This is a genomic window from Janthinobacterium sp. GW823-FHT01H08 (assembly GCF_058797855.1).
Genome location: NZ_CM179504.1, coordinates 4717437 through 4832779 on the forward strand (window position 1 = coordinate 4717437; position 115343 = coordinate 4832779).

Consider the following 115343-nt stretch of genomic DNA (forward strand, 5'->3'; position numbering starts at 1 on the left):
GCTTTTGCGCGCGATTCATGTCGATCTGCGCAAACTTTTTTGCATGTCCCGCTCAAGCGCCCTATTCGCTCAGCAGCAGCGCCGTCAGGACGATGCGAAAGCCCGCGATCAGCGGTTCGACCTTCACGTCCGGATGGTGAATGAAGCGCACGGGCAAGCCCTGATACAGCGCCACCAGGGCATCGAGGCGCCCCTGCAACATCTCCTCGTCGGCCGGCAAGCCGCGCTTGATGCGCGCATCCCGGATGATGGAGAGAAATAACTGGCGCGAACGCCGGTCCGAGCATTGCAGCATTTCCGCGATCGCCGGATTGCGCGACGCTTCGGCAAAGATTTCCAGCGGCATCATCCACGTGGTCGGGTCCAGCGCTTCGAGCACATGCTCGCCCGCATTGTCGATCACGGCCTGCAGCGGGTCTTCGCGCTGCGCCAGGTCCTGCATCAAATTGGAGACGCGCTCCGTATTCTGCATGACGAAGGCGGCGATGATCGCATCCTTGCTGTCAAAATAATTATAGATGTGGCCCGCGCTCATGCCGGCCGCCTTCGATATCTCGGCCATGCTGGCGCCGTGGAAACCGCGGCGGCTGAAGCAGCTTTCGGCCGCATCGAGCACCTGCTTGCGCCGCGTGTTGGCGCGCTCGGGATCCGGATGCTTCTTTTCAACTTGGTTCATGACTTTTCCAGTAGCGCGCCGGCCCTGCCCTTGCGGGCAAGGCCGGCGTCGGCGTCCCCGTGATTATTGGGCGCCGCCAGCCGCCGCGACGGCTGCCTGCTCAGGCTGCCAACCGCCGCCCAGCACCTTGTACAAGGTGACCAGGTTGGTCGATTTGGCCAGGCGCGCCGTGATCAGGCTTTGCTGCGCCGTGTACAGCGCGCGCTGGGCCACCAGGGCGTTCAGGTAGGACTCGGCGCCCTGCTTGTAGCGCGCATCGTGGATGGTGTAGCTCTTCGTCGACGCCTCGACCAGCGAGACCTGCGACTGCAGGCGCTCGTCGATGGTGCCGCGCTGGGCCAGCGCATCGGACACTTCGCGGAAGGCGACCTGGATCGCCTTTTCGTATTGCGCCACGGAGATTTCACGCTGCACCTTGGCGATATCGAGGTTGGCGCGGTTCACGCCGCCATCGAAGATCGGCAAGCTGATCTGCGGCAGGAAACTCCACGTGCCGCTGCCCGCCTTGAACAGGCCCGACAGGTTGTCGCTGACCGAACCGGCCGTGGCCGTCAGCGAAATGCGCGGGAAGAAAGCCGCGCGCGCCGCGCCGATGTTGGCATTGGCGGCGCGCAAGGTGCGCTCCGCCGCCAGCACGTCGGGACGGCGTTGCAGCACGTCCGACGGCACGCCGGACGGAATGTCCGTCAGCGCCGTCACGGTGCCGAACTCGGCTGGCGGCAGCAAGTCAGCCGGCACGGGGCCGCCCACCAGCAAGACCAGCGCGTTCTGGTCCAGCGCCACCTGGCTCGTGTAGACAGCCACGTCGGAACGGGCCGACTCGACGCTGGTCTGGGCATCGTACTTGTCCAGGCCCGAGGTGGCGCCCGCGCTGAAGCGGCGCACGGCCAGGTCATACGACGACTGCTGGCTCTTCAGGGTGTCCTGCGCCACGCGCAGACGCTGCTGGTCGGCCACCAGGTTCAGATAGGTGCTGGCCACTTCGGCCACCAGACTGATCTGTTGTGCACGGCGTGCTTCTTCCGTGCCCAGGTACTGTTCCAGCGCGCTGTCGGACAGGCTGCGCACGCGGCCGAAGAAGTCCAGCTCGTAGGCCGATACGCCCAGGTTCGCCGTGTACTGGCGGTTGATGGACGCTTCGCCCGTCGGGCTGGCATTTTTCGAAATGCGCGTGGCCGACTGGCCGCCCGAGGCCGACAGGGTCGGGATCAGGGCGGCGCGTTCGATGCCGTAGGTGGCGCGCGCCTTCTCGATGTTCAGGATCGAGACGCGCAGGTCGCGGTTGTTGGCCAGCGCCAGTTCCAGTACCTGGCGCAGGCGCGCATCGGCAAAGAACTCGCGCCAGGCGATGTCCGCCACCGGCTTGGCGTCGGCGGCGGCCGTGTCGGCCTTGTAGGAAGGGCCCGTCGGCCACGCCGTCGGCGCCGGCGCTGCCGGACGCTCGTACGTGGGAGCCAGGCTGCAACCGGCCAGCAAGGCCAGCGCCGCCATGGAGAGTAGTGATTTTTTCATATTAATGTGCATCCTTGGAAAGCGTGACGGCTGGCGAACCAGGCGTCGCCGGCGTGGCGGGCGCGTCCGGCTTCGAGAAGAAGCCGCGCACCAGCACGAAGAACACCGGCACGAAGAAGATACCGAGGAACGTGGCCGTCAACATACCGCCCAGCACGCCGATACCGATGGCGTTCTGGCTGCCGGAACCGGCGCCGCTGGAAATGGCCAGCGGCAACACGCCCAGGCCGAAGGCAATCGAGGTCATCAGAATCGGACGCAGACGCAGACGCACCGCATGCAAGGTCGCGTCCAGCAGCGACATGCCCGATTCCTGCATTTCCTTGGCAAATTCCACGATCAGAATCGCGTTCTTCGCCGACAGACCCACCACCGTGAGCAAGCCCACCTGGAAGTACACGTCGTTCGACAGGCCGAACAGCCACGTGCCGAGCACGGCGCCGATCACGCCCAGCGGCACGACCAGCAGCACGGAGAATGGAATCGACCAGCTTTCATACAGCGCAGCCAGACACAGGAAGACGATCAGCAGCGACAGCGCGTACAGCTGCGGCGTCTGCGAACCGGATTCGCGCTCTTCCAGCGATACGCCGGTCCAGCTGAAGCCGATGCCAGGCGGCAACTTCGCCACCATCTCTTCCATCGCGTTCATGGCGGCGCCCGTGCTCTGGCCCGGCGCCGGCGTACCGAGGATCTCGACCGACGGCAAGCCGTTGTAGCGTTCCAGGCGTGGCGACGCGTAAATCCACTTGCCGGTGGCAAAGGCGGAGAACGGCACCATCTGGCCAGCCGTGTTGCGCACGAACCACTTGTTCAAGTCTTCCGGCAGCATGCGCGATTCGGCATTGCCTTGCATGAACACTTTCTTCACGCGGCCACGGTCGAGGAAGTCGTTCACATACGAGCTACCCCAGCCCACGCTCAGCACGCGGTTGATTTCCGATATCTGCAAGCCCAGCGCGGTGGCTTTCTGCTGGTCGATGTCGATCTTGTATTGCGGCGTATCTTCCTGGCCGTTCGGGCGCACGCCCACCATGGCCGGGTTTTGCGACGCCATGCCCAGCAACTGGTTACGCGCCGCCATCAGGGCGTCATGGCCGACACCGCCGATATCCTGCAGCTGCATGTCGAAACCGGTGGCGTTACCCAGTTCCAGCACGGCAGGCGGAGCGAAGGTAAATACCATCGCATCCTTGATCTGCAACAACTTGCCCATGGCGCGACCGGCCACGGCCGGCGCTTTTTGCGCCACGTCCTTGCGCAGCGACCAGTCTTTCAGGCGCACGAAGGCGATACCCGTATTCTGGCCGTTACCGCCGAAGCTGAAACCGGCGACGGCAAACACGGAAGCGACGTTGTCTTTCTCGCTGTTCATGAAGTGGTCTTCGACCTGTTCGATCACTTTCAGGGTGCGCTCTTGCGTGGCGCCCGTCGGCAATTGAATCTGCGTAAACAGGATGCCCTGGTCTTCTTCCGGCAGGAAGGAGGTCGGCAGGCGCATGAAGATGAACACCAGGCCAGCCAGCAGCAGCACGTACAGCAGCATCGAGCGGAAACGGTGCGTGATCATGGCGCCGACCCAGCCCTGGTATTTATTGCTGCTGCGGTCGAAGCTGCGGTTGAACCAGCCGAAGAAACCCTTGTTCGTCGCGTGATGGCCCTTCTCGACCGGTTTCAACAGGGTGGCGCACAAGGCTGGCGTAAACACCAGCGCGACGACGACGGACAGCACCATCGACGACACGATCGTGATCGAGAACTGGCGGTAAATCACGCCCGTCGAACCGCCGAAGAAGGCCATCGGCACGAACACGGCCGACAGCACCATGGCGATACCGACCAGCGCGCCCGTGATCTGCGTCATGGACTTGCGCGTCGCTTCCAGCGGCGACAAGCCCTCTTCGCTCATCACGCGCTCGACGTTTTCCACCACCACGATCGCATCGTCGACCAGCAGGCCGATGGCCAGCACCATGGCGAACATGGTGAGCGTATTGATCGAATAGCCGAACGCATTCAGGATGCCGAAGGTACCGAGCAGCACGACCGGCACGGCCATGGTCGGGATCAGGGTGGCGCGGAAGTTTTGCAGGAACAAATACATCACCAGGAACACCAGGATGACCGCTTCGACCAGGGTTTTCACCACTTCTTCGATGGACAGTTTCACGAACGGAGTGGTGTCGAACGCCACCTGGTAGCTCATGCCTTCAGGGAATTGCTTGCTCAGGTTGCCCAGCATGGCTTTCGCCGCATTGGCCGTATCGAGCGCGTTGGCGCCCGTCGCCAGCTTGATCGCCACGCCGGTGGCCGCATGGCCGTTGTAGCGGGCCACGGTGTTGTAGTTCTCGCGGCCCAGTTCCATGCTGGCCACGTCCTTCAGGTACACCATGGCACCGTTGGTCGTGGTTTTCAGCAAGATGGCGCCGAACTGCTCCACCGTTTGCAAACGGCTTTGCGCCGACACGGTCGCGTTCAGCTGCTGGCCCTTGACGGACGGCGTGCCGCCCAATTCACCGGCCGACACTTCCGCATTCTGCGCCTGCACGGCCGTGATCACGTCCGCCGGGGTCAGGTTAAAACTTTGCAGCTTGGCCGGGTCGAGCCAGATACGCATGGCGTACTGCGAACCGAACAGGGTTACATCGCCCACGCCGGCAACACGGCTCAGCGGATCGACGACGTTGGCGGCCACATAGTCGCTCAAGTCGGTCTGGTCCATCTTGCCGTTTTCGGAAATGAAGCCGAACACCATCAGGAAGTTCTTCGTGGCTTTCGACACGACAAGACCCTGTTGCGTGACAGCCGTCGGCAGCAGTGGCGTGGCCAGCTGCAGCTTGTTCTGTACCTGCACCTGGGCGATGTCGGGATTGGTGCCGCTGGTAAACGTCAAGGTGATGCTGATGCCGCCAGTCGCATCGCTCGACGAAGACATGTAGCGCAAGCCGTCGATACCCTTCATCTTTTGTTCGATGACCTGGGTGACCGCATCTTCCACGGTCTTGGCGGAGGCGCCAGGGTAGGAGCCGCTGATCGAAATCGACGGCGGAGCGATGCTCGGGTACTGCGCGATCGGCAGGCTGAGGATCGAAATCACGCCGGCAAGCATGATGACGATCGCGACCACCCAGGCAAAAATCGGGCGGTCAATGAAAAAACGGGCCATTAATATTCTCCTGAATTAGTGGGCGCTGGCAGCCGATGCGGCGGCAGAAGCGGCAGCGGCGGGCGCTGGCGCAGGAGCAGCTTCGGCCTTGGCCGGCACGGCAACGGCCGGCGCGCCTGGCTTGACTTTTTGCAAGCCTTCCACGATCACGCGGTCGCCTGCGGCCAGGCCGGACGTCACCAGCCAGTTGGTGCCGACGGTGCCGCTGGTGGTCAGCACGCGCTGCTCGACCTTGTTTTCCTTGTTCAGGATCAGGGCCGTGGCCTGGCCCTTCTGGTTGCGCGTCACGCCCACTTGCGGCACGGTAATGGCTTTCTCATCCACGCCCGTTTCCAGCTGCGCACGCACGTACATACCTGGCAGCAATTCGCCTTTCGGGTTCGGGAACAGCGCGCGCAAGATCACGTTGCCGGTGGTCGGATCGACCGTCACGCCGGCAAACTGCAGCTTGCCCGATGCGCCGTACTTGCTGCCGTCCGGCAGGATCAAGTCGACCTTGGCCTGGCCTTCGCCCACTTTCTTCAGCGAGCCGTCGGCCATCTGGCGCTTCAGGCGCAGCAGGTCGGTGCTCGACTGGGTTACGTCGACATAGATCGGGTCGAGTTGCTGCACGGTGGTCAGCGCTTCGGCCTGGCCTGCCGTCACCAGCGCGCCGGCCGTCACGCTCGAACGGCTGGTGCGGCCGCTGATCGGCGCCGTCACGGTGCTGTAGCGCAGGTTGATGTTCGCCGATTCCAGCGCCGCAGTGGCGGACTCGACGTCTGCCTTCGCTTGCTCGAACGCGGCGACGGCATCATCGTACTCTTGACGGCTGACGCCTTCGATGGCCACCAGCTCCTTGTAGCGCGATGCTTTCGGACCGGCCGTCAGCAGGTTGGCCTTGGCTTTCGACAGGGCGGCCTTGGCCGAATTGGCGGCGGCTTGGTAAGTAGCGGAATCGATCTGATACAGGGCGGTGCCCGCTTTCACATCGCTCCCCTCGACGAACAGGCGCTTCTGGATCAAACCGCCCACTTGCGGGCGCACATCGGCGACCTGGTAGGCATTCGTGCGGCCGGGCAATTCGGCGCTCATCGGCAACGCGGCCGGATTAACAGTAAACACGACCACCTGCGGCGCTTGCTGCGCGTGAGGTGCTTCCTGTTTTTTACTGCAGCCGGCCATGATTACAGTGGCGCACAGAACGGCAATAGCGCCGCTCGTACGCGGCGACGTCAGGGAAAAGGTTGGTTGCATCTTGGACTTTCTGAAAAAGAAGCTGGCTAGTGTCGTTAGAAATGACTAAATTTATTAACGCAGATCAAAGAATGAACGATCATTCTAAAATCGTCAAGCAGCGTTACAATTGAAACAAAGTAACCTTTAAGCGTTTTTTGTTGCTAATGATGCAATTAAATGGCGACAACAACAGCAGGTGCGCACCAGCAGGATCCATCGGAAATTCAGGCCGGCGGCGGCAAAACGGCAAAGCGGGAGAGTTGGATTGAATCAATACTTTAGCAGGGTCAAGATTTCTTTGCTGAACCTGCCAACAAGTGTGCAACACTACCGGCCCCCGCTGGCATGGCGGCGTGATTATTTACCAATGGTATCGAAAAGACATGCCACGGCGGACGCGCTAATATATTGACCACAGCGTGGCGAAGCGAGGACGCGATGACGACAGCACAGGCGCAAGGAACGGCGCAAGACGATGGCGCAGGCGGCTTGGGCGCGCCGCCACTGCTGTCGACGGGCATCCCCGGTCTCGACACCATACTGACGGGCGGCCTGCTGTCCGAGCGCCTGTACCTGCTCGAAGGCGTGCCAGGCACAGGCAAGACCACGCTGGCGCTGCAGTTTCTGGCCGAAGGGGCGCGCAAGGGCACGCCCGTGCTGTATATCGCCCTGGCCGAATCGGAAATCGAGCTGCGCGCCGCGGCCCTGTCGCACGGCTGGGACCTGGCCGGCATCGCCATCGAAGAAGTGGCGCCCAGCGACGATATACTCGACCCCGAGCGCCAGTACACGATCTTCCACCCGTCGGAAATCGAACTGGCCTCGACCAACCAGCGCATCCTGGCCGCCATCGAAAAGCACCGTCCGGCCCGCCTCGTGCTCGATTCGCTGTCCGAACTGCAGCTGCTGGCGGAAAACCCCTTGCGCTACCGGCGTCAGGTCGTGGCGTTGAAACAATACCTGGCCAGCCGGCACTGCACCACCGTGCTGATCGACGACCGCTCCGCGCTGGACGACGGCTTGCAAGTGCGTAGCGTGGCCCATTGCGTGATCTCGCTGGAGCTGCAAAACCAGGACTATGGCAATGACCGGCGCCGCGTGCGGGTGGTGAAATACCGGGGCGTGGCGTTTCGCAGCGGCACGCACGACTACAAGATCGCCCGTGACGGCCTGGTCGTCTATCCCCGTCTGGTGGCGGCCGACACGCGCCGCGATGGCGGCCATCGGCGCCTGTCGAGCGGCGTGCCCGAACTCGACGCCATGATAGGCGGCGGCCTGGAAGAAGGCATGAGCACGCTCCTTTCCGGCCCCGCCGGCAGCGGCAAGTCCACCCTGGCGGCGCAATTCGTGCACGCGGCCACCGCGCGCGGCGAACCGTGCGCCATGTTCCTGTTCGAGGAAGCGCGCAGCAAGCTCGTGACCCGGGCCGACAGCGTGGGCATGCGCCTGCAGGAGGCGCTCGACACGGGTTTGCTGAGCGCACAGCAGATCGATCCGGCCGAGATGACACCGGGCGAATTCGCCCAGGCCGTGGTCGACGCGGCGCAGCGAGGCGCCAGGGTGATCGTCATCGATAGCCTGAACGGCTACATGCATGCGGTGCCCGATGAACGCTTCCAGAGCACCTACCTGCATGAACTGCTCAATTACCTGAGCCAGCACGGCGTGGCCACCCTGCTCGTCGGCGTGCAGCAAAACATGCTGGGCACCTCGATGACGACGGCGGCCGACGCCAGCTACCTGGCCGACAGCGTCATCATGCTACGCTACTACGAAACGGAAGGCGAGGTGCGGCAAGCCATTTCCGTCTTCAAGAAACGCGACAGCGCGCACGAGCGCAGCATCCGCCGCTTCGAGATCAGCCCGCAGGGCATCCGCATCGGCCCGGCCCTGGCCGGCTTTCACGGCATCCTGTCGGGCTTGCCCACCATCGGCGGCACGCCTTTCCCTTAGGAATAGCCATGGAGCAGCGCATCCTGATCTACGCGCCTGCCGGCCAGGATGCCGCCCTGGCCGGCACGGTATTGGCGGGCAGCGCCATCGCCAGCCACGCCTGCCGCTCGCCGGGCGAGCTGGCCGAGCAGCTGGCGCTGGGCGCCGGCGGCGTACTGACGGTGGACGAGGCGCTGCATGCCGGCGTCTACACCGTGCTCGACGCCTATGCCCGGCAGCAGCCGGACTGGTCCGACTTGCCCATCATCCTGCTGACGCACGCGGGACTCGATTCCCTGCCCGTGCGGCAAGCTATTTCCACCCTGGGCAACCTGACCCTGCTGGAACGCCCCGTGCACATCCTGACCCTGATCACCTCGGCGCACGCCATGCTGCGCGCGCGCCAGCGCCAGTACCAGTTGCGCGAGACGCAGCGGCGCAAGGACGAATTCATTGCCAGCCTCGGGCATGAACTGCGCAATCCGCTGGCGCCCATCAAGTCCTCGGTGGCCCTGCTCAAGCATCTGTTTCCGGCATCGGCGCAGGTCGGCAAGGTGAGCGACGTGATCGAGCGCCAGGTGACGCACCTGACGCGGCTGGTGGATGACTTGCTCGACGTGGCGCGCATCACCAGCGGCAAGGTCCTGCTGCAGCGCAAGGAATTTGAATTACAGCAAGTACTCGAGCATGTCATCGAACTATGCCAGCCTGCGGCCAGCAGCCGGCACATCCGCATCACCGTCGATCTACCGCCGCATGCCGTGACATTGCACGCCGACTATGCCCGGGTGGTGCAGATCTTTGCCAATATCGTCTCGAATGCCGTGAAGTTCACGCCGGACGGCGGGCTCATCCACATTACGGCGCGCCTGGCGCAGGGCCAGTTGCAGGTGATGATCGAAGACAATGGCATCGGCATCGACCCGGACGCCATCGCGCGCATCTTTTCCATGTTCGAACAGGGACGCACGGTGGCGGGCCAGATGACCAGCGGCCTGGGCATCGGCCTGAGCCTGGCGCGCCAATTTGCCGAAATGCATGGCGGCAGCATCGAGGCCTACAGCGACGGCCCCGGGCGTGGCAGCCGCTTCATCGTCACCCTGCCGGCCAGCGCCGGTGCTGCCCCGTCCGCCACGCCGCCCTCCGCCGGAAGCGACACGCCCGCCGGCGCGGGCCAGCCCGTGCCAGTGCTGGTGGTGGACGACAACCGCGACGCGGCCGATTCCCTGCAAAGCCTGTTCCAGCTCGAGGGCTATGCGGCCCAGGTCGCGTATGGCGGCGCGCAGGCGCTGGCGGCCGTCGACAGGGTATGGCCGCAACTGGTGGTGATGGATCTGGGCATGCCGGACATGGATGGCTACGAAGCGGCGCGCCAGATACGCCAGCGTGCGCACGGGCGCGACGTGCTGATGATCGCCTTGACGGGCTGGGGCCAGGGCGAAGCGCGCGCACGCACGGAGCAAGCCGGTTTCGACCATCACCTGACGAAACCCGTGGATTTCGATGCCATCACCGCCCTGCTGCGCGCGCACTTGGCGCGGCAGGAAGGGACGGCTACGCAAACGCCATAGCGCTTACTTCCACTTGCCGCGCAATTCCTGCACCTTTTGCTGCAGCAGTTCCGGCGTGGCGGCCTCGGGCGCCACGGGCATGCCCACGGCCAGCGACAGACGCGAGCGCAAGCCCGCCTTGAAGGCGCGCTCGAACAAATGGCCGTTGCGATGGCTCAACAGATGGCCCCACAAGCCGCGCAGCGCCAGCGGAATCACGGGTACCTTGCTGCGCTCGACGATCTTGGCGATGCCGCCCTTGAATTCGCTGATCTGGCCCGTGCGGGTCAACTTGCCTTCGGGGAAGATGCAGACCAGTTCGCCTTGATGCAGCGCTTGCGCGATATCGATGAAGGCTTTTTCCATCAGGAAAGGATCTTCCTTGGCCGGCGCGATGGGAATCGCCTTGGCCGTGCGGAAAATCCAGCCCATCAGCGGCATCTTGAAGATACGGTGGTCCATGACGAAGCGGATGGGACGGGGGCTGGCCGCCATGATGACGATGGCGTCCACATAGCTGACGTGGTTGCAAACCAGCACGGCCGCGCCTTCCGCGGGGATGCGCTCGCCATCGACGACTTTGACCCGGTGCACGGTCTGGATGAGTATCCACGCCAGGAAGCGCATGAGGAATTCCGGCACCAGCGAGAAGATGTAGGCAGCCACCAGCGCATTCAGAATCGCCGTGACGAGGAACAGCTGGGGTATGGTGAAGCCTCGTCCCAGCAGCACGATGGCCACGCCGGCGGCCGCCACCATGAACAGGGCGTTCAGGATATTCATGCCGGCGATCGTGCGCGAAATGTGTTTCGGGTCGCAGCGCGTCTGGATCAGGGCGAACAGGGGCACGATGAAGAAGCCGCCGAACACGCCGATCATGACGATGTCGATCAAAATGCGCGGCACGCCCGCCTGGCCCACAAACGCCAGCGCGTCGACGATGTGCGTATTCGCATACGCATTGCTGGCGAAATACAGGTCGATGCCGAACAGCGACAGGCCGATGGAGCCGAACGGCACCAGGCCGATCTCGATCTTGTGGCCCGACAGCCGCTCGCACAGCAGGGAGCCCGTGCCGATACCGACGGAAAACACGGTCAGCAGCAGCACGAACACGCTGTGGTCGCCATGCAGGAAATCCTTCGAATACACGGGGAACTGGGCCAGGATCAGGGCGCCGTAAAACCAGAACCAGGAGTTGCCCAGCATGGCCAGGAAGACGGGGCGGTTCTTGCGCGAAAAATTCAGGTTGCGCAACGATTCGGCGACGAAGTTCAAACTCACCTTCAGCTCCGGCTCGGGCGCGGGCGTGCGCGGCACGCGGTAGCTGGCGATCAGGCCGAAGACGGCCACGGCGATGGTCGCGCCGGCCACCAGTTCCACGCCCAGCGGCTTGTGCACGATCAGCACGGCGCCGAGGATTTCACCCAATAAGATGCCGACAAACGTCCCCATCTCGATCAGGCCATTGCCGCCGACCAATTCCTCGGGTTTGAGCTGCTGCGGCAAATACGCATACTTGACGGGGCCGAACAGGGTCGAATGCACGCCCATGCCCACGACGGCCGCCACCAGCAGCCACAGCGTGTGCGTCATCCAGCCGGCGGCGGCCACGGCCATGATGGCCAGCTCCATCCATTTCACGAAACGGGCCAGGCCCGCCTTTTCGAATTTATCTGCCAGCTGGCCCGCCGTGGCCGAAAACACGACGTAGGGCAGGATGAACAGGCCGGGAATCAGATTCGTGATGGTGGACGGGTCGAGCGTGGTCCAGCTCAGCGCATCGTAGGCGAGGATCACCATCAGGGCCGTCTTGAACAGATTGTCGTTGAAGGCGCCAAAGAACTGGGTCCAGAAGAAGGGCCCGAAACGGCGCTGCGACAATAAGGAAAACTGGCTGCTTTGACTCATGGCATGGGGAACCGGCAATTAAGGAATTGCTAAAATACAGCACTATCTTGCGCGCGACAATCTGAATGTCGTCATATTGCTTGGCGTCAATACGAGAAACAGCCAGCCACGCCATGCTGGCATGTCTTCCTGATGCCGCCCCTGGCACTTGCCATGACGCAACAGAAATCGCCAGTCTCTTGATAATAAGGTAATGTGCGCATACTTCGGGCGCCTTCGCCCTGCCCTTCCAGGAAAGCTACTCCATGTTTGGATTGATCACGCTGTTCATCCTAGGCTTGCTGATTACCGCCTTCGTGCTGGCATTGCAATACCGCAGAAAGGTGGCCGATCTGGAGCTGCTGACGGCGCGCCTGCGCAAGGAAGTCAACGGCATCCAGCAGCGCCTGCAAGCGCTGGAAGGCCAGGCCGACGCGCCAGTTGCCCCGCGCGCCGTAGAGAGTGTTGTGCCTGTGCCGGTGCCTGTTTCCGTGCCGACGCCGGTGCCGCAAGCGGCCATGACCGAGCCGGTCGAACTGGCAAAGGCGGCGCCGGCAGTGCCGGCGCCAGCCCCGCCCAAGCCGGCGCCGCCCGCCGCGCCGGCTCCCGCCAAACCTGTCCCCGCCGCCCCGAATACCCCGTCCTGGATCGCGCGCCCGGATGGCCTGTTTGCCAAGGCGAAGAACTGGCTGTTTACCGGCAACCTGGTCGCCAAGCTGGGCTTGCTGATCCTCTTCCTCGGCGTCAGCTTCCTGCTCAAGTATGTGTCGGCGCAGGTCACGCTGCCCATCGAACTGCGCCTGGCCGGCATCGCGCTGGCCGACATCGCCCTCCTGGCCTGGGCCTGGCGCATCCGCGTCAAGCGTCCCGGCATCAGCTTGCCGCTGCAGGGAACGGCGCTGGCGATATTGATGCTGGTGACGTTCGGCGCCTTCCGCCTGTATGAACTGATCCCGGCCGGCCTGGCGTTTGCCGTGCTGTTCGTGCTGACGGCGTTCACGTGTTTGCTGGCCGTGCTGCAAAACGCCGTCTGGCTGGCCGTCTTCGGCATCGTCGGCGGCTTTGCCGTGCCCTTGCTCGTGTCGACGGGCAGCGGCAGCCATATCGGCCTGTTCAGCTATTACGCGCTGCTCAATGCGGGCGTCTTCGCCATCGCCCTGAAACGCGCCTGGCGCGTGCTGAATGTGCTGAGCTTTGGCTTCACCTTCGTCGTCGCCACCACCTGGGGCCTGCTGCGCTACACTCCCGAGCACTATCTGTCGACGCAACTGTTTTTGATCCTGTTCGTGCTGTTCTATATCGGCATCGCGATCGCCTACTGCGCGCGCCAGGCGCCGCGCCTCAAGCACTACGTGGATGGCACGCTCGTGTTCGGCACGCCGCTGGCCGCCATGGGCCTGCAATACGGCCTGGTCCGGCACTTTGAATTTGGCCTGGCGTTTTCCGCCCTGGCCGCCGGTTTGACGTACACGGGGCTGGCCGTGGCCCTGTGGCGCAGGAACGGCTTCAAACTGCTGGCCGAAGCCTTCCTCGCGCTGGGCATCGTCTTCGGCACGCTGGCCATCCCGTTCGCCCTCGATGGCCGCTGGACGTCGGCCGCCTGGGCGCTGGAAGGCGCGGGCATCGTCTGGGTCGGCTTGCGCCAGCGCCAAACGCTGGCCTGGGCCTTCGGCCTGCTGGTGCAGGGGGCCGCGTGGATTGCCTTCCTCATCGCCATGCAGCAACTCAATACGGCATTGGCCCTGCAGGCCAACATCTGGCTCGGCTGCGCGCTGCTGGCCGCCGCCGCGCTGGTGATGGCCTACAATTTCCGCCGCCATGGCAGCCCCTTGCATCCTGAGTTCATGGCCAGCATGTCCGTGCTGTTCCTGACAGCCGCCACGGCCTGGCTGCTGGGCGGCATCTGGAGCGAAATCCTGCTGCGCACGGACGCCGCCACGCAACTGAACCTGCTGACGATCAGCGCGCTGGCAGTGGCGGCCCTGCTGGCGGCACTGGCGCGGCGCGAACAATGGCATGCGCCGCGCGCGCTGCTGCTGGCCGTGCAGGTACTGGCCGGCATGGTCATGCTCAGCCACGCCAGCTGGGCCTGGGACCAGCATCCGGCCAGCCTGTTCGGCGGTTCCTTCCTCAGCGCCCTGCTGCTGGGCGCCGCCGCCTTTGCCAGCGCCCGTTTCCTTGCGCTGCGCGCGCGCGGCGGCGACGAACTGCTGGCCCTGGTAGCGCGCCCCCTGCTGGTCTGGAGCGGCTTGCTGTGGTTTGCCGCCATCCTCGTGCCGCTCGTCAGCTGGCTGCTGCGCCTGATCGACGGCGACCTGACCATGCAGCCGCACGCGGGCGAACACTGGCTGGCGCTGTACCTGATCGCCGTATCCGTCACGACGCCCGTGTTCGCCATCCTGGCCCGGCGTCTCGATTGGCCGCAACTGCGCTGGTTGACCGTGGCCGCCTGGCTCGGCCTGGGCCTGTGGAGCGCCAAGCTGCTGCTGGCGCTGTACCTGCGCGACTATCTGCCGACGGGCTTGAGCTGGCTGGCGCTGGCCTGCGCGCTGGCGGCCGGCGAATACCTGCTGCAGGCCTGGCCGCAAGCGGGCTGGCCACTCGACGTGCGGGCGCTGCGCCTGCTGCACACGCTGCGCACGGCCGCGCCATGGCTGATGCTGTGGCCCGTGGGCGCCATGCACGTCAGCACTTGGCTGGCACAGCATGAAGACAGCGTCAGCCCTGCCTGGGCCCGCTACTTGCCGGCCTGGGCCATGATGCTGGTACTGGCCTGGCTGATCCGCCGCTGCCGCGCGGGCGCCTGGCCGGTGGCGCCGATTGCCGCGTGGTACCAGCGCACCTTGATACCGCTGGGCGCGCTGTGGTCGCTGCTGCTGATCGCCGCATGGAACGTCTTTGACGACGGCGCCATGGCACCGCTGCCCTACTTGCCGCTGCTCAATCCGCTGGACCTGAGCACGGGCTTTGCCGTGCTGCTGGCCATTGCCAGCTACCGTTTATTCCCGGCCGGACAGATCCCGCTGCCGCCCCTGTGGCAGGCGCGCTTGCCCGTCGTGGCCGCGTGCTTGCTGTATGGCTGGTTCAACCTGATGCTGCTGCGCACGGTCTCGCACTACCTCGGCGTGCCCTACACCTTTGACGCCATGCTGGCCTCGCAGTTCGTGCAAGCGATGCTGTCGCTCGTGTGGAGTGTCACGGCCCTGCTGCTGATGCGCCATGCGGCCCGCCAGCAGCGGCGCCAGCAATGGAGTATGGGCGCCGTGCTGCTGGGACTGGTTGTCTTGAAACTGTTCCTGATCGACCTGTCGAACGTGGGCGGCATCGAACGCATCATCTCTTTCGTGGGTGTCGGCTTGCTGATGGTCTTGATCGGCTACCTCGCGCCTTTCCCCAAGGCTGCCGCGACAGCGCCGGCCGAACCGCATCCGGGAGCCGCATGAAACCCATATTGATCTGTTGCAGCCTGCTGCTGGCGGGCGCCGCGCTGGCCGCGCCCGGCCAGGACCGGCCGCAGGACTATCGCTGGAGCATGCCCATTCAGTCGCCTGCCGGCGCGGGCATCGTGCAGCTATCGTTGCCCAGGGAAGTCTACCTGCACGCCAGCTCGGCCAGCCTGGCCGACCTGCGCCTGTTCGACGCCGACGGCAAGCGCCTGGCCTATGCCATCGGCGCGCCGCCCGCGCAATCGGCCACGCAGCGCACGAACATTCCAGCCCGTATCTTCCCCGTGACGGGCACGCCGGCAACTGGCGATGGCTTGCAAGGCATCGATATCCGCACGGCCGACGATGGCCGGCTGCTGTCGGTCAGCACGCGCGCCGGCACGGCAGCGGCGACGACGGCGCTGCAGGCGCTGATCCTCGACCTGGGCAAGCAAGGGCAAAACAAGCGCATCTCCGCCCTGCGCTTCACGCCGCCGGCCCGCACGGACAATTACAGCGCGCAAGTGCTGCTGGAAGTAAGCGACGACCTGAAGCAATGGGACGCCATCGGCACCACCACCCTGAATTGGCTCAGCAACAGCGACACGCAAACCCTGGCCAACGACAGCATCGCCTTTGCGCCGCGCGCGTTTCGCTATGCACGCCTGAGCTGGCAAGCGGGCGAACCGCTGGCCTTTGCCGCGATCACGGCGCAAGCCGTCAGCGAAACGGACATCGCCGCGCCGCGCGCCAGCGTCGTGCTGCAAGGCTTGCCTGGCAAGCAGGCGAATGAATGGCGCTACGCCACGCCCCTCGCCATTCCCGCCGACAGCATCGCCCTGCAATTGACGCAGACCAATACGGTGCTGCCCGTGACCCTGGGCGTGTATCGCCAGAACAGCTATGTTCCCCGGCACCGGCTGCACCTGCGCCAGCAGGCGCGTCCCGCGCAAGGCGCGTATTTCGATCCCCTGCTGAGCACGACGTTTTACCGCATCGGCCTCGATGGCAAGGAACGGATTTCGGGCGACTTGGCCATGCCCGTGACGCAGACCAGCGAATGGGTGCTGCAGACATCCACGGAACACCCGCTCGCCACCGGCAATGCGCCCGCCTTGCGCCTGGGCTGGACACCAGCCACTGTCGTCTTCCTGGCCAGCGACAAGCCGCCCTACCAGCTGGCATTCGGCAACAGCAACGCCGCCGCCGTCGCGCAGCCGCTGTCGCAGGTGGCGCCCGGCTTCAAGGCAGACGAATTGCTGGCGCTCAAGACGGCCAGCGCCGGCCCGCTCCAGACCAATGCCGGCGCTGAAGCCCCTCCACGCGTCATCAAGGACGGGGCGCCGTGGCGCTTGGCCGCACTATGGGCTGCGCTTCTGCTGGGCGTGGCCGTACTGGGCTTTTTTGCGTGGCGCCTGCTGACGCAAATGAAAGAGGAGCAAGGCAGTACGGACAAGCAGGAACATTAGCCGCTTGGCCGCGACATTGCTGCCTCACTGCCGCAGCAGCGCCTTGAACGTCTGCGGCATCCAGGGACGTGCCGCCAGCATGAAGCTGATGGCCAGGCGCTCGTCACCAGGCAGACGCGCGTCTTCCTGGTGCTGCTGCGAAAATTCCACCGCCACTTGCTTCAAGCGCTCCAGCAAGGCTGCCGTGGATTTCTTCGACAGCATCACGTTCACCAGGCGCAGCAATTCCGTTTCGCCATCGAATTGCGAATTCAGGTAGTCGCCATAGGCTTCCTTTTTGAAATACGTGTGGATGGGACCGTTCGGTATCCACGCAAACGTGCGCGCCACCAGCAGTTTGACCCGGTTATTCGGCAGCAGTTCCAGAAAACCGATCTTGTCGAGACGCAGCAGGTATTTCACGGCTTGCGCTTCGCTGATGTCGTAGATGGCGACGATCTGTTCCAGCGGCAGCAGGTTCAGGGCGGACACGGCCACCACGAACAGCCGGGTGTCTTCGATGATTTCCTTTTCCTGCGCATACGTCAGGCCCGTGATCAGGGTGGGCGCGGCCTGGGCTGACTGCACGGCCAGCGCCAGCTGCTGGAAATCGCTGCCGATGGCCACCAGGATCTGGTCCAGCCGTTGCAGGGTAAATTGTTTCTGCGAAAACATCCGCTTGACGCTGGCTTCGGACACGCCGATGCGCTGGGCCAGCTCGGCATACGTGACGGAACGCGCTTTCAACAAGCGTTTCAAGGCCTCGATCAGGGCGTGGGTTTGCGGCATGCACTTCCTTTATAAAAATAGCATTGATTCAGGCGGCAAAAAAGTAGCGCAATACGCTACCTGCGGTATGCCTTCCCGCTACGAGTAGCGTTTTCATTGACCAATTGCCCACAGTCTACAATGATGGCGTTGCCACTTGGCACATTTGAAGGAGAAACACATGAAACGCCTGCTGCCCCTCTGCCTGTCCCTGTCGCTGTTGACGCTTTCCGTGGCCGCTCCCGGCCTGGTGCACGCCGCCGCCTCGGAGAACCTGTCGAAAGGCTCGCAAAACCTCAGCGACGGTTCCGCCGTCGTCGTCGCCGGCTCCATGTCGATGCTGGTCGCCTCCGGCCAGGTCGTCGTTGCCAGCGTGGAAACAGTGGGCGAAGGCATCGTCATCGTGCTGAAAGGCGCTTCCGAAGCAGGCGGCGCGTCCATCCAGATGAGCACGCAAGCGGCCAAGGGCCTGTCGCTGGCGGCCGGCACCGTGGTCAATGTGGTGGCGCTGTCCACCGGCCACATGCTGGTTCTTTCCGGCAAGGCCATCGCCTTCATCCCGAACGAATTGGGCAAGGCGCTGCTGCACCATTCCAAAGCGTAATACCGACAACAGGACCTCCATGAAACACATACTCGCCATGACCCTGCTGTGCGCCGCCACCATGGCGCCGCTGGCCCAGGCCAACTCCGATACCACCAACGCGTCCGACAACGCCAGCATGGCCTCGGCCATCGTGCTGGTCGGCTCCATGTCGGTGCTGGCCGCCGCCGGTGAAATCGTCATCGACAAGGTGGAAGACGTGGCCGACGGCAGCGTGCTCGTGCTCAAAAGCGCGGCCACGGGCGCATCGTCCGCCGCCACGGCTTCCGTCAAGCTGAGCCAGAAAGCCATGCAAGGCCTGTCGCTGGCGGCCGGCACGGCCGTCAAGGTAGTGGCCGTCTCGACGGGCCACATGCTGATGCTGTCGGGCAAGGCCATCGTCTATGTGCCGAACGCGGCCGGCAACGCCATCCTCCACCATTCGAAAGCGTGAACCCCATGAAACGCCTGACCGTCATTGTTCTCAGCCTGGCCCTGGCCGGCACCGCCCATGCGGGGCGCTCGTGCGAGGAAAAGCAAACGGATGCGACCACCCTCGTCAAATCGATGGACCTGGCGCAAAAGACCCTGCAGGCGCTCGACGCCTCGGGCGCGCAGGTGGCGCTGGTGGCGCGCGCCGGCCAGGACCTGTCGAAGTACAATTTGCGCTATTCGCACATGGCGCTGGCCTGGCGCGACCACCCGAAAGGCCGCTGGCTGGTGGTGCATGAACTCAATGAATGCGGCACGGCGCAGTCGTCACTGTACAACGAGGGACTCGGCAATTTCTTCATGGATGACGTGTTCATGTACGAAACGCTGATCCTGATTCCCGGCCAGGATACGCAGCAGCAACTGGTGCGCCTGCTGACCAGCAACACGCCCAAGCGCCTGCATGAGCCGCACTACAATATGCTGGCCTACCCGTTTTCCACCAAGTACCAGAACTCGAACCAGTGGGTGCTGGAAACCCTGGCCGCCGCCAGCAACGAGCCTGGCAAGATCGAAACGCGCACCGAAGCGCAAGGCTGGCTGCGCAGCGCCAGCTACGCACCGCAAACGCTGAGCATCCCCGCCGCCACGCGCCTGGGCGCGCGCATGTTCCGCGCGAATATCGCCTTCGACGATCACCCGTTCGAGCGCCGCATGACGCGCCAGATCGACGTCGTCACCGTCGACTCCATCGTGCGCTTCATGCGCCAGCGCGAACCGCAAGTGCAGGAAATCGTCGTACGGAACTAAGGGCGCCGCAGCAGGCGGAACAGCGGCCCCGTCAGCAATACCAGCACCACCATGCGCGCGACGTGGAACGCCGTGACGATGGGCACGCCCAACTGCAGGGCGTTGGCCGTCAGCGACATTTCCGCGATGCCGCCGGGCGAAGTGGCCAGGATGGCCGTGCCCGGATGGATGCCCAGCCAGTGCGCCAAGCCCAGTCCGAAAGCGGCCGCCAGCAGCAGCATCAGGACACTGCACAGGGCAACGCCGGCCAGGTAGCGGGGAGCGGCATGCAGGAAGGCGGGACTCAAGCGCGTGCCCAGAGCGATGCCGATGAACAGCTGGCCCGCGCGTATCATCCATTCTGGCAGGCGCGACAGATGGATACCGCACGCCGTCAGCAGCAGCGCGGCCAGCAGCGGGCCGATGACCCAGGCATTGGGCAACTGGCCCCGTTTGAAGGCAAGGGCCGCCAGCACCGTGATGCCGACCAGCAGCGTCAGCCCGCCATAGTCGACCAGTGCGGCGCCCGGCACGAAGCTTTCATGCCCCGCGGCCAGACCATGGCTGCCCCAGTAGCGCACGCCGAAGGGAATAGTCGCCACCACCAGCATCATACGCAAGCTGTGCGCGGCGGCGACCTTGCCCACATCGGCGCCATGGCGCTCGCTCTGCACCGCCATCTCCGACGCGCCACCGACGGCCATGGCAAAAAAGGCGGTGGCCTGGTCGACGCCGGAAAGGCGCCGCAGCAGCATGGCGCCGGACGCCCCCAGCGCCAGCGCGAACAGCACGGCGCCGGCGATCCACGGCATATAGAGAATGAGGACGGCCAGCACGGGCGCCGTGAAATACAGGCCCAGGGCCGTGCCGATGGCCCACTGGCCCGCCTCGCGCACGCGCACGGGGCAGGCCAGTTCGCGCCCTGCCAGGCGCAGTGCGGCCGTGGCAAACAGGGGGCCGATCATCCACGGCAGCGGCGTGTGCAGCCACAGGCAGATGGCGGCGCCCGCCAGCCCGGCGGCCAGCGCGGCAGCAAAGGCGCGCCAGCGCGGCCACCACGGCACCGTTAAAACACCCAGAGCTTATCGGCCGGCATGTGCAGCCAGTACTTGCCCGCGTCGAGCTTGTGGCGCGAATACGCGCGCAGGCTGATGTTCTCGGCGCCGCCGCGCTCGAACAGGCATTCCCAGCGGTCGCCCAGGTACATGCAGGTCAGCAGCGGCAGCTCGATGGCGTTGTCCACCTGCGTGGCGCTGATCTTCACTTCCTCGACGCGTATCATGGTCGTCACTTCCGTGCCCACGTTGGCGCCGCGCGCCACGCCCTGCATGGAGGCGCCGTCGACCAGCAGGCGCACCTGCTTGCCCTCGCGCTGCACCACCTTGCCGGGCAGACGGTTATTACTGCCCATGAATTCGGCCGTAAACAGGGTGTCCGGCGTTTCATACATGCTTTGCGGCGTGCCCTGCTGCTCGATCTTGCCGTTATTGAGCAGCAGGATGCGGTCGGAAATGGCCATCGCCTCGCCCTGGTCATGCGTCACCATCAGCGCGGACAGGCCCAGGCGCACGATCAGTTCACGCAGGAAGGCGCGCGCTTCTTCGCGCAGCTTGGCGTCCAGGTTCGACAGCGGTTCGTCGAGCAGAATCACGGGCGGGTTGTACACCAGCGCACGGGCGATCGCCACGCGCTGCTGCTGGCCGCCGGACAGCTGATGCGGATAGCGTTCGCCCAAGTGCCCCAGGCCCAGCTGCGTCAGCACTTCCTTGATGCGCGCGGCGATCTCCGTGCTGCCCATCTTGCGCAATTTGAGGCCATAGGCGACGTTGTCGAACACGGTCTTGTGCGGCCACAGCGCGTACGACTGGAACACCAGGCCCAGGTTGCGGTGCTCGGCCGGCATCTCGAAATGCTGCGCGCCGTCGAAGACATTGCGCTCGCCGATCTGGATCGTGCCCGCCTTCGGGCTTTCCAGTCCCGCCACAGCGCGCAGCAAGGTGGTCTTGCCGCTGCCCGAAGGCCCCAGCAGGGCGACCACTTCGCCTTTTTGCAGGTGCATCGAGACACCCTTCAGTATCTGGTTGGCGGCAGCGCCCGTGCCATAGTCCAGGTGCAGTTCATTGACGGTCAATTCATTCATGATGTGGTCTCATTTTCTAATTAGTTATGCAACTTCACGCCGAAGCGCAGCGCGATGCCCAGGCCGATGGCCACCAGGGTGATATTGATGAACGACAGCGCCGCCACCAGGTCGGTCGAGCCGCCTGCCCACAGCGATACCAGCATGGCGCCGATCACTTCCGTGCCCGGCGAGAGCAGGTACACGCCCGTCGAATATTCGCGCTCGAAGATCAGGAACACCATCAGCCAGGCGCCCAGCAAGCCGTATTTGATCAGCGGCAGGGTCACGTCGCGCGTCACCTGGCCGCGGCTGGCGCCAACGGCGCGCGCCGCCTCTTCCAGCTCCGGCCCCACCTGCAGCAGCGCCGTGGAAATGAGGCGCATGCCGTAGGCCATCCACACCACCGAATACGCGAGCCACAGGGCGAAGATGGTCGAGCGCACTTCGCGCAGCACGGGGATCACATGGCCGCTCAGCCACAGGGCCACGCCGTTATCCATGCCTTTCAAGATGCCGTCGAGCCAGGCCGGCACGAACAGGAACACCCACAGGAACGACAGGCCGGCCAAGAGGCCCGGCACGGCGCGCGGCACCAGCACGCTGTAATCGAGCAGGCGCGTGATGCCGTCCTGCTTGCGGTGCATGGCCAGCGCGATGAAGCTGTAGCAGCCGACGGCCAGCGCGCCGCCGACGACGCCGATCAGGATGGTGTTGACGATGCCGCGCACCAGCGACGGCTGGTCGAAAATGTCGCGGAAATGCTGCAAGGTCAAGACGTCGGCCAGGTGCACGCCCTCGCCCCAATACTGCACGAAGGAGCGCAGCACGATACCCGTCAACGGCAGGATGATGGTGAAGATCAGCCAGCCCGCCAGCAAAGCGAACGCCAGCCACTTCCAGCGGCCCAGCGGCATGGCCTTGCTGCGCGCGCCCTTGCCCTTGATCGACACATATTTGTTGGCGGATTTGAGCAGCCAGCGCTGTATCATCACCAGCGGCATGGTCACCATCACCAGGCAGACGGCGACGGCGGCCATCAGGTGATACGACGGCGTACCGAGCTTGTTCGTCAGCTTGTACAGATAGGTCGGCAGCACCAGGTGGCCTTCCGGATCGCCGAGCACCAGCACCAGGCCGAACACTTCGAAGCCGAGGAAAAATACCAGCACGCCCGCATACGCCAGGGCCGGCATGATCATCGGCAGCGACACATTGAGCATCACCTGGATCGGCGAGGCGCCGGCCACGCGGGCCGCTTCCTCGACGTCCGAACCCAGGCTTTTCAGGGCCGACGAAGCGTACAGATAGACGTGCGGCACGTGCGTCAGGCCGGCGATGATGACGATGCTGGTGAAGGAATAAATATTCCACGGCACGAAGCCGAGCAGCTCCTTGGCCCAGATCGAATAGAAGCCCACGGGCCCCATCGAGACGACGTAGCCAAAGCCCATCACCATCGGCGACACAAAGATCGGCACCAGCAGCATCGGGGCCACCCAGCCGCGGCCAGGCAGGTCCGTGCGCACCATCAAAAAGGCCAGCATGCCGCCCAGCGGCACGGCGATCACGGTCAGACCGAAGGCCAGCATCAGGCCATTCTTGAAGGCCATGGCGAAATCGGGATCATCGAAGATGAAACGGTAGGAATCAAAGCCAAATTCGCGCACGGGCATGAAAAACGGCGCGTTCAAAAAGCTCTGGTAAAAAATCAGGAACAGCGGCAGGAAGATGGCGACCAGCGTGATCGCCACGACCACGCCGCGCGGCCAGTTCAGGCGCGACAAGGGAGAGCGCGACCGTGCAGGCAGCGGCAAGATAGCAGTTTGCATGATGAATCCAATGAATGAAGGGTGCGGCGTGCGCCCGCAAGCCAGGCTCGCGGGCGGCCAAGACGGCATTGGCTATTTTTACTTCTTGCCGGCGGTCTCTTTCCACTGCTTCAGGAACGCCATGCGCTTGGCAGGTCCCAGAAATTGCAGGATGATCGGATGCACGGGAATCGGCTTGACGTTGGCCGCGCCGATTTCCTTGATCAGTTCCGCCGATGTCGTTTCGCCCGTGACGTCGGCGCGGATGGCGAACAGCTTGGCGCCGTTGGCGATGATGGTCTGGCCGCGGTGCGACAGGATGTAATCGAGCCACAGCTTGCTGGCGTTGACGTTCTTCGCATTCTTGTTGATGAACTGCACGCGCGACAGGATCAAGGTGTAATCCTTGGGCAGCACCACGCCGATCGACGGATCGGTCTTGGCGCGCACCAGGGCGTAGGAGCCGAGCACGTTGTAGCCGATCAGGTTTTCACCGGACGAGATGCGCTCCATCATGGTGCCCGTCGACGACTGCACGCGCACCTTGGCCGTGCCGAACGCGTTTTGCAGCGCCAGGAACTGCGGATATTCCTTCGCATCCTGCGCCATGAACATGAAGCCGACACCCGACTTTTCGATATCGTAGGTGGTGACCTTGTCCTTGAATTTCGGCGTGGCGATCAGCTTGACGAAGTCGTCGTGATTCTTCGGCACTTCCTTCGGATCGAGCAAACGCTTGTTGTAGACGATGGCGGCCGGCTCGAACGTGGTGCCGTAGGCCTGATCGTCCCACATGGCCCAGCCGGGGATCTTCGCCGCTTCGACCGACTTGTATTTCAGGGCGTAGCCGTCGGAGGCCAGGCGCATCTGCAAGTCCATCGCCGACGACCACATCACGTCGGCCGTATTGCCGCCGGCGGCCACTTCGGAAATGAAGCGGTTGTACACTTCCGTCGAATTCATGTCGTTGTATTCGACCGAGATGCCCGGATACAGCGCGCTGAAATCCTTGATCAGGGGCGCGGCGGCCTTGCTGTCGGTGGCGCTGTAGATCACCACCTTGCCTTCCTTCTTGGCCGCGTCGATGATCTTCTGGTAGTCGGCCGGATAACCTGCCGGCACCTGGGCGAAGGCGGCGCCGGTGGTACCCGCGAAAGCGGCTGCCAGGGCGATGGCGAGTATGGTCTTGGTTTGCATGGTTTGTCTCCGTCTGTGATTGTTGTATGGTTTGCTATTGGCTTCAGCGCATCAGGCCCAGTTCGGCGGCCTGCCTGGAATAGCGTTCGACCGCCTGGTTCACGTACTGCGTCAATTTGTCTCCCGTCAGCGCGAACGGATACATGCCCGCCTGCGTGCGCCACTGGGCAAACTGCGGCGTGGCCATGGCGCGTTCAAAACTGGCCACCCAGCGCTGGTAATCCGCTTCCGGCACCTGTGGCCCCATCCACACGCCGCGGATGATGGGCCACACCACATCGATGCCCTGCTCGCGCGCCGTCGGTACGCCGGCCAGCACGCCGGGCAGGCGCTTTTCCGACAGCACCGCCAGCACGCGCGCATGGCTGTCGCCCGCATTCAGGGTCGCTTCCGAGGTGTCGCCCGACATCACCTGCACGTAATCGGCCTGCATCGCCGTGAATATCTCGCCGCCGCCTTCCAGTGCCACGAAGCGCAGCACTTTCGGGTCGATGCCGGCCTTGCGCGCCACCAGCGCCATCTTCAGCCAGTCCTGGCTGCCGATGGTGCCGGACACGCCGATCAGCACCTTGTCGGGGTGGCGCTTGAGCGCGGCGATCAGGTCGGCCAGGGTCTTGTAGGGCGAGTCGCTACGCACGGCGATCATGCCGTAGTCGGCGCCCAGCGCCGCCACCCAGCGCACGTCGCCCGTCTTGGCGTTGCCAAACTTGCCTTGCGCCAGGTTCAGCAGCGAGCCGCCCGAAAACACCACCAGGGTGTTGGCTTCGGCACGCCGGCGCTGCGAGCCCATCGAACGCCACGCCACCGCGCCGATGCCGCCGGGCAGATAGCTGATGCGCACCGAGGACGCGAACGGCGCTGCCGCCGCCGGATCGGGCTGCAGCAGCCCTTTCTGCGCCAGCTTGCAGGTCAGGTCCATGGCGCCGCCCGGTTTGGACGGCACCACGCAATCGACTTCAGGCGCGGCGGCTGTTGCCGGCGCGGGCAGCAGCGCCGACAACAGCAGCAGCGACAGGAACGCGGTGCGCGGCATCGTCATGCCTTAGAAGCGGTGCTGGATGCCGGCGATCAGGCCGCGCTGCGTGTCGCCGAAACCGGCATCGTCACGCGACAGGCTGACCAGCTGGTTGTGCTTGGCCTTGGCATAGGCGCCGGCCACGTACAGGTCCGTGCGCTTGGACAGGGCATAACGCACGCGCGCCACGTACATGATCGGATCGGCATTGAGGCTCGCCGCCACGTTTTTCACGTCCTGGTAGTAGACCACGCCCGTCAGGGTGATGACCGGCGTGGTCTTGTAGCTGACGCCGCCCCAGTACAGAGTGCCGCGCACGTCGGCCTTGCCGGCTGCTGCCGGATCGAGCTTGTAGTCGCGCGCCGCCGCCTGCACTTTCCACGGGCCGTCGTCGTACATGGCGCCCAGGTGGTACACGGTGGTCTTGTCGCGCGCGCCGCCGGCGATGGCATTGCCGTTCACCTGTTCATACGTGGCCAGCAGGCTGACGGGACCCGTCTTGTAGGTAACGGCCGTCGACAGCTTGGCGCTGTCTGAGCTGCCCGTCGACTGTTCGCCGAAGCCGTACGATGCGCCGTAGCTGAAGTCGCCCGTCTTGCCCGAGTACTTGACCATGTTGTCGAAGGCCGTCGTCATGCCATACTTGCTCGGACCCGTCGCGTTGGCCGAGGTGGCCCACGAATAGAACGGCGCATAGGCCATCGGATCGAATGGCAGCACGAAGTCGTACACGGTGGTGAACGAGCGTCCCAGCACGACGCGGCCAAATGCGCCTTCCAGGCCCACGTTGGCCTGGCGCTTGAACAGCGCGCCGTCGGCCGCGCCCGTGTCGACCAGGATGCCGCCTTCCAGATTGAAGACGGCTTTCAGGCCGCCGCCCAGATCTTCGCTGCCCAGGATGCCCCAGCGCGAGGTGTTCATGCCACCCGAACTGACTTGCGTCATCGAGCTTTTGTTCGGACCGGCGTTGCTGGTGTTGCTGATGCCGGCGTCCAGGCGGCCGTAGAGGGTGACGTTCGACTGGGCGTGGGCGCTGCCAGCGGCGGCGAGTACCGCCATGGCGGCCAGCGAGAATGCAGTTTTCTTCATGTAGAGTGTCTCCCTTAGATATAGTTATTAGTGATATGCCTGATCAATTTCATGAATCAGGATCACACTATATGATCGTGATCCTTTCAATTCGCTTTCAGACTGACAGGTGTCGCCGGCCAGCCACAGGCAATACCAACAAATTCATTGCGGCCCCTGTCGGCGGCGTGCCGAGAGGCTTACACTGCACCAATTCAAACGAATGGCGGAGACCATGCGCATATTATTAGTGGAAGACCATCTGGAGCTGTCGCACTGGCTGGCAAAGGCCCTGCGCGACGCGCACCTGACGGTGGAGACCGCCCACAACGGCGCCGATGCCGACGCCCTGCTGCATACGCAGGAATATTCCCTGGTGCTGCTCGACCTTTCCCTGCCGAAGATGGATGGCCTGGACGTGCTGCGCCGCCTGCGCGCACGCGGCGGCACGCGCGGCAAGACTCCCGTCATGATACTCACGGCGCGCGGCGGCCTCGATGACAAGGTGCAGGGCCTGAACCTGGGCGCGGACGACTACATGGCCAAGCCGTTCGAACTGGCCGAACTGGAAGCGCGCGTGAAAGCCCTGCTGCGCCGCAGCCAGGGCAACGAAGCGCTCGTGCACACCTGCGGCGCCCTCAGTTTCGACACCGTCACGCGCATGTTCAGCTATGCCGGCGCCCCTTTTCCCCTGACGCCGCGCGAACACGCCGTGCTCGAAGCGCTGATCACGCGCTCGGGACGCGCCGTCTCGAAGGAAAAGCTGTTCGACGAAGTCTTCGCGCTGGCCGACGACGCCAACCTGGACGCCATCGAACTGTATATCCACCGCGTGCGCAAGAAACTGGAAAACGGCGTGGAAAGCGGTTCGCCCGACGGCGCCGTCATCACCACCCTGCGCGGCATCGGCTACCTGCTGCAGCCGCGCAGCGCGATGGCGCCCGCCGCCTCAAAATGACCGTGCGCGCCCCCAGCCGGCCCCTGTTCGAGCGCCTGCGCCGGCGCTGGGCGCAGGGCCGGCCGCTGGGCAGCCTGCGCAGCCAGCTGCTGCGCTGGCTGCTCATCCCGCTGGTCATGCTGGTGCTGCTCGATGCCGTTTTTGTCTACCGCAACGCGCTCGACGCGGCCGACATGGCCTACGACCGTTCCTTGCTGGCGTCGACGCGGGCGCTGGCCGAGCGCGTCTCCATCGTCAACGGCAAGGTCGTGGCCGAAGTGCCCTATGTGGCGCTCGACAGCTTCGAGACCGATACCCTGGGCCGCATCTACTACAAGGTCACGGGCATCAACGGCGAACTGGTGTCGGGCTACGGCGACTTGCCGCCCGTGCCGAAAAACGTGCCCCGTTCGCAGAATTATCCGGCACTGGTGCGCTTCTACCACGCCGACTACCACGGCAAGCCGATCCGCATCGCCGCCCTGCTGCAGCCCGTGTACGACGACTCGATGCGCGGCATCGCCCTGATCCAGGTGGCCGAAACGCTAGATGCGCGGCGCGGCCTGTCGAACCAGATCCTGTTCGACACCCTGATCTGGCAGGCGGCGATGGTGCTGGTGATGGGCGCCCTCGTGTGGTTTGCCGTGCGCCTGGTGCTGCGCCCGCTGATGCGCTTGAAAATGGAAGTCGAGACGCGCACCCTGTCCGACCTGTCCGACGTCGATCCCGCGCTGGTGCACAAGGAAATGCGTCCGCTGGTGAGCGCCATGAACGGTTCCATGTCGCGCCTGCAGCAGCTGATCGCCAGCCAGCGCCGCTTCATCGCCGACGCCTCGCACCAGCTGCGCACGCCGTTGACGGTGCTGAAAACCCAGGCCGAACTGGCCATGCGCGAGTGCGACCGCCAGGCGGGTGCGCCGCCGGACATCGCCGCCCTGCGCGACATCGTGCGCTCGATCGCCGTCACCACCGATTCGACCGTGCTGCTGGCCAACCGCCTCCTGACCCTGGCGCGCATCGAGCATGGCGGCGAAAACCTGGCGATGGACACCGTCGCGCTGCGCGATGTGGCGCAGCAGGTGGGACTGGAAATGGCCATGGCCGCCGTCGCCAAAAATATCGACCTGTCGCTGGAAGCGCCCGACGAAGCGCCCGTGCATGGCCAGGCGCTGCTGCTGCACGAACTGGTCGCCAACCTGGTCGACAACGCCCTGCGCTACACGCCACAGGGCGGCAGCGTGATCCTGCGCGTGCGCGCGGGCGGTCATGGAAACGAAACGGTGCTGGAAGTGGAAGACAGCGGCGCCGGCATCCCGCCGGCCGAGCGCGAACGCGTGTTCACGCCGTTTTACCGCGTCGGCGCGGCGCTCGAGAGCAACCCCGGCGGCGCGGGACTGGGCCTGGCCATCGTGCGCGACATCGCCGCCCTGCATGGCGCCAGGCTGGAACTGGCGACGGCGACCAATGGGCACGGCTTGAAAGTCAGCGTGCATTTCAGCGGCGCCGCATGAGGCGCCAGACAGATATGTCTTCGATATTGAATGTTGCATCAAAACAACAAGTACATTATTTGTAATATTTTTTAAATAATTGCCTTACATAAACATATTCATCCCTATACAATTCGGTTCCCATTAAGCGGCGAGACAGTCTCTCCGCATTAATTATCTAGGATTAATATGAAAAAGCAATTGTTTGCAGTAGTTGTTGGCGCCGCCCTGGCATTCCCATTGTTCGCCCAAGCTGAAGGCGCTTACGTCGGCGTTAACGTCGGCCGTTCCGAATTGAAAGCATCGGACGAATTTGATTCGATCAAAAAAAGCGACACCGGCTACAAAGCTTACGCTGGCTATGACTTTACGCAAAACTTCGGCGCGGAAGCTGGCTATGTCGACTTCGGCAAACTGACAGAGAAATTTGACGGCGGAAAAATGGAAGTGAAAAGCCATGCATTCTACGTCGCCGCCACCGGCACCCTGCCACTGAACGAACAGTTCTCGCTGTTCGCCAAGGCTGGCGTATCGCAGAACCGCACCAAAGCCACCGTCAGCGAACTCAATTTCAGCGAGAGCGTGTCGAAAAACAAAACTTCCGCCCTGTTTGGTATCGGTGCTGCTTACAACATCAATAAAAACCTGTCGGCTGTTGCGGAATACGAAAACTTCGGCAAAGTAGCAAACGAAGATGGCTCCAAAGTGAAAGCTGACCTGCTGTCGATCGGCCTGCGTTACAAGTTCTAATTCACGCTTGCGCGAATGAATCTCCTGCCGATGTAATGGCGGATAAGAAACCGGCTGCACTGAACTGACCCCACATAGTTGGACGGTTTAGTTTGCTAGGTTGCTCAGGGCTGAGTTCTGTATTGCACGGGACTCAGCCCTTTTAGCTTGAGCTTGATGCGGTCGTGATTATAGTAGTGGATGTACTTTTTGATGCCGCGTTGTAGTTCATCGACGCTGCCGAACTTGTTCAGATAGAAGAACTCTGTCTTGAGCACAGCGAAGAAGCTTTCCATGGCCGCGTTGTCAAGACAGTTCCCTTTACGCGACATGCTCTGCACCACTTTTTTTTCTTGCAAGGCACGCTGATAAGCCGGCATTCGGTATTGCCAGCCTTGATCCGAATGCACGATGGGCCTCTCATCGTGCTTGAGCTTTTTCAAAGCCTTCCTGAGCATGCTGCCAACCAATGCGAACTCTGGATGCCTTGAGGTCTCAAATGCAATGATTTCGCCGTTGTACAAATCCATGACCGGCGAGAGTTACAGTTTCTCGCCGCGCACCTTGAACTCCGTCACATCGGTCACCCATTTTTGATTGGCGCCATTGGCCTCGAAGCATCGCTTCAGGATATGCGGCGCTGCTTGTCCGACCTCTCCTTTGTACGACCGATACTTTTTGGGCCGCACCAGCGACTTGAGGCCGAGTTTGCGCATCAGGCTTTGAACGGTCTTGTGGTTGACCTTCTCGCCCAATTGTCTGATGGCCAAAGTGATGCGCCGGTAGCCATACCGCCCCTTGTGGCGAGCATAGATGGCAGCGATCTGCTTCTTCAGTCCTGCATATTTGTCACATGCCTGGGCCGCTTTCTGCTGATAATAGAAGGTACTGCGTGGCATGCCAGCGAGCTCAAGCAATGCGCGCAACGGGAAATACTGCCTTAGCTCAGTAACTACTTGCGTTTTTTGCGCATTGTCGTACTCTGCCGCTTCTGCGCTTGAGCTAAGGCTTCTAACTTTTTTAGGTAAGCTACCTCCATGCGCAATTGGTTGACCTCAGCGACCAATTCGTCGTGGGTGCGTTCCGCGGGATCCGGAAGGGATTCGGACGGCTCTGTAGGTGGTGGTAAGGGCATTTGCTTGGGCTTTCCACGTGTGCGTGGCATCAGGGCTTCTAGACCACCGCTATGATAGCAGCGCTCCCAATGACGGATGATGCCGCGATTGCGGATATTGAATACGGCGGCGACCTGCCAGCAAGACAAATCAGCGGACCACATATGCTGCAACACAGAGAGCTTGAACGCTGCACTGTAATGGCTGCACTTTTTTACCAGACCGTCAATGCCATGCGCTGCATGCAATTTAATCCACAATCTCACAGTTGAATGATGAAGATTGTGCTTGTCGGCAATCTGTTTATACCCCGCAGAACCGGACAAATATTGCTCGATAATGCTGAGCTTAAATTGCTCACTGTACTTCGACATGAAAAACCCCAAAAGTTGGTGTCCAACTTTTGGGGTTCAGTTCAGCACAGCCGGTTTTTTTATGGGCGAATGGCGTGCAGGCGGCATGGATGCTAAGATCGCGCCCTGAGATTTTAAGAAGGCACCTTGCCATGATGACCAAAGACGACGTAACCGAACTGTTTGCCAATATCGCCGAGAACGCGCCGTGGGATTTGTCCCAGCCGCTGCTGTGGGGCTATTACTTCACCAACCCGACGTCCGAGCCGCTGGAACAGGCCGCCACCTTGCTGGCGCTGCAGGGCTACCGCCCCGTGGAACTGTACCAGCCGGAACTCGACGATCCGGCGGCACCGCCCGTGTGGGTGCTGCACGTGGAAAAGGCCGAAGTGCACGGCGTCGACAGCCTGCATGCGCGCAATGGCGAACTGATGGCATTTGCGCAGGACAACCAGCTGGCCAGCTATGACGGCATGGACGTGGGCCCCGTCGGTGCGGCGGCGTAATCCGACGACATTACGCATAAAAAAACGGCGCCCGCGGGCGCCGTTTTGCATGGATCGCTGAAAACGTTTAGCTGAGGTTTTCCAGGCGGATCTTGGTGACCGTGCCCACCACGCTGTTCAACGCTTCCATCTTCTCGATGGCGGCCGTGACGTTCTTTTCCTGCGTCTGGTGCGTCAGCATGATGATGTCCGTATGCGTCTCGCCCTCGGCCGGCTCTTTTTGCAGCATGGCGTCGATCGAGATGCCGCGTTCGGCCAGGATGCGCGTCAGGTCGGCCAGCACTCCCGGCTGGTCGGCCACATGCATGCGCAGGTAGTAGCTGGTGGTGATTTCCGACATCGGCAGGATTTCGATGTTGGTCATCGCGTTCGGCTGGAACGCCAGGTGCGGCACGCGGTGTTCCGGGTCGGCCGTGGCCAGGCGCGTGATGTCGACCAGGTCGGCGATCACCGACGAGGCGGTCGGCTCGGCACCGGCGCCGCGGCCCGAATACAGGCTGGCGCCGACGGCGTCGCCATGCACCAGCACCGCGTTCATCGCGCCTTCCACGTTGGCGATCAGGCGCTTGGCCGGAATCAGGGTCGGATGCACGCGCAGCTCGATGCCTTCCACGCCATTGACGGTGGCGCGCTTGGTGATGCCCAGCAGCTTGATGCGGTAGCCCAGCTGCTCGGCGTAGCGGATGTCGACGGCATTGAGGTTGCTGATGCCTTCCACGTAGGCCTTGTCGAACTGCACCGGAATGCCGAAAGCGATGGCCGACATGATGGTGGCCTTGTGCGCGGCGTCGACGCCTTCGATGTCGAAGGTGGGGTCGGCTTCCGCGTAACCGAGTTCCTGCGCCTGTTTCAGCACGGTGGCGAAATCGAGGCCCTTGTCGCGCATCTCGGACAGGATGAAATTGGTGGTGCCGTTGATGATGCCGGCGATCCATTCGATGCGGTTGGCCGTCAAGCCTTCGCGCAGCGCCTTGATGATGGGGATGCCGCCGGCGACGGCCGCCTCGAAGGCCACCATCACGCCCTTGTCCTGGGCGGCGGCGAAGATTTCGTTGCCGTGCACGGCCAGCAGCGCCTTGTTGGCCGTCACCACGTGCTTGCCGTTGGCGATGGCCTGCATCACCAGGGTTTTCGACAGGTCGTAGCCGCCGATCAGTTCGACGACGATGTCGATCTCGGGATCGTTGACGATCAGGTAAGGGTCATTGACGACCTTGCAGCCGCCGGCGACGAGCGCTTCGGCGCGCGCCACGTCGCGCACGGCGACGGCGACGACGTCAATGCCGCGGCCCGCGCGGCGCTTGATTTCTTCCTGGTTGCGTTTCAGGACGCTGAACGTGCCGTAACCGACGTTGCCCAGGCCCAGTAGGCCGATCTTGATGGATTTCATAGTTGTGCTTGACTGCTCATAAGTGGCGCCCCCTTGGGCGGCGCCAGGTTGATCGAGATTGCTGCTGCTGGCTTTCAGCCCCGGCCGTGACGCTTGCGATAGCCTTCGAGGAAGCGCGCAATGCGCCCCATGGCCTCGGTCAGGTCATCGGAGTTGGGCAGGAAGACGACGCGGAAATGGTCGGGCGCGATCCAGTTGAAGCCCGTGCCCTGCACGATCAGGACCTTGGCTTCGGCCAGTAATTCATAGGCAAACTGCTGGTCGTCGGCGATCGGGTAGATCTCCGGGTCCAGGCGCGGGAACATGTACAGCGCGGCCTTCGGCTTGACACAGGTGACGCCGGGGATATCGGTCAGCAGCTTGTGCGCCAGGTCGCGCTGTTTCAACAGGCGCCCGCCGGGCCCCACCAGGTCTTGTATGCTCTGGTAGCCGCCTAGCGCCGTCTGGATGGCAAACTGCCCCGGCGCATTGGCGCATAGCCGCATCGAGGCCAGCATGTTGAGGCCCTCGATGTAATCTTTGGCGTGGCGCTTTTCGCCCGAAACCACCATCCAGCCGGAACGGTAGCCGCAGGAGCGGTAATTCTTCGACAGGCCGTTCATGGTAATGAACAGCACGTCGTCGGCCAGCGAGGCGATCGACACGTGCTCGGCTTCGTCGTACAGCACCTTGTCGTAGATCTCGTCGGCGAAAATAATCAGTTGGTGCTGGCGCGCCAGTTCGACGATCTGCAGCAGCACGGAAACCGGATACAGCGCGCCCGTCGGATTGTTCGGGTTGATGACGACGATCGCCTTGGTCTGCGGCGTGATCTTGCGGCGCATGTCCTCGATGTCCGGATACCACTCGTTCTGCTCGTCGCACACATAATGCACGGGATTGCCGCCCGACAGGCTGACGGCGGCCGTCCACAACGGATAATCGGGCGCCGGCACCAGCACTTCGTCGCCACTGTTGAGCAAGGCGTTCATCGACATGACGATCAGTTCGGAAGCGCCATTGCCCAGGTAAATATCATCGATGGTCACGCCGGCGATATTCTTGCCCTGCGTGTAGTGCATGACGGCCTTGCGCGGCGCGAACATGCCTTTCGAATCCGTATAGCCGGCCGCGTTCTGCAGATTGAGCATCATGTCGCGCACGATCTCGTCGGGCGGATCGAAGCCGAATACGGCCAGATTGCCGATATTGAGCTTGGTGATCTTGTGGCCTTCTTCTTCCATTTGCCTGGATTTTTCCAGGACCGGGCCGCGGATGTCGTAGCAGACGTCCGCCAATTTATTCGATTTCTGAATCGGTCGCAAAATAAATCCCTGTCGTGATGCGGCGCGGAGACTTGAGCTTGCAGCGTGGCCGCCGCGCCAGAACTATGAACCCGTGAAACTGCGATGCGAAAGACTGCAAGGCGAAAACAACCATTCTCGCCGAAAACAGGCCATTTTATCAAATTAAACATGGCGAACTGCAGCATTTGACGCCGATTCTGCCACGCCGGCGCAGCCGGACGACTATCGGGCGGGCGCCATCTTCATCTTCCCTTAATCTTGCAGCATTACCATGGCGCCAGCATGCAGCGCCACTGTGGTGCCGAACATTGCAATTTGGAAAGGATGTTGCTTTTCAGTCGCTCTTTTCTGTCATTTATGGCATGCTTACGCCCTTGGCCGCGGCACCCAGTTTGGCCGCGCGCGTACCGATCAACCGACACGACCAGCCCCGATATCGCCATGAAACTCCACGCCAGCAGCACCCAACAATACCAGACTGTCACCGGCTATGACGAAAACGGCGTCGAGATCAATGCCCAGCCGTACAACTACAGCCTGATCGTCATGCCGGAAACGCCGCCACGCGCGTGGGAAGTGGACAGTTTCGAACAATTGAACGAGGCGCATTTCGCGCAAATCCTGGCCGATGCGCCCGACGTGGTCATCCTCGGCACGGGCGAGCGCCAGCGCTTCGTGCACCCGAAGCTGACGGCCGCGCTGACCATGCGCCGCATCGGCGTCGAATGCATGGATAGCCAGGCTGCCTGCCGCACCTACAACATCCTCATGGGCGAGGGCCGCAAAGTCACCCTGGCACTGATCCTGGCCCCGGCCGCAGGCAAGGCTGCATGAAAATCAATGTCAACGAACTGCACTCGTCGCGGGTGCTGATGTGGTCCCTGCTGGGCATCTTCATCGTCGTCACCCTGTATGCGCTGGGCGTGCGCACCCTGGTGCCGCCCGACGAGGGCCGCTACGCCGAGATGGCGCGCGAGATGTTCGTCACGGGCGACTGGATCACCACGCGCCTGAACGGCATCAAGTACTTTGAAAAGCCGCCGCTGCAAACGTGGATGAATGCGCTGACCTTCGCCGCCTTCGGCCTGGGCGAGTGGCAGGCGCGCCTGTGGACTGGCCTGTGCGGCATCATCGGCGTGTGCATGACGGCGTACGCGGGCAAAAAGGTCTTCGGCCCGCGCGTGGGCCTGTATGCGGGCCTGGTGCTGGCGTCGAGCCTGTTCTGGCTCGCTTCCGGCCAGATCAATTCGCTGGACATGAGCCTGTCGGGCATGATGACCCTGACCCTGGGCAGCCTGCTGATCGCCCAGCGCGACGACGCCACGGCGACGGAGCGGCGCAACTGGATGCTGGCCTGCTGGGCCGCCATGGCGCTGGCCGTGCTGGCCAAGGGCCTGATCGGCATCGTCCTGCCGGGCGCCGTGCTGGTGCTGTATTCGCTGTGTGCGCGCGACTGGCGCATCTGGACGCGTCTGCACCTGGTCAAGGGCTTGCTGGTGTTCTTTGCCATCGCCACGCCGTGGTTCGTGCTGGTCGCCCTGCGCAATCCGGAGCAGCCGCATTTCTTCTTCATCCACGAGCATTTCCAGCGCTTCCTGATGAAGGGCCACAAGCGCGAAGGCGCCTGGTACTACTTCCTCGTGCTGCTCATTCCCGGCATCTTGCCATGGATAGGCCTGCTGCCGCAAAGCCTGGCCGCCGCCTTCCAGCGCCAGGAAGGCGCCTTCCAGCCCCGTTTGATGCTGCTGGTCTGGGCCGTCTTCATTTTCTTCTTCTTCAGCTATTCGACCTCGAAGCTGCCCGGCTATATCGTGCCCATCTTCCCGGCGCTGGCATTGCTGGTGGCGCTGTACCTGGAATCGGCGTCGCGCCGCCAGCGCCTGTTCGCCGCCGGCCTGCTGTGCGTGCTGGGCGCGGCCATCCTGATCGGCGGACCGATCGCGTTCAGCAAGGCCAGCGCGCGCGATCCGGCAGCATTGATCGCATTGAAAGGCTACCAGCCATGGCTGATGGCGGCCGGCTTCTTCGCCCTGGCCGGCGGCGCCCTGGCCTTGCTGCATGCGCGCCAGCTGCGCCGCGACATGACGGTGCTGACGATCGCCGGCGCCGGCTTCCTGGCCACGCACTGCATCCTGGCCGGCTCCGAACTGTATGGCCAGAACCGCGCAGGCACCGACATGCTGCCGCAGATCCAGGCCGAACTGACGGCCGATACCAAGCTCTATTCGGTCGGCATCTACGAACAGTCGCTGACCTATTATCTGCAGCGGCCCGTGATCCTCGTCGATTACTGGGATGAATTCACGTTTGGCCTGAAACAGCAGCCGGAACTGTCGATCCCGAACATCGAGCCTTTCATCACGCAATGGACGAACGATGCCAACGCCGGCGTGCGCGACATGGCCATTATCAGCCTGGGCCGCTACAAGGAATTGCAACAACGTGGCGTACCCATGCGTGTCATTGCCGAGGACGCGCGCCGCATGGTCATTGCCAACAAATAATGTTTAACTGGGGCGCGAGGCAGCACGGATCGCGCCCCCGGCCAGCTTGCCCCGCCCCCGCATCGGCATGATTTTTTCACCGCTGAACCGGCTGCGCCGCCATACTGACGATATAAAATAGCCATGCCTGCCGGCCGCTTTTCACCGTACGGCAGCCTCGGCAACACAGATACCCTGACACCATACCGACTCAAGAACCGCGCCCCATGACCTCTACCCTGCCCTTTTTGCCTTTTTCCAAACCCACCATCGATGAGGCGACCATCGCCGCCGTCGGCGAGGTGCTGCGCTCGGGCTGGATCACCAGCGGCCCGAAAGTGCAGGCATTCGAAGCCCAGCTGTCCGAGTATTTCGGCGGGCGTCCCGTGCGCACCTTCAATTCGGGCACGTGCACCATGGAAATCGCGCTGCGCATCGCCGGCATTGGCCCCGGCGACGAAGTCATCACCACGCCCGTGTCGTGGGTCGCGACGGCCAACGTCATCATCGAAGTGGGCGCCACGCCCGTGTTCGCCGACATCGACCCCGTCACCCGGAATATCGACCTCGACAAGCTGGAAGCGGCCATCACCCCGCGTACGAAAGCCATCATCCCCGTTTACCTGTCCGGCCTGCCCGTCGACATGGACCGCCTGTACGCGATTGCTGAAAAGTACAATTTAAGGGTCGTGGAAGACGCGGCGCAGGCGTTCGGCTCCACCTGGAAAGGCAAGCGCATCGGCGCGTTTGGCGACTTCGTCTCGTTCAGCTTCCAGGCCAACAAGAACATCACCACGGGCGAAGGCGGCTGCCTCGTCCTGAACAACCTGGAAGAAGCGAAGCTGGCCGAGAAATACCGGCTGCAGGGTGTCACCCGCAGCGGCGTGGACGGCATCGACGTCGACGTGCTGGGCGGCAAATACAACATGAGCGACATCATGGCCGCCATCGGCCTGGGCCAGTTCGCCAATATCGACGCCATCACGGCCCACCGCCGCGCGCTGGCACGCCACTATTTCGCGCAGTTCGGCAGCGACTTCGAAGCACAGAGCGGCGCCCGGCTGCCCGTGCAGGACTTTGAAAACAGCAACTGGCATCTGTTCCAGATCATCCTGCCCGACAACGGCCCCGGCACGCGCGCCGCGTTCATGCAAGCCATGGCGCAGCAAAACGTGGGAACGGGCTATCATTACGCACCGATCCACCTGTTTACCATGTACCGCGAACGCGGCTTTACCGAGGGCATGTTCCCCGTCTCGGAACAGATCGGCCGCCTGACCGTGACCTTGCCGATGTTCTACGCCATGACGACACAGGACGTGGAACGCGCCGTCGCCACCGTCAAATCCATTCTCATCAAATGAGCAGCGCGCCGATGAAACCTGAACTGTCCGTAATCATTCCGATCTACAACGAGCAGGATGGCCTGGCCAGCCTGTTCGCCCGCCTGTATCCGGCCCTCGATGCCTTGCAGACGAGCTACGAGATCATCTTCATCAACGATGGCAGCCGCGACAACTCGGTGGCCATCCTGGCGGAACAGTTCCGCCAGCGCCCCGACGTCACGCGCGTGATCTTATTCAACGGCAATTATGGCCAGCACATGGCCATCCTGGCCGGTTTTGAAGCCTCGCGCGGGCAGATCATGGTCACGCTCGACGCCGACCTGCAGAACCCGCCCGAAGAAATCGGCAACCTGGTGGCGAAGATGCGCGAAGGTTACGATTACGTGGGCTCGATCCGGCGCAAGCGGCAAGATTCCGCCTGGCGCACCCTGGCCTCGAAGATGATGAACCGCCTGCGCGAACGCATCACCAACATCAAGATCACGGACCAGGGCAACATGCTGCGCGCGTACGGCCGCAATGTGATCGACCTGGTCAACCAGTGCGCCGAAGTGAACACCTTCGTGCCCGCCCTCGCCTACACGTTCGCCCGCAAGCCCACGGAAATCACCGTCGAGCACGAGGAAAGGGCCGCCGGCGAGTCGAAATATTCGCTGTACAGCCTGATCCGCCTCAATTTCGACCTCGTCACGGGCTTTTCGCTGATTCCCCTGCAAATCTTTTCCATGCTGGGCATGGCGATGTCGCTGGGCTCGGCGCTGCTGGTGGTCTTCCTGCTGGTACGCCGCTTCCTGCTGGGCGCGGAGGCCGAAGGCGTGTTCACCCTGTTCGCCATCGCCTTCTTCTTCATGGGCGTGATCCTGTTCGGCATCGGCCTGGTGGGCGAATACGTGGGACGCATCTTCCAGCAAGTGCGTGCCCGTCCCCGCTACGTGGTGCAAACCATCTTGCAGGATGGTATGGTCCAGGCGGAAGCCGAGGCGCCATCGTACGTGCGCCTGGAAAAGCGCCAGGTGAGCCGCTGATGGGCGCCCCGCGCGCCGTCGTCTTCGGCTACCACAATGTGGGCGTGCGCTGCATCAAGGTGCTGCTGGCCGGCGGCGTCGATATTGCCCTCGTCGTCACGCACGAAGACAGCCCCACGGAAAACCTGTGGTTCGAATCCGTCGCCAGCCTGTGCCAGGCCGAAGGCATCCCGTACATTACGCCTGCGGACGCGCGCGCGCCCGAGCTGCTGGCGCAGGTGCAGGCGGCCAGGCCGGACATGCTGTTCAGCTTTTACTACCGCCACATGCTGCCGGCCAGCATCCTGGAAGTCGCGCCCGCCTACAATATGCACGGCTCGCTGCTGCCGCAGTTCCGCGGCCGCGCGCCCGTCAACTGGGCCGTGCTGCATGGCGCCCCGCAAACGGGCGCCACCCTGCATGAAATGACGGTCAAGCCCGATGCCGGCGCCATCGTCGCGCAAACGGCCGTGCCCATCCTGCCCGACGACACGGCGTTCGAAGTGTTCGGCAAGGTCACGGTGGCGGCGGAGCAAACCTTGTGGAACGTGCTGCCAGCCTTGCTGGACGGCACGGCGCCGCGCCAGCTCAACGATCTGCGCCAGGGCGGCTACTTTGGCGGCCGCACGCCGGAAGACGGCCGCATCGACTGGAAGTTACCCGCGCAGCAGGTGTACAACCTGCACCGGGCCGTCGCCCCCCCCTATCCCGGCGCGTTCACCGAAGTCAACAATGTTATTTACACCATCGAAAAAGCCCGTTTAAGCAAGCATTCAGCAGGAAGTTTGCCACCAGGCTTGGCGGTAGTGGATAATTGCATCTTTGGCGTCTGCGGAGACGGCCGCATGCTGGCCATTTCCGCGCTGAGGGCTGCCGGGGAGCCGATTTCGGCTCAGCAATTGCAAGCAAGTCTGACCGCCCGCGTCAGCACACACTGATATCACTCAAGAGAATCTCATATGAAAAAAGTCCTCATCTTAGGCGTCAACGGTTTCATCGGCCACCACCTGTCCAAGCGCATCCTGGAAACCACCGACTGGCATGTCTACGGCATGGACATGAACACGGACCGCATCACGGAATTGCTGGAAGATGACAACTACAAGTCGCGCATGCACTTCTTCGAAGGCGACATCACGATCAACAAGGAATGGGTCGAGTACCACGTCAAGAAATGCGACGTGATCCTGCCGCTGGTGGCCATCGCCACGCCGTCGACCTACGTCAAGCAGCCGCTGCGCGTCTTCGAACTGGACTTCGAAGCCAACCTGCCTATCGTGCGCTCGGCCGCCAAGTACGGCAAGCACCTGGTCTTCCCGTCGACCTCGGAAGTGTATGGCATGTGCCATGACGAGGAATTCGATCCGGAAAACTCGGAACTGATCTGCGGCCCGATCAACAAGCCGCGCTGGATCTATTCGAACGCCAAGCAGCTGATGGACCGCGTGATCTGGGGCTACGGCATGGAAGGCTTGAACTTCACCCTGTTCCGTCCATTCAACTGGATCGGCGCGGGCCTGGACTCGATCCACACGCCAAAAGAAGGTTCCTCGCGCGTGGTGACGCAATTCTTCGGCCACATCGTGCGCGGCGAAAACATCTCGCTGGTCGACGGCGGCGCGCAGAAACGCGCGTTCACCTATATCGACGACGGCATCGATGCGCTGATCCGCATCATCGCCAACAAGAACGGCATCGCCAGCGGCAAGATCTACAACATTGGCAATCCGACCAATAACTACTCGATCCGCGACCTGGCCGGCATGATGCTGACCCTGGCTGCCGAATACCCGGAATACGCCGAAGGCGCGAAACACGTGAACATCGTGGAAACGACTTCGGGCGCCTACTACGGCGCCGGCTACCAGGACGTGCAGAACCGCGTGCCGAAAATCACGAATACCTGCGAAGAGCTGGGCTGGGCGCCGACCACCACCATGGCCGATTCCCTGCGCAATATTTTCGACGCCTACCGCAGCCAGGTAGCCCAAGCCAAAGCCCTGATGGATTAATGTTGAGCAAGCCGTTCCTGACCCTGAAAATCGACGTCGATACCTATCGCGGCACCCGTGAAGGCATGGGCAATCTGGTGCGCATGCTGGCCGCGCACCAGGCCAAGGCCACCTTTCTGTTCTCGCTGGGCCCCGACCACACGGGCTGGGCCCTGCGGCGCGCCTTGCGGCCCGGCTTTTTCAGCAAGGTGTCGCGCACGTCGGTGGTCGAGCACTACGGCTTGAAAACATTGATGTACGGCACCTTGCTGCCGGGACCCGATATCGGCAAGCAGTGCGCGGCGCAATTGCGCGCCGTGCGCGATGCCGGTTTCGAGTGCGGCATCCACACCTGGGATCACACCCTGTGGCAAGACAATGTGGCCAAGCGCAACGCCGCCTGGACCATTACCATGATGCGCAAGGCCGCCAACCGCTACGAACAGGTGTTCGGCAGCAAGCCGCACACGCACGGCGCGGCCGGCTGGCAAATGAATGTCAGCGCCTTTGTCGAGCACGACACGGCCGGCTACCGCTTTGCCTCCGATGGCCGCGCCATGCTCGACGCGCGCGGCGCAATGGTGCATCCGGGCAATGGCCCGCACCGCGTGCGCAATGGCAACACCATCCTGCGCTGCGTACAATTGCCCACCACCCTGCCCACCCTGGACGAACTGCTGGGCTGCGAAATCGACGGCAAGCTGATCACCACCGGCAATGTTGCCGCGCATATCCTGTCACTGACGGCGGACAACCCGCGCGATCATGTGTATACCTTGCATGCGGAACTTGAAGGACAGAAACTCGCCCCCATTTTCGAACAACTGCTGACTGGCTGGAAAGCCCAGGGCTACCAGTTTGCAGCGATGGGCGATTATTATGAAAAGATAAAAGATGCGGACTTGCCAATTTACCCCATCACCTGGGATGAGTTGCCCGGGCGTTCGGGACGCCTGATTGTGCAGGGCAAAGCGGCCTGAATGCTGTATTGTTGCACCTGGATGCGTTGCCAGATTAAAAACCAGCGCTGATGATCACCGTTCAGGAGAGAACCTGTGGCTGATAGCCAATCCCTCGTTAGCATACCCGACTTTAGTGCCGCCATGACCAGCGGCAAGACCTTTCAGTTGCTGGGCCGCCCGGCCAAGGCCACGGTACTGTTTTTCTATCCGAAGGACAACACCCCTGGCTGCACCACTGAAAACATCGCCTTCCGTGACGCGTATCCGCAATTTGTCGCCGCCGGCGTGGAAATCTACGGCATCAGCCGCGATTCCCTGCGCTCGCACGAAAGCTTCAAAGCCAAGCTGGAGCTGCCGTTCGAGCTCATTTCCGACCCGGACGAAGCCGTTTGCCTGCTGTTTAACGTCATGAAGATGAAACAGATGTACGGCAAGACCGTACGCGGCGTCGAGCGCAGTACGTTTGTGATTGACGCCCAGGGCCGATTGGTGAAAGAATGGAGAGGCGTGAAGGTCGCAACTCACGTGGAAGAAGTGCTGGAATTCGTAGCGCATCTGAATTGATCGTTCATTTTGATCCAATGCGCGTTGTCGGCTTCCAGCAAGCCTGGTTCAACCGCAGTTCAGTTCACGGTACCTATCGCCATTTTGAGTCAACGAAGCGCCTCCATCCACTCCGCCAGACGGGCCTGCAGCCCGCCGATGGCGTCCATGACCGGCCATGCTGCCGGCCTCCCGGCAGTTATTCGTCCTGTAGCATTGTTGTTCCCCCGCATCCACCCCATGAGAAGTGCCGCCAGAAGCTGGCTGCCCATGGGCGATTCATTCCAGAAATTTTTTGATTGAGATCCTGATGCCACTGCCAAAATTACCGAGCAAGCCAGCCACCATCCTGGCCACCCAAGATTACCCAACCGCAGGCGCAGCGCGCCCGGCCACCAAAACCCCGGCAGCCAAGAAAGTGGCTGCACCGATCATTGAAGCGGCGATCGCCGAAGTTGCCAAGCCGGTCCGCAATGCGGCCACGAAGATCAAGCAAGTGGCGGCCCTGATGGTCGCCAAGCCGGCGCCAGCCCCGGCGCCGGTTGCGGCCGCGCCTGCCGCCGTTGCCGCGCCTGCGGCGAAAGCCAAGCCGGCGGCCAAAGGCAAGGTCACGCCGATCAAGCCCGTCAAGCAGGCAGAGCAGCCGCATCCGGCCAAGCACAAGCCTGTGGAAGTGCAGCTCAAGTCGTCCGCCAGCCGCGCCGCCGATCAGCGCGGCATCAGCAAGCTGTTCGTGCTCGACACGAACGTGCTGATGCACGATCCATCGTCGCTGTTCCGCTTCGAGGAACACGATGTGTACCTGCCGATGATGACCCTGGAAGAGCTGGACAACCACAAAAAGGGCATGACGGAAGTGGCCCGCAATGCGCGCCAGGTGTCGCGCACGCTCGATGCCCTGATCAGCAACACGGATGACGACGCCATCGAACACGGCATCCTGCTGTCCAAGCTGGGCAACAAGGACGCCAAGGGCCGTCTGTTCTTCCAGACGCGTTTGCAAAGCGCCGACCTGCCGGCAGGCTTGCCAGTGGGCAAGGCCGACAACCAGATCCTGGCCGTCGTGCGTTCGCTCGAGTCGGAACAGGAAGGCCGCCCCGTCGTGCTGGTGTCGAAAGACATCAACATGCGCATCAAGGCGCGCGCCCTGGGCTTGCCGGCCGAAGATTACTTCAACGACCATGTGCTGGAAGACACGGACTTGCTGTACTCGGGCATCGTGCAATTGCCGGACGACTTCTGGAACAAGCACGGCAAGGACATGGAATCGTGGCAGGAAAGCAAGAACGGCTACAGCTCCACCTTCTACCGCGTGACGGGCCCGTTCATTCCATCGTTGCTGGTCAACCAGTTCATCTACCTGGAACCGAAAAACGGCGAAACGCCGTTCTACGGCCAGGTGAAGCAGATCAACGGCAAGACGGCAGTGCTGCAAACCCTGCGCGACTTCAGCCACACGAAGAACAATGTGTGGGGCGTGACGGCGCGCAACCGCGAGCAGAACTTCGCGCTGAACCTGCTGATGAATCCGGAATGCGATTTCGTCACCCTGCTGGGTCAGGCCGGTACCGGCAAGACCCTGCTGGCCCTGGCCGCCGGCCTGGCGCAAGTGCTGGAAACCAAGCTCTACAATGAAATCATCGTCACCCGCGTGACGGTGCCCGTCGGCGAAGACATCGGTTTCCTGCCAGGCACGGAAGAAGAAAAGATGTCGCCATGGATGGGCGCCTTCGACGACAACCTGGAAGTGCTGAACAAGTCCGACTCCGATGGCGGCGAATGGGGCCGCGCGGCAACGCAAGACCTGATCCGCTCGCGCATCAAGATCAAGTCGCTCAACTTCATGCGCGGCCGCACCTTCGTCAACAAGTTCCTCATCATCGATGAAGCGCAAAACTTGACGCCGAAACAGGTCAAGACCCTGGTCACGCGCGCCGGTCCCGGCACGAAGATCCTGTGCCTGGGCAACATCGCCCAGATCGACACGCCGTACCTGACGGAAGGCTCGAGCGGCCTGACCTACGTGGTCGACCGCTTCAAGGGCTGGACCCACAGCGGCCACGTCACCCTGGCCCGCGGCGAGCGTTCGCGCCTGGCCGACCACGCCAGCGAAGTGCTGTAAGTTATAGCGGGCGGCGTCAGCTGCCCCAGTCATTCGAAGCCCCGGCTGCAGCGATGCAGGCGGGGCTTTTTTCATGTGCGCGACTATTTCCTGCGGCATGTTCTAATACCGCTCCTTTCTTTCTGGACACCTTGCCGATGCCTCCCGCCCTGCAGTTGCTGCTCTGCTTCATCGTTTTCATGCTCCTCCACATTTCCGTCATGGCGGCCTGCGCCAGGCTGTTCGGCATCACGGTGCGCAGCATCAGCTACGGCGTCGGTCCCACCCTGCTGACCTGGGGCAAAGTGCGCGTCAAGCTGCTGCCGCTGGCCGGCAATCTGGTGCTGAAAGATACGCGTGAGGAAACTTTGTATGACGACGATCCCTGCCTTGACGCCTACAACTTCCAGCCGCTGTGGAAGCAGGTCCTGCTGCCATTGAGCGGCGTGGCCGTGCTGCTGGCCTTGTCACTGGGCATCATGGGAGCCTCGGGCTGGGAGCGCTTTATCGCCGCCTTCGGGCACATCGTTGCTGGCGCGCTGGCGCCGTTGTCGAGGGCGCAGGAATTGCTGGGTGAAGGGGAAACATTTGCCCGCACGCATGGTTTTGCACTGGTGTTCGCCCTGTTCTCGCTGAAACTGTGCGCCTTTAATCTGCTGCCGTTTGCCGGTCTGAATGGGGGCCAGGCGCTGCTGGCCATCGCGCGCGGCGGCAAGCCGTATGTGACGTGGGAAGAGACGGCAGCAAAATGGCTGTTGCTGCCGGGGCTGGCGATCTTGCTGGCGTGGGCAGCGGCGTTCGGCTGGTATGGCTGGCAGGCGCTGGGGGCGTAAGGAAACGCCCCCAAGGTCGCCCGGTCAGCCGACCAGCACCAGCTTGCGGTTGACGAATTCCATGATGCCCAGGTCGGACAATTCGCGGCCGTAACCCGAATGTTTCACGCCGCCAAATGGCAGTTCAGGCGCCGTGACGGCGGGCGAGTTGATGAATACCATGCCCGTGTCGATGCGGCTGGCCAGGCGTTTGCCGCGCGCGACGTCTGCCGTGATGATGGTGCCACCGAGGCCGAAGGGAGAATCGTTGGCCAGGGCGATCGCCGCGTCGTCATCCTTGACGCGGAAAATCATGGCGACGGGGGCAAAGAATTCCTGGTAGTAGACGGGATTGCCAGGCGTGACTTCGGTGAGGATGGTCGGTGCCATGAAGTAGCCGGCACGCTCAATGCGCTTGCCGCCCAGCAGCACTTTCGCGCCGCCTTCCACGGCCTGGCCGACTTGCTTGACGGCCAGCTCCAGCGCCGATTTGCTCGACAGCGGCGCCAGGGTCGTGGCGGGATCCATCGGGTCGCCTGGCTGCAGCTTGGCCAGTTCGGCCTGGAAGCGCTCGACAAAGGTATCGGCAATGCTGTCGAGCAGGATAAAGCGTTTCGAGCCGTCGCACACCTGGCCCGCATTCTGGATGCGGCCGATGACGGCCAGCTTGACGGCCAGGTCCATGTCGGCGTCGTCCAGGACGATGAAGGCGTCGCTGCCGCCCAGTTCCATCGTGGTTTTCTTCAGGGCCTTGCCGGCCGTGGCCGCCACGGAGGCGCCGGCACGCTCGCTGCCCGTCAGCGCCACGCCCTGCACGCGCGGGTCGGCAATGGCGGTGGCCACTTGCTCGCTGGACAAGAATGCGTTGCTGTAGGCGCCTGCCGGCGCGCCCGCGTCAAGGAACAGTTTTTCAAAGGCCAGTGCGCACTGGGGCACGTTGGACGCGTGTTTCACTACCAGGGTATTGCCCGCCATCAAATTCGGACCCGCGACCCTGGCCAGCTGGTAATACGGGAAATTCCACGGCTCGACGCAGAAGATCACGCCCAGCGGCGCGATTTCCACGCGGGCCTCGCCGCGCTTGACGTCTAGTTGTTTGGGAGCGAGAAATTGCTCAGCATTATCCGCGTAGTAGTCGAGGATTTTCACGCACAGCGACACTTCCTGCTGCGCTTCCTTGAACAGCTTGCCCATTTCCACGGTGATCAGCTTGGCGAAGGCATCGCCTTGTTCCTTCAGCAGCATGGCCGCTTTCTTGACGACTGCCTTGCGCTCGGCAAAGCTGCGCTGGCGCCAGTCGCTCTCGAAAGCAGTGGCTGCCTGGGCCAGTATATTGTCCATTTGCGCATCGCTATGCGATGTGAAGGTCTGCTCGATCTGTTCGCTGTAGGGATTCGTGGTCTGATAGCTCATCTGGTTTCCTTGGTCTTGGCACCCCGGGACTGCGTGGGGTAGCTGGGCAGTATGCTGGCGGACGCGCCGCGCGACAGTACGCACGCGAACATAGTGGACTATGGCCGCAGGCGTCATGGCGGCCACGGTACGCACCAGCCGATCTCCCTCTCTGTCACGTGCCGCCATGCATGCGGGCTTGCCGCTATTATTTTTTGCAGACCTGTCGTATGCTCGAGTCAGTGCCGCAAGGCAAACGGCAAAGGAAGCAATATTTTCACCTTCGACACCTGCGGCAAGCACCTGGTCCTGTGGGCGATCCGCGTCTACCAGCGCCATCTATCTCCCTGGAAAGGATTTCGCTGCGCCTACCGCGTGCTGACGGGGCGCGACAGCTGCTCCGCCTATGGCTACAAGGTCATCGCGCGTCACGGCTTGCGCGCCGGACTGGCGCTGCTGCAACGGCGTCTGCGCGCCTGCGGCGAACACCATCGCCGATACCTGGCGCTGCATCCGCAGACGCGGCGCAGTGCGCGCCGCCAGGCCCAGGCGGGATTTTGCGACTGCGACGTACCTCTGCTGGACTGCGCTTGCGACTGCGCCGACGTGGCCAGCCTGGCTGACTGCTCCCGGCCGGGCCGCGGCAAGAACCCGGCGTGGTTCCGCAACGGCTATACGGCCAGTGCCGCACTGAAACGGCAGCAGGAAGAACACCGCAAGAAGATCAGGCAGCGACAGGAATCGGATAGCTAAATTCACACAATAACTTACAAATGAAATATTCATTCATGAAATGAATAATACCCATTATCACTGTGAATTGGCTGGAAACGGATCGGCGGCCTATACTTAAACCGTCTCCCCTACACTGCTTCCCATGCACACCCTGCTCAGCCCGCATACATCGCGGGCTTTTTGTTCCCGGCCATTGCCACTGCATCTTTCCTCTTTTACCGATTACCGGGCCCGCCCTTCCCCGCCAGCCCAGCCCCCAGCAAGGAGCGCAGCATGATCGTGCGCGAGCGCCCTTCGGCGCTAAGGCTGTTCCTCGTGGTGCGCGGCTCCGTCCTGCCGCGCATCCGCACCACGCTCATCGTCAATACCCTGATCGCCACCCTCGTCACCTGGTGCCACGGTACCTTGTTCGACCACAAGGTGATCTTGACCACCATCCCGTTTACGCTGATCGGCTTGCCGCTGGCCATCTTCCTGGGCTTTCGCAACACGGCCGCCTATGACCGCTACTGGGAAGCGCGCAAGCTGTGGGGCGAACTGGTCTTGCGCAGCCGTAATTTCTCGCGCCAGTGCCAGACCATGATACGCGGCGACACGCCGGCCCACGCGAGGCTGGGCCTGGAAGATGTGCGCGTGCGCATGATTTACCGCACCATCGCCTTTTGCCACGCCCTGCGCCACCAGCTGCGCGACACGCGCGGACCGGCCGACTTGCAGCCGCTGCTGCGCCCGGCCGAATGGGAAGCGGCTTGCCAGGCATCGAATCCATCGGACTACCTGATGCTGCAGATGGGCCACGACCTGGCCGACTGTGTCCGGCAAGGCCGCATCGACAGCATCCTCACCGCACAGATCGATAACACGGTTTCGGCCATGGTAGCGGCGGGCGCGTCGTGCGAACGCATCCGCAGCACGCCGATTCCGTTTTCGTATTCGCTGTTGCTGCACCGCACAGCCTATCTGTACTGCTTCCTGCTGCCGTTCGGCCTCGTCGATTCGCTAGGCTTCATGACGCCCTTCGTCGTCGCCATCGTTGCCTACACTTTCTTTGGCCTCGATGCCCTGGGCGACGAGATCGAGGAGCCGTTCGGCGAAGACGCCAACGACCTGCCGCTGTCGGCCATGTGCCGCGCCATCGAAATCAGCTTGCGTGAATCCGTGCAGGACGAGAACGTGCCGCCGCCCATGCAAGCGGACGATTTCCTGCTGAATTAATGCGCACGCCAGCTTCCCCTTGACCTTCCCACCGGGGCAAGGATTACAGTGAACGTACCTAATCATTCAAGGAGTGCTTGCCATGTATCAGTTACAAGTTGAAAACATGAGCTGCGGCCATTGCGTCGGCTCGGTCACGAAAGCGGTGCAGGCCATCGATCCGCAAGCCCAGGTGCAGATCGACCTGGCCAGCAAGCGCGTCACGGTGGAATCACCCGCCGAACTGGGCGCCATCAGCGCCGCCATCGTGGAGGCGGGCTACCCCGTTACCAGCGCGCAGTAACAGCCACAACAGCATTACGACAGCCGGCCTTTGCGCCGGCTGTTTTTTTATCCGTCCAGCTCGGGATAGTGGCGGAAGATGCCTTCCTCATTGAATGCAATTCTGCGCTTCGACTGCAGGTAGCGGGCGATGTTCGGCCGCGCCGCCACCATATCGTGCAGCTCGGACAGGAACGGATATTCGGGTGCCAGGCGCGCCATGGCTTGCGGAAACGCATAACGCAAGCCGGCCAGCATCTGGAACAGCGACAGGTCGCCATACGTGAGCTTTGCGCCCACCAGATACTGGCCCCGGCTGCGATTATTCAGCAGGACCTGGGTAAAATAATCGAGGAATTTCGGCAGCCGTGTTTCGCGGAAATCCGCGCTGCGCAGCATGGCCGCCTGTTTCTGTTCCTCATAATATTGATTCATCGACAGCGGATGGTGCGTGTCGTGCACTTCCGTCAGCCAGTCGGCCATGGTCAGTTGCAGCTGGTTCAGCCATAAACGGCCGCTTTCCGCGCGCGGCGCCAAGCCCAGGCGCCGGCCCAGATACAAGAGGATATTCGTCGTCTGGCCGATCAGCATGTCGCCGTCGCGCAGCACGGGCGGTGCGTAGGCGGCCTGTGGCGTAGCACCGCCATCGAGGCAGGCCAGCATGGCGGGAACGCCTTGCCCCTTGCGTTCAGGCAAACGGGCGATGTCGCGGTAGTCGGCGCCCGCCTCTTCCAGGGCCAGGCGGATGAATTCGCCGCGTCCCTGTATCGTGGGCCAGTAATACAGTTCATACGCCATACGCACCTCCGTTGATTTAACTCAATGGCAGCAAGCCTTCGCTTCCGTTTCACCGGCCAGCCCCAGGCTTTGCAGGATGGGGCAATCGGGCTTGTCATCGCCATGGCACGACTGCGCCAGGTGAGCCAGCGTGTCGCGCATTTCCGTCAGTTCGGCGATGCGCTTGTCGAGCTCGGCGACGTGGGCCAGGGCGATGCCTTTCACGTCCGCGCTGGCGCGCTGGTCGTTTTGCCACAACGACAGCAGCTCGCGGATCTGTTCCAGCGAAAAACCCAGTCCCCGCCCGCGCTTGATGAAGCGCAAGGCGTGCAAGTCGTTCGGCGTGTAGATGCGGTAGCCGGCGTCGCTGCGCGCGCTGGGTTTTAACAATGAAATACTCTCGTAGTAGCGTATCATTTTTGCCGATACGCCCGTTTCACTGGCTGCCTGGCCGATATTCATCCTATGACTCCTTGGTATGCGCGCTGCCTGCATGACTGCGGGCTTTCCAGCGGCGCAGCAACAGGGCATTGCTGATCACGCTGACGGAACTGAAGGCCATCGCCGCGCCCGCCACCATGGGGTTGAGCAAGCCGAAGGCGGCCAGCGGAATGCCGATCAGGTTGTAAATGAAGGCCCAGAACAGATTCTGCCGTATCTTGCTGTAGGTGCGGCGCGAGATATCGATGGCGTCCGCCACCAGGGCCGGATCGCCGCGCATCAGCGTGATGCCGGCCGCATGCATGGCCACGTCCGTGCCCGTCGACATGGCGATGCCCACGTCGGCAGCGGCCAGCGCGGGCGCATCGTTGATGCCGTCGCCCACCATGGCCACCTTCGCGCCCTCGCCTTTCAGCGCAACAATTTTAGCGGTTTTATCGGCCGGCAGCATTTTCGCCGCCACCGTGTCGATGCCCAGCAGCTTGCCGACGGCGTCGGCGCTGCCCTGGTTATCCCCGGTCAACATCACCGTGCGGATGCCCAGGCTGTGCAAATGGGCAATAGCCGCCTGCGCATTCGGCTTGACCTGGTCGCTGAAGGCGAACAGGCCCAGCAGCTCCGATCCCGAAGCCAGCCACGAGATCGTATTACCCGTGTTTTCCAGCGACAAGGCCCGGTCCGCCAGCGGCGCCATGTCCACGTTTAACTCCTGCATCAGGCGCGTGCTGCCCAGTTTCAGGTCCAGGCCGTCGACATGCGCCGCCAGGCCACGGCCCGGCAAGGCCGCCAGGGCCGTGGCCGGCAAGGGCTCGACGTGGCGCGCGGCCGCCGCATCCAGCACGGCCGTAGCCAGGCTGTGCTCGCTGCCACGCTGGATGCTAGCCGCCAGCTGCAGCAGCCGGGCATCGTCGATGCCGTGCGCATGCAGGGCCGCCAGGGCGGGCTTGCCGATAGTCAAGGTGCCCGTCTTGTCGAACACGACGGTATTGACGGCGTGCGCCACTTCCAGCGCTTCCGCATCCTTGATCAGGATGCCGTAACGGGCAGCCACGCCCGTGCCGGCCATGATGGCCGTCGGCGTGGCCAGGCCCAGTGCGCACGGGCAGGCGATGACCAGCACGGCCACGGCATTGATGATGGCGTTCTCCAGTTCGCCGGTAGCGAACCACCAGCCCAGCATGGTCAGCAGCGCCAGCAACAGCACCACGGGCACGAAGATCGCACTGACCTTGTCGACCAGGTGCTGGATCGGCGCCTTGGCCGCCTGCGCATCTTCCACCAGGCGGATGATGCGCGACAAGGTCGTCTCGCCGCCCACGGCTTGCGTGCGCACCAGCAACAAACCATCGGCATTGATGGCGCCGCCCGTCACCTTGTCGCCCGGATGCTTATCGACCGGCAAGCTTTCGCCCGTGATCAGCGACTCGTTGACCTGGCTGGCGCCTTCCACCACCACGCCATCGACGGCCACCCGTTCACCGGGGCGGATAACCACCAGGTCGCCCACTTTCACCTGTTCCACGGGCAAATCGAGCTCGACGCCGTCGCGGCGCACGCGGGCCGCCTCCGGGCGCAAGACTTGCAGCGCGCGGATGGCCGAAGCCGTCTGGCGCTTGGCGCGGCTTTCCAGCCATTTGCCCAGCAACACCAGCGTGATGACGACGGCCGACGCTTCAAAGTACAGGTGCGGCAGCATCTCGCCCGCCGTCAGCCATTGATAGACGGACAAGCCATACGCGGCGCTCGTGCCCAGCGCCACCAGCAAATCCATATTGCCGCTGCCGGCGCGCGCCGCCTTCCAGCCCGCCTTGTAGAAACGCGCACCAAAGTAAAACTGCACGGGCGTGGCCAGCGCGAATTGCAGCCAGCCGGGCAGCATCAAATGGATGCCGGCCCACTCGAGCAGCATGGGCAGCATCAATGGGAAAGCCAGCACGGCCGCGAACGCCACTTTCATGCCGTCGCGGTTGGGCGCCGCCGCGGGCGCGCTGGCGTGGCTGGCGGCGGGCACCGTGGCGGCATAGCCGGCCTGGTCGATGGCGGCGATCAGGACGCCCGCATCGGCGTCGCCCGTCACCTTGATGCGCGCGCTTTCCGTGGCCAGGTTGACGCTGGCGGCCAGCACGCCGGGCACCTTCAGCAAGGCTTTTTCCACCCGGCCCACGCACGAGGCGCACGTCATGCCGGCGATGTTCAGGTCGATCTCGCGCTGCGCCACCGCATAGCCGGCCTTGTCCACCGCCGCCTGCAAGGTGGCCAGCGGAACGTTCTGGCTGGACGCCACCCTGGCCGTATCGGTGGCCAGGTTGATGCTGGCGCTGGTCACGCCCGGCACGGCCGCCAGCGCCTTTTCAACGCGGGCGGCGCACGAGGCGCAGGTCATGCCTTCGACCGTGAACGATTGCAAATAAGGGGAAGCTGGCTGCATGGCGCGGATCCTGTAGATAAGAGGTGATGTCTACAGGATCGTCCCTACCATGATGGGAAGGTCAAGCGAAACTTAGCGTACTTCGCAGTCGACGTTGTTCGACTTGCCGGGCGTGGTACTGCTGGCGGTCGGGGGCATGCTGGAATTGAACACGGGCGGCGGCGCAAACTTTATGCCCGGATTGGCCGGCAGCACCACCGGCGGCTGCCGGAAATTCGGCGTATAGCCGAACTGGCCGGCGCTGAAATTGAGTGTGTCGGCAGGATTGGTCAAATTGATCAGGCCATCGAGCACTTGCACATACAGGCCGGGAGCCCGAGGCATCGACGATGCAGGCGCCGACAGCACAGGCGTCAACAGTGCAGGCGTCGACGGGCCAATATACTCGGCAATAAATGTCGTGCCGCGAATGCCGATGGTGGCGGCCGGCGTCTTCATCTCGAAGCGCTCCTTGTTGCGCTTGCCCAGCAGCCCCGTGACGGAACGCAAGCCCCCCTTGAGCAGGCTGAAGACGGCATGGTCGCCATCGGGCTGCTCGGCCGTATAGCTGAATTGCTCGATCACAAAACTGGTATTCGGTTTCAAGGTGATTTCGCTATTGTCGATCAGCTTGATCAAGGCATAGGTCTCCTTTTCCGTCAGCAAGGTGTCGCCCTGCTCGACTTCCGACTTGATGGCCAGGATCTTCACCTTGCCATCGGCCTTCTTCGCCATCAGCGGACCACTCAATTGCATGACGGTACCGGCCACCTGGCCGGCCCAGGCATGCGCGCCCACGCACATCAAGGCCAGCCACAAGAAAGCCTTAATTGCAGTACATTTTTTTAACAGATTCATTTTTTGTAGGTCCTGTTGAGTCACCTGCGGAGGCGGTAACATCCTTGTCGTCCGGTACCTTGTCAGCAGGCTTGGCCGGCAGTTTGGAAACGAGCGGGACGTTGGCATAGTCGGCCTGCTTGATGACGTTCAATGTGTTATTGATGATGACGTTGATGATCACGGGCTGTTCGACGGTCGTGACGGGCAGGAAAATGGCGTCCGCCATGCTGACCGTGCCATTCGGCGCCTGCAAGCCGACGCTGGTGCGCTGGCGATTGATGCGCACGCCCTGCGTGCCCGTGATGCTGCCCGTTTTCGCCAGCACGCTCATGCTGGCGGCGGCCGGCAAAGTGAAACTTGCCGTGTCCGCAAACAGCACATTGCCTTCCGCGCTGGCGGTAAAATTGCCGCCGCTGGCTACGCGGGAGTTGCCCTTGATACTGATGTCGCGTCCCGCCGCCAGGCTGATGTCGCGCGCCGCTACCAGCTGCGCGCCATCGCCCAGCAGTACGTCCGTGCTGGCATTGAGCGCGATGTCATTGCCCGCGATCCTGCCGTTGACGGCAACGGGGCTGTGCGCCGTCACGCTGACGTTGCCGCCATTGGCATCGATATTGCCAGCCGTGACGCCGCCCGTATTGTCGATGGCGATATTGCCCGCGCCAGTGGTCAGCGTTCCCAAGGCCAAGGTGCCCGGCGCCGAGGTATTGTTCAGCGCAATGCCGCCCCCGGCACGATTGCTGGCGCTAAAACTGCTGACCTGATTGCCCGCATTACTCAGCACGATGCCGTCGCGCGCCTGCGCGGTCAGGCTGCTGGCGAGCAGCGCACCGTCCTGGCCGATGGCGCCGTTCAAGGCGCTCAGCTGCACATCGTTGGCCGCCAGGCTGGCGAAGCGCAGGTCGCCAGCCGCTTGCGTGATGGCCAGCTGGCCCGCCAGCCGGATGGCGCCGGCAGTCTGATTAAAGCTGTTGGCGACGAGCAAGTTGCCATTGCCGCTCAACACGCCGCCGCCTTGCACGTAACGGTCCGCCGACAGGCTGCCGTTCAGCAACAGGCTGCCGCCGTTGACTTCCAGGCTGGCCAGCAGGGAACTATCCGGCGCCTTGTCACCGAGGGTCAGGCTGCCGCCCGTCAGCAGTAAGCCCGCGGACGCCGTCAGGTTTTTCAGGATGGTGTTGCCGGCCGCCGCGCTGTAGGTCACGATGCCCTTGCTGTTGCTAAAGTCGACAGCCAGTACGTTCGCGCCTTCCGGCACCACGCCGCCGTCCCAGTTGGCCGCATCGCTCCACAAGCCGCTGCCGCTGCCTACCCAGGTCGACAATTGTTTTTGCGCAATCGTCGCCTGCGTCGTGCCGCCCGTCGAGGTCAGCAGGTAATTACCCGCATCGGCACCACCCAGGCTCAGGTTCGTCACGAATACCGTCTTGCCCGCGCCCGCATTCTTGTCGCTGAAGCTGGCCAGGGCCGACAGGTCCAGGCGGTCACCGGCAACCCGGTCATCGCCGAAACCCAGTGCGGCGCCCGTCGTGCCGTCATAGACCTTGTTGACGCCGTTAAATTGCACGTTGAGGGTGCGCGGCGTGATGGCGAAGGTCGTCGTGCCACCCATGGTGATGTCGTACTTGGTCGACCACAGGCCCGTCGCCGCATAGCTGCCCACGTTGCGCGCGTTGCTGCCGTAGCCGAGGCTGCCATTCACGCCCGTGTCGCCGTCGATCAATCCCACATAGGCGATCGAACCGAGGAAGGCGGCCAACTGGCCATCGTAGACCTTGCCCGTGGCATTGCCCGCGAGGTTCACTTGCAGCGGCTTGAGGAAAGCCTTCAGCATCGGCGTCGTGTAGCCTTCGTAAATGCGCCACACGCTGCTGAAATTGTAGTCGCCGAAGCTGCCCTGCTGCCGCATCTGCGCCGTGCTGCGGCCGCTGGAGCCGCCACCACCGGTCTGCACCAGCGATGTTTCATAATTGAAAAAACCATAGCTGAACGGGGAACCGGCGGACACGCGGCCGGCCACCGCGCCCACGGACGCGTAGCCGTCGCCGCTCACGGCGCCGCTACTGAAGACATGGCTGACGCTGCCCGTGCTTTCACCGACCAGCCCGCCCATGTTTTCCATGGACAGGATGGGATCGGCAGTAACGGCCCGGCCCACGGCGCCGCTGGCATATGCATCGTCGATGCTGCCGCCGTTCAAGCCCACCAGGCCGCCGATGCTGCGCGCGCCGCTGACATTGCCGGTGGCATAAGACTGGCTCAGCGCGCCCTGGTTGTTGCCGACCAGGCCGCCGATCATTTCGCGCGCGCCCGTCACCACGCCGGTGGCGTACGAAGTCGCGATGCTGGCGCCGGACGCATTCGATCCCGCCAGGCCGCCGATGGCGCCGCCGTTGTCGGCATTGACGCCGGTGACGGCGCCGCTGCTGGCCGACAGCGTGATGGCGCCGCCGTTGCTGCCCACCAGGCCGCCGACATTGCGCTGGCCGCTGACGGCGACGCTGCTGTTCACGCCGGATATAGTGCCGCTGACGACCTCGCCAGCCAGCGCGCCCACGTTCGCCCTGCCGGTGACGCTGCCGCCGCTCAGGGTCAGGTTGCGCAAGGTGCCGCCCTGCACGGTGCCAAACAGGCCTGCCGCCTGACCAGGCACCAGGCTGCGGTCGATTTTCAAATTGCTGAGCGTAAATCCGCCGCCATCGAACACGCCGGAAAAACCGCTGCCGCTGCCGGCGATCGGCACAAAGCCCTGGCCATCGTTCCAGTTCGCCGTGCCGCTGGCGTCGATATTGCCGGCCAGGCGATAGCTGTTGCCCAGACCGAGGCTGGCGATGCCTTGCAAGCCATAGATATCGGCGAGCAGATAAGGTGTGGCGGCACCGTCGCCGCCGGCCACGCGCAGGAAACTGGCGCCGCTGCCGATGGTGAAGTTTCTGGCGCTAAATCCTGGCAGGGCCGCCGCGCTTTGCACCCAGGCGCCGCCGTCGAGCACAAAGCTGCCGCCCACCGTCACGGCGCCCGTGGCCGTGATGGCGGAACCGGAATTGAGGTGCAGATCGCCGCTCCTGGCAAGCGCATCCGATATCCGCAAGCCGCCCGTGTTCGTGCCGTCGCCGATGGTCAGCGACGCGGCCGAGATGCCGGCCAGCTCAACCGCGTTCAAACTGAGGGCCGTACCCGATTTGGTGCCCAGGTCGATGCTGCGCGCACTGCTCAGGGGTTTGATGATGACATTTGCGCCGCCCGCCGTGCCGCCGACGTCGATGCCGCCGGCAACGGTGATATTGTCGGCCTGCAGGGTCACCGTCTGGCCGGCGATGCCGTTGCCAGCAAGCTGGCCGGCGCCGCCCGACAGATTGATGCCGCCCAGCGCGTCATTCGCGCGCAAGCTCAGATTGCCGTTGCCGACATGGACCGTGGCGGCGCCCTCGATGCTGGCGCCCGATAGCGAAATGTTGCCGCCGTTGCTGGTAATGGCCGCGTTCAGATTGACGTTCGATCCCGGGCCATAGTTGCCGCTGGTGCTAGCAGGGTCATTCGCCGACAGGGTCACATTGCCGCCGTTGGTGGTGATGGCGGCGTAGACATTGATGGTTTCGCCCGCCTGCGCGGTCAGGCTGACGCCGGAATTGAGCATGTTCACCGAACTGCTGAAATTGATGCGATGCAGGGCTTGCAAGGTGACGTCGCTGGTGGCGCCGGAGATCGTATCGGCGCCGATGCTGGTGCTGCCGGTCGACGGCATATCGCTGAACTGATCGACATTGGCAAGGTTGCCGCCCGGTCCCTGCACCACGTCGATATCATACGGATCGAGCAGCCAGTTGCCGCGCTTGCCGCGCGCCGCGCTGGTATTGACGCGGATGCCGTCGACGGCCAGGTAATGGCCGGACGTTTCCACGAAGCCGCCGTCGCCGCCTTGCGCGCCGCCGCGCGCGGAAATGCTGCCGTGCACCTGGGCCGATTCATTGCCCCAGGCGATGACCTTGCCGCCGTTGCCGCTGACAATCGCATCGGCATTGACGCTGGCATCCTTGCCGACGAGTACTTGCCGCGCATTGTGCACGGCCGCGTTCTTGCCCTGGTAATCACCGCCCAGCAAGACCGTGCCGCCGCCCGTCGCGCCGCTGGCGTCGACCTTTGCATTGCCCAGCAAACCCACTTGCTCGCCCAGCACTTGAATCTGGCCGCCCGTGCCGGCCGACCCCGCGGCGCTGGTGACGCTGCCCGCTTCGAGCAGCGCCTTGCCGCTGGCCTTGAGCACGATCCTGCCGTTCTCGCCGACGACGGCGCTGTTGGCGTTGAGCACGCCGCGCTGGCTGACCAGCGCGCCGGCCATGCCGATGCTGCCGCCCTGGGCGATGACCTGGCCCAGGTTCAGCGCCTGGTCGGCCGGCGCAGAGACCAGTACGCGCAATTGCGGATTGCCGGGGTCGGCCAGCTGCACGCTGCGCCCGGCCGCCAGGATCACTTCGCCATTGGGCGCCGTGATGATGCCCGTGTTTTCCACGTTCGGCGCGATCAGCAGCACTTGCCCGCCCTTGCCCGCGTTAATCATGCCCGCATTGCTGACGCCGCCGGCCACGCCGCCGGCCGTGAACTGGCGCTTGCCGGCCAGGAAATCCTCATTCGTCATGCCCAGGCTGGAGGCGACCAGCCCGTTCACGTCCACTTTCGCCCCCTGGCCGAAAACGATGCCGTTCGGGTTGATCAGGAAGACCTTGCCGTTCGATTCGAGCGCGCCCAGGATCTTGCTGGGGTCTTGTCCCGTAATGCGGTTCAGTACGGCGCTATTGCCGCTTTGCTGGATGAAGCGCGTGATTTCGCCCGCATGGATGGAAAAACTCTGCCAGTTGATGATGGTGTTGGGCGTGTTCGTGATCGAAAAGATGTTGCCCTGCTGGCTGAACGTGGCCTGTCCGTTGACCACCTGCGGCAAGGCGGGGTTGGCCTGCGCGGCGCCGAAACAGCCGGCCAGCAGCAGTGCCAGCGCCGTGCGGCGCAGGGGCGGCGCAAGCGGTAATGAAAAGGCGGGCGTCAGGATGAAAGCGGAGGCGTGCTGGACGTGGTTGTGCATGGTGTTCATCCTGATGCTAGTAGGCCAAGGCGAGGCGGAAATGCAGGCGGTTGGCGCCCCGCTGTCCCGTGTCGCCGCCATTGACGACATGGGCGTAATCGAGTTGCAGATTGGCGTAGCGGCTCAGCAGCAAACGCAGGCCGAGGCCGCCGCTGCTGATGCCTTGCGACGCGCTTTCGCCGGGCAGCGCATGGTTGCGGCGCAGCCAGGCCGTGTCATAGAACGCCAGCGCGCGGCACTGGTAAGCGAGCGCCTGGCCGCACCAGTTCGGCGTGTACAGTTCCAGGTTCAGGTTGACGCCCGAATCGTTCGATACCTCGCGCTCGGCAAAGCCGCGCACGGACGCGGCGCCGCCGGCGCCGAACTGCTCGCCCGGCACCAGCGCGTCGGGCGTGATCTGCGCGTTGGCGAGCGCGCGCCATTGCCAGTCGCCGGCCAGCACGCGTCCCGCACTGGCGCTCAGGCGCACCGTGTTGTAGGCCGCCTTCGCGTGTGCGCGCACGCGGTCGAAATCAGCTTGCGCGCCGTGCTTGCCGCCAGGGATATTGTGCGCGAAGGTGACCGCCACGCTGGTCTCGCCCGTGGGCAAGGTCCAGTTGCCGATATAGCTGACGCTGAGCGGATGCACGGTGACGTCGGCGCCCAGTTCCATGCCGAACAGCTGCACGCTGTTGCGGTAAGCCTTGTAGTCGATGCCGTACACGAGCTTGGGTTCGAAATCGCCGCTGCGGGCAAAGTTCTGGTTGTAGCGGATGCCGGCCATGCTGCCCTGGCCACTGACGGCCAGGTCGAAAATGCCGGCCGAGACGCTGCCCGAATCGACGTTCGAATAGCTGGCAAAAAAATCCATCGAGTCGCCCAGCGCATACAGCGGCAAGTGGTAGCCGGCGCCATACACGCCCACCTTGTCCGGCTTTTCCAGGCTGCTCGTGTATTGCAGGCTGGCGACATGATCGAGGCCGAACAGATTCGCATGCTGCAGCACCACACCCACGTGCGTCTTGCCCGTTTGCGCATTGCCCGTATTGTCCACGTTGAGCATGGCTTTCCAGGGCTTTTCATCGGCCACCGTAACGATGGCGTCGATGGTGCCCGCCGGTTCATCGGCTTGCAGGCGCACTTCGATCTTGCGCGCCGGGTTTTCATTGGCCAGCCTCAGGCTTTGCGACAGCGCCGGCAAGTTCGGCGTCTCGCCTTCGCGAAGAGACGGCAAGGCGCGTCGCACGTTGGCCTCGTCCACATGCGTATTGCCGCCGATGGCAAGCTTGCCCAGCGGCGTTTGCAGCACGCTCAGGCGCACCACGCCGCGCTCCAGTTCCTGCTCGGGCAATTGCACCTGCACGGCGCTGTAACCGCGCTCGCGGTAAGCCCCCTCCAGTGCCTCGACGGCGCGCGCGATGTCGGAAAAATCGCGCTGCGCTCCCGTGTAGGGCGCCAGCAGGGCCTGCACTTGCGCGGACGTGAGCAGGGTATTGCCCTGAACGTCGAAGCGGCGGATCTCGAAGCGCGGCACGCCGTCGCCCTGCGTGGCAGGCGCGGCGTCATCCATGGAAACAGCGGCGCCGGCGGCGCCGACGGCGAACAGCAGCGCGGAACCCGCAAGCAGGTGCACCAAACGATATGTCATGTGAAGGATTTCTTGTGTAACCGGACAAGCGCGCGGCCCGCAGGCGCCAGCATGTCCGGCAATGGATTGAAGACAAATTTTAGACGGCTTTTAGTTTCCAGTCAGAAATTTCTAACATTTCCCCGTGTTTTTTATCGCAATGCAACAAACAATGCGCACGCCATGGTGAAAAATGCCGCAATCGCTTGCCTTTTCCGGCGAATGGCGGGCTATTTGCTGTGCAATTCTGTCACGCCATCCCAGTCCCATGGCGGTGGCGCGTTGCGGTACTGCTCCAGGCGCGCCGCGTACAGCCGGTACAGGCCATCGCCGGGAAAGTCCGCCTGCAAATGGGCCAGCTGCGCACCTGCCTGCGCCCAGTCGCGCGCGCGCAGCCGGGCCAGCACGGCGTGCCAGCGCTCGAGCTGCGCCAGTTCGGCCGCTGCGGCGCCGGCCAGCAGGCAGCGCGGCTCGAAGATGGCCACCGCTTCCTGCTTGCCCAGCACCCTGATCCGGTCGAGCTCGCGGTACAGGAAATCCGGGGCGGCCGCGCGCGTGGCCTCGCCCACCACGATGCCCACGCCATACAGCTTGCTGGCGCCTTCCAGGCGCGCGGCCAGGTTGACGCTGTCGCCCATCACGGTATAGGCGCGGCGGATGCGCGAGCCCATGTCGCCCACATGCATGGGCCCCGTATTGATGCCGATGCCGATGCGCAGCGCCGGCCAGCCGCGCGCGCAAAATTGCTGGTTCAGCCGCGCCGCGCTGGCCTGCATCAGCAGGGCGCTGGCCACGGCCCGGCTGGCGTGATCGCCAAAGGCGACGGGCGCGCCCCAGAACGCCATCACGGCGTCGCCGATGTATTTGTCCAGGGTGCCGCCATGGCTGTCGCGGATATCTTCCGACATGGCCGTCAGGTATGCGTTGATGTATTCGCGCAGCGCGGCCGGCGCCAGCTGCTCGGAAATGGCCGTGAAACCGCGCACGTCGGCAAACAGCACCGTCAGTTCGCGGTTCTCGCCCTCCATCGTGTAGCGGCGCGGATCGTCGGCCATCTCGGCCACCAGCTCGGGCGCCACGTACTCGCCGAAACGGGCCACCAGCGCGCGTCCCTTGCGCACCTCGAAAAAGTAACCCCACGCCAGGTTGGCGATGAACAGCGCAAGGATCAGCAGCAACAGCACGGCACCGCCCAGCACCAGATCGTGCACGGCGTACAGGTACAGGTTGATGCCGATGGCGGCGGCCAGCGCGGCCACGGTGGCCAGCATCACACCAGCCGGAGGCAGCACGGCCAGGGCGCCCGCCAGCAGCAGGCCAAACAGCACGATCTGCACCAGTTCCAATGCCAGCGCATAGTCGGGCCGCGCCTTGAAGCGCCCGTCGAGCATGGACTTGATCAGGTTGGCGTGCACCTCCACCCCCGGATATTCGGCATTCACGGGCGTGGCGCGGATATCGTTCAAGCCGGGCGCCGTGGTGCCCACCAGCACGATGGCGCCCTTCAGCAGCGCGGGCGGCACCGTGCCGTCCAGCACATCGGCGGCCGACACATAGCGGAAGGCGCCGCCATCGGGGCCGCCCGCGCCGCGGTACTGCACCGTGGTCGTCAAGGCTTCGCCGACAGGAATCGCCATCGCGCCGCGCGGCGTGAACAGCATGATGTGTTCGAGGCCGCCATTGGCCAGTTCGCGCGCCGACAGGGTATCGGCCGTGCCCGTGAAACGGGGGGCGATGGCGCGCGCCTGCAGGTAGACGGCGACGGTGGCCAGAGACAGCGAAGGATAATAGCCGTCACCGATGCGCTGCAACAGGGTCGAGGAACGCACGACGCCGTCGGCATCGGTCAGCGCCGTGAAGATGCCGGCGCCCTGCGCGGCCGCCTGCAGGGGTGCGATATTGGCTTCGTAGCCGCGCGCCACGTAGGCCGTGACCGTGCGCCCGTTCAAATCGGCGACGGTAAAGGCGGGCCTGGGCAGCACGCCCTTCCTTTGCTGCTCCGAGACGCTGTAGCCGAGCACCACGGGCTGGCCGCGCATGGCCTCGGCAAACAGGCCGTCGTAATCCATGGCCGGGCGCAGCTTTTCCAGCTGCGCCGGCAAGCCGGCCACGCCCGCCAGTGCGCCGCGCGCCAGCCCTTGCAGCACGGCGTAGCCGGAACTGGTATCGGCTTCGGGAAACGAGATATCGAAGCCCAGCGCGGCCACCCCGTAATGGCCGGTGAGCTGGCGCACCAGGCGCGCCTGCACGTCGCGGCTCCAGGGAAAACGGCCCACGCGGGCCAGGCTTTGCTCGTCGATGTCGACGATGACGATGCGGCGGTCGAGCTGCGGCGCATCAAAGCGCATGCGCCAGTCGCCCAGCATGGCGTCAAGCCGCGCGATCGTGTCGTTTCCGGCCAGGCACAGCACGGCCGCCGCCAAGGTCAGCATTATGCCCAGCAGCGACCGCGCCCCATGCTTGCGCCAGGACTGCGGCAGCTTCAAGGGGTATAGCCCGGAATGGCCGCCTCGTCGACGGCATCGATCTGGCTCGGATGCATGTGCTTTTCAGCGAAGGTCAGATAGACCTTGCTGCGGATGAAAACGTCGAACAGCTCCGGGTCGATATGGCCGTTCAGGCTGAAGTTACCGAGGATGCGCAGCGATTCGGACAGCGACTTGCCCTTTTTGTAGGGCCGGTCGCGCGCCGTCAGCGCCTCGAAAATGTCGGCAATCGCCATCAGCCGCGCCGGCACCGACATCTGCTCTTTCGTCAGCCCGCGCGGATAACCCTTGCCATCCATGCGCTCATGGTGGCCGCCCGCATATTCGGGCACCTTTTGCAGGTGCTTGGGCCACGGCAGCGCTTCGAGCATGCGGATCGACACGCTGATATGGTTGTTGACGATGGCCCGCTCGGCCGCCGTCAGGGTGCCGGCGCGGATGGTCAGGTTTTCCGTCTCGTCGGCGTCGAGAAAATCGCGCAGTTCGCCGTCGGCCGCGCGCCAGCGGCGCCGGGCGATCTGCCGCACCCTTTCCTGGTCGGCCTGCGCCATGCTCTCGCCGCCGATGTTGACCGTGCGGATGAAATCGCGCTCTTCGCGCAGCGCCGCCTGCTCCTGCTCCAGCGCGCGGGCAATGGCGTCCTTCTGTTGCGGCTGCCCGGCCTGCAGGCGCAGGGCCTCGATCTCGGCGTCGCGCAGCAGCACTTCGTAGCGCGTGTCGATCAGGGCGATGCGGTCGAAAATGGTTTCCAGCTTGGTGGCCTTGTCGACCACGTGCACGGGCGTGGTGATCTTGCCGCAATCGTGCAGCAGGCCGGCCAGCCACAGCTGCTTGCGCTCGTTGTCGCTGAGCCGGAAATCGGCCAGCGGCCCCGTTTGCGTCGCATGCGCGGCGTCGGCCAGCAACATCGTCAGCTCGGGCACGAACTGGCAATGCCGTCCCGTGTACGGCGACTTTTCATCGATGCCGATATTGATCAGGGTAACGAGCGACTCGAGCAGCTCTTCCAGCTGAGAGATGAGCAGCTGATTCGTCAGCGCCACGCCCGCCTGCGCGGCCAGCGCCTCGATGAAGCGCTGGTCGGTGGAGGAAAAGGCGCGCACCTGGCCCGTCTCGCCATCCTTGGCATTGACCAGTTGCAGCACGCCGATCAAGTCGCCCTCGTGATCGCTCATGGGTACCGTCAGGATCGATTGCGTGTGGTAGCCATGGTGGCGGTCAAACTCGCGCATGCCGGAAAAATTGAAGACCTCGTCGCGGTAGACGTCGGCGATATTCACGCTGCGGCGCATGTTCGCCGCATACGCGGCCACCGACGCCAGGTTGGGCTGGCCGGCGCCATCGAACAGGGGTACGCCCGGCAAACCCATGTCCGCCCCCTGCGCGATGCCCAGGCTGTCGTTGACGCTGATGTCGAACGCCAGCTGGCGCCCGTCAAGCGCGGGCCGGTACAGGGTGGCGCCGTCGGCGCCGCTCATGCTTTTCGCCAGCAGCACGATGCGCTGCAGCAGCGCGCCAATGTCGCGCCCCTCACCGCCCAGGCCGTGGCCGAGCGCGACGCTGAGTTCGGTCAATTGCTCCAGTCTGTGGGCGATTTTCTCAGGGTGCAGCTGAGGCATATTGGTGGCAATCAGGTAATGGGCAAGCAAAAAAGGGGAAGTCGGCAAGCGCCAGTGTAACGGCGACCCTGCGCACTGTACATTACTTAGTCACAACAAAATGAAATTACTTTCCGTAACGCAACACGCATAAATGTTGCCGCCAATCTCATTAATTAGAATAGAATCAACAATAATTACACTGTAACAAGGTACTGAATGAAATTCACGTTCAGGGGCGTGCGCGGCTCCATCCCCTCCCCCGGCCCGCGCACGGCGCGCTATGGCGGCAACACCACGTGCATCGAAGTGCGCACGGACAACGACAGCCTGATCATTCTCGATGCCGGCAGCGGCATCTTCGCGCTGGCGCAGCAACTGCCGCCGGGCCAGCCCGTCGACGCGCACGTCTTCATCACGCACAGCCACTGGGACCACATCCACGGCTTGCCCATGTTCTCGCCCCTGTTCGTGGCCGGCAACCGCATGCGCCTGCATGGCGCCCTGGACGGCAACAGCGGGCGCGGCATCGAGCACGTGATGGCGGTGCAGCTGCAGGGCAGTTATTTTCCCGTCAGCGAAGCGGCCATGGCGGCCTGCATCGAGTACCGCACCCTGGCGCCCGGCGAAGCCGTCGAAGTGGGCGGCGCGCGCGTGCGCGGCGCGGAAATGAACCATCCGGTGGTCAACCTCGGCTACCGCATCGACTGCGGCGGCGCCTCGCTGTTTTTCAGCGGCGACCATGAACCGTTCTACAACCTGCATCCGCCCGGCCACGCCGAGCATGCGGCCTGCGCGGCGCGCAATGCGCAGCGCCAGGCCGGCATCGATGCGCTGGTGGCCGGCGTCGATGCGCTGATCATGGATTGCTCGTACACGCGCGAAGAATACCCGGGCAAGCAGGGCTGGGGCCACGGCACCTTCGACGCCGCCTTCGACCTGGCCCTGCGCTGCGGCGCGCGGCACCTGTACTGCACCCACCACGAACCGACCCGCAGCGACGAGCAGCTCGAAGCCGTGTTTGCCGACGTGATGGGCCGCTATGCGAGCCGCCTGGCCGGCCTGCAGGTGTTCCTCGCCAGCGAGGGGCTGACGGTGGAACTGGCCGGCGCATAAAAAAAGGGAGCCGCAAGGCTCCCTTTTTACTGGCGTTGGCTATCCATTACATGATGTGGTGGCCAATCCACCAGGCAACCGCGGCGACGAAGGCCGATGCGGGAATCGTGAAGATCCAGGCCCAGACGATATTGCCCGCCACGCCCCAGCGCACGGCCGACATTTTTTGCGCCGAGCCGACGCCGACGATGGCGCCCGTGATCGTGTGCGTGGTCGACACGGGAATGCCCAGCGCCGTCGAGACGAACAGGGTGATGGCGCCGCCCGTTTCGGCGCAGAAGCCGCCGACGGGTTTCAACTTGGTGATCTTCTGGCCCATGGTCTTGACGATGCGCCAGCCGCCGAACAGGGTGCCGAAGCTGATGGCCGTGTAGCACGAGATGATGACCCACATCGGCGGCATCTGGTCGTTCACGTTCGAGTAGCCGGCCGCGATCAGCAGCATCCAGATGATGCCGATGGTTTTTTGCGCATCGTTGCCGCCGTGGCCCAGGCTGTAGGCGGCTGCCGATGCCAGTTGCAAACGGCGGAACCACTTGTCGACCTTGCGCGGCGTCGAACGGACAAAAATCCACGACACGATCAGCATCATGATGGAGCCGAACACGAAGCCCAGCACGGGGGCGATGACGATGAAGGCCACGGTTTTCCACAGGCCGGCCGCGACCAGCGCGCCCGTGCCCGACTTGGCGACGGCCGCGCCCACCAGGCCGCCGATCAGGGCGTGCGAGGACGACGAGGGAATGCCGTAGTACCAGGTAAACAAATTCCAGAAGATGGCGCCCATCAGCGCGCCGAAGATCACGTACTGGTCGATCACGGCCGGGTCGATGGTGCCCTTGCCCACCGTGGCGGCCACGGTCAGCTGGTGGAACACGAAGATGGCGACGAAGTTGAACGTGGCGGCCATGGCAACCGCGGTCTGCGGTTTCAATACGCCCGTCGAGACCACCGTGGCAATCGCGTTGGCGGCATCGTGGAAGCCGTTCATGAAGTCAAACAGCAGCGCGAGGACGATCAACAGGCCTAGCACGTAGATGCTGATTTGTATGGTCATTATAGTTTCTTTTCTGATTCTGGTTCAGGACAGGCCCAACGCTTACGCGTTTTCGACGATGATGCCTTCGATAATATTGGACACATCTTCGCAACGGTCGGTCACGGTTTCCAGAATTTCGTAGATCGCTTTCAGCTTGATCAGGTTGCGCACATCCGGTTCGTCGCGGAACAGCTTGGACATGGCGGCGCGCATCACGTGGTCGGCGTCCGATTCCAGGCGGTCGATCTCTTCGCAGATGGCGACGATCTTGCGCGAGTTGTCCATATTGTGCAGCATGGCGACGGCGTCGCGCACTTTCTCGGTACAGGCCAGCACCAGTTCGGCCAGGCGCTTGGCTTCCGGCGTGACGGCTTTCAGGTCGTACAGCGAAACGGTCTGCGCTGCGTCTTCCAGCAGGTCGAGGATATCGTCCTGGCGCGTGATCAGCTGATGGATGTCGTCGCGGTCGATCGGCGTGATGAAGGTCTTGTGCAGCATTTCCACGGTGGCGTAGGTGACTTTGTCCGCCTGTTTCTCGATGCTTTCGATCGCATGCACGCGGTTTTCCAGGTCGTCGAAATTGGTCATCAGGCCGAGCATCTCTTTCGCGCCCTTGACGCACAATTCCGCGTGCTGGTTAAACAATTCAAAAAACTTGCCCTCAGTGGGCATCAAGCGTCCAAACATGTCATTCTCCGTTAAGCATTGAGTCGTGTTATTTACTACAGAAAGCCGCCCCGTATGAGGGGGCGGCCAATGGAATATCAGTGCTGCTGAGTCTTAGTCGCCTTGGTAAAGCGCCAGGCCACCACTGTAATTGCCAAATTTGGTGTACTGCCCCATGAAGGTGAGGCGGATGCTGCCGATTGGACCGTTACGTTGTTTGCCGATGATGATTTCGGCCGTCCCCTTGTCCGGCGAGTCGGGGTTATACACCTCGTCGCGGTAAATGAACAGGATCACGTCGGCATCCTGCTCAATAGCGCCCGATTCGCGCAAGTCGGACATCACGGGACGCTTGTTCGGGCGTTGTTCCAGCGAGCGGTTCAACTGTGACAGCGCGATCACGGGGCAACCGAGTTCTTTCGCCAGGCCTTTCAAGCCACGCGAAATCTCGGAAATCTCCGTGGCGCGGTTGTCGCCCGGCGTATTGGCCGACATCAGCTGCAAGTAATCGACGATGATCAGGCCCAGCTTGCCGCACTGGCGCGACAAACGGCGCGAACGGGCGCGCAATTCGATGGAATTGAGCGCCGGCGTTTCATCGATGTACAACTGCGCGTCGTTCATCTTCTGGATTGCATTCGTCAGGCGCGGCCAGTCTTCGTCGTTCAGGCGGCCCGTGCGCAGGCGGTGCTGGTCCAGCTGTCCGACGGAGCCGAGCATACGCATGGCCAGCTGGGCGCCGCCCATCTCCATCGAGAACACGGCCACGGGCAAGCCGCTGTCGATGGCCACGTTTTCGCCGATGTTGACGGAAAACGCCGTCTTGCCCATCGACGGACGGCCCGCCACGATCACCAGGTCGCCCGGCTGCAGACCCGAGGTCATGCGGTCGAGGTCGATGAAACCGGTGGGCACGCCCGTGATTTCACTCTGGTTGTCGCGGCTGTACAGTTCGTCGATGCGCTCGACCACTTGCGTCAGCAGGGGCTGGATGGCGGTCCAGCCCTGGGCGCCGCGCGCGCCTTCTTCGGCGATGGCGAAAATCTTCGACTCGGCCTCGTCAAGCATCTGCTTGACTTCCTTGCCTTGCGGGCTGAAGGCCGTGCCGGAGATATCGTCCGCGACGGTGATAAGTTTGCGCAGCACGCCGCGGTCGCGCACGATCTCGGCATAGCGCCGGATGTTCGCGGCCGATGGCGTGTTTTGCGCCATGGCGTTCAGGTAAGCGAGTCCGCCCACGTCATCGGCCTTGCCGAGCTGGGTCAGGGTTTCAAAAACAGTAATGACATCGGCTGGCTTGGAAGCGTTAACCATCTTGACGATTTGCTCGAAGATGATGCGATGGTCATAGCGATAGAAATCCTCCGCATGCATGAAGTCGGCGATGCGGTCATAGGCGGCATTGTCGCGCAGCAGACCACCGATAACGGATTGTTCTGCTTCGATCGAATGCGGCGGAATACGGAGGGAATCCAGTTGCGGATCAGAGGGGGCGTTCATGGCGCGAATTATACCCGCTTCGGCGTGCCGGCAAAAATAAAGGGCTGAAAATGAGCGAAAAAAAGGCCACAAAAAAGCCGGGCGAACCCGGCTTTTCATAGTACGGCAGCGCTTGCGGGCCAGGCCCGCAGACGATTACGCGTTCGCGTCTGGAACGACAGCGATAACAACTTCCACGACCACGTCGGTGTGCAGAGCAACCGAAACGTTGTGCTCGCCAACGATCTTCAGCGGGCCGGTAGGCATGCGGATTTGTGCTTTTTCAACAGCAAAACCTTGCTTGGTCAGCGCTTCAGCGATGTCGAAGTTGGTGACGGAACCGAACAGACGGCCATCGACGCCAGCTTTTTGAGCAACTTGAACGGTCAGGCCGCTCAGTTTTTCGCCCTGGGCTTGCGATGCGGCCAGTTTGGCGGCAGCAGCTTTTTCCAGTTCGGCGCGCTTGACTTCGAATTCAGCCACAGCGGTTGCCGTAGCACGACGTGCCAGGCGTTGCGGGATCAGGAAGTTACGTGCGTAACCGTCTTTGACTTTGACGACTTCGCCGAGGTTACCGACGTTTACAACTTTTTCTAACAGAATGATTTGCATAGTTCTTCTCCAGGAATATCTGACCGATTAAGCGTGGTGCAGATCGGTGTATGGCAGCAGCGCGAGGAAGCGAGCGCGCTTGATTGCGGTGTCGACTTGGCGCTGGTAGTGCGCTTTGGTACCGGTCAGGCGTGCTGGCATGATCTTGCCGTTTTCCTGGACGAAGTCTTTCAGCGTGTCGACGTCTTTGTAGTCGACTTGCTCAACGTGCGCTGCCGTGAAGCGGCAGAACTTCTTACGTTTGAACAAAGGGTTTTGCTGTTTGCGTTTTTCTTTAAGCTTGAGCTTATTTTTGTCGAACTTTTTACCGAATGCCATGTCAGGCTCCTGTATCTAAAATGCGCTAGTCAGAATTGACTGCACTAAAATCAATGATGTGAAACACCAAACTCTTGCTGTTGCGGCTCTTCCTGGCCAGGAAACCCGTGAACTGATACACCCCGCCCAAGCTTGCCTGACTGAACCGGCCTGAAATTTCGCCAGCGGCTAGCGCGGCAACATCAAACTCGGTCAAACGGGCAATCCCTGCTTCCATCTGCTGCGAACTGTGTTGCAATACTGCATTCACAATCGGCAGTCCTGCCGGGGTGTAGCGCAATATTTCGCGCTCGGCAATGATGGCGGTGACTTGTAGCTGGTTCAGCGCACGATCCTGGTCAAGAATTAAGCTGCTGCTGCGGCTGGAGCGGCTGCTGGTGCTTCGGTGCGGTGGCTTTTGGCCGCGTCTTCGCGTTGTACCGATTTCATCATCGGCGAAGGAGCTGTTTCAGCTTTCTTCATTTTAACGGTCAGGTGACGCAACACGGCATCATTGAATTTGAATGCTGTTTCCAACTCGACCAGGGTCTCGTTGTCGCATTCGATGTTCAGGCAGATGTAGTGTGCTTTAGGCAGCTTTTGGATCGAGTAAGCCATTTGACGGCGGCCCCAATCTTCCACGCGGTGAACCGAACCGCCGCGGGTGGTTACGCTGGCTTTGTAGCGTTCGATCATCGCGGGCACTTGCTCGCTTTGGTCCGGATGGACGATAAAGACTATTTCATAATGACGCATGCAAACTCCTTCAGGTCGGATTGATAATCGCCCACCCCGGCGTCAAGACGGGTGTGGGAAGGTCAGCCGAAGATTATAACCGCCTTTTGCAAACGTTTCAATCATTGCTTGCGCCAGCACCCGAAAAGCCCGCGGACCACCGTGCTTTTCGACCGGGAACAAGTATTTCTTGCGAAATTCGCCGAAAACACGGAAATCCCCTTGCATAGTGGGCGATACTGTACAAAAATACAGACTGTTCATATAGACAGCATTTTAGTATGCACCCACCGCTCATGATCAAGCTGACAGCACGACAAGAACAAATCCTGAACCTGATCAAGGACGCGATTGAAAACACGGGCTTTCCTCCCACCCGTGCCGAAATTGCCAATGAACTGGGTTTCAAATCGGCCAATGCGGCCGAGGAGCATTTGCAGGCCCTGGCCCGCAAGGGCGCGATCGAGATTTCGCCCGGCACCTCGCGCGGCATCCGCCTGATCGGCGCGGCAGCCGAAGCGCCGCCATCGAAAGTGCCGGCGGCACTGCTGATGTCGCTGCCCCTGATCGGCAGGGTGGCCGCCGGTTCGCCCATCCTTGCCCAGGAAAACCTGGAAGCGAGCTACAACGTGGACCCCGCCCTGTTTTCGGCCAAGCCCGACTTCCTGCTGAAGGTACGCGGCTGGTCCATGCGCGACGCCGGCATCATGGATGGCGATTTACTGGCCGTCAAAAAGGTCGACAGCGCCAAGAATGGCCAGATCGTCGTGGCCCGCATCGGCGACGAAGTCACGGTCAAGCGCTACAAGAAGACGGGTTCCGTCATCGAATTGCTGCCGGAAAACCCCGATTTCAAGGTCATCACCGTGTCGCCGGAAGATGAATTTGCCCTGGAAGGCTTAGCAGTCGGCTTGATGCGCAGCTGGCACTGATTGAGCGCGCCCTCATAAACCTACTGCGCAGCCCACTCTCGGGCATCCGTTGCTCGCTAGCTGGGCGCCCCCCGTACAATGTACAGCTCCGCTACTCAACCCGATATTGGACTTGCTCGCTACGGTTTCTGAAGGCACGAAGACATTACCATTGAACGGCGAAAAACAAAGGGCCGCAACAGCATGACTGTTGCGGCCCTTTTCATTTGTCCGGCGACTTATACATCGAGTGCTTGGCGGAAATCCTCGAGCAGATCCACCTCATCCTCGATACCGACGGAGACGCGGATCAGCGATTCGGCGATGCCCATGCTGGCGCGGCGCTCGGCGCCCATCTCGTAGAAGATCGTGTGGGCGACGGGAATGACCAGGGTGCGCGTGTCGCCGAGGTTGCTCGCTGGAATGGCCAAATTCAAACGATTGAGGAAATCGAAGCAATCGATGCCATCCTTCAATTCAAAGCTGAACAGCGAACCATAGCTGCGGAACAGGTCGCTCGCCAGCGCGTGCTGCGGGTGCGACGGCAAGCCCGGGTAATGCACGGCCGCCACTCTCGGGTCGGCCTGCAACATGGTGGCCAGCGCCAGGGCGTTCGAGCAAGTGCGGTCCATGCGCAAGGCCATGGTTTCCGCGCCGACGGCGATATGGTGCGCCGCTTCCGGCCCCAGGGACGCGCCGAAGTCGCGCAAGGCCTTGGCGCGGATTTGCGCGATGCCCCACTGCGCGGGCGCCGCCTTCTTGTAGTTCTCGAAAATATTCGGATACTGCGTCCAGTCGAACACGCCCGTGTCCGTCAAGCTGCCGCCCAGCGCATTGCCGTGGCCGCCAATGGATTTCGTCAAGGCGTTGACCACGAGGCCCGCGCCCACGGCTTTCGGGCGGAACAAATACGGCGTCGTCATCGTGTTGTCGACGATGTACAAGATGCCCTTTTCGCGGCACAGGTCACCGATTTTTTTCAGGTCGGCGATCTGCGTGCGCGGATTGGCAATGGTTTCCACGAACACGATGCGCGTGGCAGGCGTGATGGCGGCCGCCACGTTGGCTACCTCGGTGGCGTCGACGAAGGACACGGCGATGCCCTGCCCCGTCACCGTTTGCCACAGGCTGTTGGTATTGCCGAACAAAAAGGCCGACGAGACGACATGGTCGCCCGCGCGCAGCAGCGACTGCACCACGGCGCCGATGGCGCCCATGCCGGTGGCGAAGCACAAGGTCGCCACGCCGTCTTCCATCTTGTTGACCTTGTCTTCCAGCGCGGACACGGTGGGGTTGCCCTGGCGGCCATAGCGGAAACCGGGCTCCTTGCCCTGGAATACGGAAGCGAGCTGGCGCGCATCGGCATAACCAAACGCGACGGAAGTGTGCACGGGCTTGTGCAGCGAACCATGCTCGATGCCCTTGCGGCGGTCGTTATGCAGGATGGTGGTGGTAAAGCCGTAGTTTTTTTTATCGTTCATGATCGCGGAGCAAAAAAAGCCCGGCGCTAGCCGGGCAAGATAATTACGCTTCTGTCGTTGCCAGGTTCAGGTTCAGCTGGGAACGCGGCGTATCTTCGGGCGCTGCCGCCTTCGGATGGTGGCGCGCATATTCCAGGCGGTCCAGGTATTCCTGCGACACGTCGCCCGTCACGTAGACGCCGTCGAAGCACGAGGCCTCGAAGTTGGTCAGTGCCGGGTTGACGTCGGCGATCGCCTGCTTGAGCGCGCCGATATCCTGGTAGACCAGGTAGTCGGCCGTGATTTCGCGGCACACTTCTTCCGTCGTGCGGCCGTAGGCGATCAGCTCGTCGCGCGTCGGCATGTCGATGCCGTACACGTTCGGATAGATGACCGGCGGCGCGGCCGAGGCGAAGATGACTTTCGTCGCGCCCGCTTCACGCGCCATCTGCACGATTTCACGGCTGGTGGTGCCGCGCACGATGGAATCGTCGACGAGCAAGACCACTTTATCCTTGAATTCGGACGGGATCGCGTTGAGCTTCTGGCGCACGGATTTCTTGCGCGCCGCCTGGCCCGGCATAATAAAAGTGCGGCCGATGTAGCGGTTCTTGATGAAGCCTTCGCGGTATTCGATGTTCAGCGCCATGGCCAGCTGGATGGCGGCCGGACGCGAGGAATCGGGAATCGGCATGACCACGTCGATATGCACGCCTGGCAATTCGGCGCGGATCTTCTCGGCCAGGTATTCGCCCATTTTCAGGCGCGTGGCGTACACGGAGGCGCCGTCGATGACGGAGTCGGGACGGGCCAGGTAGACGAATTCGAACACGCACGGGTTCAGGCTGGCATTGTCGGCGCACTGGGCGCTGTGCAATTTCTTGTCGGCATCGATGAAGACGGCTTCGCCGGGACCGATGTCGCGCACGAAGCGGAAGCCCATGCCTTCCAGGGCCACGGATTCGGAAGCGATCAGGTATTCGGGACCCTGCTCCGTTTCATTGATGCCAAGGCACAGCGGGCGGATGCCGTGCGGGTCGCGGAAGGCCAGCAAGCCCACGCCGGCGATTTGCGCGACGGCGGCATAGCCGCCCTTGACGCGACGGTTCAGCACGGTCACGGCCTTGAAGATGGCTTCCGGGTCCAGGTTCAGGCCCGTCGTCGCTTCCTGGATTTCATGCGCCAGCACGTTGAGCAGCACTTCCGAATCGGAATCGGTATTGATGTGGCGGCGGTCGTTCTTGAACATTTCCAGCTTCAACTGTTCCCAGTTGGTCAGGTTGCCATTGTGCGCCAGGGTGATGCCGAACGGCGCATTCACATAGAACGGCTGTGCTTCCTCTTCGCTCGACGAACCGGCCGTCGGGTAGCGGCAATGGCCGATGCCCGTCGTGCCTTGCAGCGAACGCATGTTGCGCGTGCGGAAGACGTCTCGCACGAGGCCGTTGGCCTTGTGCATGGAAAACATACTGCTGTGATTGGTCGCAATCCCTGCCGCGTCCTGACCGCGATGTTGCAGGAGCAACAATGCATCATAGAGCAATTGATTGACAGGTTGATGGGAAACGACGCCGACGATGCCACACATGGTGTGCTCCTAAACTGTGCTACTGATTTTAAAAAAATTCAAAATTTCACATGCTGCGCGTAAGCGGCAGGCAGATAAGGCTTGATCGCGCGCGCGCCCTGTTCCGCGAGCGGACTGAGCAGCGCGTTTTTCCAGAATGGCTGCTGCGGTATGGAAGTCATGCCACACAAGATGACGGCGGTCAGCACGATCACAAGGCCCCGCGCCACGCCGAACAGGCTGCCCAGGGTGCGGTCGGCCAGACTCAGGCCTGTCACCTTGACGAGCGCGTCAACCGTCATGGACAGCAATCCCATCAAAATGCGCACGCCGATGAACAGCACCACGAAAGCCAGCAATAAACGGATCGCTTCGCCCGGCACGGCTTCCGGCAGAAATTTCGCCAGGGTGGCGCCATAGGCATTGGCAATGACGAACGCCACGATCCAGCTGACCAGGGACAGTATTTCCTTGACCAGGCCGCGCATCATGCTGATCAGCACGGAAGTCACCAGCACGAACAGCACCAGGTAATCGAAGATCGTCACGCGCATTCAGCCTTGCAACATCACGCCGGCACCAGCGAGCCGCCCAGGCCCAGCTTTTGCAACTTGGCGCGCGTCTTTTCCGCGTCTTCGCGGCTGCCGAACGGTCCCACGCGCACGCGGATGCGCTCGCCCGCCGGACTGGAGACTTTCTGCGTGTACGACTTGATGCCCGCTTCGCGCAGCTTGTCCTGCAATTCATCGACCTTGTCCTGCGTCGCCAGCGCCGCCACCTGCACCACGAACTTGCCGCTGCCGGCGTCGTGGGCCTTGTCTTGCGCTTTTTCTTGCGGCTTGTCTTGCGGCTTGCCTTCCAGGATCGCCAGCGCGCGCGCGGCATCGTCGGCCGATTGCGCCGGCTTGGCAGGTTTGGCCTCAGGCTTGGCTTCGGGCTTTACTTCATGCTTCGGTTCAGGCTTAGGCTCGTGTTTCGGCTCCGGCTTGGCTTCATGCTTCGGCTCGGGCTTCGGTTCCGGTTTCGGCTCCACCTTGACAGGCTTCGGTTCGGGCTTGGGTTCGGGTTTCGGCTCCACATAGGCCGGCTTGACCGGTACAGGCTGGGCGGCGGCCAGCACGGGGGCCGGCGTCGGCTTGGCCGCAGGCGGCAGCGGCGCGTCGACGATTTCCTCGGACTGGTCCAGGCCATTCGATGCGGCCTGGACCGGAACGGCCGGCACAGGCGCCGGTGCAGGCGCCGCCTTTTCCTTCGACGGAATGTCGATGGCGATATCGTTGAACGGTGCTTTCGGCTCCGAATCGAGCAGCATCGGCAAGCCGACGGCGACGCCCAGGGCCAGGGCGACGGCCCCGACCAGGCGGCGGCGTGCGCGCTTTTTTTCAGGCAAGACCGGATCCGGTGCTTCCTTGCCGCCACGGCGCGATCCGCCGCCACCCGAGGTGTTGGCGGCGCGCTTGCGGGTCGGCGACTGTGCTTCGCCAGGGACATAAAAGCCGCTGTCTTCGCCAGAGGATTCTTGCTTGTTTTTAAACAGTTTCGAGAACAAGCCCATGCGTGATTTTCAGTCGAGTGCGTTTCAGTGAAGTGAGGATTTTCGGGCCTTCATCACGCCTGCAACGGTGAGGAAAGAACCAAAGACCACAATTCTATCATTCTCACCGGCCCGGCTCATTGCATTTGCAAAAGCTTGTGCCGGATCATCGAAAATAGACACAGTATGTTCGCTGCTGTCGGGCTTATCATCGAGCATGATCTGCACCTTGGCGGCCAGCTCGGAAGCCGTGGCCGCGCGCGGCGAAGGCAGGCCCGTCAGGCACCAGTGGTCAACGTGTTCACTCATCGCGGCCAGCACGCCATCGATATCCTTGTCGTGCATGGAACCGAATACGGCATAGGTGTACGGGTGGAAACCCATATTACCGAGGTTCTGGTTCAGCGCCGACGCAGCGTGGGGGTTGTGCGCCACGTCGAGGATCACGCTGGGGCGACCAGGCAAGACCTGGAAGCGGCCCGGCAGTTCCACCGTCACGAGGCCCGTGCGCACTTCCTGCGCGCCCACGGGCAGTTTCAGCTTCAGCACTTCCAGCGCGGCCAGCACGGCCGTCGCATTGAGGATCTGGTTGGCGCCGCGCAAGCTCGGGTAGGCCAGCGAATTGCGGCGCTGCTCGCGCCCGCCGTAGTTCCACTGCTGCTTGTCGCCCGAATAGTTGAAATCGCGGCCCATCAGCCACAGGTCGGCGCCGATGGCCTCGGCATGGTCGATCAACGATTGCGGCGGCACGGGGTCGCTGCAGATGGCCGCCTTGCCCGGACGGAAGATGCCCGCCTTTTCAAAGCCGATCGCTTCGCGCGTGTCGCCCAGGTAATCCGTGTGGTCGATATCGACGCTGGTGACGATGGCCACGTCCGCGTCGATCACGTTGACGGCATCCAGGCGCCCGCCCAGGCCCACTTCCAGGATGGCCACGTCCAGGTTGGCTTGCGACAGCAGATGCAAAATCGCCAAGGTGGTGAATTCGAAATAGGTGAGCGGCGTATCGCCGCGCACGGCTTCGACGGCCTGGAAGCTGGCGACGAGCTGCTCGTCGCTGGCCATCTCGCCCAGCACGCGCGCGCGCTCGTTAAAATCGAGGAAATGCGGCTTGATGTACAAGCCCACTTTGTAGCCGGCACGCAACAACACGGATTCCAGCATGGCGCAGGTGGAGCCCTTGCCATTCGTGCCCGCCACCATGATCACGGGGCAAGTAAAAGCGAGCTGCATGCGCGCCTTGACGGCTTGCACGCGGTCCAGGCCCATGTTGATCTGGGTTTCCGAATGGCGGGTTTCCAGCATGGCGAGCCAGTCCGGCAATGACGTAGGGAGGTTTTGCATGGGAGACTTCTTGAAGGATGCGATGCGCAAGGCGCAGAAGAGATATAACGAGGCAGGACGATGTAGGTCGGGTTAGGCCAAAGGCCGTAACCCGACGCCAGCGGTAAATTAAGCCAGCACTTCAACAGCCTGGTTTTGCAACAAGGCCAGCAAACGGGCGATTTCTTCGCGCATCTTGCGGCGGTCGACGATCATGTCGACGGCGCCCTTGGTGACGAGGAACTCGGCGCGCTGGAAGCCTTCCGGCAGTTTTTCGCGCACGGTGTTTTCAATCACGCGCGGGCCGGCAAAGCCGATCAGCGCTTTCGGTTCGGCAATGACCACGTCGCCCATGAAAGCGAACGAGGCGGACACGCCGCCCATGGTCGGGTCGGTCAGCACGCTGATGAATGGCAATTTCTTTTCCGACAGCTTGGTCAGCATGGCCGTGGTTTTCGCCATCTGCATCAGCGACAGCAAGCCTTCCTGCATGCGCGCGCCACCGGTGGCGGTGATGCAAATGAACGGCACTTTCTGCTCCAGCGCGATCTGCGCGCCGCGCACGAAGCGCTCGCCCACGACCGAGCCCATGGAGCCGCCCATGAATTCGAATTCGAAGCACGCCACGACTACTGGCAGGCTCATGATGGCGCCGCCCATGACGACCATCGCATCCGTCTCGCCAGTCGCTTCCATGGCGGACTTCAGGCGGTCCGGGTATTTCTTGCTGTCTTTGAACTTCAGGGTATCCACGGGCAGGATTTCCTGGCCGATTTCATAGCGGCCGCCCGCGTCGAGCAGGCTGTCGAGGCGTTCACGCGCGCGGATGCGCATGTGGTGGTCGCATTTCGGGCACACGTGCAAATTCGATTCCAGGTCCGTACGGTACAGCACGGCTTCGCACGACGGGCACTTGACCCACAGGCCTTCCGGCATGGTCTTGCGCGCGGCCGCATCAGAACGCTGGATGCGCGGTGGCAGCAGTTTTTCCAACCAACTCATATTTTCTCCTTGGGCCCTTGTAGGGGTAGCGTCGGTGGACGCCCCCGGCAGACGGTCAACGGCAACGCCCCGCGGGGCGCCACCAAAAATTTTATCTATTGCACAATAACAGGCAAATCAGTGGCCGAAGTGTAGCCGTTTATCGCCGGGCTGTCGAACTTTGCCGCCAACGCATCTTGCGTAAACGGCAAGCTTGCTCAGGCGTCCAGTGCGGCGCGGATGCCTGCCGTAAAGCTGCGCACGGCGTCGACGGCGCCACCTTCCGGGGCATTTTCAATTTCCTGGATGATGCGGCTGCCGATCACGACGGCATCGGCCACCTTGGCGACGGCCTTGGCCGTGGCCCCATCGCGGATGCCGAAGCCCACGCCGATGGGTAATTTTACATGCTGGCGGATGGCCGCGAGGCGTTCCGCCACCTGTTCCGTATCAATGTTGCCGGCACCCGTGACGCCCTTGAGCGACACGTAATAGCTGAAGCCGCCGCCAACCTTGGCCACTTGCGCGATGCGCTCTTCGGTCGAAGTGGGAGCCAAAAGAAAAATCAGGTCGAGGCCCGCTGCGCGCATGGCGGCGCCGAACTCCTCGCACTCTTCCGGCGGATAGTCGACGACGATGGCGCCATCGGCGCCGGCCGCTTGCGCTGCTGCAATGAAGGCGGCGCTGCCGATGCGCTCGATGGGATTGGCATAGCCCATCAGCACCACGGGCGTCGTCTGGTTCGTTTCACGGAACTGGCGCACGTAGCCGAACACGTCGTGGATGCCGACATTGAATTTCAAGGCCCGTTCGCAGGCGCGCTGGATGACGGGGCCTTCGGCCATGGGGTCGGAAAACGGCACGCCCAGCTCCAGGATGTCGGCGCCGCCCTCGACGAGCGCGTGCATCAGCGGCACGGTGGCGTCGGGGCCGGGGTCGCCGGCGGTGATGAAGGTGACCAGGGCGGTCTTGTTGTTGGATTTTAATTGGGCGAAGGTGGTGGCGATACGGGACATGGTGAGCTTTCGTGGTGATGGATAGAGGAAGTAATTTCAACCCAGGAGCAAAGACCGGGGTCGGACCCTGAGGGTCCGACCCCAGCCGTTATTGGGGTCTCAGGAGAAATTGAGTCCCATGCGTTCCGCCACGGTATGCATGTCCTTGTCGCCACGGCCCGACAGGTTGGCCAGCACGATCTGGTCTTTCGGCAAGGTGGCCGCCAGCTTGGCCGCGTAGGCCAGCGCGTGCGACGACTCCAGGGCCGGGATGATGCCTTCGATATGGCAACAGTCGTGGAAAGCCTGCAGCGCCTCGTCATCGGTGATCGACACGTATTGCGCGCGACCCGAATCTTTCAGCCACGCGTGTTCCGGCCCCACGCCCGGATAGTCGAGGCCGGCCGAGACGGAATGCGTCTCGATGATCTGGCCGTTGTCATCCTGCAGCAGATAGGTGCGGTTGCCATGCAGCACGCCCGGGAAGCCGGCCGTCAGCGAAGCCGAATGCTTACCTGTGTCCAATCCCTCACCAGCCGCTTCCACGCCGATCAGTTTTACATCCTTCTGGTCGATGTACGGGTAAAAGATGCCCATGGCGTTCGAGCCGCCGCCGATGCAGGCGACCACATAGTCGGGCTGGCGGCCCGTCATTTCCGGCATCTGCACCAGACATTCCTCGCCGATCACGGACTGGAAGTCGCGCACCATCATCGGGTAAGGATGGGGGCCGGCCACGGTACCGATGATATAAAAGGTATTCTCGATGTTGGTGACCCAGTCGCGCATGGCTTCGTTCAGCGCATCCTTGAGTGTCTTCGAACCCGATTCGACGGGCACAACGGTCGCGCCCAGCAATTTCATGCGGTACACGTTCTGCGCCTGGCGCTTGACGTCTTCGCTGCCCATGTAGACCACGCATTCGAGGCCGAAGCGGGCGCAGATGGTGGCCGTGGCCACACCATGCTGGCCGGCGCCCGTCTCGGCGATGATGCGCGGCTTGCCCATGCGCTTTGCCAGCAGGGCCTGGCCGATCACGTTGTTGATCTTGTGCGCGCCCGTGTGGTTCAAGTCTTCGCGCTTGAAATAGATTTGCGCGCCGCCCGCCATCTCGGACCAGCGCTTGGCGTGGTAGATGGGCGAGGGACGGCCGACGAAGTGTTTCAGCTCGTAGCGGAATTCTTCGAGGAATTCCGGGTCCGCGCTGTAGCGCGCATAGGCGTCTTTCAGTTCGGCCAGTGCATGCGTGAGCGTTTCGGCAACGAAGGAGCCGCCGTACGGGCCGAAGTGACCGCGCAGGTCGGGAAACGGGTAATCGGTAGCGTGGAACAATGCGGCGGCTGCGCCGGGCGAGTTGGTGTGGTCATTCATGGTGGTTTCCTCTGGCAATGATGGCATCGGCATCCCCCACCGCGGCGATAAACGCGCGGACTCGGGATGCGTCCTTGATGCCCTTGGACGCTTCGACACCACTGCTGATGTCGACGGCGTAAGGGCGCACGCGCACCACTGCGTCAGTCGCGTTTTGTACGCTCAAGCCACCACTTAAAACGACCCGAGGCGCGAGTTCTTCTGGAATGAGGGACCAATCGAATACCTTTCCTGCACCGCCGTAGGCATCCACATAGGTATCGAGCAAGAGGCTCGAGAACAAGGGGCTGGCGGCGCGATAGCGCTGTTCGTATTCTAGCAAATCTTCAAAGCGGGTGTCGGGTTTGACGCGGAACACTTGCGTAAACGGCGTATTCACGGCACCGGCGAGCGCCGCGCTGTGCTCAGGCGTCTCGTCGCCATGAAATTGCAGCAGAGATAAAGGCGCCACGGCCCTGGTGGCCCGCACCTCGTCCACGGTGGCATTGACGAACAGGCCCACCGTCGTCACGTAGGGCGGCATGGCCGCGATCAGACCCGCTGCCTGCCCGGGCGTCACGTAACGGGGGCTTTTCGGATAAAACACGAAACCGATGGCGTCGGCGCCCGCCGCCACGACAGCCTGGATGTCTTCGACGCGGGTCAGGCCGCAGATCTTGATGCGTGTGCGTGGCATGTTAATCCTTTATTGATGCAGATCAAAACCAGGGCAAAGCGCTGCTGCTGTCTTGCGGCAAGGCCCATTTCGGATCGTAATCGATCTGTGCCAGGTACAGGCCGTCCGGCATGAAGGTGGGCGCCGCCGCGTGGCGGTCCTTGCTTTCCAGCAAATGCCCGAGCCAGTCGGGCTTTTCTCGTCCCGTGCCGATGTAGACGAGCGAACCGACCAGGTTGCGCACCATGTGGTGCAGGAAGGCATTGGCCGTAATCGTAAAAATCACGCAATCGCCGCGCCGCTCGATACGGATGTCATGCATCAGCTTGACGGGCGACTTGGCCTGGCATTGCGCGGCGCGGAACGCCGTGAAATCGTGCCAGCCCAAGAGCGGCTGCACGGCCTGGCGCATTAGTTCCACGTCCAGCGGACGGAAAAAGAAACCGGCGCGCCCCTCCACCAGCGGCGAACGGGTGGCGTTGTTGTACAACACATAATGATAGGTGCGCGCGCGGGCGCTGAACCGGGCGTGGAAGTAGTCATTGACCGTCGGATCGCCGTCGAGTTCCTTTGCCCAGCGCACGGCGATCGATTTGGGCAGGAAGGCGTTGACGCCGCGCACCCACGAGTGCACGTCACGATTCAGTTCCGTATCGAAATGCACGACTTGCTCAAGCGCATGCACGCCCGTATCCGTGCGGCCGGCGCAAGTGGTGGCCAGGCGCACGCGGGCAAACTGTTCCAGCGCGTTTTCCAGCTGGTCCTGCACCGTCTGCCCGTCTTCCTGTTTCTGGTATCCATGCCAGGCCGTGCCGTCGTACTGCAGGCCGAGGACGATACGCTTCAATGGCGTTGCTGTCGTAATATTTTGCATCGAAGCATTATACCGGCGCAAAGGCGGCCCCGCCTCCCGACGACACCAGCGCCTGAGACGGCGTTCAGGGCCAGGCGCATGGTCGAAGACAGTACGAATAGTACGGCGAGACCGTGCAACGCAGCCATGGACGTCGTATCAGGTGCTGGAAAGCGAACGAGACGGCGTTCAGGGCCAGGCGCGCGGTCGAAGACAGTACGAATAGTACGGCGAGACCGTGCAACGCAGCCATGGACGTCGTATCAGGTGCTTAGCTCAGCAAAGCTCTCATGGTATTCGCCTTGGCGACCTGCTCTTCGCTGCCACCCTTGATGACCTCATCGATCAGCTCGCGCGCGCCTTCCTTGTCGCCGATTTCCTGGTATGCGATCGCCAGGTCCAGCTTGGTATCCATTTCCATGTGGATAGCCGACAACGGGTCGTCCACGCCCACGCTGGCCGTCTTGCCATCGTTGAGATCCAGGTCGATGCCGGACAGGTCGAATTCCTGTGCGGGCGGTATCGCTTCCGGCAAGCTCGCCGGCGCTTGCGCATCGTCGAACAGGCTGTCGAGGGAAGGCTCGGCCGCCGCGACGGGCGCGGCAGCCGGCGCCACGGGTTCGTCGAGGTCGAAGTGGGCCAGGTCGACATCCTTCAAGGGATCAGGCAATGGCGTCAAACCGGCGCCCACGCCATTGACGGGGCCGGCAGGCGGCTCCAGGTCCAGGCCGAAATCCATGCTGGCGTCATACTGCGCATCGTGCGCGGCAGGGACCGGCTTGCTGTCCGGCCCAGGCATGACGATCGGCTCGCTGGTGGAAACAGGTTCGAAATCGAGGCTGTCGAGGTCAAAGTCGAGGGGGTCGCGCGCATCGCGGGCCGTCACGGAGGAGACCGGCTCGGCCGGCGCCAGGTCGGCCAGCGGCGCGGGCGGCTCGTCGGGCAAGTCCATGCTCTGGCCATGCACGTCGTCGCCGGCTGCCTTGCTCAGGCTGACCACGGCGTCGTCTTCCGTATCGCCATACAGGGGATTGGTGGGATCGAGCGCCAGTCCCAGCGCGGCCGCCTGCGGCCACTCCTCGCCCTGGCCACGCGTCAGACTGTAGAGCTCGCTGGCCTGGTCTTCAAACGCGCGCACGTCGTTGCGGGCCGAATAGATTTCCAGCAGCTTCAGGCGGGCCGCATGGCGTTCCGGGTGGATGCGCAAGGCTTCCTTGAGGATGTCTTCCGCCTGACCATCGCGGCCGTAAGCGATATACACGTCCGCTTCGGCGACGGGGTCCGTTTCATTCGCATCGAGCATGCTGGCGCCCGCCGCGGCGGCCACGCCGGCAGCGGCCGCGCCCGTACCGAACAGGTGATTGCTCGCTTCGGACTGCTGGTCTTCCGGCGCCAGGCCGGACGGCGGCGTCACGGGCGCTTCCGGTTCCGGCTCGACCACGGGGGCGATATCGCCCTGGGCTGGCTGCGGCGTCTCCTTGCGGCGCCGCGCGACCACCAGTGCGGCCACGGCCGCCAGCAGCGCGGCGATGCCGATGCCGATGGCGCCCAGGTGGTCATTGATCTTGTCGGTAATCGTCGGCTCCAGCGGCGATGGTTTTTTCACCAGCGGCACCGGTTTGACCTTCGGTGCGGCAGGCTGAGGTGCGGGCGGCTGCGCCTCGGCCGGCGCGCTGGCGGGTGCGCTGGCAGCGGCCTCGGCCGGTTTGGCGGGTGCGGGGGCGCTCTTGTCGGCCATGGCCTTGCTCTTGACCGCCATCAACTTTTCCAGGTCGCTGACGTTCTTTTCCAGCTCCTTGACGCGTGCAGCGGCTTCATCGACCTGTTTCGCCTTGGCGATCTTGTCTTCCTCGCTGGCGACGGCGCTCTTGCCGGCCGACTTGGCCGCCGGCTCCGCCTTCGACAGTTTCAGCTTGTCTTGCGACTCGCTCACGGCCGTCGGCTTTTCCTGCACCTTGGTCGCACCGATCTTGCCGGCCGTGCTTTGCGTCGCTTGCGCGGCCTTGGCCGGCTTACTTTGCGACACCTGACCTGCCAGCTTGTTGCGGTAGGCCTCGAAATCGATGGCGTGCGCCGTCACGATGCCCTTCGCTTCAGCCGCACCGGTAGCGCGCACGGCGTCCGCGCCAGGCACGGCCAGGATGCGCCCGGCCTGCATGCGGTTCATGTTCTCGCCCTTGAAGGCGTCGGGATTGGCGCGGTACAGGGCGACGAGCATCATGTCGAGCGACACGCCCGAAGGCTTCAGTTCGCTGGCGATGCGGCTCAGGGTGTCGCCCGTCTTGACCTTGTATTCCCCGGCCGGCTTTTTCGCCGCAGCTGGCGCAGCATCGGCCGCCGCCTTGCCTTTGCCCGGTTCGGCCGGCGCCGTCACTTGCGCGCCGCGCGTCTGGCGCGCTTCCGGCGTGTCGAGCACGAACGCATATTCGCGCACCTGGCGACCGCTCTTGCCGCTCAGTTCCAGCAAGAGATCCACCATGGGCTCGGCCACCGGTTGCGCCGAGCTGATGCGGATGAAGGGCTTGCCATTGCGGTTTTCCACGGCAAACGTCAAAGCGTTCAATGCGGGATTGAATTCCACGTTGGCCTGGCGATAGGCCTCCGGCGGCGCCAGCTTGGCCAGCAGGCTGGCTGCCTCGCCTGGCTTGATGGCCGATAATTCGACCTCGGCGCGCAGCGGCTGGCCGGCGGCGGACAGCACCGTGATCTTGCCCAGCTCGGCTGCGGATGCCGCCGGTGACAATAACACCGCACAGGCGACAGCGCTGCTGAGTGTTTTAATGGCAAGGGAGGCGACCCGGGGACGAGTGTGTACAGGCATAGTTGGCGGCATCTTAGTTGACATGGGAAAACAGTTACTTTTCCAGAGGTATCAACATATCATCATGCCCAGAGCTATGCAAGCTCCGCATGGTTGAGCCTTGACGGGCTCAGGGCGAAAAAAAAGCCGGGAAAACAGCCCCGACTTGATCCGCATCAGCAATTAATTGCTGATTTATTGCTGTTACGCATCCAGCAAAATACGCAGCATGCGGCGCAGCGGCTCGGCCGCGCCCCACAGCAACTGGTCGCCCACGGTGAATGCGGACAGGTATTCGCCGCCCATGCTCATCTTGCGCACGCGGCCGACGGGAATCGTCAGGCTGCCCGTGACGGCTGCCGGCGACAGGTCGCGCACGGACGCTTCGCGCGTGTTCGGCACGAATTTCACCCATTGATTGTTGCTGGCGATGATGTCATTGATTTCATCGAGCGGCACGTCTTTCTTCAGCTTGATGGTCAGCGCCTGCGAATGGCAGCGCATGGCGCCGATGCGCACGCACAGGCCGTCGACGGGAATTTCCTTGGTGCCGAAATCGATGCCGCGGCCGAGGATCTTGTTCGTTTCCGCGCCCGCCTTCCACTCTTCTTTCGACTGGCCGTTGCCCAGGTCCTTGTCGATCCACGGGATCAGGTTGCCGGCCAGCGGCGCGCCGAATTGCTTGATTTCATCCGGCGAATAGCCGTGCTGGGTGGCCAGCACCTGGCGGTCGATTTCCAGGATGGCGGACGCCGGGTTTTCCAGCAGCGCCTTGACGGAGCTGTTGATGGTGCCAAATTGCGTCAGCAGTTCGCGCATGTGCTGCGCGCCGCCGCCCGATGCCGCCTGGTACGTCATCGACGTCATCCAGTCGATCAGGTCGTGCTGGAACAGGCCGCCCAGGCCCATCATCATGCACGACACGGTGCAATTGCCGCCGATATAGTTCTTGACGCCCTTGCCCAGCGCATCCTTGATGACGTGCAGGTTGACGGGGTCGAGCACGATGACGGCGTCTTTTTCCATGCGCAAGGTCGAGGCCGCATCGATCCAGTAACCGTTCCAGCCGCTAGCGCGCAGCTGCGGGAAGACGGCGCTCGTGTAGTCGCCGCCCTGGCAGGAAATGATGATGTCGCACTTGGACAGTTCGGCGATGTTGTTGGCATCCTTGAGGATGGTTTCATTCTTCGCCATGGCCGGCGCCGCGCCGCCCGTGTTCGAGGTGGTGAAAAACACCGGTTCAATGTGGGCGAAATCGCCCTCTTCCTGCATGCGCTGCATCAGGACCGAACCGACCATACCGCGCCAACCTACCAAGCCAACTAATTTCATTACCATTCCTCAAGATGAGACGGCGACTGCCATCATTGAAATATTTTATCCTAATGCACGCACTACGGCATCACCCATGGCCTCGGTACCGACCAAAGTCGTGCCCGCTTCGTGGATGTCGGCCGTGCGCAGCCCCTGCGCCAGCACCTGCTTGACGGCGCCTTCGATGCGGTTTGCCTGCTCTTCGCGATTCAGCGAATAGCGCAGCATCATGGCGGCCGACAGGATCGTCGCCAGCGGATTGGCGATGCCCTTGCCCGCGATATCGGGCGCCGAACCATGCGACGGCTCATACAAGCCCTTGTTGTTGGCATCGAGCGAAGCGGACGGCAACATGCCGATCGAGCCCGTCAGCATGGCGGCCGCGTCCGACAAGATATCGCCGAACATATTGCCAGTCACCATGACGTCGAATTTCTTCGGCGCCCGCACCAGCTGCATGGCCGCGTTATCGACATACATATGGTCGAGCGCCACGTCCGGGTATTCCTTGTGCACATCGGTGACGATGTCTTTCCAGAACTGGAAGGTTTCCAGCACGTTCGCCTTGTCCACGCTGGTGAGGCGCTTGTCGCGCTTTTGCGCAGCCTGGAATGCCACGTGGGCGATGCGGCGGATTTCGCCTTCCGCATAGCGCATGGTGTCGAAGCCTTCGCGCTGGCCCTTGAACGGACCGTCCGGGCACTCGCGCACGCCGCGGGGCTGGCCGAAATAAATATCGCCCGTCAATTCGCGGATGATCAGGATATCCAAGCCCGACACCACTTCCGGCTTCAGGGTCGAGGCGCCCGCCAGTTCCGGATACAAAATGGCCGGACGCAGGTTGGCGAACAGGCCCAGGTTCTTGCGCAAGCCCAGAATCGCCTGTTCCGGGCGGAACTGGCGCTCGAGGTTGTCGTATTGGTAGTCGCCCACGGCGCCGAACAGCACGGCATCAGCCGCCTTCGCCAGGGCCAGCGTGCCTTCCGGCAAAGGGTGGCCATGGGCCGCGTAGCCGGCGCCGCCCACGGGCGCCGTTTCCAGCTCAAACGATTCGCCCAGCACATTCAAGACCTTGACGGCTTGCGCGACGATTTCAGGACCGATGCCGTCGCCGGGTAAGATTGCAATTTTCATATTTTAATCGTTTAAATGACGTTGGCCAGCCAGGGCTGAGCAGAAAGATGGCGTTCTTCGAAGGCGCGGATGTCGTCGGCGTGGCGCAGGGTCAGGCCGATATCGTCGAGCCCATTCATCAGGCAATATTTGCGGAAGGCATCGATCTCGAACGGGTACGAGACGGAACCGTTGCTGGTGCGCACGCATTGCTGCTCCAGGTCCACCACCAGCTTGAAGCCGGGGAAAGCCTTGACTTCATTGAACAGGTGCTCGACCTGGCTTTCCGACAGCACGATGGGCAGCAAGCCGTTCTTGTAGCAGTTGTTGAAGAAGATGTCGGCAAACGAGGGCGCGATGATGGCGCGGAAGCCATATTGATCGAGCGCCCACGGCGCGTGTTCGCGCGAGGAGCCGCAGCCGAAGTTCTTGCGCGTGAGTAAGATCGAGGCGCCCTGGTAGCGCGGCTCGTTGAGCACGAACTCGGGGTTCAGCGGGCGGAGGCTGTTGTCCTGGCCCGGTTCGCCATGGTCGAGATAGCGCCATTCGTCGAACAGGTTGGGGCCGAAGCCGCTGCGGTGGATCGATTTCAGAAATTGCTTCGGAATAATCGCGTCGGTGTCGACGTTGGCGCGGTCCAGCGGGGCGACCAGGCCTTCGTAAATCGTAAATTTATCCATGCTGTTTCTACTCGGTAAGACGCGCGGCGCGGGGCGCCGCCACGTCACGGTTTATTTTCCGCCGGCGCCAGTGACGACCTGGCCGACTTTCTGCACATCGCGGCCGATGCCCGAGACGGTGTTGCAGCCGGACAAGATGACGGTGGCGATAAGGAGGGCGAAGAGTTTTTTCATGATGATTTCAGTCTATGTGCTAATGGTTGCAAATCCCGTTAGTGTAAACCACCGGCAAATGCTGGGGTCAGACCCAACGGGTCTGACCCCAAATTCATCGCAATCCCCGCACGTCGACAAAATGGCCGGCGATGCCCGCCGCCGCCGCCATCGCGGGCGACACCAGGTGGGTACGACCGCCCTGCCCTTGCCGGCCTTCGAAGTTGCGGTTCGAGGTCGAGGCGCAGCGTTCGCCCGGTTCCAGACGGTCCGCATTCATGGCCAGGCACATGGAGCAGCCCGGCTCGCGCCACTCGAAGCCGGCATCCTTGAAGATGCGGTCGAGTCCTTCGCGCTCGGCCTGGTCTTTCACCAGGCCGGAACCGGGCACGACCAGCGCCAGGGTGACGTTCGAGGCGCGGTACTTGCCGCGCACCACGGCGGCCGCCGCGCGCAAATCTTCGATGCGCGAATTGGTGCAGGAACCGATGAAGACCTTGTCGATGCGGATGTCCGCGATCGGCGTGTTCGGCTTCAGCGCCATGTAGACGAGCGCCTTTTCGATGGCGTCACGCTTGACGCTGTCTTTCTCATTGTCCGGATCCGGTACGCGGCCATCGATGCCGACCACCATCTCGGGCGAGGTGCCCCACGTCACTTGCGGTTCGATCTCTTGCGCGTTGAGCGTGACGACGAGGTCGAAACGGGCGCCCGGGTCCGAATGCAGCGTGCGCCAGTAGGCCACGGCGCGTTCCCAGTGCGGACCGGCCGGCGAAAACGGACGGCCCTTGACGTAATTGATGGTGGTATCGTCCACGCCGATGATGCCGGCGCGCGCGCCCGCCTCGATGGCCATATTGCACACCGTCATGCGGCCTTCCATCGACAGGGCGCGGATGGCCGAGCCGCCGAACTCGATACAGTAACCGGTGCCGCCGGCCGTGCCGATCTTGCCGATGATGGCCAGCACGATATCTTTCGCCGTCACGCCGGCCGGCAGAGCGCCGTCGACCTGCACCAGCATGGACTTGGATTTCTTTTGCAGCAAGGTTTGCGTGGCCAGCACGTGTTCCACTTCCGACGTGCCGATGCCGTGCGCCAGCGCGCCGAACGCGCCATGCGTGGACGTGTGCGAATCGCCGCAGACGACCGTCATGCCGGGCAGGGTCGCGCCCTGCTCGGGGCCGATCACGTGCACGATACCCTGGCGCTTGTCGTTCATGTTGAAGTAGGTCAAGCCGTAGTGCTTGGCGTTCTTGTCCAAGGTTTCCACCTGCAGGCGCGAGACGGGATCGGCAATGCCGTCGACCCGGCTGGTGGTGGGCACGTTATGGTCGGCCACGGCCAGGTTGGCGGAAATGCGCCACGGCTGGCGGCCCGCCACGCTGAGGCCATCGAAGGCTTGCGGGCTGGTGACTTCGTGCAGCAAGTGCCGGTCGATGTACAAAATTGTCGTGCCATCATCTTCGGCCCGAACAACGTGGGATTCCCAGAGTTTGTCGTAAAGCGTCTTCATCATGATTTATGCAGCGTTGCCACAGCCTGTAGTAAGTGATCAAGTGATACCAGGTCATACGGTGATCCACAAGGATTATGCCATATATTACGCGACACAGAACCGAAACAGGCAAAAGCGTGGGATTGGCGATACAAAGTTTGGCCGCATTGTTGGATATGAGCTGGAAATTGCCGATATCGGCATATCGGCGACATGACGACCCCATCTGCGGGCAGGCCGCCGAACGAGCCACGGCGCGGCCAGAAATCGATACTTTTTCTTCAATCTTTCGTGTATTGTATTTAGACAACAATTTCAGGAAAGACTGCATTGATGAGACTGTGTTCTTTTGCCGCCACGCTCCTGACTACTTTGACAGTCAGCCATACGCAAGCGGCCACGCCGGGCGAGACCTGCCTGCAGGACTTGCGCGTCCTTCCCGCCTTTTTGCTGGAAAACGATACTGGCGCGCGCCAGCATCTGGCACAAAAAGGTCAAGCGTATTTCGATCATGCATTGGCCAGCGCCAGCACCGCGGCGGCCAAGGTGAACGGTGAGGCTGCCTGCAATACGGTACTGTCCGGTTACCTGAGCCAGTGGCGCAAAGGCCACCTGCAGATCATGCCGACCGGTGCGCTGAAACATGAGACACCAGCTGCAGCACCATCCTCAACCGCCGCGCCAACGGCCACCATCGATGACAGGGCGCCATCGCTGCAGCTGCTGTCGCCGCACACGGCGCTGCTGACCTTACCGAGTTTTTTCCCCGGGTACGCCGGGCTCATCAATGATTTACTGGAAAGCAAGCGCGACGAACTGGCCAGCCGTCGAAACTGGATTATCGATGTGCGGCGCAACAACGGCGGCAGCGACAGCACATATGCGCCCTTGCTGCCATGGCTAGCTTCAGGCGAGAGCGTCAATATCGGTGGCGAATGGCTGTCCACGCCGGCCAATATCGCCAGCCAGGAAAACATCTGCGCGCTGTACGCTCCCGGCGACGCCACCTGCACGAAATATATGGCACTGGCCGTCACCCGCATGCGCAGCGTGCAGCCCGGCCAGTTCGTGGCGCAAAGCACCAACGGGCCTGTCAGCTATGCGAGTGTGTCTGGCCAGGCAGTACAGCCGTCCAGGGTGGCGGTGCTGGTCGACCGCGATTGCGGCAGTTCCTGCGAACAGTTTCTGCTGGAAGCGCGGCAAAGCTTTCGCGTCAAGCTAATCGGACGCAACAGCGGAGGCGCGCTCGATTATTCGAATCTGCGCATGCACCCCCTGCCCTCGGGACGGCGCCAGCTGGCCTACGCCACCTCGCGCTCGGCCCGCCTGCCAGATCTGCAGGTCGATCTCGACGGCATCATGCCCGACATCTACCTGCCGCCGCCGAAGGACGAGGCGGAGCGCGCCCAGGAAATCGTGCGCGTGCAGCGCTGGCTGGAAGGCGGCACCTTACGCCCTAACAACATCTGACACCGCTGGCGCCATAAAAAAAGCCCGCTATGCCTAGCGGGCTTTCTAACGATTGAAGCAAGACTCAGGCAGCTAGACGAACGCTTCCCCGGCAGCCGTCCATCAGGAACGACAGGCCCACGACCAGCACCAGCTCGCCTTCGGCCGAGCGGGCCGTACCGGTAATGCCTTCCACGGTGATGGCCGTCATCGGCTTGATCACCAGGTCGGCCGTGCCGTCGACGGCTTCCACGGCAAGAATGTACGGCTGTGGCGCGGCGACGACGATGCCGACGCGTTCGCTGCACGATTCATAGCCCAGGGCACCGGCCAGCGACCGTACGGGCAATGGACGGCCCTGGTCTTTCAGCACGGGCGCGCCACCCACTTCCATGAAGGTTTCCGGCAATTCGACGACGCGCTGCACCACCGCCATCGGCAGCGCCAGCGCGGCGCCCGAGGTCGACACGAGCATGGTCGGCACGATCGACAGTTCGATCGGCAGGCGGATGGCGAACTTCGTGCCCTTGCCCAGCGTCGACTCGATGTGGATGGCGCCGCGGTTTTTCTCCACGGCCGTTTTCACCACGTCCATGCCCACGCCGCGGCCGGAGACGCTGGACGCCACTTCCTTGGTCGAGAAGCCCGGCAGGAACACCAGCTGGAAGCATTCGTCGTTGCTCAATTGCGCGTTTTCGCTGATCAAGCCCTTTTGCTGGGCCTTGCTGCGCAGGAAGACCGGGTCCATGCCCTTGCCGTCATCCTGCAGCACGATCATGACGCTGTTGGCCTCTTGCCAGGCTTTCAGCGAAATATACGACTTGGCGGGCTTGCCGGCGGCCAGGCGCGCTTCCGGCGATTCGACGCCATGGTCGAGCGAGTTGCGCAGCATGTGCACGAGCGGATCGTACAGGCTGTCCACGACGACGCGGTCGACTTCCGTTTCCGCGCCTTCGATGGTCAGCTCGACATCCTTGCCCAGGTCTTTCGCCAGCTCGCGCACCAGGCGCGGGAATTTCTGGAACAGGCGGCCGACAGGCTGCATGCGCGTGGCCAGGGTGGCCCGCTGCAGTTCGGTCGAGTAACGCGAGGCGCGCTCCAGGGTTTCCGCCAGGGTCGCCATCAAGGTGGCGGCCTGGCCTTCGAATTTGAATTGCAGCAAGCGTTCGAGCAGCACGGCAGCCTGGTTGGCGGCCTGCACGGATTCGCCGGCCACTTCCAGCAGCGCGTCGAGCTTGACGGCGTCGACGCGGATGCTGTCTTCCTTGACGGGCGCGGCATGGCGCACTTCCGGACGCTCTTCGCGTCGTTCGGCGCCATCCCAGGCCTTGGCGGCCGGCTTGGCGGCAGCGGCAGCGGCAGCGGCAGCGGCAGCAGCGGCGGCCACGACGGCAGGGGCAGCGGCGACGGCGGACACCGGCGCGGCAGCGACCCGGCTGCCCTCGGGCACGACGGCGTTATACATGCCTTCCCAGTCCAGGCCATCGGCGCCGACGGTGGAGACGGCGGCGGCAGGCGTGGCGGCAAGCACTTCCGCAACCTCGGCAACGGGCGCGGCCACTTCCGCCACCACGGCGGCGGCAGGCGCAGGCGCGTCCATGCCCTTGCCTTCGATGGCGTTCGTCAGGATGTGTTCCAGCTCTTCCGGCATGGCCGGCAAGCTTTCCGGCGCGGCGCCATTGGCCAGTTCCGTCAGCTGGTCGGCCACGAAACCGGACGCCTGCAGCGCCGCCTCGATGGCGATGGGGGTGACGGGCGCGGCGCCCGTGCGCAAGGCGTCGAACAGGTTTTCCGTCAGGTGGCAGGCCGCCACCAGCGCGGGCAAGCCCATGAAGCCGGCACCGCCCTTGATCGTGTGGAAGGAACGAAACACCGCATTCAGTGTTTCCTTGTTGTCAGGATCGCGCTCGAGGCGCAACAAGTGCTCTTCAACATTAACCGCAAGATCCATCGCCTCAACGACGAAATCCTTGAGCATATCGTCCATTAGAATCCCAAATCCGCAAGAAGGTCGTCTACATTATCCTGGTCCAGCGCCACCGACGGCACGGACGGGCCCTGCATCAGCGGCACCGGCTTTTGCGCCAGTTTCTCGCGCACCTCGGCCGGCGCGTTGTCGCGCAACAGCTGGGCCAGTTCGTTTTCCACGGTCTTGGTGATGTTGACCACTTTTTTGATCAGCTGGCCCGTGATGTCCTGGAAGTCCTGCGCCATCATGATTTCCAGCAAGCGCGCTTTTTCCGCTTCCGTCGCTTCGGCAACGGCTTGCGCGAACTGGCGCGAGTCGCCGGCCAGGGCCTTGAATTCTTCCAGGCTCAGCTTGCCGTCGAACAGCGCCGTCCAGCGGCCATCCATGTCCTTGGCTTTCTTCGACAGCACATCCTGCGCCGGCATGCCTTCGTCGAGCGTGTTCAGGACCTTGTTGGCGGCCTGCTCGGTCAGGGTGGCGACGTATTCCAGGCGGTCCTGGGCGTCGACGATCTGCGACGACGCTTCCGTCAGCGCCTTGTCGTAGCCCAGTTCGCGCAGCGAATCGTGCAGCAGGCGCACGATGCCGCCCAGACGCTCGAACATCGGCTTGTCGGACTGGTCGACGGGATCGGCCGCGTCGCCAGACGCCTCGGCGCCGGCCACAGGCAGCGCTTCCGCCTCGGCGACCACGGGCTCGGCGGCTGCCGGCACGGCGGCGTTGGCCGACACCGAGTCGAACAGCGCGTCGAAATCGTCCTCCGCAATCACGGCGGGAGCGGGCGCGGCGGCAGGCGCGGGCTGAGCCGCGGCCGCACTTTGCGCAGATACTTCATCGAATAATGCGTCGAAATCATCAGCGGCGTTGGTCATATCCCTGCTTCTCCATAATTTGTCAAAATTCCGCCTGAACTGTGCGTTTTACAGACTGATACCCACAATTTCTCGATTAAGATGATTTGAGGCAATACCGCTGCGATGGTGCGAGTGTAGCAGGGCGCCGCCCTGTTGGTAAATCTCAAAACGCGCTTCCTGGTGCAAAGCTGGCCTACAAGAGCTTTTCCACAAGGAAATATGTGTTCCAGCTGTTGTATTTTGAAATACTACCATTGGCGTGCGTGCAAGACCACGCACAGCAGAAGAAATCCTGCTTCCGGGCGTCTGCGCAACAGCGTCACATGGACATCGTTGCAGCTACACACGATCTTTCTGCCAATGTTGTCTATACTGAAGGTGCAGTTGTATTGATAATTATCAAGTCTTTGCATGAATACAATGCTGCCGCCGCGTCTACAATAAGAGGCGTTGCGCGCGCTCAGTCACCGCCAAAGGACCTGCCATGTATAAGAAAATTCTGATCGCCACCGATGGCTCCACCGTCTCCAACCTGACGGCCTGCGCCGGCGTTGCTTTTGCCGAACAGATGCACGCCGACATCCTTGCCTTGTATGTGGCGCCCGAATACCAGTACCCGGTGTACATCGAAATCATTCCGCCAAGCTATCCCAGCGAGGAGGAGTACCGCATCGCCATGCGCAAGGCCGGCGCCGACCACTGGCAGCCCATCCTCGACGCGGCCGCCAAGCGCGGCCTGGAAGCGACGGGCCTGACGGCCTTTTCCGACAGCCCGGCCCTGAAGATCGTGGAAGTGGCGCAATTGCAGCATTGCGATCTGATTTTCATGGGTTCGCATGGCCGCAGCGGCTGGGGGCAATTGCTGTTGGGCAGCGTGACCAATAAAGTGCTGTCGCACTCGAAATTGCCCGTGCTCGTGCATAGGCTGATCAAGGAACCCCTGTCCGAATAAGAGGTCACATGACCACCGGGGCCGCCGTTGCCGGCATATGCAGAAAAAGGCATAATGCGGCCGCCTCAGTTAAAATGACAACGTTTCTCGTTTCTCAACATTTGATTGTCCGGTGACGGACAGAGCAGATTTCACGCATCCAGATTGCCCGCCTATGATACGTATTGTAATTGCCGACGACCACACCATCATGCGAGAAGGCTTGAAGCGCATCCTTGACGGCGCGCCGGATATCGATATCGTGGGCGAAGCCATCGACGGCTTTGAAGTACTCAATCAGGTGCGCCAGGGCGGCTTCGACCTGCTGCTGCTCGACCTGTCAATGCCGGGCCGCAGCGGCGTCGACCTGATCCGGCAAATCCGCAGCGAGGCGCCCAAGCTGGCCATCCTGATCCTCACCATGCACGAGGAAGAACAATATGCGGTGCGCGCCATCCGCGCCGGCGCACAAGGCTATCTGACCAAGGAAAGCGCTGGCACCCAGCTCGTGGGCGCCATTCACAAGGTGGCATCGGGACGCCCCTACATCAGCGCCGAGGTGGCCGAGCAGCTCGTGCTCAACATCATGATGCCGAATGAAAGCTTGCTGCACAAACAGTTATCGGACCGCGAGTTCGAAGTCTTTTCCCTGCTGGTGGCGGGCAAGTCGATCACGGAAATCGCCAACAACCTGCACCTGAGCGTGAAGACGGTGAGTACGCACAAGACGCGCATCATGCAAAAAATGGGCATGAGTTCGCTGTCCGAAATGGTGCAGTACGCCGTGGCGCACCGCCTGCTCTCCCCCTTCAAGACGTAAGCCCGGCGGCGCGCGCCCGCGCGTCGACCGTAGGAACAATCCTACTCCCCCTACCGTAGCTCCTACTGCCATATTCAGCCACTGCTGATATTAATTGCATATGGTTGTTGGCATACTGAAACCAGTAATCAAGTTGCTGGGAAGTTATTTCATCACACAGCAAGTCGTCAGCGAATTGAGCTTTACCAGCCTGGACGCGCGCCGCCCTTTCCCTGCCCGCCGTCTGCGCACCCTGTCATTCAACTCTGAACTACCTGTCACCAGGAGATGAACATGCTGTCCACGCAAACGCCCGAAACCCGCGCCGCCGCCCCATCGCTGGCCCCCTCTTCCCCGATGGAAGCAGGGCGCCAGCGCCAGGGGCGGCTATGGTCGAACCTGAAGGAAGTATGCGATCTGCTGCATATCTCCAGCGCCTGCACCATCGCCGCCGACGAACTGCTGTTCCAGCACGTGCAATTCAAGACGGGCCAGCGCGTGCATACCATCGGCCAACCGTTCGACACCTTGTACATCGTCAATTCGGGCTTCCTGAAAACCGTGCTCATCGACGAATTCGGCAATGAACAGGTACTGAGCTTTCCCATGAAGGGCGACATGCTGGGCGTCGACGGCATCCACTCGCGCCACTACTCCTCGGAAGCGGTGGCACTGTCCGACTGCGACCTGATCTTGTTGCCGTTCAAGAAGCTGACGGCGCTGGGACGTGTTCACCTGGAACTGGAAAACGTCATGTACGGCGTGATGAGCCGCGAACTGGTGCGCGAACAGGCGATGATCGGCATGCTGGGCGCCCTGAGCGCCGAGGCCCGCGTGGCGCGCTTCCTCGTCTCGCTGGCCGACCGCTTCGCGCAGATGGGCTATTCGAGCAAGCTGTTCAACCTGCGCATGACGCGCCACGAAATCGGCAGCTACCTGGGCCTGACCCTGGAAACGGTGAGCCGCACTTTGTCCGCCTTCAATGAAATCGGCCTGATCTCGGTTGACCAGCGCACCATCGGCATCAAGGATCCGGACGCCCTGAAAACCCTGCGCCGCTTGCCGCCGTCGCGCTCGCGCGCCAAGCAGCTGGCTGCCGCCAAGCTCAAGGCCGACACCACCGCCGCCGCGGCCGCCTCGGCGCAATTGCTGGCCACGATTTAACGCCATCCCGATTTCTTCCAGCTTGGCACAGGCTTGACCCGACCAAGGCGCGCACCGCCTTGCCGGGTCTTTTTTGCTGCCGCTCCCCTTCCATGCCGCGCCAGTGGCCGTCTTCGCGCAGCGCCATGCTCCACGCTGCCATCCCATCGCAAAAAAGCACGGCTTGCGCATAAATAAGCCTTGCTTTTCGGGCCACATTCAACAATAATGCAAATACGAATCATTCTCAACTGAGATAAAGAAAGCCCAACATGCAAAGCTCAAAACCAGCCTTGATCCAGGATGCCGCTACCGCCCACGTCCGTCCTCCCGTCAGCATGGCCCAGCCGGCGCGCCGCATTACCAGCGAAGCGCTGCTGCAGCAGGGCCGCGAAGTGGAGATTGAGCACAGCGGCAAGATCTATCGCCTGCGCGTCACCCAATTGAACAAGCTGATCCTGACTGCCTGAAGCAGCACGGCAGCCAGTCACCACGCTCGCCAGCCAGTCGCGCCCCGTGCGCGCAGCCAGCCAAACCACCGCACAGGAGTGTTTGATGGCGAACGACCGACCTTCCCCGATGTTTCCTTCCCCGCAAGGCCAGCAGCCTGAATTGCTGCTGTCGGCCGTGCTGCACCTGATGTCGCACTACCATGCGGACAGTCCCTGCGAGAAACTGGCCGCAGTCATCGAACGCCACCTGCAAGCGCTGGCCGGCTCGCCCGGCCTCGGCCCCGTGCTGCAAGCGACTTGCCAGCAACTGTCGCAGCAATGGGCCACCCTGGTGGCGCTGCACCGGCCCGCGCCGCCGAAGACCACCTTGCTCGAGCGCCTGGCACGCATGCTGAGCGCCAGACGTCCTGCCTCGCCGCTGCCGCACTAATTTCTATTTCTCTTCCACCGCTGCCCCACCGCCCAACAGGATATCGCCATGTGTGACAAAGACCAGTCCCTGCCCGTCATCAGCAATTGCGCCCACGCCGACACGGAAACGGCCGCGCTCGCTTCGCGCCGCCGCCGGCTGTGGGAACTGTCGCATACCTGCCATTGCCCGCTGGTCGGCGTGGGCTTGCCCTTGGGCTACCTGCGCAAACTGGTGGGCAAGATGACGGGCGGGCGCGTGCTGGCCGACGACTACGAAGTGCACGTGGGCGCCGTGACGGAATGCGGCGCGCGCAACCGCCTGTCCGAAGCGCTGCAAAAGGAACTCGAACGCCGCTACGCTCCCGTGATCCTGCGCTTTCGCGGCGCCAAGACCACGGAACAGGTAGCGCAACTGTGGCGCACGGCCGTCGCCAACGGCGACGTGTCGGGCGCCTTCTGGGCCGGCCTGACGCACCCGCGCTGCGACGCCGAGCTGGAAGAGCAGATGTGCCGCGACTTGCACATGATCCAGCACCAGGCCGGCGCCTGCGTGCGCGCCGACATGGGCAAATTTACGGCCTTGCAGGAAGAAAATGCGCGCCTGACGCAGGAACTGGCCAAGCTGCAGCAGCGCAGCCAGGCCGCACTGACGGAAAAAACGGGCGAACTGGAACGCCAGGAAGCCGTGCTGCTGCGCACGCGGGCCGAGTCCATCGGCAAGGATAGCGTGATCGACGGCTTGCGCGCGGAACTGGCGCAATTGCAGGCGGCCGTCCCGGCGCTGGAATCGCGCACGCGCCTGGTCGAACGCCTGGCGCAAATGGATGAGCGCGAAAAGGAACTGCGCCAGCAAATCGCGGAATTGAAACAGGCCCAGCCGCGCCCTGCCGCCGCCGTGCCGCCACCGGCGCCCAAGCTGGAAGTGCCGACCGGCGGCAAGCTGAAAATGCCGATCCGCCTCGTCGATCAAAGCGTCTTGTGCGTGGGCGGACGCAGCGGCAATGTCGCCACCTACCGCGCCCTGATCGAGCGGGTCGGCGCGCAGTTCGCCCACCACGACGGCGGCCTGGAAGACAATGCCAACCTGCTCGACTCGAGCCTGGCGGCGGCCGACCTGGTGATTTGCCAGACGGGCTGCATCAGCCACAGCGCCTACTGGCGCGTGAAGGATTATTGCAAGCGCACGGGCAAGCGCTGCGTCTTCATCGACAACCCCAGCATCTCCAGCCTGGCGCGCGGCTTGCAGGAAGTGAGCGGCGACATGGACACGGCGCCGCTGGCTGCGATCCAGCCATAAGCAATCGCTGCTGCATTAATACACGTCGCGCCGGTAGCGCCCTTCGGCCGCCAGCGCGTCGAGCGCGGGCCGGCCCAGTATCTCCTGCAGGGCCTGGTCTACACCGCCCGCCATGCCGGCCAGGCTGCCGCAGATATAGATGGCCGCGCCCTGCTCCAGCCACAGCTTGACTTCATCGGCATTGCCGCGCAGGCGGTCCTGCACGTAGGTGCGCTCGGCCTGGTCGCGCGAAAACGCCAGGTCCAGGCGCGGCAGGTCGCCGCTGGCATGCCAGCCTTCAATCTCTTCGCGATAATGAAAATCGTGGGCCAGGTTGCGCTCGCCAAAGATCAGCCAGTTGCGCCGCTGCCCTGCCAGCACGCGGCTCTTCAGGTGGCCGCGCAGACCGGCGATGCCGCTGCCGTTGCCGATCAAAATCAATGGCCGCTGGGCATTGTCTTCCAGCCGGAAGCGTTTATGCTGGCGCAAGCGCAGCTGCACCACGTCGCCGACCTTGGCCTGCGCCGTGAGCCAGCCCGAGGCCAGGCCCAGGCTGCCGTCGGGATGCGCATGCTGGCGCACCAGCAAGTGCACGCCGCCATCGCGCGGAATCGAAGCGATCGAATATTCGCGCGGCTGCGAGGGGTCGGCGGGCGCCGTCACCTGCACCAGGTCGCCCGACTGCCAGTCAGGCAGGCTACCGGCCACGGGCGCCAGTTCCACGTGATAGATGGCGCCGCCCGCGCTGCCCGGGTTGAGCAGCTGCCTGTGCGTCAGGCGCCAGTCGCCGAAGGCGGGGGCGCTCCAGTCGGGCGCGTCGCTGGTGCCGGCCAGGTGACTCAGATGCTGGAACCATTGCTCGATGCTGACGCTGGCGCTGCGGTCGACTTCGATGCGCTCGAACAGGCGCGAGGCGCCCTGCGCCGCCAGCCAGGCATCGAGCGCGCGGCCGAAACCGCAAAACTGGCCATAGCTGCGGTCGCCCAGGGCCAGCACCGCGTAATGCAATTGCGGCAGCGCCAGCCCGCCCGTCATCAGGCGGCCCATGAAGGCGGCCGCATTGTCGGGCGCATCGCCTTCGCCATAGGTGCTGACCAGGAACAAGGCCCGTTCGGCTTGTTGCAGATCAACGGCCGTGACTTCGGCCAGCGTGCACAGGCGCACGGGGATGCCGGCCAGTTGCAGGCTCTGCGCCGTTTGCGTGGCCAGTTCCTCGGCATTGCCCGTCTGGCTTGCATACGCCACCAGCCAGGCGGGACTGTTTGCCAGCGCCGCCTTGGCGGCGGCGGACGCGCGGCGCCTGGCGCGCGCGCGCAACCAGGGCGCCAGGCACACGCCCGCGTAGCTGAGGGACAGGGCCGCCAGCAAGGCCAGCCGCGTCGTATCGTGCGTAAAAATCATGGAATTAATCGTTCATTCGTCGAGCATGGCCAGCATGTGGCTGCTCAGCGTTTCGTGAAAGCCAGAGCCGTCGCGCTGCAGGAAGCGCGCGGCCAGGCCCTGCTCTTCGGCCAGCGCCATGCCGGCCTCGGCACCGAGCACGGTCAGGGCCGTCGACCAGGCATCGGCCGCCATGCATTGCTCATGCACGACGGTGACGGAAGCGAGTTGATTGGCGATCGGCATGCCGCTGCGCGGATCGATGGTGTGTGAGAAACGCGCCGTGCCATCGTCGAAGAAACGCCGGTAGTCGCCCGACGTGGCCACGGACAAGCCGTGCAGCGCCAGCAGCATTTCCGGCGGATCTAGATCCGCGTCGGCGCCGTCGACCTGTTCCAGCATCACCCACCACGGCTGGCCGTCGGGCTTGCTGCCGGCGCCGCGCAGCTCGCCGCCCACTTCGACCAGGTAATGGCCGATGCCCTGGCTGTCCAGGTAGCGGGCCAGGCGGTCCACGCCATACCCCTTGGCGATGGCCGATAAATCGAGCTGCAAGCCGCCCGGCTGACGCGCGCGGCGGGCCGGCAAGTCCAGTTCCAGGCGGCGGCGCTGGCGCTGCGACAGCAGCAGGGCCACCGTCTCTTTGTTCGGCGGCAGAAAACCGGGCTCGTCGTAGCGATGGCGGGGGCCGAAGCCCCACAGGTTGACGAGGGCGCCTGCGCACGGATCATACGCGCCGCCGGACGCCTGCGACACGTGCATGGCAAAGCCCAGCACCTCGCAAAAGGCGGCGGGCAGGCTGTGCCAGCTGCCGGGTTCGGCCCGGTTGAAGCGGCCCAGGTCGGACTCATCGCTCCAGTGGCTCATTTGCGCCACGACCAGGTCCAGCTGCTGCTGCAAGCCCTGCTGCAAATCGGCGCTGCCGGCGCGTCCCGGCATGGCGGACTCGAGCAGGCGCACCGACCAGCTGGTGCCCATGGTCAAGCCGCGCAAGTCCCGGATCGCGGCGCCGGGCGGCGCGGCCTGATCGGAAATATGCTGCGGCAGCAGGACCCGGCGCATCGGCGAGCTCGTGACGATGCCGCCGCTTACTGCGGCAGCACTTCCACGGTGGCCGCGTAGGTCATGCGGCGCTCCGGCATGGCTGGCGGCTGGCCGGCCACGGCAGGTGCGGCCGCAGGCCAGGTGCTGCTCAGGTAATACATGCCGGCGGCCGGCACGGTGAACGTGATTTCGCCCTTGGCATCGGTGCTCTGGCGGATTTCACCGAGCACGCCACGGTAGCGCACGCCGCCCGGCACCAGGCTGAACGCCTGGTTCGCGGCCGGCTTGCCGTCGATCAGGAAGCGCCACGTGGCTTTTTCGCCTGCGCGCAAGTCGTTCGGATGGGTCACCGGCACGAATTCCAGGCCCACGCCCGTCGGCTTGAACACTTCCGTGCTGGTTTCGCCATTGCTGAAGAAAGTTTCCAGCCGCGCTGCCGTGCGCGTGATTTTCAGCTCTTGCGCGTCGGCCGGCACTTCCTTCTTGAACGTCTCTTCATTGCCGCGGAAACGCTTCTGCTCGCCATTGAGCTTGTAGCTGGCCATCACATTCTGCGACACGATGGCCGCTTTATACGTGCCCGGCTTTTCCATCTTCACATCGAACACGCTGCGCAAGCGGCCCGTGAGCGTATTCGCCGGCGCCACTTTCGCGCCATCGGGGCCGGTCACTTGCAGCGCATCCAGGCGCAGCGGCTGGTGGTCGATCTCGAACAGGCCGTCGGAGACGGCAGCGTCCACCGTCACCCAGGCGTCCTTGCTTTCCACCATCGTGCTCGACGGCACCATCCAGCCCCGGTGGGCGTGGGCATTCAAGGCCAGGCCGGCCAGCGCCAGGGCGATCAGCGGTTTATTCAGTTGCTTCAACATGGTAGAGGCGCCTTAAGGTTTGAGTTGGACGACGACATTGCCGAGTTCTTCCTTGCCCTTGCCAGGAACGGACTGGGCCGATTTCAACGGCCACTGGAACGGCACGCGCACCAGTTCGCGTCCGCCCGCTTCGCGCGCCGCTTCCACGACCACCTGGTATTCGCCGGCCGGCAGCTTGTCGAGCAAGGCCTTGGCGCCAGGGAAAGTCAGGGTATGTTCGCCCGGCGCGCGCGTGGCGCCGCTGACGCCGTCCACTGGCATGGCCAGGTCGCGGCCGCTCTTGCGCCACCATTGACGCATGTCCTTCAGCCATTTTTCGCCCGCCTTGTCCTTCTTTTTCACGTCATACAGCACAGCCAGATTGCCAACGACCTTTTGATCGGCCGTTTCCAGCCACGCCGCCACATAGGGGCGGTGGTATTCCGCCACGTTCAGTTGCGGAATTTCAATCTTCAGGGACAAGTCGGCAGCCATCGCCGACGTACCGATCAGGGGAAGGCCAAGCGCCAGGGAGTAGCGTAATTTCATGGTGTGCCTGTAAAAAGGAAAAATAAAAACATCAGTGGATAAACAGCAAGGCGATCGCGCAAGGTATCAAGATACCGAGGCCAACCATCGGCCAGGTAAATGGCCGGTTGGCCGCGTGGAACTTCAAAATCAATAGCCCCGTCAGGCAAAACACGATGCAGGCGCCGGCAAAGATGTCGATGAACCAGCTCCAGGCGACGCCCGTGTTGCGGCCCTTGTGCACGTCGTTGAGCCAGGACACCCAGCCCCGGTCCGTCAATTCATATTCGGCGGCCCCGTCTTCCAGGCCGATGCGCACCCAGGCGTCGCCGCCCGCCCTAGGCAACGGCAAATACACTTCGTCGATCGACCATTCGGCGGGACGCCCGCCCGCGTTGAGCGACCATTGCTTTTTCAACCACGCTTCGGCGGCGGCCGGCATGGGCGCGTTGGCGCCATCATGCTGGGCGGCATAGGCGGCCAGTTCCGTGACCAACGGGGCCGGCAAGGTCGCCTTCTGGCGCGTGATCGACGGTTTCGACTCGATCTGGCCGGCGTGGTTCAGGGTGATGCCGGTGATGGCGAACAAAAACATGCCCAGCAAACAAAGTGCCGAGCTGATCCAGTGCCATTGATGCAAGTTCTTCAGCCAGACGGCGCGGCTGGCGTTGTTCCTGGCCTTGTCGGCGGCGCCCGCACTATGCATGCTCCGCTCCCGGCAAGGGGCGGGCCAGCTGGCGCGACAAGTCAGTGTGCTTCATTCCCATCCTTCAATCAGAGTGCATGCCGATATTTCAAACAAATGATAATGATTATCATTTATTAAGTCAAGACATGGGGCGCCCCGCCGGGCCGGCGTTTTGTAACAGCTTTGAAACAAAGCACCGCTGCTACGTAAGCTGCCGTACAGAGCCGCATGCAGCAAGCGCCTATGCTTGTTGTTCAGGACAACCAACAAGGGAGCACCCATGCAATCGTATTCCAGCGAACAACTGGCCAGCATCGCGGCCAAGATCAAGGACGTCAAATTCGGCATGCTGACCACCAGCGACGACATGCGCACCCTCACCAGCCGGCCGCTGACGCAGCAGCAGGTCGATAACGAAGGGCAGATCTGGTTCTTTGTTTCCGACGAGGCCAGCTATACGCGCGACTTGCTGAACAATCCGCAAGTCAATGTCAGCTTTGTCGACACGGGCGACAGCCTGTATGTATCCGTCTGCGGCCACGCGCAGCTGCTGAAAGACCGCGCCAAGGCGGAGGAATTGTGGAATCCGCTCGTGAAAGCCTGGTTCCCGGGCGGGCTCGACGATCCGAAGCTGTCGCTGATCAAGGTGACAATCCAGTCGGCCGAGTATTGGGATAGCAGCGCCAGCAAGATGATGCAATTCTATGAAATGGCCAAGGCCGCCATCACGGGCGAGCCGCCGAAAGACATGGGCGAACACGGCCGGGTCGATCTGTAGCAGATTTATCCTATTTTACCCGGGTAATATTGACTTTCCATTTAACCCGGGTAAAATTGCCTGCATTCCCCATGGAGGCAAGACATGCATACCCCCGCACCACCTCAGCTCACCGCCTTTGCCGGCAAGCGAAAAGTCGCCGCCGGCCCTTTACATGCGCTTGCGCAAACACTGAAGGAACTGGTGACGCGCGATCCCGATGCGCAGATCCTGATTTTCGACGATGCCAGCGGCAGCCAGGTCGACCTGAACCTGCACGGCAGCCTGGCCGAGGTGCTGCAGCGCCTGCCTCGCGCGGCAACGCCGGCGCCGCAGGACGACGCTCCCGCCCCCGCACGCACGGCAGGCCGCCCGAAGCTGGGCGTCGTGGCGCGCGAAATCACTTTGCTGCCCCGTCACTGGGAATGGCTGGCGACGCAGCCGGGCGGCGCTTCCGTCGCCTTGCGCAAACTGGTGGAACACGCGCAGCGCGGCAACAAGCTGCACGATGAGCAGCGCCAGGCACGCGAAGCGGCCTATAAAGTCATGAATGCGCTGGCCGGCGATGCGCCAGGCTTCGAGGAAGCAAGCCGCGCCCTGTTCGCCGGCAAGCAAGCAGCGTTTCTCGCATGCGTACAGGAATGGCCAGCGGACGTGCGCGAACACGTCTTGCAGCTGGCCCGGCGCGCGTGGCTTGAGAGTGAAGAAAGTTAGGCGGCCAGATCAGACGCCCGTACTGCCCGTGGTGTCGGGCGCATCGTCGGCGCTCTGCCGGCTCTGCCCGGCGGAGCCTGACTGGTGATGGGGCAAGCGGTCGGCGCGCCGCACTTCGCCGATGGAAAACAGATCGTCGCCGATATCGAGCCCTTGCTCGCTATCGACCAGCACAAAGTTCTCGGCAGAATCGGCCGTACTTTGCTTGTTGCCTGCCACGGACGGCGTGCCGCCCTGGCTATTGCCGGCTTGCGGCGTGGTGGAGTTGCCCATCATCTTCTCCCTGATCGTGAGTGCGATTTGACTGCGTTGACTGCGTGTCGGCCTTGGCCGGCGCAGCTATTTCATCATAGTCCATGCCTGCTGCGTTGCATCAAAATTTTGCGGCAGCCAAATAAGCGTGGCCCTGACCAGCGGCGTGCCTGCTTCCCGCTGGCCAGAGCCACTTGCAAATTGCTACTCAGCTGGCGCTACTTGTTGCGCGACCCGGAGCTGGAACCGGACCCGGAACCGCCGCTTTGCTTGTTGCCACTGTCACGGTTGCCCTCCTGGTTCATGCTGGCGTTATCGCGCGAACCGCTGGAGCTGGAGGCGCTTTGCCGGTTGGCATCGTTCTTGTGGCTTTGGCTGCCTGCGCGGCGGGCCTCTTCCGACGTGAATTCATGGGCCGTGCCTTTTTCATGCGCGGCACGTCCGCCTTCGCTGGCGATTTCGCGCTGCTGGGCGGGGTCCATGGAAGCGAAACCCCGCTTGCTGGTATCGCTTTGCTTGCTGCCGCCGCTGCCGCCGCTGCTACTGCTACTGGTTTTACTACCTTGCTGTTTATTGTCGCTCGATGTGGCCATGATGATCTCCTTGATCGATGGAATCGGAAACAGTGCAAACCATGCAATTCTTCCCCCTCGCATGGCAAGGGAACCGTCATCTTAGTGCGCACATGGGGCACAAGAAATAGGAGGATGGCAAGAGCGCATGTAGGATGAGTCCCGCCTACGGTGGCACAGTTACTTTCAGTTTTCCACCAAAAGTACCAGGCACTCAGCAGTTGGCGGGCAGCGGAAAAATCGCCGCGTCCGCCGTCACGTACACGCGCTCGCCAGTGCCTGGCAGCACCGCATGGCCGCCCGTGAAGGCGCCAAACGAGGGCAGGATGGCGCGCTGTTGACCCAGCAGGAAACACGGCAGGCGCAAGCCGCCGCCGTGCGCTCCGCTCCCTTTGGCGCGCAAGTGAAACACGGGATGCACATGGCCCGCCAGCACGTAGCCGGGCGCGACGGTGTCAGGATGATGGCAGAACGACAGCTTGCCCACCTGGTGCGGCTCGTCCACCATGCGGATGCCCAGCGCGGCGGCCGGATCGCCCGCATGCGCGTCGTGGTTGCCGCGCACCACCGTCAGGCGCACGTCGCGATGACGCATGCGCCAGGCCAGCATGGCCGCCACGGTGGCGGCCGCATGGGCGGCGCGCGCGTGCAAAAAATCGCCGAGAAAGACGATTTCCTCGCAGGCGTAACTGGCCAGCAAGGCATCGAGCGCCAGCAGGTTTTGCGTGGTGGTGCCGCGCGGCACGGGCACGCCCAGCGCGCGAAACGCCGCCGCCTTGCCGAAATGGATGTCGGCGATGATCAATATCCTGCGCGCCGGCCAGTACACGGCCTTGTCCGCCAGCAGCAAGACCACCTCGCCGGCCAGCTCCACCGCGCAGTGCGCCTGCTCCTGTCCCTTCATGCGGCCGCCTTTTCCAGCGCCAGCACCAGCCGCGCCACCCGGTCCGACAGTTTTTCCGTCGTCAGCTGTTCGCGGAAGCGCTCGACCATCAGGCCGAAGGCAAATGGCGAGGCGCGCTCCAGCGCTTGCAGACTGAGGCTGCGTCCATGCAGTTCGCGCAAGGTGGCGCGCAGGCGCGTCAGTTCCAGTTCCTGCTCCAGCACTTCGCGCTGCGCCTGCGTGAGCAGCAAATTGGCCGCGTCGTGCTTGCGGAACACTTCAAAGAACAGCGAGGACGACGCTTGCAGCTGGCGCGCGCTTTTCGGCTGGCCCGGATAGCCCTGGAACACGAGGCCGGCGATGCGGGCGATTTCACGGAAACGCCGCTGCGACAATTCCGTCGCGTTCAGGCTGGCCAGCACGTCTTCCAGCAAGTTGTCCGTGCTGAACAGGGGAAGATCGGCACCGCTGGCGGCCGTCAGCAGCGGCGCAAAATCGATATCGTCCGCGCCCAGCAATTCAAAGCCGTAATCGTTGACGGCGATCGACAAGGTGGCCGGCTGCACGCGCGCGATGCGATAGGCCAGCAGGGATGCCAGGCCCAGGTGCACGGAGCGGCCCGCGAATGGATACACGAACAGGTGATGGCCCTCGCGGCTGGACAAGGTTTCCAGCAGCAGGCTGGCGCGCGTGGGCAGGCTGGACCATTTCTGCTGGATGGCCAGCAGCGGCGCCAGCGCGCGCATTTCCGGCCCGCTGGCACGGCCCTCCTGCGCCAGCTGCAGCTGGTCCAGCACGGCGTGCGCCAGTTCCGACGACAGCGGCATCTTGCCGCCCTGCCAGCGCGGCACGGCACCGCGGCTGCCCGTGGCGCGCCGCACGTAGGCCGTCATCTCATGCACGCGCACGAATTCCAGGATGCGCCCGCCAAACAGAAAATGGTCGCCCTGCTTCAGGCGCGCGATGAACGATTCCTCGATGCTGCCGATGCGTCCCCCGCCGAGGAATTTGACCTGGATCGCCGCTTCCGAGACGATGGTGCCGATGCTCATGCGGTGGCGCCGCGCCAGCGCCACGTCCGGCACGCGGTAGACGCCTGCATCGTCCGGCAGCACTCTGCGGTATTCCGGGTACACGGTCAGGCTTTGCCCGCCGCGCGCGACGAAGTCGAGCGCCCATTGCCACTCGTCCGGCGTCAGCTGGCGATACGACCAGGCCGCGCGCACTTCCGCGTACAGCGCCGGCGAATCGAAACCGCCGCCCAGCGCGATCGTCACCAGGTGCTGCACCAGCACGTCGAGCGGCTTGTCCGGCACGGGCCGCGCTTCCAGGTGGCCCTGCGCCAGGGCAGCGCGGGCGGCGGCCGCTTCCAGCAATTCCAGGCTGTTGGTCGGCACCAGGGTGACGCGCGAAATGCGCCCCGGCGCGTGGCCGCTGCGCCCCGCCCGCTGCACCAGGCGCGCGATGCCTTTCGCGCTGCCCACCTGCAGCACCCGTTCGACGGGCAGGAAATCGACGCCCAGGTCCAGGCTGGACGTGCACACGACGGCTTTCAGCTCGCCCGTCTTCAGGTGCTGCTCGACCCACTCGCGCACTTCGCGGTCCAGCGAACCGTGGTGCAGGGCGATCAGGCCGGCCCAGTCGGGGCGCGCATCAAGCAAGTGCTGGTACCACAGCTCGGCCTGCGAACGCGTGTTGGTGAACACCAGGGTGGTGGCGCTGTCCTCGATCTCGGCGATCAGCGGCTGCAGCATCTGGATGCCCAGGTGGCCGCCCCAGGGAAAGCGCGTGGGATTGACGGGAATCAGACTGTCGACAAGGATGCGCTTCCTGACTTTACCTTCGACCAGCACGCCATCGCTTTGTTCTCCCAGCAAGACGTCCTGCGCCTGGCGCAGATTGCCCAGGGTGGCCGACAAGCCCCACGTCATCAAGGTTACATTCCAGCGGCGCAAGCGGGCCAGCGCCAGCTGCACCTGCACGCCGCGCTTGCTGCCCATCAATTCATGCCACTCATCGACGATCACCGTTTCCAGCAGGCTGAAGCGTTCCTGCGCGTCCGCCTGGCTCAGCATCAGGGACAGGCTTTCCGGCGTCGTGACGAGCACCTCAGGCCACGCTTTCGCCTGCCGCGCCCGCTGCGCGGCGCTCGTATCGCCCGTGCGCGCCTCGATGCGCCAGCCGGGCGCCAGCGTTTCGCCGGACGCCTGCAGCGCGCGCACAGTGTCGGCCGCCAGCGCCCGCATGGGCGTGATCCACAGCACGCGCAAGCCCTGCTTCCTGCCCTTGCGCGCCAGGCGCTCGGCGCGCAGCAAGGCGCCGAACCACACGGCATACGTCTTGCCGGACCCGGTACTCGCATGCAGCAGGCCGGACTGGCCCTGCGCGCCAGCGCGCCAGACGGCGCGCTGGAAAGGAAAGATCGTCCAGCCGCGCCCCGTGAACCACGCATCGATGCGCTGCGCCAGCGCGCTTTTACTCATCGCCTGCTCATGCGGCGCCCGCCAGCATGGCCTTCAGGGTGGCCAGGGTGTCGGCGTCGGCAACTGTCTTGTCTTCGCGGCGGCGCAGGATGCGGGGAAAGCGCACGGCGATGCCCGCCTTGTGGCGGCTGGACGCAGCGATGCCCTCGAAACCGATCTCGAACACCATCGTCGGCTGCACGCTGCGCACGGGGCCGAATTTTTCTATCGTCGTCTTGCGGATGGCCGCGTCGACTTGCGCGATCTCCGCATCGGTCAAGCCCGAATACGCCTTGGCGAACGGTACCAACTTGCGCTCGCCCTGCCCGCCCTCCTCCACGTCATCCCACACGGCGAACGTATAGTCCGTGTACAGCGACGCGCGGCGGCCATGGCCCGCCTGGGCGTAGATCAGCACGGCGTCGATGGCATACGGATCGATCTTCCATTTCCACCATGTGCCCACGTCTTTCGTGCGGCCCACGCCATATGCGGCCGACACGGCCTTGAGCATCAGGCCTTCCACGCCGCGCGCGCGCGATTCCTCGCGGATGATGGCCAATGCCTCCCAGCTAGCCGCGTCAACACGCGGCGACAGGCGCAACGCGGGAGAGTGCACGCCGGCCACCACGCTTTCCAGCAGCGCGCGCCGTTCCAGCTGGGGCAGCTGGCGCACGTCCACGCCATCGAGCTCCAGCACATCGTAAGCCACCAGCACGGCGGGCAGCTCGGCCAGCAGCTTGGGCGAGACCGTCTTGCGGCCCATCCGTTGCTGCAAATCGGCAAATGGCGCCGGCACGTCGCCCGGCTGCCAGATGAGGATTTCGCCATCGAGCACGGTACCCTCGGGCAAGGCCAGCTGCGCCAGTTCCGGAAAGCGCTCCGTGATCAATTCCTCGCCGCGCGACCACAGCCAGTTCACACCCTCCCGGCGCAGCAGCTGGGCGCGCATGCCGTCGTATTTCCACTCGGCCAGCCAGCCGGAGAGCTCGCCCAAGGTTTCCGGCGCCGTCTGCAGGGGATGCGCGAGGAAAAACGGATACGGCTGGCCGCCGCGCAGCGCATGTTCGCCGTCCGACTGCGCGGCGATCAGCTTCAAGAATCCCGCGCCCGTGGGGTTGACCTTGCCATCGGTCCAGCCCATCAGGCGCTGGGCGATCAGCTTGCTGTCGACGGCGGCGATCGATGCCAGCGCGCGCGTCACCAGCAGTTTTGAGACGCCCACGCGAAAGCCGCCGCCGATCAGCTTGATCAACAGAAAACGTTCGCGCGTTTCCAGCTCGTCCCAGTACCCCAGCAGGGCGGCGCGGATGGCGTCCGGCGCCGCGCCGCGCAACGGTGCGATGCGCTGCTCGACCCACTCGGCCAGGCCGACGTCGCTGCGTTTGGCGGGCGCGGGCAGGATCAGGGCGATGGTTTCGGCCAGGTCGCCCACGGCGTGATAGGCCTCGTCGAACAGCCAGGCATCAAGGCCCGCCCGTTCGGTCGCGTATTCGCGCAGCAATTTGGTGGGCACGGCCTGACGCGGCTTGCCGCCGGCCAGGAAATACACGGCCCAAGCCGCGTTCTCGGGCGAGGCGCCGCGAAAATAGGCTTGCAGCGCCGCCAGCTTGCGGCTGGTGGAGGTCGTCTCGTCGAGTTCCGCGTACAGCCGGGCAAAGTCACGCATGGCTGACGTCCTCCGCCGCCGTGGCCGCACCGGGCGCACCGTCATCGGCCTCGTCATCGCCGTATTCCGTCTCGAAGCCGCCCGCCTGCCAGCCGTTCTGCTGCAGCCAGCGCACCATGACGGGAATCGAGCCATGCGTGACGATGATGCGTTCGGCCTGCGTGGCCGTGATCGCTTGCATCAGGCCGGGCCAATCGGCATGGTCGGACAGCACGAAACCCCGGTCCACGCCGCGCCGCCGGCGCGCGCCGCGCAGCAGCATCCAGCCGCTGGCAAACGCATCGCTGTAGTCGCCGAAGCGCTTCATCCACGGCGAGCCGGCGGCCGATGGGGGCGCGATCACCAGCGCCGTCTTCAGGGCGGCCTTGTCCGCCACCTCGCCCACCATCACGGTGGCGGGCAAGGCCACGCCCGACTCGCGGTAGACCTGCGTCAGGGCTTGCGCCGCGCCATGGCAGATGATGGGGCCGATGCTGGCATCGAGGCCCGCCAGGATGCGCTGCGCCTTGCCGAAGGCATAGCAGAACAGCACGCTGGTGCGCCCTTCGGCCGCATTCCTGCGCCACCACTGGTTGATGTCGTCGTAGATTTCCTGCGGCGCCTGCCAGCGGTAAATGGGCAGGCCGAAGGTCGATTCGGTGATGAAGGTGTCGCAGCGCACGGGTTCGAACGGCAGGCAGGTGGGGTCGGGCTGCAGCTTGTAGTCGCCCGACGCCACCCACACTTCGCCGCCATATTCCATACGCACCTGTGCCGAACCGAGCACGTGGCCGGCCGGATGCAGCGACACCTGCACGCCGTGGTGTTCGATGGTCTCGCCATACGCGAGGCCCTGGATGGACACGGGGCCCAGGCGCGCGCGCAGCACTTGCTCGCCTGGCGCGGCGCACAGGTAATGCCGGTGCCCGACCCGCGCATGGTCGGCGTGCGCATGTGTGATGATGGCGCGCTCGACGGGGCGCCACGGGTCGATGTAGAACTGACCCGGCACACAGTACAAACCTTCCTTGCGCACCACTACCATGTCTGCCATGCCCTGCTCCCTGCATTATCACGCGTTGGAATGGGCTGATTCTAGCGCTCTTGCGCCAGATCATCTGTCAGACAGCGCACACTGGGTTCACGCCGGTGCGACAAACTCGGCCATGAAGGTGCGCGTGGTGTTTTCCGGAAAGGCAATCGTGACCTGGTCGCCCGCCACCGACAGCACGGTGCCGATCTGGTAGCGGGGCACGCGCACGCGACTGCCGACGGCGATCTGCGGCGCTGGCGGCGGCGATGGCGCTTGGGACGGGACCGGGGGCAACTCGTCGAGGGAAATGGGCGCGGCCAGCGCGGGCGGCGACAGGCAATTGTCGCAGGTGCAGCAGCGCTCGAAATCGCCGGCATCGCCAAAATAATCGAGCAGCAGTTTCCAGCGGCACAAGCCGCTTTGCGCATAGGCCACCATCTGCTCGAGCGCCTGTTTGTCGCGCTCCTGCTTGTCGACGTAGATCTGCGCCAGCTGCGCATACGAGGGCGAGCTGGCCGAGGGCGCTTTCAGGCTGTAGCCCAGTTTGCGGTCCTGGCGCAGCAGCTTGCCGTCCTTCAACAGTTTCAGGCACACCTTCAGGTGGCCGTCAGAAAAATCGGGCAGGCTGGACGCCAGCGCAGCGAAAGTAAACGTGGCCGGCAATTCTTGCGCTGCCGCCACGATGGCGGCCAGTTCTTCGGCCGTGGGATAGTGCTTCGCCAGAAAAAATTGCTGCACCCGCTTGTCTTCCTGGAAGTACAGCAAGGTGCAGTCGGCGGGCAAGCCGTCGCGCCCCGCGCGGCCCGATTCCTGGTAATACGCCTCCAGGTTGGCCGGCACCTGCAAGTGAATGACGAAGCGCGTGTCGGGCTTGTCGATGCCCATGCCAAAGGCGTTGGTGGCCACCATGATGCGGCGCTCGCCATTCATGAACAAGTCCTGGTGGTGCTTGCGCTCGCGCGCCGCCAGCTTGCCGTGGTAGCAGGTGACGCTCTCGCCCAACGCTTCCAGCCGCGCCGCCAGGTCTTCGACGGCCTTGACGGTGGCCGCGTACACGATGCCCACGCCCGGCGTCTCGCGCAGCAGGCGCAGGACTTCGTCCTGTTTTTCTCCCGCATTCGTGACCTGGATCACGCGGTAGCGCAAATTGGCGCGGTAGATGCCGGTATTGATGACGTTCAGCTTGCGCGCTTCGAGTTGCGTATCGATATCGGCCATTACTTCCCCGGTGGCCGTGGCCGTCAACGCCAGCACGGGCGGGCGGCCCAGCGCGCGCAGGGCGGCCGCGATGTCCAGGTAGGCGGGACGGAAGTCGTGGCCCCACTGGGAAATGCAATGGGCTTCATCGATGACGACCAGGCTGGGCGGCGCGCCGGCCAGCAGGGACAGGAAGGCGGTATTGGTAAGACGTTCCGGCGTGCAAAAGATGATGAGCCTGCCGCCCTGGGCGATGCGGGCGATGGCGTCGTCTTCCTCGGCGCGCGACAGGCTGCTGTTGAGCTGCACGGCCGTGATGCCCAGTTCGTGCAGCTTTTCCAGCTGGTCCTTCATCAGAGAAATCAGCGGGGACACCACCACTGTGGCACCCGGCAACAGGGCGGCGGGCAGCTGGTAGCACAGCGACTTGCCGCTGCCCGTGGGCATGATGGCCAGGGTGTCGCGTCCGGCCAGCACGCTGTCGATGACGTCCTGCTGGCCCGCGCGCAGCCGCGCCACGCCAAATACGGAGCGCAGCAGACGCTGGATCTTGCGCTGGCGGGCGCTGCCCGCTTCGTTCACTGCAGAAATGGTAGTCGCCATCGTGGTCCGGTCCCTCACATGCCGGCGCCAGTCGCCAGCTTGCCGCCACTTTACGGCCGGGTCTGGCGTACGACCATAGGACGGCTGCTACAGCCAGCGTAGGATTTCAGGAAGCGAACAGGATGGCCCAGAACAGCATCAGCAGCCCGGCTATCGACACGCACCACACGAGCGTGCGCACGACGGGCACGCCGAACGCGTACAGGGGCAGATACAGTACGCGGGCGGCCAAATACAGGGCGGCGCCGTACAGGCTCAGTGCGCTTTCCTGCGCCGTCACGTGGGCGATCAGCACGGCGGCGGCGAACAGGGGCAGGGTTTCGAACAGGTTCGCCTGGGCACGCTGCAAACGGCCCGTGATCTTGCCCACGGGCGGTCCGTCGCCGTCGCGCGCGCTCACGTTATAGGCCGTGCCCGTTTCGCGCGTGCGGAACAGCGCGGGCAGCAGGATTTGCACCAGCGCCAGCACCAGGGTACCGGCCAGCATCGTCAGTTCAGGGGTCATGCCTTACCTCTACGTGTGAGACGGGCGGGCCGAAGCGGCGCGTGCCCGTCAAGGTTGGTCGAGTGCCGCTTGCAACTCCATCAAATCATAGGGCTTGCGCAAGACACTGGCGGAAAAACCCAGCTCATCCATCGATTCCTTGCCATAGCCCGTGGAAAAGATGATGCGCATGGCCGGTTTATCGCGCAGCACCATGCGCGCCAGCGCGATGCCGGACATGCCGGGCAGGCTGACATCCGTAAACAGGATATCGAAGTCTTGCTCATTGAGCAATTTCCACGCCGCCTCGCCATCGGATACGCCGCTGACCGTATGGCCCAGCATGCCCACCAGTTCGCACACCATCAGCTGCGAATCGAGGTTGTCTTCCACCACAAGTATTTTCATCGATGTCGGCATGTCCCCCTGTGGTTCCGGAGCATGGCCCGTCAAGTCCAGTCCCGGCGTGTCACTTCCCAGCACGCTGGCCGCCGCGCTGCCGGTCGGCAGGATGCCGGCCACCGGCGCGCCGGACCGTTCAAACTGGCGCGCACGCATTTGCTGCTGGCGGTTGGCCAGCACATGGCGCAGCTTGCGTGCCAGCTCTTCGCGCCGGTACGGCTTGCTGAGCAATTCCACTCCCGCGTCGAGACGCCCCTCATGCACGATGACATCCTGCGCGTAGCCCGACGTAAACAAGACGGCGATATCGGGCTGCAACTCGCGCGCCTGGCGCGCCATCTCCGTGCTGCTGACGGGACCGGGCATGATGACGTCCGTAAACAGCAAGTCGATCTGCGCGCCGCTATGCAGCACGGCCAGCGCGCTTTCACCATCCTCGGCCTTGAGCACCGTATAGCCCAGCGCCCCCAGCATGTCGACCACGGTCGTGCGCACGCCCACGTCGTCTTCCACTACCAGCACGGTTTCCGTGCCGCCCGTGACGACGCCGCTCAATTCCAGTTCCTCGTCCGCTTCGGCCATCAGGGAACGGGGCAAGTAGATTTTGACTCCCGTGCCCACGCCAGGTTCACTGTAAATGCGGATATGGCCGCGGCTTTGCGTGACGAAGCCATACGCCATCGACAGGCCCAGGCCCGTGCCCGCGCCTTCCGGCTTGGTGGTGAAGAACGGCTCGAACGCGCGCTGCAGCACGGCGCCGCTCATGCCGCGGCCCGTGTCCGTCACCGACAGCATCACGTACTGGCCCGCCGGCACGTCGACCAGATTGTGCACATACTGTTCGTCGAGCACGACGTTGCCCAGTTCGATCGTCAGCTTGCCCACGCCATCCATGGCGTCGCGCGCATTGATGGCCAGGTTGAGGATGAC

At 63.2% G+C, this 115343-nt stretch carries 99 protein-coding genes and 1 pseudogene (1 of these 100 only partly in view); 35 read left to right on the forward strand and 65 right to left on the reverse strand.

What is annotated here, in order from left to right; genetic code table 11:
- Positions 1–61 precede the first annotated feature (61 nt).
- From AC3RCG_RS21235 to AC3RCG_RS21250, 4 genes are all read right to left on the reverse strand, one after another.
- Entirely contained in the window at positions 62–676 is a 615-nt protein-coding gene (locus tag AC3RCG_RS21235; protein ID WP_070219162.1) for a TetR/AcrR family transcriptional regulator, read from the reverse strand.
- A gap of 63 nt (positions 677–739) precedes the next feature.
- Positions 740–2188: an AdeC/AdeK/OprM family multidrug efflux complex outer membrane factor gene (gene adeC / locus AC3RCG_RS21240; RefSeq protein WP_121670149.1), complete on the reverse strand. Its 1449-nt coding sequence runs from the start codon at positions 2186–2188 to the stop codon at positions 740–742.
- 1 nt (position 2189) lies between these two features.
- A complete protein-coding gene (locus AC3RCG_RS21245) occupies positions 2190–5354 on the reverse strand; it encodes an efflux RND transporter permease subunit (protein WP_070219160.1) in 3165 nt (1054 codons plus the stop codon).
- A gap of 15 nt (positions 5355–5369) precedes the next feature.
- Positions 5370–6590, reverse strand: coding sequence for an efflux RND transporter periplasmic adaptor subunit (locus tag AC3RCG_RS21250; RefSeq protein WP_070290565.1), 1221 nt, complete (start codon positions 6588–6590; stop codon positions 5370–5372).
- Positions 6591–7010: 420 nt separating this feature from the next.
- On the opposite strand from AC3RCG_RS21250, the gene AC3RCG_RS21255 reads away from it, so the two are divergent.
- Positions 7011–8525, forward strand: a complete 1515-nt coding sequence (locus AC3RCG_RS21255) for an ATPase domain-containing protein (RefSeq protein ID WP_492404711.1) — start codon at positions 7011–7013, stop codon at positions 8523–8525.
- Positions 8526–8533: 8 nt separating this feature from the next.
- Positions 8534–10075: a hybrid sensor histidine kinase/response regulator gene (locus AC3RCG_RS21260; protein WP_492404713.1), complete on the forward strand. Its 1542-nt coding sequence runs from the start codon at positions 8534–8536 to the stop codon at positions 10073–10075.
- Between the two features lie 3 nt (positions 10076–10078).
- Here AC3RCG_RS21260 and AC3RCG_RS21265 read toward each other — a convergent pair whose 3' ends face one another.
- Entirely contained in the window at positions 10079–11965 is a 1887-nt protein-coding gene (locus AC3RCG_RS21265; RefSeq protein ID WP_409028128.1) for an MFS transporter, read from the reverse strand.
- Between the two features lie 245 nt (positions 11966–12210).
- Between AC3RCG_RS21265 and AC3RCG_RS21270 the strand changes: the two genes are divergently transcribed.
- A complete protein-coding gene (locus tag AC3RCG_RS21270) occupies positions 12211–15387 on the forward strand; it encodes a DUF2339 domain-containing protein (protein WP_492404715.1) in 3177 nt (1058 codons plus the stop codon).
- Positions 15384–16838 (forward strand): DUF3999 family protein, encoded by a 1455-nt coding sequence (locus AC3RCG_RS21275; protein WP_492404717.1) that lies wholly within the window; start codon positions 15384–15386, stop codon positions 16836–16838. Before AC3RCG_RS21270 ends, AC3RCG_RS21275 begins: the two co-directional genes overlap by 4 nt.
- 24 nt (positions 16839–16862) lie before the next feature.
- Here AC3RCG_RS21275 and AC3RCG_RS21280 read toward each other — a convergent pair whose 3' ends face one another.
- On the reverse strand, positions 16863–17606 hold the full coding sequence (locus tag AC3RCG_RS21280; RefSeq protein ID WP_070219154.1) for a helix-turn-helix domain-containing protein: 744 nt from the start codon (positions 17604–17606) through the stop codon (positions 16863–16865).
- Between the two features lie 160 nt (positions 17607–17766).
- On the opposite strand from AC3RCG_RS21280, the gene AC3RCG_RS21285 reads away from it, so the two are divergent.
- The 3 genes from AC3RCG_RS21285 to AC3RCG_RS21295 are packed head-to-tail and all read left to right on the forward strand — an operon-like array spanning position 17767 to position 19410.
- Positions 17767–18189: a hypothetical protein gene (locus AC3RCG_RS21285; RefSeq protein ID WP_492404719.1), complete on the forward strand. Its 423-nt coding sequence runs from the start codon at positions 17767–17769 to the stop codon at positions 18187–18189.
- A 19-nt stretch (positions 18190–18208) separates the two neighbouring features.
- Positions 18209–18622 carry a hypothetical protein gene (locus tag AC3RCG_RS21290; protein ID WP_492404721.1) on the forward strand — a complete coding sequence of 138 codons (414 nt, stop codon included), beginning with the start codon at positions 18209–18211 and terminating at the stop codon, positions 18620–18622.
- A gap of 5 nt (positions 18623–18627) precedes the next feature.
- Positions 18628–19410, forward strand: a complete 783-nt coding sequence (locus AC3RCG_RS21295) for a DUF2145 domain-containing protein (protein WP_492404723.1) — start codon at positions 18628–18630, stop codon at positions 19408–19410.
- On the opposite strand, the gene AC3RCG_RS21300 is transcribed toward AC3RCG_RS21295, so the two are convergent.
- From AC3RCG_RS21300 to AC3RCG_RS21325, 6 genes are all read right to left on the reverse strand, one after another.
- Positions 19407–20453 carry an AbrB family transcriptional regulator gene (locus AC3RCG_RS21300; protein ID WP_492404724.1) on the reverse strand — a complete coding sequence of 349 codons (1047 nt, stop codon included), beginning with the start codon at positions 20451–20453 and terminating at the stop codon, positions 19407–19409. The two genes, AC3RCG_RS21295 and AC3RCG_RS21300, sit on opposite strands and share 4 nt — an antisense overlap.
- 2 nt (positions 20454–20455) lie before the next feature.
- Positions 20456–21529, reverse strand: a complete 1074-nt coding sequence (locus AC3RCG_RS21305) for an ABC transporter ATP-binding protein (protein ID WP_492404726.1) — start codon at positions 21527–21529, stop codon at positions 20456–20458.
- Positions 21530–21549: 20 nt separating this feature from the next.
- Positions 21550–23340: an ABC transporter permease gene (locus AC3RCG_RS21310; RefSeq protein ID WP_070219148.1), complete on the reverse strand. Its 1791-nt coding sequence runs from the start codon at positions 23338–23340 to the stop codon at positions 21550–21552.
- A 78-nt stretch (positions 23341–23418) separates the two neighbouring features.
- A complete protein-coding gene (locus tag AC3RCG_RS21315) occupies positions 23419–24516 on the reverse strand; it encodes an ABC transporter substrate-binding protein (protein WP_070219147.1) in 1098 nt (365 codons plus the stop codon).
- 43 nt (positions 24517–24559) lie between these two features.
- The gene (locus tag AC3RCG_RS21320; protein WP_070219146.1) at positions 24560–25555 is read right to left on the reverse strand and encodes a Bug family tripartite tricarboxylate transporter substrate binding protein; all 996 of its coding nucleotides are present in this window, start codon (positions 25553–25555) and stop codon (positions 24560–24562) included.
- A gap of 3 nt (positions 25556–25558) precedes the next feature.
- Positions 25559–26620: a porin gene (locus AC3RCG_RS21325; RefSeq protein WP_121670159.1), complete on the reverse strand. Its 1062-nt coding sequence runs from the start codon at positions 26618–26620 to the stop codon at positions 25559–25561.
- 214 nt (positions 26621–26834) lie between these two features.
- On the opposite strand from AC3RCG_RS21325, the gene AC3RCG_RS21330 reads away from it, so the two are divergent.
- The 3 genes from AC3RCG_RS21330 to AC3RCG_RS21340 all read left to right on the forward strand — a co-directional run bounded on the left by AC3RCG_RS21330 (position 26835) and on the right by AC3RCG_RS21340 (position 29776).
- Positions 26835–27557: a response regulator gene (locus AC3RCG_RS21330; protein WP_070219206.1), complete on the forward strand. Its 723-nt coding sequence runs from the start codon at positions 26835–26837 to the stop codon at positions 27555–27557.
- Positions 27554–29047 (forward strand): sensor histidine kinase, encoded by a 1494-nt coding sequence (locus tag AC3RCG_RS21335; protein WP_240453423.1) that lies wholly within the window; start codon positions 27554–27556, stop codon positions 29045–29047. The genes AC3RCG_RS21330 and AC3RCG_RS21335 overlap by 4 nt, the downstream gene beginning before the upstream one ends.
- Positions 29048–29215: 168 nt before the next feature.
- The gene (locus AC3RCG_RS21340; RefSeq protein ID WP_070290554.1) at positions 29216–29776 is read left to right on the forward strand and encodes an outer membrane beta-barrel protein; all 561 of its coding nucleotides are present in this window, start codon (positions 29216–29218) and stop codon (positions 29774–29776) included.
- A 104-nt stretch (positions 29777–29880) separates the two neighbouring features.
- Here the strand turns inward: AC3RCG_RS21340 and AC3RCG_RS21345 are convergent.
- Positions 29881–31244 (reverse strand): annotated as a pseudogene (locus AC3RCG_RS21345) (IS3 family transposase).
- Between the two features lie 131 nt (positions 31245–31375).
- On the opposite strand from AC3RCG_RS21345, the gene AC3RCG_RS21350 reads away from it, so the two are divergent.
- Positions 31376–31729 (forward strand): ribonuclease E inhibitor RraB, encoded by a 354-nt coding sequence (locus tag AC3RCG_RS21350; protein ID WP_121670160.1) that lies wholly within the window; start codon positions 31376–31378, stop codon positions 31727–31729.
- Between the two features lie 67 nt (positions 31730–31796).
- Here the strand turns inward: AC3RCG_RS21350 and AC3RCG_RS21355 are convergent, their stop codons facing one another.
- Both AC3RCG_RS21355 and AC3RCG_RS21360 read right to left on the reverse strand, forming a co-directional pair.
- The gene (locus AC3RCG_RS21355) at positions 31797–33119 is read right to left on the reverse strand and encodes a homoserine dehydrogenase (RefSeq protein ID WP_070311119.1); all 1323 of its coding nucleotides are present in this window, start codon (positions 33117–33119) and stop codon (positions 31797–31799) included.
- Positions 33120–33193: 74 nt separating this feature from the next.
- Entirely contained in the window at positions 33194–34423 is a 1230-nt protein-coding gene (locus AC3RCG_RS21360) for a pyridoxal phosphate-dependent aminotransferase (RefSeq protein ID WP_034750427.1), read from the reverse strand.
- Between the two features lie 423 nt (positions 34424–34846).
- Between AC3RCG_RS21360 and AC3RCG_RS21365 the strand changes: the two genes are divergently transcribed.
- The 9 genes from AC3RCG_RS21365 to AC3RCG_RS21405 all read left to right on the forward strand — a co-directional run bounded on the left by AC3RCG_RS21365 (position 34847) and on the right by AC3RCG_RS21405 (position 44856).
- Positions 34847–35239 (forward strand): Mth938-like domain-containing protein, encoded by a 393-nt coding sequence (locus AC3RCG_RS21365; protein WP_070311121.1) that lies wholly within the window; start codon positions 34847–34849, stop codon positions 35237–35239.
- On the forward strand, positions 35236–36909 hold the full coding sequence (locus AC3RCG_RS21370) for a glycosyltransferase family 39 protein (protein ID WP_492402059.1): 1674 nt from the start codon (positions 35236–35238) through the stop codon (positions 36907–36909). The genes AC3RCG_RS21365 and AC3RCG_RS21370 overlap by 4 nt, the downstream gene beginning before the upstream one ends.
- 206 nt (positions 36910–37115) lie before the next feature.
- A complete protein-coding gene (locus AC3RCG_RS21375) occupies positions 37116–38252 on the forward strand; it encodes a DegT/DnrJ/EryC1/StrS family aminotransferase (protein ID WP_070219138.1) in 1137 nt (378 codons plus the stop codon).
- Positions 38253–38263: 11 nt separating this feature from the next.
- A complete protein-coding gene (locus AC3RCG_RS21380) occupies positions 38264–39259 on the forward strand; it encodes a glycosyltransferase (protein ID WP_070219204.1) in 996 nt (331 codons plus the stop codon).
- Positions 39259–40176, forward strand: a complete 918-nt coding sequence (locus AC3RCG_RS21385) for a formyltransferase (protein ID WP_070219137.1) — start codon at positions 39259–39261, stop codon at positions 40174–40176. Before AC3RCG_RS21380 ends, AC3RCG_RS21385 begins: the two co-directional genes overlap by 1 nt.
- A 21-nt stretch (positions 40177–40197) precedes the next feature.
- Positions 40198–41250 (forward strand): bifunctional UDP-4-keto-pentose/UDP-xylose synthase, encoded by a 1053-nt coding sequence (locus AC3RCG_RS21390; protein WP_070219136.1) that lies wholly within the window; start codon positions 40198–40200, stop codon positions 41248–41250.
- The gene (locus tag AC3RCG_RS21395; RefSeq protein WP_492402056.1) at positions 41250–42209 is read left to right on the forward strand and encodes a polysaccharide deacetylase family protein; all 960 of its coding nucleotides are present in this window, start codon (positions 41250–41252) and stop codon (positions 42207–42209) included. The genes AC3RCG_RS21390 and AC3RCG_RS21395 overlap by 1 nt, the downstream gene beginning before the upstream one ends.
- A gap of 75 nt (positions 42210–42284) precedes the next feature.
- Positions 42285–42755 carry a peroxiredoxin gene (locus tag AC3RCG_RS21400; protein WP_034750445.1) on the forward strand — a complete coding sequence of 157 codons (471 nt, stop codon included), beginning with the start codon at positions 42285–42287 and terminating at the stop codon, positions 42753–42755.
- A 289-nt stretch (positions 42756–43044) separates the two neighbouring features.
- On the forward strand, positions 43045–44856 hold the full coding sequence (locus AC3RCG_RS21405) for a PhoH family protein (protein ID WP_099410066.1): 1812 nt from the start codon (positions 43045–43047) through the stop codon (positions 44854–44856).
- A 16-nt stretch (positions 44857–44872) separates the two neighbouring features.
- On the opposite strand, the gene AC3RCG_RS21410 is transcribed toward AC3RCG_RS21405, so the two are convergent.
- Positions 44873–45037, reverse strand: a complete 165-nt coding sequence (locus AC3RCG_RS21410) for a hypothetical protein (RefSeq protein WP_492402055.1) — start codon at positions 45035–45037, stop codon at positions 44873–44875.
- On the opposite strand from AC3RCG_RS21410, the gene AC3RCG_RS21415 reads away from it, so the two are divergent.
- The gene (locus tag AC3RCG_RS21415) at positions 45036–45668 is read left to right on the forward strand and encodes a site-2 protease family protein (RefSeq protein ID WP_492402054.1); all 633 of its coding nucleotides are present in this window, start codon (positions 45036–45038) and stop codon (positions 45666–45668) included. The genes AC3RCG_RS21410 and AC3RCG_RS21415 overlap by 2 nt on opposite strands.
- A 24-nt stretch (positions 45669–45692) precedes the next feature.
- On the opposite strand, the gene AC3RCG_RS21420 is transcribed toward AC3RCG_RS21415, so the two are convergent.
- On the reverse strand, positions 45693–47060 hold the full coding sequence (locus AC3RCG_RS21420) for an NAD-dependent succinate-semialdehyde dehydrogenase (protein WP_121670164.1): 1368 nt from the start codon (positions 47058–47060) through the stop codon (positions 45693–45695).
- Positions 47061–47111: 51 nt separating this feature from the next.
- Here AC3RCG_RS21420 and yidD point away from each other — a divergent pair, with 51 nt between their 5' ends.
- The 3 genes from yidD (at position 47112) to AC3RCG_RS21435 (ending at position 49272) form a co-directional block, all read left to right on the forward strand.
- On the forward strand, positions 47112–47792 hold the full coding sequence (yidD, locus tag AC3RCG_RS21425; protein ID WP_492402052.1) for a membrane protein insertion efficiency factor YidD: 681 nt from the start codon (positions 47112–47114) through the stop codon (positions 47790–47792).
- 255 nt (positions 47793–48047) lie between these two features.
- A complete protein-coding gene (locus tag AC3RCG_RS21430) occupies positions 48048–48989 on the forward strand; it encodes a bestrophin family protein (RefSeq protein WP_070311131.1) in 942 nt (313 codons plus the stop codon).
- Between the two features lie 82 nt (positions 48990–49071).
- Positions 49072–49272 (forward strand): heavy-metal-associated domain-containing protein, encoded by a 201-nt coding sequence (locus AC3RCG_RS21435; protein WP_070219128.1) that lies wholly within the window; start codon positions 49072–49074, stop codon positions 49270–49272.
- Between the two features lie 47 nt (positions 49273–49319).
- On the opposite strand, the gene AC3RCG_RS21440 is transcribed toward AC3RCG_RS21435, so the two are convergent.
- The 8 genes from AC3RCG_RS21440 to AC3RCG_RS21475 all read right to left on the reverse strand — a co-directional run bounded on the left by AC3RCG_RS21440 (position 49320) and on the right by AC3RCG_RS21475 (position 64503).
- A complete protein-coding gene (locus AC3RCG_RS21440) occupies positions 49320–50048 on the reverse strand; it encodes a glutathione S-transferase (protein WP_205602270.1) in 729 nt (242 codons plus the stop codon).
- A gap of 21 nt (positions 50049–50069) precedes the next feature.
- Positions 50070–50489, reverse strand: coding sequence for a Cu(I)-responsive transcriptional regulator (gene cueR / locus AC3RCG_RS21445; RefSeq protein ID WP_070290544.1), 420 nt, complete (start codon positions 50487–50489; stop codon positions 50070–50072).
- A 1-nt stretch (position 50490) separates the two neighbouring features.
- A complete protein-coding gene (locus tag AC3RCG_RS21450) occupies positions 50491–52896 on the reverse strand; it encodes a heavy metal translocating P-type ATPase (RefSeq protein ID WP_492402051.1) in 2406 nt (801 codons plus the stop codon).
- Between the two features lie 72 nt (positions 52897–52968).
- Positions 52969–53694, reverse strand: a complete 726-nt coding sequence (locus AC3RCG_RS21455; RefSeq protein ID WP_492402049.1) for a FecR family protein — start codon at positions 53692–53694, stop codon at positions 52969–52971.
- 7 nt (positions 53695–53701) lie between these two features.
- Positions 53702–58792: a beta strand repeat-containing protein gene (locus AC3RCG_RS21460; protein ID WP_492402048.1), complete on the reverse strand. Its 5091-nt coding sequence runs from the start codon at positions 58790–58792 to the stop codon at positions 53702–53704.
- Positions 58793–58808: 16 nt separating this feature from the next.
- Positions 58809–60419: a ShlB/FhaC/HecB family hemolysin secretion/activation protein gene (locus AC3RCG_RS21465; protein ID WP_070221145.1), complete on the reverse strand. Its 1611-nt coding sequence runs from the start codon at positions 60417–60419 to the stop codon at positions 58809–58811.
- A 209-nt stretch (positions 60420–60628) separates the two neighbouring features.
- On the reverse strand, positions 60629–62830 hold the full coding sequence (locus AC3RCG_RS21470) for a CHASE2 domain-containing protein (protein ID WP_492402047.1): 2202 nt from the start codon (positions 62828–62830) through the stop codon (positions 60629–60631).
- 50 nt (positions 62831–62880) lie between these two features.
- The gene (locus AC3RCG_RS21475) at positions 62881–64503 is read right to left on the reverse strand and encodes a GAF and HD-GYP domain-containing protein (protein ID WP_492402046.1); all 1623 of its coding nucleotides are present in this window, start codon (positions 64501–64503) and stop codon (positions 62881–62883) included.
- A 198-nt stretch (positions 64504–64701) separates the two neighbouring features.
- Between AC3RCG_RS21475 and AC3RCG_RS21480 the strand changes: the two genes are divergently transcribed.
- Positions 64702–65598, forward strand: coding sequence for an MBL fold metallo-hydrolase (locus tag AC3RCG_RS21480; RefSeq protein ID WP_070290539.1), 897 nt, complete (start codon positions 64702–64704; stop codon positions 65596–65598).
- 46 nt (positions 65599–65644) lie between these two features.
- On the opposite strand, the gene AC3RCG_RS21485 is transcribed toward AC3RCG_RS21480, so the two are convergent.
- The 8 genes from AC3RCG_RS21485 to AC3RCG_RS21520 all read right to left on the reverse strand — a co-directional run bounded on the left by AC3RCG_RS21485 (position 65645) and on the right by AC3RCG_RS21520 (position 70690).
- Positions 65645–66658, reverse strand: coding sequence for an inorganic phosphate transporter (locus AC3RCG_RS21485; protein WP_070221141.1), 1014 nt, complete (start codon positions 66656–66658; stop codon positions 65645–65647).
- 39 nt (positions 66659–66697) lie between these two features.
- On the reverse strand, positions 66698–67324 hold the full coding sequence (locus AC3RCG_RS21490; protein ID WP_010400015.1) for a DUF47 domain-containing protein: 627 nt from the start codon (positions 67322–67324) through the stop codon (positions 66698–66700).
- A gap of 93 nt (positions 67325–67417) precedes the next feature.
- Positions 67418–68803, reverse strand: coding sequence for a replicative DNA helicase (locus AC3RCG_RS21495; protein ID WP_034750488.1), 1386 nt, complete (start codon positions 68801–68803; stop codon positions 67418–67420).
- Between the two features lie 135 nt (positions 68804–68938).
- Positions 68939–69394, reverse strand: a complete 456-nt coding sequence (gene rplI / locus AC3RCG_RS21500; RefSeq protein ID WP_034783456.1) for a 50S ribosomal protein L9 — start codon at positions 69392–69394, stop codon at positions 68939–68941.
- Positions 69395–69421: 27 nt separating this feature from the next.
- On the reverse strand, positions 69422–69712 hold the full coding sequence (rpsR, locus tag AC3RCG_RS21505; protein ID WP_010400024.1) for a 30S ribosomal protein S18: 291 nt from the start codon (positions 69710–69712) through the stop codon (positions 69422–69424).
- Positions 69713–69737: 25 nt separating this feature from the next.
- The gene (gene priB, locus AC3RCG_RS21510) at positions 69738–70037 is read right to left on the reverse strand and encodes a primosomal replication protein N (protein ID WP_034783455.1); all 300 of its coding nucleotides are present in this window, start codon (positions 70035–70037) and stop codon (positions 69738–69740) included.
- A 20-nt stretch (positions 70038–70057) separates the two neighbouring features.
- Entirely contained in the window at positions 70058–70447 is a 390-nt protein-coding gene (gene rpsF / locus AC3RCG_RS21515; RefSeq protein WP_034750499.1) for a 30S ribosomal protein S6, read from the reverse strand.
- Positions 70448–70489: 42 nt separating this feature from the next.
- Entirely contained in the window at positions 70490–70690 is a 201-nt protein-coding gene (locus tag AC3RCG_RS21520) for a hypothetical protein (RefSeq protein ID WP_139143063.1), read from the reverse strand.
- A gap of 32 nt (positions 70691–70722) precedes the next feature.
- Here AC3RCG_RS21520 and lexA point away from each other — a divergent pair, with 32 nt between their 5' ends.
- Positions 70723–71358 carry a transcriptional repressor LexA gene (gene lexA, locus AC3RCG_RS21525; protein WP_034750502.1) on the forward strand — a complete coding sequence of 212 codons (636 nt, stop codon included), beginning with the start codon at positions 70723–70725 and terminating at the stop codon, positions 71356–71358.
- 218 nt (positions 71359–71576) lie between these two features.
- On the opposite strand, the gene AC3RCG_RS21530 is transcribed toward lexA, so the two are convergent.
- The 16 genes from AC3RCG_RS21530 to leuC form a co-directional block, all read right to left on the reverse strand.
- Positions 71577–72818, reverse strand: coding sequence for a cystathionine gamma-synthase family protein (locus AC3RCG_RS21530; RefSeq protein WP_492402045.1), 1242 nt, complete (start codon positions 72816–72818; stop codon positions 71577–71579).
- A 43-nt stretch (positions 72819–72861) separates the two neighbouring features.
- Positions 72862–74385: an amidophosphoribosyltransferase gene (purF, locus tag AC3RCG_RS21535; RefSeq protein WP_034750508.1), complete on the reverse strand. Its 1524-nt coding sequence runs from the start codon at positions 74383–74385 to the stop codon at positions 72862–72864.
- A gap of 38 nt (positions 74386–74423) precedes the next feature.
- Positions 74424–74912 (reverse strand): CvpA family protein, encoded by a 489-nt coding sequence (locus AC3RCG_RS21540; protein ID WP_070221159.1) that lies wholly within the window; start codon positions 74910–74912, stop codon positions 74424–74426.
- 20 nt (positions 74913–74932) lie between these two features.
- Complete coding sequence (locus AC3RCG_RS21545; protein WP_070221138.1) at positions 74933–75919, reverse strand: SPOR domain-containing protein; 987 nt, start codon at positions 75917–75919, stop codon at positions 74933–74935.
- Between the two features lie 24 nt (positions 75920–75943).
- Entirely contained in the window at positions 75944–77242 is a 1299-nt protein-coding gene (folC, locus tag AC3RCG_RS21550; RefSeq protein WP_492402043.1) for a bifunctional tetrahydrofolate synthase/dihydrofolate synthase, read from the reverse strand.
- Positions 77243–77350: 108 nt separating this feature from the next.
- Positions 77351–78223: an acetyl-CoA carboxylase, carboxyltransferase subunit beta gene (gene accD, locus AC3RCG_RS21555; RefSeq protein ID WP_010400390.1), complete on the reverse strand. Its 873-nt coding sequence runs from the start codon at positions 78221–78223 to the stop codon at positions 77351–77353.
- Positions 78224–78420: 197 nt separating this feature from the next.
- Positions 78421–79218 (reverse strand): tryptophan synthase subunit alpha, encoded by a 798-nt coding sequence (trpA, locus tag AC3RCG_RS21560; protein WP_070311155.1) that lies wholly within the window; start codon positions 79216–79218, stop codon positions 78421–78423.
- A 99-nt stretch (positions 79219–79317) separates the two neighbouring features.
- Positions 79318–80568: a tryptophan synthase subunit beta gene (trpB, locus tag AC3RCG_RS21565; protein ID WP_230505754.1), complete on the reverse strand. Its 1251-nt coding sequence runs from the start codon at positions 80566–80568 to the stop codon at positions 79318–79320.
- Complete coding sequence (locus AC3RCG_RS21570; RefSeq protein ID WP_492402041.1) at positions 80561–81244, reverse strand: phosphoribosylanthranilate isomerase; 684 nt, start codon at positions 81242–81244, stop codon at positions 80561–80563. The genes trpB and AC3RCG_RS21570 overlap by 8 nt, the downstream gene beginning before the upstream one ends.
- Before the next feature lie 22 nt (positions 81245–81266).
- Complete coding sequence (gene truA, locus AC3RCG_RS21575) at positions 81267–82070, reverse strand: tRNA pseudouridine(38-40) synthase TruA (protein WP_121670173.1); 804 nt, start codon at positions 82068–82070, stop codon at positions 81267–81269.
- A gap of 277 nt (positions 82071–82347) precedes the next feature.
- The gene (locus AC3RCG_RS21580; protein ID WP_276208645.1) at positions 82348–84825 is read right to left on the reverse strand and encodes a motility hub landmark protein FimV; all 2478 of its coding nucleotides are present in this window, start codon (positions 84823–84825) and stop codon (positions 82348–82350) included.
- Positions 84826–85080: 255 nt separating this feature from the next.
- Positions 85081–86208: an aspartate-semialdehyde dehydrogenase gene (gene asd, locus AC3RCG_RS21585; RefSeq protein WP_071653796.1), complete on the reverse strand. Its 1128-nt coding sequence runs from the start codon at positions 86206–86208 to the stop codon at positions 85081–85083.
- 45 nt (positions 86209–86253) lie between these two features.
- On the reverse strand, positions 86254–87324 hold the full coding sequence (gene leuB, locus AC3RCG_RS21590) for a 3-isopropylmalate dehydrogenase (protein WP_070221124.1): 1071 nt from the start codon (positions 87322–87324) through the stop codon (positions 86254–86256).
- An 11-nt stretch (positions 87325–87335) separates the two neighbouring features.
- Entirely contained in the window at positions 87336–87983 is a 648-nt protein-coding gene (gene leuD, locus AC3RCG_RS21595) for a 3-isopropylmalate dehydratase small subunit (protein WP_492402040.1), read from the reverse strand.
- 51 nt (positions 87984–88034) lie between these two features.
- Complete coding sequence (locus AC3RCG_RS21600) at positions 88035–88157, reverse strand: entericidin A/B family lipoprotein (RefSeq protein ID WP_010400408.1); 123 nt, start codon at positions 88155–88157, stop codon at positions 88035–88037.
- Between the two features lie 94 nt (positions 88158–88251).
- Positions 88252–89655: a 3-isopropylmalate dehydratase large subunit gene (leuC, locus tag AC3RCG_RS21605; protein ID WP_070311171.1), complete on the reverse strand. Its 1404-nt coding sequence runs from the start codon at positions 89653–89655 to the stop codon at positions 88252–88254.
- Between the two features lie 312 nt (positions 89656–89967).
- Here leuC and AC3RCG_RS21610 point away from each other — a divergent pair, with 312 nt between their 5' ends.
- On the forward strand, positions 89968–91104 hold the full coding sequence (locus AC3RCG_RS21610; RefSeq protein WP_492402039.1) for a S41 family peptidase: 1137 nt from the start codon (positions 89968–89970) through the stop codon (positions 91102–91104).
- Between the two features lie 64 nt (positions 91105–91168).
- Here AC3RCG_RS21610 and AC3RCG_RS21615 read toward each other — a convergent pair whose 3' ends face one another.
- Together AC3RCG_RS21615 and AC3RCG_RS21620 are read right to left on the reverse strand one after the other, a co-directional pair.
- Complete coding sequence (locus AC3RCG_RS21615; protein WP_492402038.1) at positions 91169–93070, reverse strand: chemotaxis protein CheA; 1902 nt, start codon at positions 93068–93070, stop codon at positions 91169–91171.
- Positions 93070–93924: a protein phosphatase CheZ gene (locus AC3RCG_RS21620; RefSeq protein ID WP_492402037.1), complete on the reverse strand. Its 855-nt coding sequence runs from the start codon at positions 93922–93924 to the stop codon at positions 93070–93072. Before AC3RCG_RS21620 ends, AC3RCG_RS21615 begins: the two co-directional genes overlap by 1 nt.
- A gap of 466 nt (positions 93925–94390) precedes the next feature.
- On the opposite strand from AC3RCG_RS21620, the gene AC3RCG_RS21625 reads away from it, so the two are divergent.
- From AC3RCG_RS21625 to AC3RCG_RS21650, 6 genes are all read left to right on the forward strand, one after another.
- Complete coding sequence (locus AC3RCG_RS21625; RefSeq protein ID WP_409028106.1) at positions 94391–94858, forward strand: universal stress protein; 468 nt, start codon at positions 94391–94393, stop codon at positions 94856–94858.
- A gap of 154 nt (positions 94859–95012) precedes the next feature.
- The gene (locus tag AC3RCG_RS21630) at positions 95013–95657 is read left to right on the forward strand and encodes a response regulator (RefSeq protein WP_070221113.1); all 645 of its coding nucleotides are present in this window, start codon (positions 95013–95015) and stop codon (positions 95655–95657) included.
- Positions 95658–95993: 336 nt separating this feature from the next.
- Positions 95994–96800: a Crp/Fnr family transcriptional regulator gene (locus tag AC3RCG_RS21635; RefSeq protein ID WP_070221155.1), complete on the forward strand. Its 807-nt coding sequence runs from the start codon at positions 95994–95996 to the stop codon at positions 96798–96800.
- Positions 96801–97051: 251 nt separating this feature from the next.
- Complete coding sequence (gene hemP, locus AC3RCG_RS21640) at positions 97052–97249, forward strand: hemin uptake protein HemP (protein ID WP_034750559.1); 198 nt, start codon at positions 97052–97054, stop codon at positions 97247–97249.
- Between the two features lie 85 nt (positions 97250–97334).
- A complete protein-coding gene (locus AC3RCG_RS21645) occupies positions 97335–97661 on the forward strand; it encodes a hypothetical protein (RefSeq protein ID WP_070312866.1) in 327 nt (108 codons plus the stop codon).
- A gap of 48 nt (positions 97662–97709) precedes the next feature.
- Positions 97710–98939: a DUF2325 domain-containing protein gene (locus tag AC3RCG_RS21650; RefSeq protein WP_492402034.1), complete on the forward strand. Its 1230-nt coding sequence runs from the start codon at positions 97710–97712 to the stop codon at positions 98937–98939.
- 15 nt (positions 98940–98954) lie between these two features.
- Here AC3RCG_RS21650 and AC3RCG_RS21655 read toward each other — a convergent pair whose 3' ends face one another.
- Genes AC3RCG_RS21655 through AC3RCG_RS21675 form a run of 5 tightly spaced genes read right to left on the reverse strand, consistent with a single transcriptional unit; the run spans position 98955 to position 103424 of the window.
- Positions 98955–100319, reverse strand: coding sequence for a sulfite reductase subunit alpha (locus AC3RCG_RS21655; protein WP_492402033.1), 1365 nt, complete (start codon positions 100317–100319; stop codon positions 98955–98957).
- A 12-nt stretch (positions 100320–100331) separates the two neighbouring features.
- Positions 100332–101360 (reverse strand): FAD:protein FMN transferase, encoded by a 1029-nt coding sequence (locus AC3RCG_RS21660; protein WP_492402032.1) that lies wholly within the window; start codon positions 101358–101360, stop codon positions 100332–100334.
- Between the two features lie 26 nt (positions 101361–101386).
- Complete coding sequence (locus AC3RCG_RS21665; RefSeq protein WP_230505742.1) at positions 101387–102211, reverse strand: DUF4198 domain-containing protein; 825 nt, start codon at positions 102209–102211, stop codon at positions 101387–101389.
- Between the two features lie 12 nt (positions 102212–102223).
- Positions 102224–102739 (reverse strand): DUF2271 domain-containing protein, encoded by a 516-nt coding sequence (locus AC3RCG_RS21670; RefSeq protein WP_290603349.1) that lies wholly within the window; start codon positions 102737–102739, stop codon positions 102224–102226.
- Between the two features lie 31 nt (positions 102740–102770).
- Entirely contained in the window at positions 102771–103424 is a 654-nt protein-coding gene (locus AC3RCG_RS21675) for a PepSY-associated TM helix domain-containing protein (protein WP_070221101.1), read from the reverse strand.
- Between the two features lie 262 nt (positions 103425–103686).
- On the opposite strand from AC3RCG_RS21675, the gene AC3RCG_RS21680 reads away from it, so the two are divergent.
- Together AC3RCG_RS21680 and AC3RCG_RS21685 are read left to right on the forward strand one after the other, a co-directional pair.
- Positions 103687–104184 (forward strand): pyridoxamine 5'-phosphate oxidase family protein, encoded by a 498-nt coding sequence (locus AC3RCG_RS21680; protein ID WP_070221099.1) that lies wholly within the window; start codon positions 103687–103689, stop codon positions 104182–104184.
- Positions 104185–104268: 84 nt separating this feature from the next.
- A complete protein-coding gene (locus AC3RCG_RS21685) occupies positions 104269–104877 on the forward strand; it encodes a DUF2239 family protein (RefSeq protein ID WP_492402030.1) in 609 nt (202 codons plus the stop codon).
- A gap of 9 nt (positions 104878–104886) precedes the next feature.
- On the opposite strand, the gene AC3RCG_RS21690 is transcribed toward AC3RCG_RS21685, so the two are convergent.
- The 9 genes from AC3RCG_RS21690 to AC3RCG_RS21730 all read right to left on the reverse strand — a co-directional run.
- Positions 104887–105153: a hypothetical protein gene (locus AC3RCG_RS21690; RefSeq protein WP_070300427.1), complete on the reverse strand. Its 267-nt coding sequence runs from the start codon at positions 105151–105153 to the stop codon at positions 104887–104889.
- Positions 105154–105347: 194 nt separating this feature from the next.
- Entirely contained in the window at positions 105348–105722 is a 375-nt protein-coding gene (locus tag AC3RCG_RS21695; RefSeq protein WP_070221093.1) for a KGG domain-containing protein, read from the reverse strand.
- Between the two features lie 193 nt (positions 105723–105915).
- A complete protein-coding gene (gene pdeM / locus AC3RCG_RS21700; RefSeq protein WP_230505739.1) occupies positions 105916–106605 on the reverse strand; it encodes a ligase-associated DNA damage response endonuclease PdeM in 690 nt (229 codons plus the stop codon).
- On the reverse strand, positions 106602–109067 hold the full coding sequence (locus tag AC3RCG_RS21705; protein WP_492402028.1) for a ligase-associated DNA damage response DEXH box helicase: 2466 nt from the start codon (positions 109065–109067) through the stop codon (positions 106602–106604). The genes pdeM and AC3RCG_RS21705 overlap by 4 nt, the downstream gene beginning before the upstream one ends.
- A 7-nt stretch (positions 109068–109074) precedes the next feature.
- Positions 109075–110715, reverse strand: a complete 1641-nt coding sequence (locus AC3RCG_RS21710; RefSeq protein WP_492402027.1) for an ATP-dependent DNA ligase — start codon at positions 110713–110715, stop codon at positions 109075–109077.
- Positions 110708–111748, reverse strand: coding sequence for a ligase-associated DNA damage response exonuclease (locus AC3RCG_RS21715; RefSeq protein ID WP_492402025.1), 1041 nt, complete (start codon positions 111746–111748; stop codon positions 110708–110710). The genes AC3RCG_RS21710 and AC3RCG_RS21715 overlap by 8 nt, the downstream gene beginning before the upstream one ends.
- Before the next feature lie 87 nt (positions 111749–111835).
- The gene (locus AC3RCG_RS21720; RefSeq protein ID WP_070291831.1) at positions 111836–113527 is read right to left on the reverse strand and encodes a RecQ family ATP-dependent DNA helicase; all 1692 of its coding nucleotides are present in this window, start codon (positions 113525–113527) and stop codon (positions 111836–111838) included.
- A gap of 106 nt (positions 113528–113633) precedes the next feature.
- Positions 113634–114032, reverse strand: coding sequence for an MAPEG family protein (locus AC3RCG_RS21725; RefSeq protein ID WP_492402024.1), 399 nt, complete (start codon positions 114030–114032; stop codon positions 113634–113636).
- Positions 114033–114080: 48 nt separating this feature from the next.
- A protein-coding gene (locus AC3RCG_RS21730) for a hybrid sensor histidine kinase/response regulator (protein ID WP_492402023.1) crosses the window boundary here: on the reverse strand, positions 114081–115343 show its final stretch. Its footprint extends 2136 nt past the window's final position; the window shows 1263 of its 3399 coding nt (coding positions 2137–3399); the start codon falls outside the window, past its right edge — the gene reads right to left on this strand; it ends in the stop codon at positions 114081–114083.

What these genes read in the sequence shown, in the direction of transcription:
- AC3RCG_RS21235 (WP_070219162.1), bottom strand. Translation starts at nt 676, where the DNA reads ATGAACCAAGTTGAAAAGAAGCATCCGGATCCCGAGCGCGCCAACACG.
- adeC (WP_121670149.1), bottom strand. Translation starts at nt 2,188, where the DNA reads ATGAAAAAATCACTACTCTCCATGGCGGCGCTGGCCTTGCTGGCCGGT.
- AC3RCG_RS21245 (WP_070219160.1), bottom strand. Translation starts at nt 5,354, where the DNA reads ATGGCCCGTTTTTTCATTGACCGCCCGATTTTTGCCTGGGTGGTCGCG.
- AC3RCG_RS21250 (WP_070290565.1), bottom strand. Translation starts at nt 6,590, where the DNA reads ATGCAACCAACCTTTTCCCTGACGTCGCCGCGTACGAGCGGCGCTATT.
- AC3RCG_RS21255 (WP_492404711.1), top strand. Translation starts at nt 7,011, where the DNA reads ATGACGACAGCACAGGCGCAAGGAACGGCGCAAGACGATGGCGCAGGC.
- AC3RCG_RS21260 (WP_492404713.1), top strand. Translation starts at nt 8,534, where the DNA reads ATGGAGCAGCGCATCCTGATCTACGCGCCTGCCGGCCAGGATGCCGCC.
- AC3RCG_RS21265 (WP_409028128.1), bottom strand. Translation starts at nt 11,965, where the DNA reads ATGAGTCAAAGCAGCCAGTTTTCCTTATTGTCGCAGCGCCGTTTCGGG.
- AC3RCG_RS21270 (WP_492404715.1), top strand. Translation starts at nt 12,211, where the DNA reads ATGTTTGGATTGATCACGCTGTTCATCCTAGGCTTGCTGATTACCGCC.
- AC3RCG_RS21275 (WP_492404717.1), top strand. Translation starts at nt 15,384, where the DNA reads ATGAAACCCATATTGATCTGTTGCAGCCTGCTGCTGGCGGGCGCCGCG.
- AC3RCG_RS21280 (WP_070219154.1), bottom strand. Translation starts at nt 17,606, where the DNA reads ATGCCGCAAACCCACGCCCTGATCGAGGCCTTGAAACGCTTGTTGAAA.
- AC3RCG_RS21285 (WP_492404719.1), top strand. Translation starts at nt 17,767, where the DNA reads ATGAAACGCCTGCTGCCCCTCTGCCTGTCCCTGTCGCTGTTGACGCTT.
- AC3RCG_RS21290 (WP_492404721.1), top strand. Translation starts at nt 18,209, where the DNA reads ATGAAACACATACTCGCCATGACCCTGCTGTGCGCCGCCACCATGGCG.
- AC3RCG_RS21295 (WP_492404723.1), top strand. Translation starts at nt 18,628, where the DNA reads ATGAAACGCCTGACCGTCATTGTTCTCAGCCTGGCCCTGGCCGGCACC.
- AC3RCG_RS21305 (WP_492404726.1), bottom strand. Translation starts at nt 21,529, where the DNA reads ATGAATGAATTGACCGTCAATGAACTGCACCTGGACTATGGCACGGGC.
- AC3RCG_RS21310 (WP_070219148.1), bottom strand. Translation starts at nt 23,340, where the DNA reads ATGCAAACTGCTATCTTGCCGCTGCCTGCACGGTCGCGCTCTCCCTTG.
- AC3RCG_RS21315 (WP_070219147.1), bottom strand. Translation starts at nt 24,516, where the DNA reads ATGCAAACCAAGACCATACTCGCCATCGCCCTGGCAGCCGCTTTCGCG.
- AC3RCG_RS21320 (WP_070219146.1), bottom strand. Translation starts at nt 25,555, where the DNA reads ATGACGATGCCGCGCACCGCGTTCCTGTCGCTGCTGCTGTTGTCGGCG.
- AC3RCG_RS21325 (WP_121670159.1), bottom strand. Translation starts at nt 26,620, where the DNA reads ATGAAGAAAACTGCATTCTCGCTGGCCGCCATGGCGGTACTCGCCGCC.
- AC3RCG_RS21330 (WP_070219206.1), top strand. Translation starts at nt 26,835, where the DNA reads ATGCGCATATTATTAGTGGAAGACCATCTGGAGCTGTCGCACTGGCTG.
- AC3RCG_RS21335 (WP_240453423.1), top strand. Translation starts at nt 27,554, where the DNA reads ATGACCGTGCGCGCCCCCAGCCGGCCCCTGTTCGAGCGCCTGCGCCGG.
- AC3RCG_RS21340 (WP_070290554.1), top strand. Translation starts at nt 29,216, where the DNA reads ATGAAAAAGCAATTGTTTGCAGTAGTTGTTGGCGCCGCCCTGGCATTC.
- AC3RCG_RS21350 (WP_121670160.1), top strand. Translation starts at nt 31,376, where the DNA reads ATGATGACCAAAGACGACGTAACCGAACTGTTTGCCAATATCGCCGAG.
- AC3RCG_RS21355 (WP_070311119.1), bottom strand. Translation starts at nt 33,119, where the DNA reads ATGAAATCCATCAAGATCGGCCTACTGGGCCTGGGCAACGTCGGTTAC.
- AC3RCG_RS21365 (WP_070311121.1), top strand. Translation starts at nt 34,847, where the DNA reads ATGAAACTCCACGCCAGCAGCACCCAACAATACCAGACTGTCACCGGC.
- AC3RCG_RS21370 (WP_492402059.1), top strand. Translation starts at nt 35,236, where the DNA reads ATGAAAATCAATGTCAACGAACTGCACTCGTCGCGGGTGCTGATGTGG.
- AC3RCG_RS21375 (WP_070219138.1), top strand. Translation starts at nt 37,116, where the DNA reads ATGACCTCTACCCTGCCCTTTTTGCCTTTTTCCAAACCCACCATCGAT.
- AC3RCG_RS21380 (WP_070219204.1), top strand. Translation starts at nt 38,264, where the DNA reads ATGAAACCTGAACTGTCCGTAATCATTCCGATCTACAACGAGCAGGAT.
- AC3RCG_RS21385 (WP_070219137.1), top strand. Translation starts at nt 39,259, where the DNA reads ATGGGCGCCCCGCGCGCCGTCGTCTTCGGCTACCACAATGTGGGCGTG.
- AC3RCG_RS21390 (WP_070219136.1), top strand. Translation starts at nt 40,198, where the DNA reads ATGAAAAAAGTCCTCATCTTAGGCGTCAACGGTTTCATCGGCCACCAC.
- AC3RCG_RS21395 (WP_492402056.1), top strand. Translation starts at nt 41,250, where the DNA reads ATGTTGAGCAAGCCGTTCCTGACCCTGAAAATCGACGTCGATACCTAT.
- AC3RCG_RS21405 (WP_099410066.1), top strand. Translation starts at nt 43,045, where the DNA reads ATGCCACTGCCAAAATTACCGAGCAAGCCAGCCACCATCCTGGCCACC.
- AC3RCG_RS21415 (WP_492402054.1), top strand. Translation starts at nt 45,036, where the DNA reads ATGCTCCTCCACATTTCCGTCATGGCGGCCTGCGCCAGGCTGTTCGGC.
- AC3RCG_RS21410 (WP_492402055.1), bottom strand. Translation starts at nt 45,037, where the DNA reads ATGAAAACGATGAAGCAGAGCAGCAACTGCAGGGCGGGAGGCATCGGC.
- AC3RCG_RS21420 (WP_121670164.1), bottom strand. Translation starts at nt 47,060, where the DNA reads ATGAGCTATCAGACCACGAATCCCTACAGCGAACAGATCGAGCAGACC.
- yidD (WP_492402052.1), top strand. Translation starts at nt 47,112, where the DNA reads ATGCTGGCGGACGCGCCGCGCGACAGTACGCACGCGAACATAGTGGAC.
- AC3RCG_RS21430 (WP_070311131.1), top strand. Translation starts at nt 48,048, where the DNA reads ATGATCGTGCGCGAGCGCCCTTCGGCGCTAAGGCTGTTCCTCGTGGTG.
- AC3RCG_RS21435 (WP_070219128.1), top strand. Translation starts at nt 49,072, where the DNA reads ATGTATCAGTTACAAGTTGAAAACATGAGCTGCGGCCATTGCGTCGGC.
- AC3RCG_RS21440 (WP_205602270.1), bottom strand. Translation starts at nt 50,048, where the DNA reads ATGGCGTATGAACTGTATTACTGGCCCACGATACAGGGACGCGGCGAA.
- cueR (WP_070290544.1), bottom strand. Translation starts at nt 50,489, where the DNA reads ATGAATATCGGCCAGGCAGCCAGTGAAACGGGCGTATCGGCAAAAATG.
- AC3RCG_RS21450 (WP_492402051.1), bottom strand. Translation starts at nt 52,896, where the DNA reads ATGCAGCCAGCTTCCCCTTATTTGCAATCGTTCACGGTCGAAGGCATG.
- AC3RCG_RS21460 (WP_492402048.1), bottom strand. Translation starts at nt 58,792, where the DNA reads ATGCACAACCACGTCCAGCACGCCTCCGCTTTCATCCTGACGCCCGCC.
- AC3RCG_RS21465 (WP_070221145.1), bottom strand. Translation starts at nt 60,419, where the DNA reads ATGACATATCGTTTGGTGCACCTGCTTGCGGGTTCCGCGCTGCTGTTC.
- AC3RCG_RS21470 (WP_492402047.1), bottom strand. Translation starts at nt 62,830, where the DNA reads ATGCTGACCTTGGCGGCGGCCGTGCTGTGCCTGGCCGGAAACGACACG.
- AC3RCG_RS21475 (WP_492402046.1), bottom strand. Translation starts at nt 64,503, where the DNA reads ATGCCTCAGCTGCACCCTGAGAAAATCGCCCACAGACTGGAGCAATTG.
- AC3RCG_RS21480 (WP_070290539.1), top strand. Translation starts at nt 64,702, where the DNA reads ATGAAATTCACGTTCAGGGGCGTGCGCGGCTCCATCCCCTCCCCCGGC.
- AC3RCG_RS21490 (WP_010400015.1), bottom strand. Translation starts at nt 67,324, where the DNA reads ATGTTTGGACGCTTGATGCCCACTGAGGGCAAGTTTTTTGAATTGTTT.
- AC3RCG_RS21495 (WP_034750488.1), bottom strand. Translation starts at nt 68,803, where the DNA reads ATGAACGCCCCCTCTGATCCGCAACTGGATTCCCTCCGTATTCCGCCG.
- rplI (WP_034783456.1), bottom strand. Translation starts at nt 69,394, where the DNA reads ATGCAAATCATTCTGTTAGAAAAAGTTGTAAACGTCGGTAACCTCGGC.
- rpsR (WP_010400024.1), bottom strand. Translation starts at nt 69,712, where the DNA reads ATGGCATTCGGTAAAAAGTTCGACAAAAATAAGCTCAAGCTTAAAGAA.
- rpsF (WP_034750499.1), bottom strand. Translation starts at nt 70,447, where the DNA reads ATGCGTCATTATGAAATAGTCTTTATCGTCCATCCGGACCAAAGCGAG.
- AC3RCG_RS21520 (WP_139143063.1), bottom strand. Translation starts at nt 70,690, where the DNA reads ATGAACAGTCTGTATTTTTGTACAGTATCGCCCACTATGCAAGGGGAT.
- lexA (WP_034750502.1), top strand. Translation starts at nt 70,723, where the DNA reads ATGATCAAGCTGACAGCACGACAAGAACAAATCCTGAACCTGATCAAG.
- AC3RCG_RS21530 (WP_492402045.1), bottom strand. Translation starts at nt 72,818, where the DNA reads ATGAACGATAAAAAAAACTACGGCTTTACCACCACCATCCTGCATAAC.
- purF (WP_034750508.1), bottom strand. Translation starts at nt 74,385, where the DNA reads ATGTGTGGCATCGTCGGCGTCGTTTCCCATCAACCTGTCAATCAATTG.
- AC3RCG_RS21545 (WP_070221138.1), bottom strand. Translation starts at nt 75,919, where the DNA reads ATGGGCTTGTTCTCGAAACTGTTTAAAAACAAGCAAGAATCCTCTGGC.
- folC (WP_492402043.1), bottom strand. Translation starts at nt 77,242, where the DNA reads ATGCAAAACCTCCCTACGTCATTGCCGGACTGGCTCGCCATGCTGGAA.
- accD (WP_010400390.1), bottom strand. Translation starts at nt 78,223, where the DNA reads ATGAGTTGGTTGGAAAAACTGCTGCCACCGCGCATCCAGCGTTCTGAT.
- trpA (WP_070311155.1), bottom strand. Translation starts at nt 79,218, where the DNA reads ATGTCCCGTATCGCCACCACCTTCGCCCAATTAAAATCCAACAACAAG.
- trpB (WP_230505754.1), bottom strand. Translation starts at nt 80,568, where the DNA reads ATGAATGACCACACCAACTCGCCCGGCGCAGCCGCCGCATTGTTCCAC.
- AC3RCG_RS21570 (WP_492402041.1), bottom strand. Translation starts at nt 81,244, where the DNA reads ATGCCACGCACACGCATCAAGATCTGCGGCCTGACCCGCGTCGAAGAC.
- asd (WP_071653796.1), bottom strand. Translation starts at nt 86,208, where the DNA reads ATGAAATTAGTTGGCTTGGTAGGTTGGCGCGGTATGGTCGGTTCGGTC.
- leuB (WP_070221124.1), bottom strand. Translation starts at nt 87,324, where the DNA reads ATGAAAATTGCAATCTTACCCGGCGACGGCATCGGTCCTGAAATCGTC.
- leuD (WP_492402040.1), bottom strand. Translation starts at nt 87,983, where the DNA reads ATGGATAAATTTACGATTTACGAAGGCCTGGTCGCCCCGCTGGACCGC.
- AC3RCG_RS21600 (WP_010400408.1), bottom strand. Translation starts at nt 88,157, where the DNA reads ATGAAAAAACTCTTCGCCCTCCTTATCGCCACCGTCATCTTGTCCGGC.
- leuC (WP_070311171.1), bottom strand. Translation starts at nt 89,655, where the DNA reads ATGATGAAGACGCTTTACGACAAACTCTGGGAATCCCACGTTGTTCGG.
- AC3RCG_RS21610 (WP_492402039.1), top strand. Translation starts at nt 89,968, where the DNA reads ATGAGACTGTGTTCTTTTGCCGCCACGCTCCTGACTACTTTGACAGTC.
- AC3RCG_RS21615 (WP_492402038.1), bottom strand. Translation starts at nt 93,070, where the DNA reads ATGGACGATATGCTCAAGGATTTCGTCGTTGAGGCGATGGATCTTGCG.
- AC3RCG_RS21620 (WP_492402037.1), bottom strand. Translation starts at nt 93,924, where the DNA reads ATGACCAACGCCGCTGATGATTTCGACGCATTATTCGATGAAGTATCT.
- AC3RCG_RS21625 (WP_409028106.1), top strand. Translation starts at nt 94,391, where the DNA reads ATGTATAAGAAAATTCTGATCGCCACCGATGGCTCCACCGTCTCCAAC.
- AC3RCG_RS21630 (WP_070221113.1), top strand. Translation starts at nt 95,013, where the DNA reads ATGATACGTATTGTAATTGCCGACGACCACACCATCATGCGAGAAGGC.
- AC3RCG_RS21635 (WP_070221155.1), top strand. Translation starts at nt 95,994, where the DNA reads ATGGAAGCAGGGCGCCAGCGCCAGGGGCGGCTATGGTCGAACCTGAAG.
- hemP (WP_034750559.1), top strand. Translation starts at nt 97,052, where the DNA reads ATGCAAAGCTCAAAACCAGCCTTGATCCAGGATGCCGCTACCGCCCAC.
- AC3RCG_RS21645 (WP_070312866.1), top strand. Translation starts at nt 97,335, where the DNA reads ATGGCGAACGACCGACCTTCCCCGATGTTTCCTTCCCCGCAAGGCCAG.
- AC3RCG_RS21650 (WP_492402034.1), top strand. Translation starts at nt 97,710, where the DNA reads ATGTGTGACAAAGACCAGTCCCTGCCCGTCATCAGCAATTGCGCCCAC.
- AC3RCG_RS21655 (WP_492402033.1), bottom strand. Translation starts at nt 100,319, where the DNA reads ATGATTTTTACGCACGATACGACGCGGCTGGCCTTGCTGGCGGCCCTG.
- AC3RCG_RS21660 (WP_492402032.1), bottom strand. Translation starts at nt 101,360, where the DNA reads ATGCGCCGGGTCCTGCTGCCGCAGCATATTTCCGATCAGGCCGCGCCG.
- AC3RCG_RS21665 (WP_230505742.1), bottom strand. Translation starts at nt 102,211, where the DNA reads ATGTTGAAGCAACTGAATAAACCGCTGATCGCCCTGGCGCTGGCCGGC.
- AC3RCG_RS21670 (WP_290603349.1), bottom strand. Translation starts at nt 102,739, where the DNA reads ATGAAATTACGCTACTCCCTGGCGCTTGGCCTTCCCCTGATCGGTACG.
- AC3RCG_RS21675 (WP_070221101.1), bottom strand. Translation starts at nt 103,424, where the DNA reads ATGCATAGTGCGGGCGCCGCCGACAAGGCCAGGAACAACGCCAGCCGC.
- AC3RCG_RS21680 (WP_070221099.1), top strand. Translation starts at nt 103,687, where the DNA reads ATGCAATCGTATTCCAGCGAACAACTGGCCAGCATCGCGGCCAAGATC.
- AC3RCG_RS21685 (WP_492402030.1), top strand. Translation starts at nt 104,269, where the DNA reads ATGCATACCCCCGCACCACCTCAGCTCACCGCCTTTGCCGGCAAGCGA.
- AC3RCG_RS21690 (WP_070300427.1), bottom strand. Translation starts at nt 105,153, where the DNA reads ATGATGGGCAACTCCACCACGCCGCAAGCCGGCAATAGCCAGGGCGGC.
- AC3RCG_RS21695 (WP_070221093.1), bottom strand. Translation starts at nt 105,722, where the DNA reads ATGGCCACATCGAGCGACAATAAACAGCAAGGTAGTAAAACCAGTAGC.
- pdeM (WP_230505739.1), bottom strand. Translation starts at nt 106,605, where the DNA reads ATGAAGGGACAGGAGCAGGCGCACTGCGCGGTGGAGCTGGCCGGCGAG.
- AC3RCG_RS21705 (WP_492402028.1), bottom strand. Translation starts at nt 109,067, where the DNA reads ATGAGTAAAAGCGCGCTGGCGCAGCGCATCGATGCGTGGTTCACGGGG.
- AC3RCG_RS21710 (WP_492402027.1), bottom strand. Translation starts at nt 110,715, where the DNA reads ATGCGTGACTTTGCCCGGCTGTACGCGGAACTCGACGAGACGACCTCC.
- AC3RCG_RS21715 (WP_492402025.1), bottom strand. Translation starts at nt 111,748, where the DNA reads ATGGCAGACATGGTAGTGGTGCGCAAGGAAGGTTTGTACTGTGTGCCG.
- AC3RCG_RS21720 (WP_070291831.1), bottom strand. Translation starts at nt 113,527, where the DNA reads ATGGCGACTACCATTTCTGCAGTGAACGAAGCGGGCAGCGCCCGCCAG.
- AC3RCG_RS21725 (WP_492402024.1), bottom strand. Translation starts at nt 114,032, where the DNA reads ATGACCCCTGAACTGACGATGCTGGCCGGTACCCTGGTGCTGGCGCTG.